This window comes from Sphingomonas vulcanisoli (genome assembly GCF_011761305.1).
In the GTDB taxonomy this organism is placed as follows: domain Bacteria; phylum Pseudomonadota; class Alphaproteobacteria; order Sphingomonadales; family Sphingomonadaceae; genus Sphingomonas_I; species Sphingomonas_I vulcanisoli.
Genome location: NZ_JAAOZC010000002.1, coordinates 1 through 105053, shown reverse-complemented (window position 1 = coordinate 105053; position 105053 = coordinate 1). Strand labels below are relative to the sequence as shown.

Here is a 105053-nt window from a genome sequence, read left to right as displayed (position 1 = left end):
TCGCTCAGGTTGAGATATCCAGCGGCGGTTCGATTGTGGACAGCACGCGGACATGCTCGACCATCATCGGAAAGCTGAAGCCGCCCGAAATCTTGATCCGGAACGTGAACAGCAGAAACGGGTGCGCGCCGGCTGCGAACATGCTGGCAAAGTCCCGCTCCAGCAGCTGGCGATGCTCCTCTTCGCTCAAGGAATAATCGGCAAGGAAGGCTTCGGGCGTTGCCATATAGACCGCCGCCTTGTCGTCATTGCGCGCGATCTCCCAGAGGACCTTGTTGACAGCGTAGCGGCTCATGCCCGGCCTCCATTCAGCTGATCTTCCGTCCACTCCAGAACGATCATCAGCGGCTGTTTGTCTGAGGGGATATAGTCTTGCCACGAGAAAGGCGCGCCGGCGGCGACGCCATAGGCGAAGATGAAGCCCAGAAATCCGGGCGTGTTGTTGCCTTGCGCGTACATCTCGTCCCACGAGGAATGCGCGACGAGATCGGCGACATCGTTGCGCAGCATCGCAGCATTGATGGTGCGATCCCAATCGCTCTCCGGCCGTTCGGTATGCCGCAGCATGTAAGGACCGCCGACGCCGTTCGTCATATGGCCGGTACAGATCACCGCCACGCGCAAATCTTCGGGCCATTCTTCGATGATGCGGCGGACGATGCCGCCCAATTTGAGGTAGCGCCTGGCCGGCGGCACCGGCGGAGCGAGGAAATTGAGGAAGATCGGCACGATCGGCAGGTCCGCCTGTGGGCGCATGAAATTGAGCGGCACCGAAAAGGCGTGATCGACGATGAATTCGTCCGAGTAGGCGAAATCCACCTCATATTCGAAGCCCTGCGTCAGCATGTAGCGCGCGAGCTTGCCTTCGATCGGCGCATCATAGGTATCTAGCCGCCAGTCGCGCTGCTCATAGCCGGGCGGACCCACGATCCGCTCAGCCTTGCCGATCAGGAACGGCGGCATATTGTTGAAGAAGAATTGGCAAAGGTGATCGCTGCCCGCCATCACGATGACGTCCGGCCGTGACGCCTCCAGCCCCGCGCGCATCCGGTCGATTCCGTCGAGCAGGCGGCGCGCCTCGGGCGATACCGGATTGGGGCCGCGCCCGACTCCGGGCAGAACCGGATCGTGCGGCACGACCGATAAGTGAACGAGCTTTGCCATCTTTGTCTTCCATGCCACCGGATCACGCGGCGTCGATCCGTTCGGTATAGCTATGGCGCGCACGCACGGCTGTCGAATTGATGGTCGCGATAGCTGCTATCGCGAATGCCGTCTTGTGGTGGTGCCCTGACGAACGCACACTCAGCGCCATGGGGCAGAATAGAACATTGGGGAGTATGGATATCATCGGCGCGCGCTATTCGCATGTTGCGATATTGCTGCATTGGGCAATCGCAGCATTGGTGCTGACCACGATACCGCTTGGCGTCTATGGTGCCAACTTCGGCGGCGATCTGGCGCGCACCGCCAAGGATATTCACAAGCCGATCGGCATCCTTATTCTCGCGCTCACACTGGTGCGCGTCGGTTGGCGGTTAAGCCACAAACCGCCGGCGCTCCCTGATGGCATGACGCCCGCGATGCGGCGCGTCGCGCGGGGCACGCACATCGCGTTTTACGTGCTGCTTCTCGTCCTGCCGCTCAGCGGATGGTGGATGAGCTCGGCGGTTCCAGTTCGTCACCCGATCAGCTTCGGTCTGTTCGATGTGCCTTTCCTGCCTGTGCCGCGCGGATTTGCTTCGGCCGGGCCGGCGCATCTCGTTCACGTCGCGCTGGGCTTCCTGATGATCGGGCTTGCCGCACTCCACATCGCCGCCGCGCTCAAGCATCAATTCGTCGATCGCGACCAAGTTCTGAACCGGATGCTGCCCCGCAGCGCCTGAACCTCCCATCGAAAGGTACCTTATGTCCGACACAGCCCCCAAAACCCAGGGCCGCGGGCCGCTCCCGCAGAAATTCCCGCACGAGCCCGAGCGTATCCGCAAAGGCGCCGAGCTGATCGCCGCGATGCGCCGCAAGGAGATCGAGATCCCCGGCGAGACCGGCCTTCCCGAAGATGCCTATCCGCGCAACATCGACGAAGCCCAGCTGATGGCTGACATGGTGCGCGAAATCCTCGGCTGGCCGGTGCTCGGCTACAAATATTATATCAACGCCCGCATCCAGCAGGCGCCGATGATGTCGCCGATCTACCATATTTGGGAAAGCCCGGCGGTGCTGTCGGAGGAAGTCTCGCAGCATCGCTGGATCGAACCGGAGCTGGCGTTCCGCGCAACGCGCGACTTCCCGATGCGGGAAAAGCCCTACAGCTATCAGGAAATCATCGAGGGCATGGAGGCGGTGCCGACCTTCGAGATCATCGGGCCGCGCTTCCGCTTCGATTCGCCGCAGCATATGCGCCAGCTGGTCAATGCGCGGCGGGATAATCCGAAATATGACGGCATGGCCGACAGCCACGCTTCGGGCGGCTATGTCGTCGGCGAGGCGGTGAAGAACTGGCAGGACATCGATTTCCTCAAGATGCGCGTGACGATGGATGCCGGGGACGAGCGGATGGTCGATACGATCGGCGGCCATCCGCTGGTCGATCCGTTCATTTCGATGTTCCCGCTGGTGAACGTGCTGCGCAGCAAATATGGCATCACCGCCGGGCAATTGCTGGCGACTCATTCCTATTCGGGCTTCCTGTCGGTGCCGCCGGACGTGCGGATCGTGGCGAACCTCGATGGGTTCAAGCCGATCGAGGCGGTGTTCAAGAGCAAGTAGCAGCGCGCGCCCGGCTTGCTGGCGGGGCGACCGCAATCTACACCGCAGGCGCCATGCGCCTCGACAAGCTTGACCTCAATCTCCTGATCGCACTCGATGCCTTGCTGCAGGAGCGGGGGGTCTCGCTGGCGGCCGACCGTCTCAATATGAGCCAGTCGGCGGCCAGCGGTGCGCTCGGGCGGCTGCGCGAATATTTCCGGGACGATCTGCTCGTGTTGCAGGGGCGGTCGATGGCGCTGACGCCGCGCGCGGAAAAGCTGATCGATCCCGTTCGCTCGATCATCGAGCAGATCCGCGCGACGATCCTTGTCGCCGAACCCTTCGATCCGGCGACCTCGGATCGAACGCTGTCGGTCATGGCGACCGACTATATCTTCGAGATATTGCTGCGGCCCGTGATCGTCGCCTGCGCGACCGAGGCGCCGGGAATTCGCTTCGAATTGGTGCCGATTGTCGAGCATCCGGTCGAGGCGCTCCAGCGCGGCCGCGCCGACATTTTGATCGGCATCGATAACGTCGTCTCGACCGAGCATCCCAGCGCTTTGCTCTACACCGAGGATTTCGTGATCGCGGGCTGGCGCGACAATCCGCTGCTCGCCGACCCGATGACGCGGGAGACCTACGAAGAGCTTGGCCATGTCGCCGTTCGTTTCGGCCAGCAGACCTCGAGTTATGAGGCGACGGCAACGCGGCTGCGCTCGGTGGCGCGGCGGGTTGAGGTGATCGCGCCCAATTTCCTGTCGGTCGGTGGCTTGCTGGTCGGCACCGAGCGAATCGCGACCATCCATCGCCTGCTCGCGGTGCGGATGGCCGAATATCTGCCGCTGACCCTGCGCGAGCTGCCGTTCGAGATGCCGCCGGTCCGGGAAAGCGCGCAATGGTCGTCACGCAACGCCAATGATCCGGCGATCGCCTGGCTGGTCGAGCGGCTCAAGCAGATCGCCGCGCAGCTGCGCTCGTCGTCGGGCGCGCCCGAGCCTAGCTTGCCCGGGTAAGGAACTCGGTGATCGCCGGCACCGCGGCCTTGTCCTCATTGAGGAAGCCGTGCGCGCCCTCGAACAGCCGCAATTCCGATCCCTTGATCCGCTCCGCCATGAACTCCTGCCCCTCGACGGTGCCGAGACCGTCATAGCGGCCGCCGAACAGACCGACCGGCAATCTGATCTGATCGATCCACTCGCGCGCGTCATGCTCCTCGCGCGCCTCGAGCTGGCGGCGGGCGCCCATCGCCGCATTCGGATCGGTGTTACCGCCGCCGCGCTTCATCCCCTGTTCGATCAGCTCGCGTGCCTTTTCCGGATTGGCGGCCTGCCATTCCGGCGTCTTGCGCAGGTCGAGTTCCATCATCGTGCGCGCGCGCGTCTCGGGATCCTTGTGATGAAGGTCTAGCAGTGGGTAGCCGTAGGGGCCGCCCGGATTGGCGCAGGCCAGCGCGAGGCGCGTGATCCGATCGGGATGGCGCCGCGCCAGCTCCTGCGCCACCGATCCGCCGAACGAGACGCCTAACACGGCAGCGCGATCCCACCCGACCAGGTCCATCAGCGCCGCGGCGTCATCGGCATAATCGGCCATGCTGTAATGCCGGTCGGGCTTCTCGGTCTGGCCAAGCCCGCGCTGGTCGTAGCGCAGCACGGTGAAATGATCGTTCAGCGTATCGACATAGGGCTGTTTGCGCCGCAGATCGGCGCCGGTGCCGTTGATGAACAGCAGCCGCGGCCCCGAACCGACGACCTCATAATAGAGATTGATATCGCGTACCTGGCCGAACGGCATAGTTCCTCCTTAGCCTGTCGTGATGCGGCGTCGCGCGACCCACAGCAGCAGCGACGCCATCAGCGGCGCGATCAGCATCGTCGCCAGCGCGTAACGCAGCGCCTCCTCGCCATAGGTCGGCACCAGCGCATCGCTGACCTGACCGATCAGCAACGGGCCGAGTGCGAACGCGAGTAAGGTCTGGGCGATCAGCATCACCGTCGAAGTGATCGCGCGGCGGCTGGGCTCCACCAGCGATACCGCCAGCGCGACACAGGGGCCGAGCGAACTCGCCAGCATGAAGTTCATCACCGCTACCCCCGCCAGCGCGACCGGCAAGGTCGGCGCGAACAGGAAGATGGCATAAGCGGGTGCCGCGATCGGCAGGGCGATGATCGGCACGATCAGCCCGGCGCGCCGGTTGCCGCCGCGCTGGATGACGCGGGCGGCGATGATGCCGGATACGACGTTGCCCAGCACCGCGCCGATCACCGCCGGCGGCCCGATCAAGGCACCGACATTTTCGAGCGCGACCTGATGCGACCGCTGCAGAAACGCTGGCCCCCACACTGGCAGGCAGGCGAGCACCATGTTCGACATGCCGAACCCCACCGCCAGCCACGCGAAGCCGGGCATCGCGATGATCGAGCGCATCGTCGCCAGCAGCGCCCCGGCGCCCGGTGCGGCATCGACATTCGGCCCCGTTGTAACGGTACGCGGCGTCGCCCGCATGGTGAGCGCGATCAGCAGCACGAGCGCCACGCCTGCCGCGCCGAACAGCTCGAACATCGCACGCCAGCCCAGCCACGCGCCCAAGACACCGGCCAGGATCGATCCGGTCATGATGCCGACACCTGAACTCGCCTGAAAGATCGATGCCGCGCGCGACAGCTTCGGGCCGGGATAGAGATCGGCAAGCAGCGACATCGCCGCCGGAAACACCGTTGCCTCACCAACGCCGATCAGCATGCGGGTGAGCGCGAGGGAATAGAAATCGTGCGTGAGGCCGGTCGCCGCGGTTGCGGCCGACCATAATCCCACGCCGAGCACGAGGATCAGCCGCCGGTTGCCGCGATCCACCCAGCGCGCGATGGCGATGCCCGCGACCAGGAAGAATAGCGAGAAAGCGAAGCCTTGCAGAACGCCGATCTGCGTATCGCTAAGGTGCAGCTCCTTGCGGATCGGCTCGACGACGATGCCGAGCAAGGCGCGATCGGCATAGTTGAACATGTTGGCGAGAAACAGCAGCGCCAGACTATAAGCCGCGACCACTGCACTGCGTGGCGGTGTCTCGCCGATCGCGTTCACGCCGCCACCGCCGGAACGATCGTACCGGTGCAAGGGCCAAAACCAATCGGCACGTGGCCATCGGCATGCGCCATCGCGGTGATCGTCACGGTATCACCATCCTCAAGCCAGTTGCGCTTACTTCCGTCGGCGAACACCACCGGATTTGTGCCGCGCTGATTATATTCGGCGAGGCACGCCTTGGCTTCCTCGGCCGGCCCTGAAACCGTGCCGCTGGCGAGCAGGTCTCCGGCCTCGATCGGTGCGCCGCTCGAAGCCTGGTGGGCGACCATCTGCGCCAGCGTCCAGAACATCGTCTCGAAGCCCGTGGTGCAGATCCGGACCGGGCCGCTGGCTGCGGTAGAAAGATCGGCCGTCATCGCGATCTGGATAGCGCCATGCGAACGATCGCCTTCGTCGAACAGATGATCCGCGACGGCCGGTTCGTCGCCGACGCGCGGCCGTGCCGGAACGCGGAACGGCGCGAGCGCTTCGATCGTTACGATCCACGGCGAAACCGTTGTCATGAAACTCTTGCCGAGATGCGGCCCGAGCATCGATTCGAAGAATTGAATGCCGCGTGCCGACCAATCATTGACCAGGCTGCAGCCGAACATCATTGCTTCGGCCGCGGCCATGCTGATCGGCGCGCCAAGCGCATTACCGCCGCTGAGCCACACGCCCAGCTCCAATTCATAGTCAAGCCGCCGTTCGGGCCCATAAACGATCGTGCCGCTGCCCGGCGGAAATTCCTGCTGTCCCTTGGGCCGGACCACCGGCGTGCCGCTGACCGCGACCGAGCTTGCGCGGCTGTTGTACCCGACCGGCAATCTGTCCGCGCACGGCGCGATCGGGCGACCACTGGCGCCCGCCATCCGCCGAATATGTTCGATCGAGCAGCAGAAATCGGCAAATGCCACCGGCTTGACCGGCAGCAGCAGTTCGGCGTGGTCGGCCGGCACCAGCGCCGCCTCCGCGATCGCGCGGTCGGGGCTGTCGCTGCGGTAGAGATCGCTGAGCGCGGCGCGCAACGCCGATAGCGCGGCAGGGGGCTGTGTCAGCAGCGGCGCCAGCGTCTCGCCACTCGCGGCGCGCGCGGTGTCGCCGAGCCGATCGGCGATCGCGGCCAGGTCGATGATCTTGTCGCCCAGAGCCACCCCGCCACGCGGGGCCGTGCCGTCGGTCTTGAACAGGCCGAACGGCAGGTTCTGGATCGGAAACGCGCCGCCTTCGACATTGGCACTGTCGAGCCAGCTGCGCCGTGCCGGATCGTGGGTCGCGTTGAGTTCCACTGGCATGACTGCCACTTCTCCCCTACCGTTTGTTTTACGTCGCGGGCTTATGCCCGATCGCGCTCATATTGTGCGAGCTTCTTGAGCAGCCAGGGCGCGATGACGTCGCGGATCGTGCGATCCGGGCCCCATCCGGCGCCGAAGCCCATGTGGACGCCGTTGGGATTGATCCAGCCTTCCTTGGCATCGCCGCGGGTGAGCAGCAGCAGCTGATCGGCGATCGGCACCTGGCTATCCTTGGCGCCGTTCATCACCAGCATCGGCGCGGTCGGCCGATCGATCTGGTCATCGATCAACAGCGACATGCGCGGGCCATATTCGAGAAACTCGTCAAGCGTCTTGACGCCGAACACGTTGGCGCGCGCGCCGAACAGATCGAGCAGATATTCGCGCGTCCCCAACGCCTTCAACTGCCACTCGGGCTGGAAGAAATGGTGGACCGCGCCACCATGGTTGATCGCGCCGAGCAGGCGGCCCTGTTCGGCGATCGCCACCCGGGTCGCCCAATGGCCGCCCCAGCTGACGCCGCGCATGAACATCCGCGTCGAATCGATATCGGGCCGCGTCTCTGCCCAATCGAACACCGTGGAAAACACCCGTTCCGAGCCGACATCCGCCTTGATCGGCGATTGGCCGGTGCCGGGCATGTCCATCCCGAACACCGCAATGCCGTGCGGCAAATAGGAAAGCGCCTCGTCGGCGACATTCTCTTTCCAGAAATCGAGCCCGCCGCACTGGACCATCAGCGGAAACGGTCCCGCCCCCTCAGGCTTGCGGAAATAGCCGATGATTTCCTTGCCCTCGAAAGGGATGCGCACGACTTCGAGCTTCTGCGGCAGCAGCTCGGCATAGCGCATATAGGCGCCGATGGCCTTTTCGTAGGACGCCTGCTTGCCCGGCGTCGAGATCGTCGGGAAGCGGCCCATCGTATAGGCCGCGAAGGCGCTCTGAAACAGCGTCCGCTGGGCATCGGGGGTCGCGGCCTGTTCGGCTTCGTCCATCACCCGGTCGCCGGTCGCCATCCACACGTTCGCCCAATCCTCGGGATCGAGCGAGGTCAGCGCCGCCATCGCAGTCTGTGCGTCCGCCGGGCGGACGCCGCGGCCGGGATAGCCGCCGGCGGTGATGCGCCTGACCGTATCCTCACGCAGTTCCTCGAGTGTGCGGGGAGCGGCGATACGCGGATCGGAAAGGCTCATCATATTGTCCTATGTGCGGCGCCGATGAGGGCGCATCGGCTGATCAGTAAGGTGCCGCGAGCGCCTTGGTTGCGGAGGCCAGCATCGAATTCTGCTGCTGGCCGGCGATCTCCAGCTCGCCCGACTTCACCGAGGTTTCGACCACGAGCTTCGCCCGCTCGAACCGCCGGTCCATGAAGCTGCGCAAGGCGGCGGGTACATCATCGGTCTTGGCCAGTTCCTCGGCAAGCGCGAGCCCGTCCTCGACCGCCAGCCCCGCGCCCGATGCCATGTGCGGCGTCGTCGCATGCGCGGCGTCGCCGATCAGCACGACACGGCCCTTGTACCAGGGATCGGGCAGCAGCAGCCATTCGAGGGGGCGGTAGACGATCTGCGAATCCTCGCCGAGCGACTCGCGCACCGCGGTCACGTTGCCGCCAAACGGCGCCATCATCTCCGTGAGATGCTCGACATAGGTCTCGGGCGCGAACCACGGATTGCCCGGTACATGTTCGAGCAGGAAAACATACATCTCGTCCTGCGAGATCGGCGACATGCCAATTTTCATCGGGCCGCCGAAATAGATTTCCGCCCGATCGACCTCCGGCGGCCGCTTGGCGACGATCCGCCAGCAGCCCTGATCGGTGAACTGCGGTTTGGGCGCGTCGGGGAAGATCATCTCGCGCGTCTTGGAAAAGATTCCGTCGGCGCCGACGACGAGATCGTAATGCGCCTGCGTGCCATCGCTGAACGTAACGTCGACGCCGCTCTCGTCCTGCTCCAGCGTCTCGGCGGTAATGCCTAGCCGCACGTCGATATCCGCCGCGCGCACCCGCTTGGACAGGATATCGTGCAGCACGGGGCGCATGATCCCGCCGCCGTGCATCACCGGCGGCGATCCCGGCGGTGCGCGCAGCGCCGGCCCCAAAGGCTCGCCGGTGAACTTCATCGGGCGCATACCGTCATGGACGAAACCGCGCTCGCGGATCTCATCGAGCACGCCCAGATCGTCGAACGCGCGCAGCGACATGCCGGTGATCGTGATCCCCGCGCCATAGACCCGCCAATTGGGATCGGCGTCGATCAGCGTCACGGTCACGCCGCGCTGGGTCAGTGCCAGCGCGGTAGACATGCCGCCGATCCCGCCGCCGATGACCAGGACTGTTTCTACCATGATACCGTTGCCCCTCGCGCCGCCAAGTTCATGCCGGGACGCACCACAGGCCCTTGTCGGCATCCGCCGTCACATGCGGCACGTTGCCCGGAATAATCCGGCCGGTGCCCCATTGATCGACGATTCCTGGCTTCATCTCATAGGTCTTGGCTTCCCAGGTCGCCTCGTCGACGTCCTCGAGATCCGAAGTGTATTCCACCGCGGTGCCGTTCGGCGTGATGTAATAGCTGAAGGTGTTGTTACCCGCGGTGTGCCGCCCCGGACCCCAGTTGAGCGTCACGCCCGCCTGGGTCAGCCGAGCGAGACCGCGCATCAGCTCGTCGACCCCGTTGACGTCGAACGCGACATGGTTGAGCGCCGGCGGTCCGGGCATGATTGCCAGGCGGTGATGCGCCGCGTTGCAACGCAGGAACACCATGAATTCGCCGATCCAGTCGGACACGCGAAAGCCCATCGCATCCTCATAGAATTTGAGCAGCGCCTTGTGGTTGGGCGAGTGCAGCACGATGTGGCTCAGTCCGATCGGGATCGCCTCGCCCCGCGCCAGGGTGCGGTGGACGCGCTGCTTGGTATCGCAGATCACCTCGATCGCGCGGCCCTCGGGATCGAAGAAGCGCGCCGCATAGCCGCCGGCCGGACCTTCCGCCGGCCCCGGCTCGCTGATCGGCTTGGCGCCGGCCGCCACCGCTTGTGCGAAGACCGCATCCACATCGGCCTTCGATGCCGCCGAGAAACCGATCAGGTCGGTCTTCTTCTCATCGTCCTGACGCAGCCGGATCACGAACGGATGCGGTGATCCTTCCGCCGCGAAATAGATTTTGCCGTCTTCTTCGCCGACCTCGGTCAATCCCCAGGTCTCCCCGTAGAATTTCCGTTCGGCGGCCAGGTCCGGAACCGCATGCGCGACATAATGTAAATCGGTCACTCGGACAGTCATGATGGCTTTCCCATGGATTGATCGTCTGAGCTTAATTCCTGAATACAGGAAATACAAGCCCGGACGATCCCTCCGCTATTTGAAGCGTGCGCCGAGGCGGACGCCGAAGGTGCGCGGCGCGGTGGCCAGGCCCGACTGCGTATTAAGCGTGCCGTTGGTGTTGGACTGGGTGAGCCGCCGCTTGTTTTCGATGTTGTTGACGAAGGCCGTTACCGACCACCACTCCGAATCGGGCGAGAGCGTCGCCGATGCATCGGACTGGAACGTAGCCTTAGAGATCACCCAGGGCTGATAGCTGGTCGCCGCATAGAAATCGCCGCGCCAGCGGGTGCCGCCTTCCAAAACCAGCTTGAAGCCATCCAGCTTGATGGTCTGCGAGGCATTCACGTTGAACGACCATTTCGGCGAGAACAGCGCCGGCTTCCCCGAGCAGTCGATATTGTACTGCGTCGTGACCGTATACGGGCAGGCGAAGTTCGGGGGCGTCGGGGACTGTAGCGACGACGTGAACGCATAGCTGTCGTAGCTGGTCTTGAGATACTGGACGCTGCCACCGATCCGTGTGGTCGGCGTCAGCAGGAATTCGCCATCGACATCGATGCCCTTGATCGTGCTGGAGCCGATGTTGGACGTGTAGAACACCGAGATCGGCGGTGAGCTGAAATCGGTGCCGAACTGGCTGATCTGCTGATCCTTATACTTCCAGTAGAAGCCTTCGATGTTCAGCTGCAGGCGATTGTTGAAGAAGCGGTTCTTCGATCCGACCGTGAGCGCCGAAATGGTTTCCGGCTTATAGGTTTCGAGGCCACGGCCGAAGTTGAAGCCACCGCCATGGAATCCGGTTTCGTACGAGACATAGACCAGGTTCCGTGGGGTGAACTGCCAGTCCAGTGCCCCGCGATAGGTGAACTTCTTGGTAATCAGCTTGGAATTGATCGCGATCTGCGTGTTGAAGATCGTCGGCGTATTGGGCCCGCGTGATCCCGGAGGCCCGAACGCCACGCCGCGCGACGTATAGAAGGAGATCAGATCGTTCGCGTTGAAGACGAGCGGCATGAGCGGCACGTTCGGACAGAAGTCCTGCGGCGGGGTCGGCGCCCCGCAGAACAATGTGAAGACGTTGCTGAGGCCATTCATGCGCTTGACGTCGTCGGTATAACGCCCCGCCCCGGTCAGGGTCAGCGTATCCGTGACGTGCAGCGCCAGCCGCCCGAACGCCGCCTTCGACGTTGTCCCGGTGATATAGTTCTGGAACGGCGTCAGCGTGATCTGGTTGATCGACGAGCGGTTGTTGATGTTTTCGTCGAAGAAGAAGCCGCCGATCAGATAGTCGGCAATCGTGCCGATCTTGCCCGCGAACCGTGTTTCCAGCGTAACCTGGTGCGCGTGCTCGTCCTGGCGGAAGGAGCGGAAATTGGAGGTCGTGGAAAGCGCGGCGATCTGCGACTCGCGATAGGCCGCCTGGACTGTCAGCGTTCCTGCGCTGGTCTTCCAGTTGGTCTCACTGGTCGCCCCCCAGACGCTGTCGTTCTGGCTCGGATAGCTGTTGATCGCTTCAGAGTTGCGACCGGCTTGGGCGATGAAACGGGTCTGGATAAAAGCTTCGGTACGGGGATCCGCCACGCCGACCTTCGGCCCCAATTGCGGAGTCGGCGTGAAGACGAAGCCAGTCGTCGGGCCGGTATAGGCGAATGTTCCGTAGATATAGGAGCCGCTGCCCACACCGCCCTGATGCTGATAATCGACGCCGACGCGCGTCGTCAGGTTGGGGGTAAGATTGGCGAGGACCTGCGCGCGGGCGCCATATTGCTTCTGGTCGCCGGTGCCGTCCGAATAATAGCCGTCATGCCGGTCATATGTGCCGGCCAACCGGAAGGCGCCGCTGTCGGCGATCGGCAGGTTGACCGCGCCCTGCGCATGCACGGCGTTGTAATTGCCGTAGCTCGCCTGGATCTCGCCGCTGGTGACGCCGATCTCGGGACGGCGGGGCAATACGTTGATCGCGCCGCCGGTGGCGTTGCGGCCATAGAGCGTGCCCTGCGGACCTTTTAGAACTTCGACGCGCTGCAGATCGTAGAAGAAGCCCTGCGTCGAGTTCGGGCGGCCAATATAGACGCCATCATAATTGAACGAGATCGCCGGATCGCTGTACGAATTGACTGTCGTGTTGCCGACGCCGCGCAGGAAGAACGAGGTGTTGGGGCCGCCCGATGCTGTCGCGACCAACGCCGGCACGACGCGCGACAGATCCTCCGCGCGCGTGACGTTCTGGCGGATCAGTTCCTGCGGTGCGACCACCGCGATCGCGACCGGCGCCTTTTGAGCCGATTGTTCGGTGCGCTGCGCGGTGACGATGATATCCTGTAGCCCCGCCTGCTCTTCTGAACTCGGCGCAGGCGTGGTCGTCTGCGATGCCGTACCGGCGGGAACGGTCTGCGCGTAGGCTGGCGATGCGACGATCGCCAGAACGGACGCGGATGCCAAGATGCGGTGCTTCATTTCATTCTCCCCTAACCTAGCTCTTTGGCTATTGAGGCTACGATGGCGAATTAATCAGCCATGCGCAATAATAATCGTCATACGTCTGTCAGTATCCGATAGCGACGGCGCGGGACGTTGGATAAGACGGGAGCGGAGGAGCGGACGATGGTGTTGCAAGCGGGGGATGGACAGGCGAGCGGTCTCCGTGTCGCGGTGACCGGCGCGAACGGCTTTATCGGCCGCGCGGTGGTCGAACGGATCGAACGCGGCGTTCTCGGGGCGATCGCCGAGCTACGGCTCAATGACGTGCGGGCGTTCGCGCATCCCGGCGCGGTGGTCGTCGAGGGCTCCTACGCCGATGCGGGCATCCGGGAGCGGCTTGTGGGGGACGGGGTCGATATCCTCTTCCATCTGGCGTCGCTGCCCGGGGGCGCCAGCGAGCGCGATCCTCCCTTGGGCAGGAGCGTCAATCTCGATGGATCGATCGCGTTGCTGGACGCCGTTGCCGGTACGCCACCGCCGGTCGTCGTCTACGCCAGCTCGATCGCGGCGCTGGGCCGGATCGATCAGCCGGTGACCGATGCCACCGCGCTGCGCCCCACCGGCAGTTACGGCACACACAAGGCGATGCTCGAAATCTATCTGGCGGACCTGACCCGGCGCGGTCTGATCGATGGCCGCGCCGTCCGGCCCGCCGGCATCGTCGCGCGGCCGACCGGAGCTTATGCCGGTTTCGTGACCGCTTGGATGAGCGATCTGTTCCATGCCGCGATCGAGCGGCGCGCCATCGCGATCCCGGCGCGCGCCGATACGCACATCTGGCTGCAGAGCGTGGATGCGGTGGCCGACAACATCCTTCACGCCGCGCGGATGCCGGCGGCGGGCCTGCCGCCGCACCGTGCCTGGACGCTGCCCGCCACGGTGGTGCGTCTCGATACGCTGGTCGAATCGCTGAGCCGTCGGACCGGTAACGCCTTGCAGGTCGATTACGGCGCGGGGCAGCATGATCAGCCGCCGCTGGATGCTAGCGCGGCGCTGGCGGTCGGCTTCGTCAGCGACGGTGATACCGATGCGTTGGTCGAGGCGGTCTTGTCGCGGATCGCGGGGCGTTGAAACCTACCGTCGCACCTACGGCACTACGGGATGATTGTCAGCGAGGTCGGCACCGTGAATATCGATGGAGAATGAGATGACGACTGTACCGGTGCGCCGGATCGTGACCGGGCATGACGAGGCGGGAAAGGCAGTCGTCCTTTCCGATACGCTGCTCGATCCCCGCCCTATTCCCAGCGGCGACGCCACCTTCACCCTGGTCTGGACCACCGCCACCACGCCTGTCGACAATGACGATGCGACCGATGGCAGCGACCGTGAGGTCGGGTTGACGCTGCCGGGCGGATCGGTGCTGCGCATGGTCGATATGCTGCCCGGGAAAAGTGCGCCGATGCACCGCACCAGCAGCCTCGATTACGGCATCGTCATCTCGGGCGCGATCGAACTGGTGCTGGACGACGGCGCGGCGACGCGGATCGAGGCGGGGGGTATCGTCATCCAGCGCGGCACGATCCACAGCTGGCGCAACCCGAGCGCCGACACCGTCGCGCGGGTCGCGTTCGTGCTGCTCGATGCCACCCCGGTCACCATCGGCGGCATGCCCCTTCCCGACATCCACCCGGGCGCCGCCGCCAAATCCTGAGAGGCATCAGCCGGTGGCGTGTCAGGCGCTCTCCTTCGCCCCGGACCGCGCATAGAGCCGCACGTCCTCCAGATGCGTGCGCATCAAGAGGGCGGCGGCGTCGGCATCGCCCGTGGCGATGGCATCGACCACAACCTGATATTTCGCCAGTACGCCGCGCGCCCGGGCCGGCGTTGTATCGGCGCCGTAGCTCGTCTCCAGCAGTTGTAGGATGCCGCGCAGCATGACCGCCAAAGCCATGTTGCCCGCGATGTGCGCCAGCGCGGTATGAAACTCGCCGAGCAGCCGCGCGAACGCGCCGCCATCTTCCACGGTATCGGTCGCGCGATGCAGAATGCCGCGCAGACTTTCGATGTCGGGCACAGTCGCGTGCTCCGCGGCGAGGCGGGTGATCATCGCTTCGGTCGCTATCTGCGCTTCGATCAGATCGCTGCGTGAGACATCCAGCAAGGTCAGCTGGATCGCCAGAGCGTCGGCGAACCGGCCGACTTCGGCGGCGGCGATGCGGATACCGCCGCCGGCGCCGCGGCGGATTTCGATGACTCCCGTTGCGGATAGCGCCCGCAAAGCATCGCGCATCGCCATGCGGCTGACGTCGAACGCCTGCGCCAGCGACGCCTCGCTGCCGAGATAGTCCCCTGGCCGCAACTGGCCGGCGAACAATTGCTCCCGAATCTGCGCGACGATATCCGCCGAGAGGGTTCCGCCGCCCTTGGCGGCACGCCACGTTCCATGCGGGATCAGATCGGCCACAGTCTTATTAGCCACCAAGGCACGGCGCGGTCGAGAGGCCTTCCAAATATGATATCTTTAATTGACGCCCCGCCCGATCAGATGGCATATCCACCACAATAGAACGGCTTGGGCGTGGGAGAGAGTGATGGATGCGGCGCAGAACGAACTGCTGACCCAGGTCGGTCCCGGAACGCCGATGGGCGAGGTGCTGCGGCGCTATTGGTTCCCCGTCGCCGGCGTTAGCGAGTTCGATGCGCAGCGCGTGAAGCCGATCCGCCTGCTGGGCGAGAATCTGGTGCTTTACCGCGATCTCAGCGGCAACTTCGGGCTGGTCGATCGGCAATGCGCGCACCGCCGTGCCGATCTGTCCTATGGTTTCGTCGAGAAATGCGGGCTGCGCTGCAACTATCACGGCTGGGCCTATGATGAGAGCGGCCAGTGCGTCGAAATGCCGTTCGAGGATACCGTCGTCCCGCAGGCCAAATATAAGGACAAGATCAAGATCAAGGCCTATCCGGTGCGCGCCCACGCCGGCTTGCTTTGGACCTATATGGGGCCGTCTCCCGCGCCGGAGCTGCCCGATTGGGAGCCGTTCAGCTGGGAGAATGGCTTCCGCCAGATCGTGATCTCCGAACTGCCGTGCAACTGGCTGCAGGCGCAGGAAAATTCGATCGATCCGGTGCATTTCGAATGGATGCATATGAACTGGGGCCGGCGGCAGGAAGACGAGCATGCCGAGCTCGGCCCCAAACATATGGAAATCGCGTTCGACGAATTCGAATATGGCCTGATCTATCGCCGTAAGCGCGAAGATCTGATGGAAAAGCATTCGATGTGGACCGTCGGGCGCGTCTGCCTGTGGCCCAACGCTTTCTACCTCGGCGATCATTTCGAATGGCGGATTCCGATCGACGATGAGAATATGCTGAGCATCGGCTGGATGTTCAACCGCGTGCCCAATGAGTCCGAGCCTTATGTCCAGGGCAGCATCCCGACCTGGCGCGGGCCGATCGTCGATCCCGAGACAGGGCGCTGGCACAGCCGCCATGTCATGAACCAGGATTTCATCGCCTGGGTCGGGCAGGGGACGATCGCGGACCGCACCAAGGAGAAACTGGGCCTTTCGGACCGCGGTATCCAGATGCTCCGGAAGCAATTGCTCAGCGATGTCGACGCGGTGGCGCGCGGCGAGGATCCCAAGGGCATCATCCGGGATCCGGCGAAAGCGGTGAAGGTCGAACTCCCCACGGCAGAGCGCGATCTGCTGGTGAAAGGTGCGAGCCGCGCGGACTTCATCACGCACCCCTTCTTCGGGCATCACATGCACGAATTCCTGTTCCAGGCCGGGCAGCCGCGCGCGGTCTGGGAGGACTTCTGCGCCGCGATGGGGATCGAGCCCGGCCATGGCATCGGCTCCGCGCCGGTGACGGCGCGCTTCGGCGTGGTGCTGGAGCCGGAGAAGGCCGAGACCGCGTCCTGAGGGACGCGCTCGGGCCGACCCGACAGGGTCAGTCCAGGATCACCAGCGCATCCAGCGCGATCGGCACACCGCCGGCCGTGGGCACGACCAGCGGGTTGACGTCGATCTCGACGATCTCGGGATGGGCGAGCAGCAGGCGGCCGATCGCGGTGACCACGCGCGCAACCGCTGCCTTGTCGATCACCGCCGCGCCGCGCGCCCCTTCGAGCAGCGCATGCGCCTTGAGCAGGCCGAGCTCCTCGATCACCACCGCTTCTGTCACAGCGGCCGGAACCAGCCGGACATCGTGCAGCGCCTCGATCCACACGCCGCCCAGGCCGAACAGCACGACCGGCCCCCACTGCGGATCGCGTCGACCGCCGACCACCATCTCCAGCCCGCGTTCGGCCATTGCTTCGACCAGATAGCCTTCGATCGCCGCCTCGGGCCGTTCCGCCGCAATGCGCTGCGCCATCGCCGCCCAGGCCGATCGCAGCGCCGCTTCATCGGCCAGATTGACCGCGACACCGCCGATCTCGGTCTTGTGCAGCACGTCCGGCGATTGGACCTTCAGGACCACCGGATAGCCGATCCGCGCCGCCGATTCGACCGCAGCATCGGGCGTCGTCACCAGCGTCCCTTCGGGCACCGCGAGCCCCGCCGCGCGCAACAGCGCCTTGCCCGCATATTCCAGCATCGCGCCATGCCCCGCCAGACGCGGTTCGGTCGTTTCCGAAAGGTTGGTCGACGCTTCGGCGCGCGCCTTTAGCCGGGCATAAAGCGCGGAATGCGCGAACATCCTGAGCGCGCGTTCGGGCGAGCGATAGAAGGGAATGCCGCTGGCCTGCAGCGTCGTCGCCAATGTCGGATCGATCGGTGCGTCGCCGAGCACGACATAGGCCTTGGGCTTGTCGCTGTCGGTCAGCGCCGGGAGAATCGCCTGCGCTTTGATCATGCCGACTTCGGGCGTGCCGGGCATCACCGCGACCAGCACACCGCTGCTGCCGGGGTCGGCAGCCATCGCTGCCGCGGCATCGGCATAAAGCGGCATGTCCTTCAGCCCCTGCGCGGTGATGTCGAGCGGGTTGCTTGCCTCGGCGAAGGTCGGCAGCCGCTCCTTCAGGCGCGCGATCGTGTCGCTGCCAAGCTCGGGCAGCACGAGGCCGAGGCTGTCGGCGAAATCGAGCGACAGCCCGCGCAAGGCGCCCGAATCGGTGATCACCGACGGCCCCGTCGCCTGTGCGATAGGGAAGCGCGTGAAGAACTCGGCCGCATCGAGCAGTTCCTCGAGCGTCTCAACCAGGATGACCGCCTCGCTCGCGACCAGCGCGCGCATCACTTCGTAATCGCCCGACAACGCGCCGGTATGTGACGCGGCGGAGGCGCGCGCGCGGTCGCTGCGGCCGGGGTGGAGCAGGATGACCGGTTTGCCGTTCAAACGCGCGCGCTTGGCGAGCGCGAGGAAATCAAGCGGGCGCCGGAGCTGTTCGGCGAAGACCGCGATGGCGTGAGTGTGCGTATCGTCGACGATATGCGCCATGTAATCCTCGACGCCGGTCACTGCTTCGTTGCCGGTGGCGATGGCGTAGGACACGGCATAGTGCCGTACCGTCGCGGACAGGCGCAGGCTGCCCATCATCGCGCCGCTCTGCGCCAGAACCGCCAGCGTCGGCCGATCTTGGGGTGGACTCGGCACATTGGGGCCGAACGCCAGGCAATTGCCATCAACGAAATTGGTCATGCCGAGCGTGTTGGGGCCAAGCACCGCGATATCGGCCTCGCGGCAGATCGCGGTCATCCGCTCTTGCGCGGCGATCCCCTCGGCGCCGGCTTCGGCGAACCCGGCGGCAAACACGACCGCGCCGCCGATATGCCGGCGCGCGCATGCCTCCAGCGAGGCGTTGATCGCCTGCGCAGGCAGCGCGATCACCGCTGCATCGATGCCGTCGGGCAGGTCGTCGATCGTCGCGACGCAGGCGCGCCCGCCGACCGATTTGTTGGTGCGGCTGACGAGGTGGACGTCTCCGGCAAACCCGAATGCGTCGAGATTGCGGTAGGATCGCCCGCCCATCGAGCCCGGATCGTCACTGACCCCGACGATCGCGATCGAACGCGGACGCAGCAGCCGGCCGACTGCCTCGAACGAGACTTTTGCGCGTGGATGCTCAGGCATCGCGACGATAAGCCTGCAAGCCCGGGCGGATCGACTTTTCGTCGAGAAACTGCGTCATGCCCTTGGTACGGCCCTTTTCGGGATCCTGCGCGGCGGTCTGCTCGGCCTTGGCGCCGAGATAATCCTCGGCCAGATCCCAATCCATCACGCCGATCCGTTTGAAGGCATTCTTTGCCTGGCGCAGCACGGTGGGGTTCTTGCCCAGCAAAACCTTGGCGAGTTCGCGGGTGCGCGCGCGCAGCTTTTCGCGCGGCACGGACTCGGTAACCAGCCCGGTCTGCACCGCGATCTGCCCGCCGAACGGCTCGCCGGTCATGATGTAATAGAGCGCGGCCTTATGGTGCATGACCTCGGCTACGGCGCGGGTGACGTTGCCGGCGGGAATGATGCCCCAGTTGATCTCGCTGAGCCCGAACGTCGCCTCGTCGGCAGCGACGGCCAGGTCGCAGGCGATCAGCGGGGTGAAGCCACCGCCGAAGCACCAGCCGTTGACCATGGCGATCGTCGGCTTGGGATAATGGCGCAGCTTGCGCCATTGCCACTCGCCCGCCGCGCGGCGGATGCGCATCTTTTCGGGCGCCGATGCCTGATCCGTCTCGCGGAAATATTCCTTGAGATCCATGCCCGCGGTGAAGGATTCGCCTGCTCCGGTCAGCACGACGACGCCGACACTGTCATCGACTTCGAGTTCCTCGAGCACGTCCAGCATCTCGCGATTCATCGTCGGGCTCATCGCGTTACGCTTTTCGGGACGGTTCAGCGTCACCCAGGCGATGCCCTCGTCGCGCTCGATCAGGACGGTGGTGTAGGGCGAGGCTGGCATCGTGGCCTCGACATTATTAGACCCGTTTCCCAAACTGTCTCTCCTCGTAGCTTTGCGCAGGCTAATATAAGCTATCCGAATATAAGGCTACCGAATATGCCAAGCCAAGCGGGATTGCCGCGAACCGTGTATCTCGTGAAGCGTGCGGAGACGGTGGTCCGCTCCGGTTTGGAGGCCTGTCTTCAGCCCCTTGGCCTGACGCCGCGGCAATATGTCACGCTATCACTGCTGCGCGATGAGCGCGATCAATCCTCGGCCGATCTGGCGCGCAAGGCCGGCATCACGCCGCAATCCGTATCGGAAACGATCGCCACGCTAGCCGCCAAGGGGCTGATCGAGCGGCTGGAGAACCCCGACCATCGCCGCATCCGGATGACGCGGTTGACCGCCGCCGGGGAAGACCTGCTGAAGGCGTGCGAAGCGGCGGTGGACGGGATGGAGACGGTGTTGCTCTCCGGCCTTTCGCGGGATGCGCTCGATGGGCTGCGCCAGGCGTTACGGGTCATCGTCAAGGCAGGGTGATTTTCGACGCTCCGCGCTTGCTGCCTTTCCTGCCGCTATGGGTGCGTATCGGCGCGCGGGTCTGCTCGTTGAACACCGCGACGAAGCGTTCGAGCAAGCCCAGAAACTTGGCGGCATCCTTGGGCGAAAAGGCACTCAAGGAGCGTTCGCGGGCGCGCTGGGCCGGCTCCGCCACCCGATCGAGCATGGCATGGCCGGCCTTGGTCAGCGTGATGACCTTGCGACGCTTATCGACGGCATCGTCGTGGCGCTCGATATAGCCCGCTTCCTCCAGCTTGCTGACGACGAGCGCGGTCGTCGAGCGATCGATTCCGACCAACGTCGCGATCCCGACCTGATCGAGTGCGCCGCGTGCGCGCAACACGACCATCGTACCATATTGGGTAGTGGTGATTCCGAGGCCCGCAGCCTCTTCCAGGAAGAGGGCTACGCTGATCTGATGGGCGCGGCGGAGAAGAAATCCCGGCCGTCGATATAGCGCGTCGAGCGATGGCTCGATCGTCTCCTGGTCTTCCGTCACGCCCACCCTCTGAATGCCTCGTTCGGCGCGAAGGTAGTCAATTTCGATGAAGGAGGAAGCCAAAACACCGCGTCAGCTCCGCGCCCTCTCCACGCTGAACCCGGCGACGCGCTTATAGCGGTCGGAGAGATCGCGCAGTTCCGCCTGTGAGATGTAGCGATCAAGATCATCAAAAGGTCGATCGCCCACCAGTTCCTCGACCTTGAGGTTGATGATGTCGGGCGGGCTTACGCGGTTGGTCCGGACGATCTCGGCGGTCGCCGGCCGCCGCTCCGATTCGTACGCCGCGAACGCCGCGCGCGCATCTCCGCCCGTCTCGATCTGCGCGGCAAGCAGATCGGCCAGCGTTCGCACGTCGATCAGCGCCTGCGCCGAACCGTTCGATCCGCGCGGATACATCGGATGCGCCGCGTCGCCGGCGAAGGTCACGCGCCCGAACGTCCATTGATCCACCGGATCCTTGTCGACCATCGGATATTCGAGAACGGTATCAGCGTCGCGGATCAACTGCCCGACATCGAGCCAATCGAACTTGAAGCTCTCATAGATCGGCAGGAAGTCGGCGCGGTCGCCCTTCTGGTTCCAGTCGTTGCGGTGATTGCGGTCGGTCTCGATCTCGGCGATCCAGTTGATCAACTGGTCGCCCGAGCCGTCGATATCGTCGACGATCGGGTAGACGACGATCTTGCCGGTCTTGATCGATCCGATCCGCATATAGGTGCGGCCATCGAAGATCGGCTTGCGGCGGGTGACGCCGCGCCAGGTGTTGATGCCGGTGAACGCCACCGATTCATCGGGATAGAAAATGCGGCGCACCGCGGAATTGACGCCGTCGCACGCAATGACCACGTCGGCGGTGACCGGCGCCCGCGCCGATGCATCCGAGACCGCCTTGAAGTGCAGAGTGACGTCGGTATCGGTCTGCTCGAGGCCGACGAAGTGATGATCGGTGGCGACCGCATCCGCGCCGAGACGATCGCGTACCGCCGCGAGCAGAATGCCGTGCAGGCGGCCGCGATGGATGCCGATCTCGGGCTGCGGATAGCCGGCCAATTTGCCGCGCGGCTCGGCGAACAGCTTCTGGCCGAAGCGATTGAAAAAGGCGCTCTCGCGATTCTCGATGCCGGCCGCCAGGATCTTTTCCTCGAGCCCGAGCGCCGCGATCTCACGCATGCCGTGCGGGAGCAATGTGATGCCGACACCGATCTCGTTGATCTCCGGCGCGGCCTCATACACCTGCGCCGCAATGCCGTGCCGATGGAGCCCCAGCGCCAGCGCCAGCCCCGCAATGCCGCCGCCCACAATCGCGATCCTCGGCGCGATTCGGAGGGATGTTTCCATGGGCCGTCTGTCCTAAACCGGTTGCGCGTCGAATGCGGCTATAATATCAGACGTCTGACAATGTCGAGCCGCTTCGATTGAGCGCGCACCACGGAGAGATACCGGATGATCATCGATTGCCACGGGCACGTCACCGCGCCCACCCAGCTTTGGTCATACAAGGCGCAGATCCTCTCGCACCGCGGTAGCCACGGGCGGGGCGGGGTGCGCGTCAGCGATGACGAAATCCGTGCCGCGGTGAACCGCAAGGAAATGGCGCCGTGCGGACATCTCGACATGCTGCACAAGCACAAGACCGATTATCAGCTGATTTCGCCGCGCCCGTTCCAGATGATGTCGAGCTTCGAGCCGGCGCGCGTGGTCCATTGGTTCGCCGAGGAGTGCAACAAGATCATCCATCGCCAGATGGAATTGTTCCCCGACACCTTCTTCGGCGTGTGCGGCCTGCCGCAGGTGGCCGGCGAGCCGATCGAGAATACGCTGCCGGAGCTCGAACAGTGCATCAAGGCGGGATTCAAGGGCTGCATGCTCAACCCCGATCCCTATGAGAATACCGGCACGCACCCGCCCGGTCTCGGCGAACGCTACTGGTATCCGCTTTACGAGAAGCTCTGCGAACTTGACGTGCCCGCGCACATCCATGCCACCGGATCGCGCCAGGATCGCGAGCCCTATTCGCTCCACTTCATCAACGAGGAGACCACCGCGGTCTACGGCCTCGCCACCTCGAATGTGTTCACCGATTTCCCGGATCTCAAGATCGTCGTCAGCCACGGCGGCGGGGCGGTTCCCTACCAGCTCGGCCGCTTCATCGCGGGCAATGTCTATTCGGGCGGCGATTTCCTGAAGGGCTTCTCGAAGCTCTATTTCGATACGGTGCTCTATACCGAAGGTGCGCTGCGCCTGCTGATCGAGACGGTCGGCGCCGAGCATTGCCTGTTCGGGTCGGAATGTCCGGGCGTCGGCTCGCAATATGATCCGCGCACGCCCGGCACCGAGCATACGATGGACGACATCGCGCCCGTGATCGCCGGGTTCGACTGGCTATCCGATGCCGAAAAGAAGATGATCTTTGAAGATAATGCGCGGCGTCTTTTCAAGCTCGATGTCTGAAGGAGCGTAAGCGATGGCCGAGATCGTTCTGGGCATGTGGACCACGCACGGTCCCACCCTTTCGACCACGCCCGAGGAATGGTTGCTCCGGCTGCCGTCCGATCATGCCAACAAGGCGCATTGGTACAAGACGGGCCGATATGATTTCGAGACGTTGGTCGAGATGCGCCGCGGCGAGGGGCTTGTCGAGAAGAGCGGCATCGCGGAGCGTACCCGCCGCCACGACGCCTGCCGCACCGCGATCGATCGGATGGCCGACGTGTTCGCCGAGGTCAAACCTGACGTTGCGGTGATCTTCGGCAACGATCAGCAGGAATTGTTCAACGATTCGCTGATGCCTGCCTTCACGGTCTTCAACGGCGAAACGGTGTGGAACGAGCCATCGTCCGAAGAGCAGGCCGCCAAACATCCGCCCGGCATCCACGCGGCGGAATGGGGGCACAAGCCAGCGACCTACACCGAATATCCGGCGCATCCCGAACTCGCCAATTACCTGATCGGCGATCTCGTCGCGAACCAGTTCGATATCACGCGCGCGAACAAGCTGCCGCGTCTCGAGAATCACTGGCATAGCGGGATCGGCCATGCCTTCGGTTTCGTCTACCGTCAGATCATGCGCGATCAGGTGGTGCCGCACGTACCGTTCATCACCAACACCTTCTTCCCACCCAACCAGCCGACCGCACGGCGCTGCTTTGAGATGGGGCGGACCGTGGGGCGGGCGATCAAGGCGTGGCAATCCGATGCGCGTGTCGCGGTGTTCGGTTCGGGCGGGATGTCGCATTTCGTGATCGACGAATCGTTCGATCAGAAGATCTTCGCGGCTCTCGCGGCCCGCGATGCCGAGACATTGTGTTCGATCGGCGAGGATTGGCTGCAATCCGGCACCAGCGAGCTCAAGAACTGGATCGCCGCCGCCGGAGCGTTGTTCGAGACCGATCTCACCGGCGATGTCGTAGAGTATCAGCCCTGCTACCGCTCCGAAGCGGGCACCGGCACCGCCAACGGCTTCGTTTACTGGAATTGAGATGACCGACGATATTGCCACCCGCCTTGCGCGGCTCGACGCCTGCGCGATCTCCGATGCGCTCGACCAACTTGGACTGCCGCCGTCCGTGACCGGGCTCGGCTCGCGGGCTGCCCGGCGGCGGATTTCCGGATCGATCATCACCGTCAAGCTCGCCGCGGGCAAGCCGCCGGAGGGCACCACGCCGCGCCACCTTTGCACCACCGCGATCGATAGGGCCGAGCCCGGCCAGGTGATCGTCGTCGAACAGCGGACCGGGGTCGAATGCGCGGGCTGGGGCGGCATTCTTTCCAACGCCGCGCGCGGGCGCGGGGTGAGCGGCGTGATCGTCGAGGGGCTGGCGCGCGACGTCGATGAGGCCGCTGATATCGGCTTTCCGGTCTATGCGCGTGGCGCGACCGCGCGGACCGCGCGGGGACGCATCTACGAGACCGCCACCGGCGAACCGATCAGTGTCGGCGATCTGACGGTTGCGACCGGCGATTGGGTGGTCGCCGACGGCAGCGGCGCGGCGTTCGTCCCCGCCGCCCGGATCGAGGAGGTGCTCGCCGCGGCCGAGCGTATCGCCTCGCGCGAGGCCGGAATGACCAAGGCGGTGCTCGCCGGCCACCCGGTCTCGACCGTGATGGGCGGAGATTATGAACACCTATTGGAGACGACCGAGTGACCGACACCAATGTGGAGCGGGCGAGTAAGCTGGAGACCGCGACCCTTAGCGATGCGCTCGACAAGCTCGGCATCGCCGGCCAGTGCCTCGGCATCAAGCCGCTCGATCATCGCTTCCGGCTGGCGGGCCGCGCCTTCACGCTGGCCTATGCGCCGGTCGGCCATCCGGTCGGCACGGTCGGCGATTTCATCGACGATGTGCCCGAGGGCCATGTCGTGGTGATCGACAATGGCGGGCGCCCCGATGCGACGGTGTGGGGCGATATCCTGACCTTCACCGCCAACAAGCGGGGCCTCGGCGGCACGGTGATCGATGGCGCCTGCCGCGACACGCATCTCGCGCTCGATCTCGGCTATCCGATGTACAGCCGCAGCTATTCGATGCGCACCGGCAAGGATCGCGTCCAGCTTGATGCGACCCAGGTGATCGTGACGATCGGCGACGTGCGCGTCGCGCCCGGAGACATCGTCCGCGGCGATTCGGACGGGGTGGTGGTCATTCCTGCGAACCGCGAGGACGAGGTGCTCGATGCCGCCGAGACGATCGACGCCGCCGAGATGCGTATCCGCGATGCCATCGCCGGCGGCCTTCGCCTCGATGAAGCGCGCAAGCAGCAGCAATATCACCTGCTCCAGCGCCGCGAGGGCCAATGAGCTACTCTGCGGAACAGCTCGCCGAGGCCACCCGCCTCGGCGCGGCGACGCTGCATGAGGCGGCGGGGCGGATCGGCGCGCTGCCGTCCGCGATCAAGCCGGTCGCGCCCGATATGCGCATCGCCGGGCCGGCTTTTACGGTCCACATTCCGGCGGGCGACAATCTCTGGATCCACCGCGCGCTCTATGCTGCGGCACCCGGTGATGTGCTGGTGGTCTCGACCAGCGGCGGCATCGAATGGGGCTATTGGGGCGACATCCTCAACACCGCGGCGATCGCGCAGCGGCTCGGCGGGTTGGTGATCGATGGCGGCGTGCGCGATTCGGCCGGGCTGGCGACGATGCCGTTTCCGGTCTTCTCCAATGGTCTGTGCATCAACGGCACGATCAAGGGGTTCGAGGCGACCGCCTGGGTCCGCCAGCCGATCCGCATCGGTGAGGTCGTCGTGCGGCAGGGCGATCTGATCGTCGGTGATCGCGACGGCGTGGTCGCGCTGCCCGAGGCCAAGGTCGCCGATGCGCTCGCCGGCGGTGCGCGGCGCGAGCAGGACGAAAGTGACAAGATCGCGCGGATCAAGGCCGGCGAGCGGACGATCGATATTTACGGCTTCGGCGCGGGCTAAGGGCGAAGAGGATGAACCAAAGCAATCCGCCTTCCGGCTGGCAGCGTTTCGTGCTGATCGCGCTGCGCGTGCTGTTCGGTCTGATCTTCCTCGCCGCTGGCACCAGCAAGTTGCTTGGCGCCGAGATGATGGTTCAGGAGTTCGGCTTGTTCGCGGCATACGGCATCGGCCAGTGGTTTCGCTATCTGACGGGCGCGCTCGAAATCATCGGTGCTGTGCTGCTGATCCGTCCACGTACGGTAACGCCCGGCGCAACACTGCTGGTCTGCATCAGCATTGGCGCGCTGGTCGCCCAACTTGTTGTTATCCACCAGGATCCGATCCACGCGATCCTCTTCGCCCTCCTGCTGGGCTGGATCGCTTATGCCTATCGCGGCGCGATGAGCGTTCGCTCGTGAGCGTCATCGCCTATCCCGCGCCGTCGCTGTTCATTGCCGGCATATGGCGTGCGGCGAGCGATGGCGGAATGATCCCCGTCGTTAATCCGGCAACCGGCGAGACGATCGCCGATCTGCCGGTCGCGACGCGCGCTGATCTCGACGAGGCGCTGGCGGCGGCGGATATCGGGTTCAAGATCTGGCGCGCGGTATCGGCCTATGACCGTGCCAAGATCCTGCGCGCCGCCGCACAGCTGGTGCGGGAGCGCGCGCCCCTGATTGGCGCGATCTCGACGACCGAACAGGGCAAGCCGATCGCCGAATCGACCGCTGAGGCCTTCGCCTGCGCCGATATCTTCGATTGGTATGCCGAAGAGGCGCGGCGCGCCTATGGCCGGATCGTGCCATCGAAGCATCCGGGTGTGCGCCACCTCGTCACCAAGGAGCCGATCGGCCCCGTCGCGGCTTTCTCGCCGTGGAATTTTCCAACGACGATTCCATCGCGCAAGCTCGCTGCGGCGCTGGCCGCGGGTTGCTCGGTGATCATCAAGCCCGCGGAGGAAACCCCCGGCAGCGCGCTGGCGCTGGCGCGCGCGCTCGACGATGCCGGCTTGCCCAAGGGCGTGCTCAACGTCGTGTTCGGCGTGCCCGCCGATATTTCCAGTTACCTCATCGCCTCACCGGTGATCCGCAAGATCACCTTCACGGGATCGACCGCGGTCGGCAAACAGCTCGGCGTGCTCGCCGCGCAGGGGATGAAGCCGACGACGATGGAGTTGGGCGGCCACGCGCCGGTGATCGTCTTTGCCGACGCCGACATCGATCGTGCGGCGGCGATGATGGCGGGAGGCAAATATCGCAACGCCGGGCAGATCTGCATCGCGCCGACGCGCTTCTACCTCCACGACAGCATCCACGACGCCTTCGTCGAGCAGTTCGTCAAGGCAGCGGGCAGGCTGAAGGTTGGGAACGGTCTCGATCGAGAGACGACGATGGGGCCGCTCGCCAACCCGCGCCGCGTCACCGCGATGGGCGAATTCATCGCTGATGCGCAAGCGCATGGCGCGCGGCTCGCAGCCGGCGGCGCTTCCAACGGCGGTCCCGGCAACTTCTGGCAACCGACCGTGCTGGCCGACGTGCCGAATGACGCGCGGATCATGAACGAAGAGCCGTTCGGCCCGGTTGCTGTCACCCAGCGCTTTGAGAGCTTCGATCAGGTCGTCGCGGAGGCCAATCGGCTACCCTACGGACTCGCCGCTTATGCCTGGACTCAGTCCGCGCGCACCGTTGCCGACATCGGCGATGCGATCGAGGCGGGGATGGTCGGCATCAATTTCCTGGGCCTGACAGGGCCGGAAACGCCGTTCGGCGGCGTCAAGGAAAGCGGCCACGGATCGGAAGGCGGCAGCGAGGGGCTCGAGGCTTACCTCCACCACAAATATATCGCGCAGGGTTAGCGTTCGACTTTCGACTGATCCTCCCCTGGAAGGGGAGCGCGCGGACTTTGGCTTGCCCCCAGCAAGCCAAGATCGTGTCCGGGAGACACGATCTCGTCCGCACGCATCGCGGTAGCGATGACGGAGGGGTATCGCCCTATCGAGAGCGAGACACCCCTCCACCAGCCTGCGGCTGGTCCCTCTCCCCTTGCAGTGGAGGATCGATGAGCAGGCAATCTGACTGCGGTTGGCCTAGGGTCCGCAGTGAGCCTGTGGCTGAGCGCGGTCAGTCGCGTTCCAAGCACATCGCGATGCCCATGCCGCCGCCGATGCACAGGGTCGCCAAACCCTTCTTCGCGTCCCGCCTCGCCATCTCGTAGAGCAAGGTGGTCAGCACGCGCGCGCCCGATGCGCCGATCGGATGACCGATCGCGATCGCGCCGCCGTTGACGTTGACCTTGTCGGACGGCAGCCCAAGCTCCTGACACACTGAGAGCGCCTGGCTGGCAAAGGCCTCGTTGGCCTCGATCAGATCGAGATTGTCCACTGTCCATCCGGCCTTTTCCAGCGCCTTCCTGACGGCGGGCACCGGCCCGATCCCCATGAAGGCAGGATCGACACCCACCGATGCCCAGCTCTTCACGCGAGCCAACACCGTAGATCCGCGCTTCGCCGCTTCCTCGGCCGACATCAGCACCAGCGCGGCGGCGCCATCGTTGATGCCGGAGGCGTTGGCGGCGGTGACGCTGCCGTCCTTCTTGAACGCAGGCTTGAGCTTTTCCATCGCGTCGATCGTCGCGCCAACGCGGATATATTCGTCGTCCGCGACGATCACATCGCCCTTGCGGCCCTTGACGGTCACCGGCGCGATTTCATCCTTGAATCGCCCCGCGGCCCGCGCAGCCTCGGCCTTGTTCTGCGATCCGACCGCGAAGGCGTCCTGCGCTGCGCGCGTGACCTGATATTTCTCCGCGAGATTCTCGGCGGTGATCCCCATATGATAGGCGTTGAAGGCGTCGGTCAGGCCATCTAGGATCATCGTATCGACCAGGCTGACGTTGCCCATCTTCTGCCCGCCGCGTAGCAGCTGCGCATGCGGCGCGACCGACATGCTCTCCTGCCCGCCCGCCACCACGATCGCGGCATCGCCATTGGCGATCGCCTGCACACCGAGCGCGACGGCGCGCAGCCCCGAACCGCAGAGCTGGTTGACGCCCCAGGCGGGCACTTCCTTGGGAATGCCGGCCGCCATCGCCGCCTGACGTGCGGGATTCTGGCCCTGCGCCGCGGTCAGCACCTGGCCGAGGATCACCTCGGAAACGTCCGCGCCGTCAACCCCAGCCTGCGCCAACGCCGCTTCGATCGCGACGCGGCCGAGCTCATGCGCGGGAACGGTGCCGAACGCGCCGAGAAAGCTGCCGACCGGCGTGCGCTTGGCGGCGGTAATGACGACGTCAGGCATGGGCGGTCTCGCCGATCTTGATGCGGTAGGCCGCCGTCGTCTTGGCCTTGATCTCCTCGACCGTCACACCCGGCGCCAGCTCGATGAGATCGAACGGGCTATGGTGATCCGGGCGGCGGAACACGCAGAGATCGGTGACGATCATATCGACGACATTCTTGCCGGTCAGCGGCAGCGTGCAGGCTGGGATGAACTTGGCGTCGCCGTTCTTGCTGGTGTGTTCCATCACGACGATGATCTTCTTGACGCCGGCGACGAGGTCCATCGCCCCGCCCATGCCCTTGATCATTTTGCCGGGGATCATCCAGTTGGCGATGTCGCCATTCTCGGCGACTTCCATTGCCCCGAGCACGGCGAGATCGATATGCCCACCGCGGATCATCGCGAAGCTGTCCGCGGATGAGAAGAAGGAGGTATTCGGCAGCTCCGAAACCGTCTGCTTGCCCGCATTGATCAGATCGGCATCCTCTTCGCCTTCATACGGGAAGGGGCCGATGCCGAGCATGCCGTTCTCGCTCTGCAGCGTCACCTCGACGCCCGCCGGAACATGGTTCGCAACCAGAGTCGGGATGCCGATGCCGAGGTTCACGTAGAAGCCGTCCTGCAGCTCGCGCGCGGCGCGCGCCGCCATTTCGTCTCGCGTCCAGGCCATTACGCTGTCTCCCGCTGGCGGACGGTCCGCTGTTCGATCTTCTTGTCATAAGGTGCGCCCACGATCAGGCGATTCACATAGATGCCGGGGAGATGGATGGCATCCGGATCGAGGCTGCCGACCGGTACGATCTCCTCCACCTCGGCGACGCAGATCTTGCCCGCGGTGGCGGCGGGATGGTTGAAATTGCGCGCGGTCTTGCGGAAGATCAGGTTGCCGCTCTCGTCCGCCTTCCAGCCCTTGATGATCGCCAGATCGGCGAAGATGCCATGCTCGAGGATATAATCCTCGCCGTTGAACCGCTTGACCTCTTTGCCCTCGGCCACCTGCGTGCCGACGCCGGTCTTGGTGTAGAAGCCGGGAATGCCCGCGCCGCCCGCGCGCAGCCGTTCGGCCAGCGTGCCCTGCGGGCAGAATTCGACCTCGAGCTCACCCGCGAGATATTGGCGTTCAAATTCCTTATTCTCGCCCACGTAGGAGGAAATCATCTTCTTCACCTGCCGCGTGCGCAGCAATTTGCCGATGCCTTCATTATCGATGCCGGCATTGTTCGATGCGAAGGTCAGGCCGGTCTTGCCCGAATCGTGGATCGCCTCCAGCAGCCGTTCGGGGACGCCGGACAGGCCGAAACCGCCCGCGGCGATCAGCATGCCATCGAAAAGCACGTCCGCGAGCGCGGCGGATGCATTGGGATAAATCTTCTTCATGGCGCGCCGACTAGCATCTCCAAAACGTCACATCCAGTCGGCTGTTCTTCGTCGCCGCTGCCGCATCCTGTCGGTCCCGATGGATTCCGTACGCCCGATCGGGCTGAACGCTCAGAGTTCGGCGGCGGGCAGGAAACTGCCGTATTTGCCCTGCAGGAACAGCAAGGGCGGGTGCGGCGCGCCGACATCGAGATCGATCACCTCGCCGATCGCGATATAATGATCCCCGGCTTCGTGGACGGCGTACAGCCGGCATTCGATCCAGGCGACCGCGCCTTCGAAGATCGGATGGCCGGCACTCGAGAGCCGGTACGGCAGCGCCGCGAACTTGTCCTCGGCCTTCGACGCCAGCGCCCCGCAGATATCCTGCTGCTGATCGGAGAGCACGTTGACGCAGAAATGGCCGGCCGCCTCGATCTCCGGCCAGCTCTTCGATCGGCGATCGGGCAGGAAGGCGACAAGCGGCGGATCGAGCGACACCGAGGTGAAGGAGCCGACGATCAGCCCCTTGGGCGCGCCGCCGTGCATGGCGGTGATCGCGCAGACGCCGGTTGGGTAGTGGCCGAGAATTCGGCGGAATTCGCGGCTGTCGAGGGGTTCCGTGGGCATTGCATCTCCGCCGTGATCGCGCGCGTCGCCCCCCCATCGATGCGCCTGCCCAGCCTGTCAACGCCTTGCGCGAGCCAGCGACGGCTTGCCAGCCGCGGCGCATGTCCCCATATGCGGCGCGGGAGTCGGGCGGACGGTGCCGTCGCCAACCCGGTCAGATCCGGAAGGAAGCAGCCGCAACGATTTCGTATCGGGTCGTTCCGGCTCCCACCCCAAACATCGTAAAATCCGTTTGCCCTGAGCTTGTCGAAGGGCTGTCCTTCTCATCGCGGACAGAAAGACGGTGCTTCGACAGGCTCAGCACGAGCGGCGATTTGAGTCGGCCATACTTCGCGGTTAGGTCGCGTCCATGCGCATCGCCTTCATGGGAACCCCCGATTTCGCCGTGCCCACGCTGGAGGCGCTTGTCGCCGCCGGCCACGATGTCGCGGCGGTCTATACCCAGCCGCCGCGGCCTGCCGGGCGCGGCAAGGCGCCGCAAAAATCACCTGTGCAGTTGCGGGCGGAGGCGCTGGGGATCGCGGTGCGGTCGCCCGGAACACTCCGCGATGCCGAGGCGCAGGCGGCGTTCGCGGCGCTCGATCTGGATGTGGCGGCGGTCGCCGCTTACGGGCTGATCCTGCCCCAGCCGGTGCTCGACGCGCCACGCCACGGCTGCCTCAACGTCCACGGCTCCTTGCTCCCGCGCTGGCGAGGCGCGGCCCCCGTGCAACGCGCGATCCTCGCCGGGGATGAAGAAACCGGCCTGACGATCATGCAGATGGAGAAAGGCCTTGATACCGGCCCGATGCTGCTCAAGCGCGCGACGCCGATCGGCGCCAAGACTGCGGGCGACCTGACCGCCGAGCTCGCCGCGATGGGCGCGGCGATGATGATCGAGGTCTTGGCCGATCTCCCCGCCTTCACCCCCGTCATCCAGCCCGAAGGCGCGACCCACGCCGCCAAGGTCGACAAGGCCGAAGCTCGCCTCGATTTCAGCCAGTCCGCCGAGCAGGTCGAACGCCAGATCCGCGCCTTCACCCCCGCGCCCGGCGCGTGGTTCGAGGTTGGGGGAGAGCGCATCCGCGTCCTAAGTGCCGACGTGCTCCGGCGCAGGCCGGAGCCCGGGCTATCCGAGGCCATGCGCGAACCTCCCGCACTCCGGCCTGCGCCGGAGTACGGCGTGGTGCTGGACGACCAGCTCGCCATATCCTGCGGCACCGGCGCGATCCGCCCGACGCGCGTTCAGCGTGCGGGCAAGAGCGCCATGGCGACCGGCGAGTTGCTGCGCGGCTTCACGATCCCCGCCGGCACCCGACTGGCATGACGCGCTTCCGCCTGACGGTGGAATATGATGGCCGCCCGTTCATGGGCTGGCAGCGGCAGGCGCATGGCCCTTCGGTGCAACAGGCGATCGAGGACGCGGCAAAGGCGATCACCGGGGAAGCCGCCGCCGTCCATGCCGCCGGGCGCACCGATGCCGGGGTCCACGCGCTCGCCATGACCGCGCACATCGATATCGAGAAACCGATCGCGCCCTTTCGTCTGATGGCGGCGCTCAACGCCCGCCTGCGTCCGCAGCCCGTGGCGATCCTCGCCTGTGAGGAGGTGGCCGGCGATTGGCACGCGCGCTTCTCCTGTCTCGGTCGCCGCTATCTCTACCGGATCGCCAACCGCCGCGCGCCGCTGGCGCTGGAGGCGGGCCGCGCCTGGCAGATCGCCCGCCCGATCGATGCCGATGCCATGCAGGCGGCCGCGCAGGCGCTGGTCGGCCTCCACGATTTCACCACCTTCCGCTCCGCGCATTGCCAATCCGCAAGCCCGATCAAGACGCTCGATCGCCTCGATGTCCGCCGCGAGGGTGATATGGTGCTGATCGAGGCGGCGGCGCGCAGCTTCCTCCACCATCAGGTGCGCTCCATGGTCGGCTGCCTCGCGCTGGTCGGCCAAGGACAATGGCGCGCCGCCGATCTCGCCGCCGCGCTTGAAGCCCGCAACCGCGCCGCGCTCGGCTTTAACGCGCCGCCCGATGGTCTCTTCTTCGTCGAGGCGCTGTACCCCGATATTTGAGATTGATTATCAATAGCGATATGGCATGATGATGTGGTTAAGAGGAGTCGTGCATGCTTATTCCGCCTTCTGCCCGTCTGGTCGCCGACGCGCCCGATTGTCCCTATCCGCGGCTGGCGCTGTTCGCGGTGCGGCGGATGGCGGCCGGCGGGATCGGCGATGCCTTCGCCGCGCAGGCTTTCATCAGCGCGTTCGGCGTCGATTTCCGCCGTCCGCTGCTGCTGATGCGCACCTTCATGACCGAAATGGCGCGCATCTCGGCAAGGACCATCGCGGTGGCGCCCTGCTGCTGCCCGCGCATCACCGCGGCGGAGAACGCCATCCTCACGGCGTTCGGCTTAGCCATAAACGATCCGAGCGAGGCCGACGTGCTTCTGGCGCACTTGCTGGGCACCGTCTCTTGCCCGTCGGTCACCGAAACTGCCCGGACAGTAGCGGCGAGCTTCGCCGATTGTGGCATGCCGTTGACCGAAGCGTGCTGAGCGCAACGCGAACGCGGCTGCCGCGTTGGAAAGGCCATGGAGATCGGGCAAATTGACGGCCACGCGCTGGTGGCGGAGGTCCGCAAGGCGGCGCGGGCGCATGGCGACACCTGGGAAGCTTTGGTGCCCCCGCACCTCGCAATCAATCTCGATGCCGAGGAAGCGGAAGAGGCCGCCTATGCCGAGATGGCGCAGGCCAAGCGCCGCCTGCGCGATCATATCTGCGAAATGTACGGTATTTCGATGCGCGAGCTATCAAGCCTCGCTCAGCCTTGATCCTCCCCCGGGAGGGTAGACGTTACTCGGCGTGCTCCACCATCGGATCGACGGGATGTCCGGCCTCGGCATCCTCGGGCACGGGGAAGTCTGCGGCCTGCAGGAAACGTTCGGCGTCGAGGGCGGCCATGCAGCCTGTGCCAGCGGCGGTGATCGCCTGGCGGTAGACCTTGTCCATCACGTCGCCGCAGGCGAACACGCCGGGGATGTTGGTCAGGCTGGTGCCGGGCCTGGCGTGAATATAGCCTTCGTGATCCAGCGTGATGCCGGTGCCCTTGAACACTTCGGTGGCCGGGCTGTGGCCGATCGCGACGAAGCCGCCCTGCACGTCCAGCCGGCTCATCTCGCCCGTCACCGTATCGCGAAGGGATAGCGCAACCAGCCCCTCATGCGCCTGTTCGCCCGCCACGAACTGCGCGACCTCCTTGTTCCATAGCACCTTGATATTGGGATGCTTGAACAGCCGCTCCTGCAAGATCTTTTCGGCGCGCAGCGAATCGCGACGGTGGACCAGGGTCACATCCTGACTATGATTGGTCAGATACAATGCCTCTTCGACCGCAGTGTTGCCGCCGCCGATCACCGCCACTTTCTTGCCGCGATAGAAGAAACCGTCGCAGGTCGCGCAGGCCGAAACGCCCTTGCCGCCAAGCTCGGATTCACCCGGCGCGCCCAGCCACTTCGCCTGCGCGCCGGTGGCGATCACCAACGTATCGCAGACGTAAAGCGCCCCGCTGTCGCCGGTCAGCCGGAAGGGTCGCTCCGAAAGATCGACCGCGGTGATCACGTCCCACACCATCTGCGCGCCGACATGCTCGGCCTGCGCCTGCATCTCCTCCATCAGCCACGGGCCCTGGATGACGCTGCGGAAGCCGGGATAATTCTCGACATCGGTGGTGATCGTCAGCTGGCCGCCCGGCTGCAGCCCCTGCACCACGATCGGCGCCAGCCCCGCGCGCGCGCCGTAGATGGCGGCGGACAGGCCTGCCGGCCCCGAGCCGAGGATGAGCATACGGGTGGAATGGACGGCGGACATGGGTGATTCCTTGGGCTGAGGTGGCCAACAGATAGTTAGCCGATCACCCTGTCTGCAAGCCGCGCTTATTTGACGCCGAGCTTGAGCAATTCGATCTCGCGCTTCAGCCGCGTGACTTCGAGCTGATAGACCTGATTGCAATCGATCCGCTCGGGCCGGTGACCGATCGGGATGGTGATGCGCGCATAAGCTGTCGCCTCGCGCGGGGCCTGCTCGGCGTAGAGCAGCGCGGACTGGCTGCTCCGATCGCGCGTCTGCGCGGCCGTGCCCGTCACGCCGACGTCCACATAGGCGCCGTTCGAGTTGATGCTCTGGCGGCAGCGTGTGCCGCTGGCGGTCTCGATCGAATCCTCGCCGCCCGGGCCCGAAGGCGCCTGCGGCAGATAAACGCCGCTGGTCCCGGCGAGCACGGGCGCGGCGAGCGCGCTAGCCGACGCGATGAGCGCTAATTTTCGAACAAACGCGCGCATTGAGCGTGATCCCTTCGGGCGGCGTCTTGCGCTGGGCGCAGACGCGGAAATGGTAAGTCTCGCCGACCGCGAGATTGTCGGCGATGACGAGGACGCGGCGGCTGCGGGCCGAGCCGAGCTCTACTTCGGCGGGCAGCACGGTGACGCGATCCTGCGCCACCTCGTCATCGAGCCCGACGGGATAGACCATGAACGTCTCGGCCTCCGGATAGGGATTGTAGAGATCCAGCGCGAACCCTTCGCGCGGTCCGTCGATCAATCCATCGAGTTTGAGTGGGCCGAGCCCGACCGCGACCGCCGGAACGGCGATCGCGATCGACAGCATTGCCATCAGCAGCGGCTTGCGGCTCACTGCTGGCAGGTCACGGTGGCGGCGATGCCATAAACGCCGGTTGCAAAGCCGCTGCTATTATCGGCCTCAGCCTTCACGGTCAGCGTATCGAGCAGTCGGGTCATCGCATAGATGCTGGTGCCGCTGGTAAGCGGCTGATTGGCACCGCCATTGGAGGTATAGCCGATCATCTTGGTGGCGCCCGCGATCGAGCCGGCGGGGCCGGTCAACTGCGGCGCGCCGAACTGCAGCGTCGGCGCGGTGCCCGTGGCGACGACAGTAACGCTGGCGGCGAGGCCACCCGTATTATCGGAAGACAGCTGTGTGCCGGTGGTGGCCATGCCGAGCGCGCCCGGCGTGGTGAGATTGATCACGCAGGTATTCACCACGGTGCCGGCAAAATTGACGGTGCCTGCATCGGCGGATGCCGGGCAGGAAAGTATCAGCGCGGGCAGCAGCAATCCCGCAAATTTATTTAAAGACTTCATCAGTCGCCCCTCGTTCAAGTTACGCAACCGATTACTGACTGCGCTATGACAACAAAGGGATTAGACTTGAATGATTGAGGGCCCGTCTAAGGCGATACTAGGGAATCTACAGCGCCGATCTGGCCGAAACGGAGCAATTATCCGATCCGATACTGTACGATCGGGAACATCAGCGCAATTAAGTCGCCAGGACGTCAAAGTGGAACACGCATCCGCCGCGCATCCCTGCACAGTGAGGAATCAGCGCCGCTGCATCAGGCGATCGAGATATTGATCACTGTGAGGCTTGCCGGCCTCGATCTCCTGCGCATCCTGGCATTCCTTCTCGAGATCGGCGCGGATCCGCTGGATCTCGTGATCGGTCTTGTGTTCGATGCCGATGAACTGGCCGCGGGCATCGTCCACCGCGCGGATCAATTCGTCCAGCTTGGCCTGCATTGCTGCGGCGTCACGATTTTGGCTGTTCTGGATCAGGAAGACCATCAGGAAGGTGATGATCGTCGTCGCGGTGTTCACGACGAGTTGCCACGTGTCCGAATAATGAAACACGGGGCCGGTAAGGCCCCAGATGATGATCGTCGCGGTGGCGATCACGAAGGCGGAAGGCTGCCCTACCCAGGCGGCTATCCCCGTGGAAATGGCGGTAAAAAAGCGATCCAGCATAAACAGCTCCCTTCCCCCAGGGGCTGCCATCTTTAGGCGAGAACGGGCGGCGCGCAACGAATCCCCGCGAAAGCCCACCTTTCTGCCGCGCGGCCTGCTTGACACCTTCCCCCGCCGTTCACATATGCACACTGGCACTCGACAAAAGGGAGTGCCAACAGGCTTTATCGTCGCGCTGTTGGCCGGTCCTCCCGGCCTTGGGCGCGATGCTGCTAGGAAAGGTTTACATATGGGTTTTCGACCGCTGCACGATCGCGTGCTGGTGAAGCGCATCGAGGCTGAAGAGAAGACAGCCGGGGGCATCATCATTCCCGATACCGCCAAGGAAAAGCCGCAGGAGGGTGAGATCGTCGCCGTCGGCGGCGGCGCCAAGAGCGAAGACGGCAAGATCACTCCGCTGGACGTCAAGGCCGGCGACCGCATCCTGTTCGGCAAGTGGTCCGGCACCGAGGTCAAGCTCGATGGCCAGGATCTGCTGATCATGAAGGAAAGCGATATCCTGGGGATCGTCGGCTAACCTACGCCTCCCTACACCCGTTCGCCCTGAGCTTGTCGAAGGGCCGTCTTTCTGGACGCGGGTGAAGAACAGGGCAGGGCTTCGACAAGCTCGGCCCGAACGGTTTAATAATTTGAAAGGCTAACGAAAATGGCAGCCAAGGACGTAAAATTCTCCCGTGACGCCCGTGAGCGCATTCTGCGCGGCGTCGATATCCTCGCCGATGCGGTGAAGGTCACGCTCGGTCCCAAGGGCCGCAATGTCGTCATCGACAAGAGCTTCGGCGCACCGCGCATCACCAAAGACGGCGTCACCGTCGCCAAGGAGATCGAGCTCAAGGACAAGTTCGAGAATATGGGCGCGCAGATGCTGCGCGAAGTCGCCTCGAAGACCAACGACAACGCCGGTGACGGCACCACCACCGCCACCGTTCTCGCCCAGGCGATCGTTCGCGAGGGCATGAAGTCGGTTGCGGCCGGCATGAACCCGATGGATCTGAAGCGCGGCATCGATCTTGCCGTCACCAAGGTCGTCGAGGACGTGAAGTCGCGCTCGAAGCCCGTCTCGGGTTCGGCCGAAGTCGCGCAGGTCGGCATCATTTCGGCCAATGGCGATACCGTCGTCGGCGAGAAGATCGCCGAGGCGATGGAGCGCGTCGGCAAGGAAGGCGTGATCACCGTCGAGGAAGCCAAGGGCCTCGATTTCGAACTCGATGTCGTCGAAGGCATGCAGTTCGATCGCGGCTATCTGTCGCCTTACTTCATCACCAACCCCGACAAGATGACCGTCGAGCTTCAGGATCCCTACATCCTGATCCACGAGAAGAAGCTGTCGAACCTGCAGGCGATCCTGCCGATCCTCGAAGCGGTCGTGCAGTCGGGCCGTCCGCTGCTGATCATCGCCGAGGATATCGAGGGTGAGGCGCTCGCAACGCTCGTCGTCAACAAGCTGCGCGGTGGCCTCAAGGTCGCCGCCGTCAAGGCGCCGGGCTTCGGCGATCGCCGCAAGGCGATGCTGGAAGACATCGCGATCCTGACCAAGGGCGAAGTCATCAGCGAGGATCTCGGCATCAAGCTCGAGAGCGTCACGCTCGGCATGCTCGGCACCGCCAAGCGCGTTTCGATCGACAAGGACAACACCACCATCGTCGATGGCGCCGGTGAAGCCGATTCGATCAAGAACCGCGTCGAGGCGATCCGCAAGCAGATCGAGAACACCACCAGCGACTATGACAAGGAGAAGCTCCAGGAGCGTCTTGCCAAGCTCGCCGGCGGCGTTGCCGTGATCAAGGTCGGCGGTTCGTCCGAGGTCGAGGTCAAGGAGCGCAAGGATCGCGTCGACGACGCTCTCCACGCGACCCGCGCGGCGGTCGAAGAGGGCATCGTCCCCGGCGGCGGTACGGCTTTGCTGTACGCCACCAAGTCGCTCGACGGCCTGACCGGCGCCAACGACGATCAGACCCGCGGTATCGACATCATCCGCAAGTCGCTGACCGCGCTGGTCCGTCAGATCGCGCAGAATGCCGGCCATGATGGCGCGGTGGTTTCGGGCAAGCTGCTCGAGAGCAACGATCCGACGCTGGGCTTCAACGCGCAGACCGACACCTATGAGAACCTGGTCCAGGCCGGTGTGATCGACCCCACCAAGGTCGTCCGCACCGCGCTGCAGAACGCAGCCTCGGTCGCCGGCCTGCTTATCACCACCGAAGCTGCGGTGTCCGATGCTCCGGCTGACGACAAGGCCGGCGCCGGTGGCATGCCCGGCGGCATGGGTGGAATGGGCGGCATGGGTGGGATGGATTTCTGATCCACGCCCAACACTACCAGTCAAAGAAGGGCCGGGGGAGAAATCCCCCGGCCTTTTTGTCTGTCTGGAAACGCCTCGGCAACCGCATAGGGCGGTTAGCTATTGTCGCTATATCAGGCCGAATCGGGCCGAAGCGCCGGTTCCCGCAAGTATAATTCGTCGAGAAGTGACGTGAAGAAGTTGGTGCCTCGCGCATCCAAGTCTTCGACATTCACGACACGATCTCCGGATTCCCGGCGACTGTCGATACGAATGAGCCAGATGCCCTCAATTAGGCCTTGATTCCAGAGTGGTGCCTTACGGATCGCAATTTTCCGAAGATTTGACTCGAAAACTTCGCTCCAAGTATACCCGTCTCGTCGGATCCTGTCTTCTGCCTGATCAACGATCACGACGTAGCCGATTACAACCTCCGGCTGAAGCTGCTGCACGTTCGCAGCCTCGCCCATCAGGTCGTCGAGCCGGTTTGGCACCGTCCCGGAAAGGTTTTTCAGGATCGACTTCAATGAAACAAGCAGCCGGGGCTTGTCTGCGAGAACGTAAGCCAAGTCCCAGTCTTTTTGGCGGCCGAAACCACGGATCCCTACCTCATCGGCCTGTCCGCCGCGAACACCTTGAAGCCCTCGTGCTGCAAACTCTTGGATGCAGTAACTCGCCAGCATATTCAAACGGCCGGAGTCCGTCTTTGGGCGCGCTAGAAGATCGTCCACTGCTTCGGAAAGCATAATCGGCATTACGAAAGGACGGCTAAGGTAGCGCCCGCCGCCCGAGGCTGGGCAGCTTCTTCGCAAACGCGCCGTTGCGCCAGTCGCATATAGGATGGCTCGATCTCATTGCCGATGGAGTTCCGACCTGCCCGAATCGCGGCAATGCTCGTACTTCCGGTTCCATTAAATGGGTCGAGAATAGTGTCGCCGGCGAAAGAGAACATGCGTATCAGACGTTCCGCCAGAACTGCGGGATACGGCGCAGGATGACCGCGTCGCGTGGATTCGCCGGGCACGTCAATCCAGATTGAACGCCACCACTGTTGCATCTCCTCTTTGGTGAGCATCGAAAGTGATTTCTGTTCTGGAGAAGGCTTGCGGTATTTACCGCCCTTTCGCATGAAAAGAATATACTCGATATCATTCTTGACTACGGCACCGGGCTGGTAAGGCTTGCCGTAAAAGCCCGTACCGTTACCTTTTGCTTCCGTCATACCGTTCGCGATCTTGTGCCATAAGATTGGCGTGAGGCAATCGAGCCCGATTTTCCGAGCACGAACCTGAATGTCCGCGTGGAGAGGCATGACATAGTGACGTCCAGCCTTTTTTCTGGGGATACAGACATCACCGACAATGCAGCAAATCCGACCGCCCGGGACCAGAACGCGCTCGCACTCCACCCACACTTTATCTAGCTCATTGAGGAAACTCTCATAGTTCTCGATAGCGCCCATCTGATAAACGTGGTTCTCGTACTCCTTTAAAGTCCAATATGGCGGGGAGGTGACGACCAGGTGCACCGATGCGTCAGGAATCCAATCAAGCTTCCTCGCATCTCCCTGATGAAGGCAGTGGGTCGTGGTATTGAACGGCTCAGGCCAAGGAAGCTTGCGGAGGAGCTCGTTTTGAGTTCGAAGCTCCGCCAAGCCTTCGGATGTAGCATCATCCAACCTAGCCATTGCTATCCCCTTTTGTCGCCAGAACGAGTTACGTAAAGGCTCCCAAATGCGCAACGCCCGTTGGCATAACGCGAGTGATTACTCCGCCGCCTCCGGCACATCCTCATTCGCCGTGCCCGCCAGCTTCGCCAGAGGCCGCACCGCGATATCCGCGATCGGCAGCGGCTCGATCGTCTTACCCCCCGTATCCACCTTGAGCGCCTCGAAGCGTTTGGCCGAAGTCAGCACCTGGCTTTCCAGCGAGCCGACGAAATCGTTGTACGCCCCCGTCGCCTGCGTGAGATTCCGTCCCAGCCGCTCGACATGCCGCCCCATCGTCTGCAGCCGCGCGTAAAGCTCCTTGCCGAGCTTGCCGATCTCCTCGGCGCGTTGCGCCAGCCCCTCCTGCCGCCACATGCCCGCCATCACCTTGGCGAGCGCGAGCATGTTGATCGTGGAGGCGATGATGACGCCCTGGCGGAAGGCCTGTTCGATCAGATCGGGGGCGCGTTCGGCGGCGGCGGAGAGGAAATGTTCGCCGGGGACGAACAGGATGACGAAATCGGGCGAGAGATCGAACTGGCGCCAATAGGCCTTGCGCCCGAGATCATTGGCATAAGCGCGCATCGCATTGGCGTGCTGGAGCAGAAAGCCCGCCCGCAGCGTCTCATCCTCCTCGTCATAGGCCTGCTCGAACGCCACCAGCGGGCACTTCACGTCGACGACGATGCAGCGATTGCCGGGCAGCTTGATCACGCAATCGGGACGCAACTGCCGTTCGACCCCGGCATCATTGGCGCTGACGCTCGCCTGCAGCTCGAAATCGACATTTTCGGCAAGGCCCGCGCTTTCCAGGATCGTGCGCAACTGCTCCTCGCCCCAGCGGCCGCGATGCTTGGGGCTGGAGCGCAGCACGTTGGTCAGCCGCGCGGTCTCCTTGCGCACCACCTCATTGCCCAGCGAGAGCTGGCCGACCGCTTCCTTGAGCTCGGCATAGCTGCCGATCCGCGCTTTCTCGATCTCGCCGAGCTTGGCGTCATATTGCTTGAGTGTCGCCTCGACCGGGGTCAGCAGCGCCTTGAGTTTGGCCTCGTTATTCTCGCCCGCCTGGGTGAAGCGCTGATCGGCGCGTTCGAGGAACTGGCGCTGGGCATCGGCGAGCAATTTCGCGCCGACCTCGCTGAACTGCGCCGAAAGCGCCTCCTTGGCCTCGCGGATATTGGCGAGCTGCCGCTCGAACGCCGCGATCTGAGCCGCGCCCGTCGCGCGCTCCGCCGCCAGCGCCGCAGTCGCGGCGTTGCGCTCGCGCGTCACCTCGTCGAGCTGCATCCGCACGAGGTCGCCCGCGCTCACCCGCTCGGCGAGTCGCGCCTGCTCCGCCGCGGCGCGCACGCCCGCCGCCAGCCAGCCGAGCGCGAGCCCGATCAGCAGCGCGAGTCCCGCGATCACCCAGAGCATCGAAGCCGCCATTCCCATCCTTCAACACCAGAACGAACGTGGAACATTCGCAAATACTTTCCCGCATTGCAAGCACGATTCGCAGGAACGCGAAGATTGTGGGATCGTCTGGTGTGAGAAGCCAAACAGGAGAGAGTATGTCCGTCCGCAAGATGATCGCGCTGCACCCCAACAGCGCCGGCCACGTCAACGAACCGCTCGCCACCGCCGCCAAGCATGCGATGTATTGCGCGCTCTTCTGCACGAGCTGCGCGGACGCCTGCTCGGCGGAGAGCATGGACATGCGCCAGTGCATCCGCACCTGCTTGGATTGCGCCGACGTGTGCACCGCGGCGGCCAAGCTGGCGATGCGGCTGACGGGCGACGATGATGCGATGGTCCGCGCGATGCTCACCGCCTGCATCGATGCCTGCGCGCTCTGCGCGGCGGAGTGCGACAAGCATGATCACGAACATTGCCGGCTGTGCGCGACGATGTGCCGGGAGTGCGCCGCCGACTGCCGCGAGGCGCTGGCGACGTTGCACTGAGGCAGCTCCCCTCCCTGGAAGGGAGGGGCTGGGGGTGGGTCGCTTACTCTTGAGGCATCGGCTTCTGATCCACCCACCCCTAACCCCTCCCTTCCAGGGAGGGGGATTCATGCCGCCCTGCGCAGCCGCTTCGCTTTCTCGAGCTTCTTCAGCACCATGTTGCGCTTCAACTTGGAGAGGTGATCGATGAAGAGAATGCCCTCAAGGTGGTCCATCTCGTGCTGCAGGCAGGTGGCGAGCATGCCTTCGATGCGCTCGTCATGCTGCACGCCATTTTCGTCGAGCCACCGCGCCTGGATCGCCTTGGGGCGTTCGACATCGGCATATTGCTCGGGCACCGATAGGCAGCCCTCATTGTAGACGTTCAGCTCTTCGTGCGGATCGGAAAGCTCGGGATTGATGAACACGCGCGGCTCGCTGATCCGCTCCCCGTCCGGGCCATCCTCCATCAGATCGATCACCAGGATGCGCTTGGGCACCCCGACCTGCACTGCGGCGAGGCCGATGCCGGGCGCATCGTACATCGTCTCGAACATATCGGCGATCAGCGCGCGCACCGAGTCATCCACCGTTTCGACCGGCGTGGAAATGACGCGCAGCCGCGGATCGGGCGCTTCGAGGATCGGGCGGATGGCCATAACGCTGAATTATGACGCGAAGGCCGTAACTTCAAGCGGAGCGCGTTTGTTGATCCGCTCACGCGGATGGCGGCGCCGGGCCCCGCCCCCCCCCCCCCACCCCAAAAACAATATATGTGGGTGGTGGGGGGGGGGGGGGGGGGGCGGGCGCGCCGCGCTCCAGCGGAGGCTGGATCGCTACCCAGAAAACGCCAGATGCGCGCTGAAACCGATCAATATTGCGCCCAGCACGCCGTCCACCGGCCGCTGGATGCGGAAATAGCGGCGCTGCACGCGCTCGGTCGAAAGCAGGCAGGCGACGCCGACGTACCAGCCGCCGCAGATTGTGAAGACGATGCCCACCACCGCCGGATACATCCACAGCGGCGCATGCACCGGGAACATCGCGCCGAAGATGCTCGTCCAAAACGCCGCCGCCTTGGGGTTGGTCAGGCAGGTGGTGATGCCCGCGATATAGGCGTCCTTGCCGCTGGTCGGCAGCCGATCGACAGGGCTGGAGCCGGTCGTGCCGATCAGCGCGCTGCGGATCAGCTTGAACCCGAACCACAGCAGATAGGCGGCGGCGAAGATGCGGATGCCGAGCTGCAGCCAGGTGGCGTTGCCGAGGATCGTCGCCACGCCGACCATGCTCAGCGTCGCCCAGATCGCCGACCCGCTGGCAATCCCGAGCGCCACGCGCAGCCCCAGCCGCCGCTGCCCGGCGAGGGCCAGCCGCGTCGCCAGGAAGAAATTGGGCCCGGGGCTCGCCACCGCCATCAGATAGACGAGCGCGATCGTCGCCAGGACGAAGAGCTGATGGCCGATCGTGGTCATTCGCCCGCGTCGGGCTCCCACAGCTCGATCGGGTTACCCTCGGGATCGTGGATCCGCGCGAACTTGCCGACGCCGGGCTGATCCCATTCGGGATCGGTTTTGACCTCGATTCCCGCCGCCTCCAGGCACGCCTTGATCGCATCGCGATCGTCGACGCGCAGGTTGAGCATCCACTGGCGATCGGCCGGAAAATAGTCGGTATCGGCCTTGAATGGCTGGAAGACCGTGGTCCCCGCCTGCGTCTCCCACATACCACAAGGGCCGCCGACGCCGAGATGCTCGAGATACCAGGCGCCCAGGGCCTTGGGATCTTTCGCGCGAAAGAAGAGCCCGCCGATTCCCGTCACGCCCATATCGATCCCCTCATGCCACCGGTCGCCGCGCCCGTAGCGCCTGCGCGAGCGTGCCCTCGTCGAGATAGTCCAATTCGCCGCCGACGGGGAGCCCATGCGCAAGCTGGGTGACACGCACCGGGAAATGCTCGATCCGCTCGGCGAGATAATGGGCGGTGGTCTGCCCTTCGAGGGTGGCGTTCATCGCCAGCACCACCTCGTCGATCCCGCCGTGCGCAATCCGCGCCACCAAGCTGTCGATCGCCAGATCCTCGGGCCGCACCCCCTCCAGCGCCGACAGCCGTCCGCCGAGGACATGGAAGCGCCCCGGAAACAGCCGCGTGCGATCGAGCGCCCACAGGTCCGCCACCTCCTCCACCACGCACAGCATCCGCCCATCGCGCCGCGTGTCCGCGCAGATCGCGCAGGGGTCGCTGGTATCGACATTGCCGCAGGTCGAGCAGGTCGCCAGCCTGTCGTTCACCGCTTCCAGCGCGCGCAGCAGCGGTGCCATCGCGCCCTCACGCTTCTTGAGAAGGTGCAGCACCGCGCGCCGCGCCGATCGCGGCCCGAGCCCGGGCAGGCGGGCAAGTGCCTGCGTCAGCGCGTCGATCTCGGGAGAAGCCATGCGGAACAGATAGGGAGGATCGCCGGACCCGTCATCCTGAACTTGTTTCAGGATCAACCGACCCGTCCGCACCGCCCTTGCGGGTGGCACGGTGGATGCCGAACAGGTTCAGCATGACATCGCTGTTGGTAGCGGAGGACAGCTACCATCAATCACCCTCGACGGCGGTGAACTCCTTTAACGTCTGACCTCCCGCCGGCACTTTAGCCGAGCGGGGATGCGCGCGCGTGCGCCGCCCTGAGGCGCGTCTAACCCCCTGACAATTTCATCAGCACTGTCGGCGGCTGAACATGGCGTTTCAGCCGGCGATTTCGTGCGTCCATCGACCCTGACACGGCCGCAAGGCCGCGGAGGCCGTAATGCCCTTCTCAACGCTCGTTTCCGGGCGCGCTTTCCTGCGTCCAGCGCACAGCGCCCTTTTCCCAGCCGCACCCGCCGGAGGTGCGCGATGACGACGATCGCCATTCCGATGACCGGCCGTAGCTTCGGCGCGATCATATCTAAGGGCGATCGCCCACCCACGCAGATCCCGGTGTGGGCCAACAGCTACGACGTCGACGACGAGCGGTGCGCATCCTTCCAGCACGACGTCGACAAGGACGAGCTGGGGCCGATGCTGATTGAGGTCGAGCGCTATGCGCGCGACACGAAGATGAAGGGGAAAAGGTGCGGGGCGATCCGCACGAACGGCGTGGCCGTGCTACGCTACCTCTACAGCGAGGCGCGGAGGAATGGGGGCATGTGCTGCCCCTCGCGCGAGCAGATCGCCGAAGCGGTCCGGATATCGCGCAGTTGCGTCGAGGATACCCTGAGGGCCCTGCGCGATTGCGGTTTTATAGAATGGCTGCGCCGCACGGTCGCTGGTGATGGGGCCGGCCCCGATCGCGTGCAGACCAGCAACCTCTATCGGTTCACCATGCCCAAGGCGCTGGCGTGGCGCGTCAGCAAATATCTGACGAGGCGCTTCGGTCGCCGGCCGGGGATTCCTCGCAGCATCGCCGCCGCCCTTTTGCCGGAGCACATCGCCGCCAAGGCCGAGCGCCACGCTGCCGAGCGGCTGATGCGCCGCCTTCGACGCGCGACACGGACCTCGCCCTTGAGAGCCACGCCCGAACCCGTTGAACGGCAGGTCTGATGACCGCGAGAAGTAAAAATAAAAGGAGCCGCACTAGGTAGCTCTGCCAAACCCATGCTGCGCGCAGCGGCGCGCCGGTTTGTGGTCCATCCCACGGTTGTTGCGCGCCTTGCGCAGGGCGATCTGCGAGCGCTGCTGTTCAGCGGGGCGTCGGCTACGCCGACGAATGCTCTCCGATGAGAGCAAGCGGAGGTCGGCGCGCGCCGACCGACTGTCGCGCCTGTTTCGGCCAAGGAAGGGCGATTGTAGTGCCGTCAGGCCTCGATAGCGGTGGCGGCGAGGATGTGGGCCCACTCGTCGTAGATCTCGCGCCTCAGCGCGATATGCGTCGCGCGGTTGTAGGCCGCTTCCACCTTGTCCTTGGGAGCATGGGCAAGGGCGAGATCGATCGCCGCGCGCCATTCCGGCCGCGCTTCGTTCAGAATGGTGGCAAACGCCGCGCGCCAGCCGTGAGGGGAATGGCGGCCGGCCAGGCCGGCTGCGTGATGGACCGCGAGGATCGCGTTCTCGCCGATCGGCGCGCCGGCACCGGCGGCGCGCGGGAAAACATAGACGCTGCGGCCAGCGATCGACCGGGCCCGGCGCAGCAGCTGCACCGCCGCGGCCGAAAGCGGCACGATATGGTCGTTGGCTGTATCTGCTTTGCGGGATCGCTTCAGCTTCATGCGCGCTGCGGGGATGCGCCAGCCGGCAGCTGGGCACATCACGAGCGGATCCTCCCAATCGACGCCCGTGATCTCATCCCAGCGCGCGCCGCGCGCGGATCCGCAGCGCACGGCGGTCATGGCCACGAACTGCGCGGCTAGGACCGAGATCTCGGCCGCCGGCGCCGCGGCGATCGCGCGCCAAGCCCCGCGCACATCGTCCAGCTCCGTCAGTGCTGCCTGGCGTCGGACGTCCGGCCGATCCGCGAGCGCCTTATGGACGAGGGCGGCTGGATCTGCCGCGGCGATGCCTTCGGCGATCGCGCGCTGAAAGACGGCCGAGATCCTCTGGCGTACACGGCGAGCCGTCTCGATCGCGCCGCCCGCTTCGACGCGCTGGAGCAGCTCGAGCACTGCCGGTGCGGTGATGGCGGCGAGCTCGGCCGCGCCGATCGCAGGGAAGACGTGCGCTTCGAGGCTGGCGATGACGTCGCCGGCGTGCGCTGGCGACCAGCTCGCCTGTTTCGCCTGGTGCCAGCGCCGCGCGATCGCCTCGAAAGTGTTGGACGGCAGATCCTCGTGCTTTCGGGCAATGCGAGGATCCTCGCCGCCGCGGAGCTGGCGCCGTGCCTCGTCGCGGCGATCGCGCGCGTCGGCTAGGCTGAGCTCGGGGAATGTTCCGAGCGTGAGCAGCTGCTCCCTGCCACCAAAGGTGAAGGCCAAGCGCCAGGTACGACGGCCGGACGGCGCAACATGAAGATGCAATCGTCCAGTGTCATAGACCTTATAGGCACACGCCTTCGGCGCGGCCGCGCGAATGCGAGCTGCTGTCAGCATTTCTGGCTTTCTGGCTTTCTGGCTTTCTGGCGATGCAAATTTGCATCGTGGGGATGCAGGTTCGACCTAAGCCCGATGCATATTCAGGCGCGCTGGCGCATAATCAGCGAGGTGGCGGAGGATATCCGCCACGAAGTACTCGCGCTCCTCAGGGGATCGGATATTATGCCCGAACCCTTGAGCGCGGAGGTTCATGGACAATCAGCACAAGAAGATCAGCGGCTACCGCGATCTATCCCAAGACGAGATCAACCTCATGAATGAGGTCAAAGCGCTCGAGGCGAAATGGAACGGCCTCATTGACCGGCTGCGCGCCGCCTCGCTCGATCAGCGCCAGGTGGCGATCGCCGCGACCGATGGCGAAAGCGCCTTCATGCGCGCGGTCCGCGCGATCGCGCAGCCCGAGCGCCTGGTCGCATGAGCGAGCGGGACCAGGCGCTGACCGTCGCCGTCGAGGATGGCCGCCTCGTGATCAGCATCGGTATCGATACGCTCATGATAGCGGCCCAGGGCGGCAACGATTGGGTCGAAGGAACCGAGATCCTCGATGCGGATGCGTTCGCGGCCGAGATCGCGGATCGGCTGGAAAACGAGGAACAGGAGGACGGCACAACCGACATCCACCTCGCGATCGATCGCGCTGTGTTATTGGCCATCGAGAACGGAAGCGAAGCCATCCGGCTGCCCGGGGACGACGAATACGATTGAACGTGGCGGAGAGCGCCTCCGCCACGCTATACTGCCATGATGACTGAGCCGACCAATGAGCCGCCGATCGATTCCTCAGCCTATTGGCAGCAACGCGCGGATTATCTCCGAGCGAACGGCATCGCCGTGGCGGACCAGACGTCTCACGATGGAAAAGAGCTGGTCCAAGCTCAACAAGCTGCTGATCGCTGGCGAGCCCTCGGGAAATAACGCCGTGGCGGAGGCGACCTCCGCCACCATCACGTTCTAAGCTTGGCTTCCTCGCGGGCCAAAGCGGCCATTCTGCCGTTCAGGCGCTTTTCCTTCGCCCGCAGCATCGCCAGCGTGGTGCGCGGTCGCCGCGCCAGGCGCTTCCGCTTCGCCGGATTGAAGGAAGTGAGATCGTACTTCATCGGCCGCCACCACATTAAACGATGTGCTCGAGCACATTAAATCATGTGTTCGTGGCGGAGGCCACCTCCGCCACGCTAGGATGAGGCAATGAACAGACACGAGCGTATCCAACTCGCTTCTGCGTACCAGCCAGAACGACGAAGAATCTTCGCGCCGACGCGCGAATAGGTGAATTCGTGCACGGCACACTCCGGTATGTGAATTAAGGATCGGCTGTCAGGGCGCGGCGTGGCGGAGGAGTTGTCCGCCACCGCATGGCGAGAAATACCCGCAATCCAGCGCTTTTCGGGCGCAAGATTGGGCATCATACCCTAACTTTTACCCCAACCCTGCAGGCCGGTTGCTGATGATCAGCTCGCGGGCCTTCTTTCCGGCGCCGATCGTCGCGGTTCCGACCGTATAGGTGACGTCCACCTCCTCGATCTGGAAGCGTCCGAACGCCTTGCGGGCAAGCGGCGCATCGTTGATCGAGACCATGAAGGCTCCGCTGATCGCGGCGAGCTGGTCGGCCATGCGGAAAAAGTCTTCCGGAGCAAAGCCGTCTCCATAATCCTGCTCGCAGTTCACGTAGGGCGGATCGATGTAGAACAGCGTTTCGGCGGAATCGTATTTCCGGATGACCCGGTCGTAGGATAGCTGCTCGATCGTCACCGGCGCCAGGCGCTCGTGGATCTCGGCGAGCATCGGCGCCAGCTTGGTCACATCGAAGCGCGCCGGCGTGCGCCGATCGACGCCGAAGTTTCGGCCACGGACCTTCCCGCCGAACGACAGCCGCTGGAGATAGAGGAAGCGCACCGCGCGCTCGATGTCCGTCAGGTTGCGCGGATCCTCGTCGCGCAGCCGATCGAAGTCGGCACGGCTGGTGAGCTTCCATTTAAGCTCGCCCATGATCGCCTCGTAGTGGCGCTGGAGAATTCGAAAGAGATTGGCCACGTCGCCGGAGAGGTCGTTGATCACCTCGGAGCGCGACCGCCAGTCCCGCTTGAAGAAGATGCCGCCCATGCCGACGCACGGCTCGACATAGGTGTGGTGCGGGATCTCGCGCAGGCGCGCGCAGATCCGCTTCTGCAGATTGCGCTTGCCGCCCAGATAGGGCGCCGGCGTCCGGCAGGGCGCGACAGGCGTGAAGGTTTCCGAAACTACGTTTGTGAGGGTCGCCATAATAGCTCGAGGTCCAGGGAAGCCCCACCCGCTCGACGGGCGTGGGGCGATGCGGGGGAGGCCCACCGCTAGTGACGAGGTCGCACTCGTCGGTTTCCGGGTTACCGCCCGGAACCCCCGCCAGCCCCGGTGAAAAACTAGGGCCCGACGGACGTGTTCAATAAATCTGTGGATTGAGAACGGCGCGCCTTGCGCGACTCATGTTCTCAATGCGTTCTCGCGCGCATGTCGGGAATGCGCGTGCGCCGAACCTTGGGGCAGATGGTCGACAACGGCTTCACTGCGTTCGCGCGCTGCCGCGGCTGTGGGAAGGTGAAGCAGATCGACCTGGACGCACTGATCGCCAAGGTCGGCCGCGATTATTCGCTCTGGAATCGGCGGTGCCGATGTCGCCTGACCGAAGGGTGCAGCGGCTGGAACATCTTTGAGGTCGGGCCGGGCTGGCATGTCGCTGCTTATGACCCATCGCAGGATCAGCGCTGGCTCAACGAGGATTATCAGGAGCGCATGGCCGCCGATGCAGCCGCCGGCGTAAAGAGGGGCGACCCGTGGGCCGCCCCTCCGATCGGAGATCCTACCGCTGCTGGTAGATCTCGATCGCCGAAATCGCGGCCGTGAGAGCCTGTTGCGCTTGGTCGAGCTCGCTCTGCGGCTTTGCACCTGCCTCGACCGCGGAGGCGGCGCTCTTGACATCATCCCGCGCTGTGGCGGCGATAGTGCTCAGTTCGTCCCATTCGGCCTGGTCGAGCACGCCGGTGATGACGAGACCCTCACCGATGATGTTGGCGGCATCATAGGCCAGATCGGCATCCCTCGAGATCTTCGCCGCCTTATCGGCGATCGACGCCGGCGACGTGCTCGCGCTCGAGACGGCGCCGGGGTTGCTGCAGCCGGCGAGGGCGGCGCTGAGCGCGAGAAGGAAAGCGATCTTCTTCACAGGCCGTTCTCCAAGGCGGGAAAGGGGGAGCTGCTGATAGTAGTCTGGATGATCGGGGCGGCGGGGGCGGCTGGTGCTGCAGCGGTCAGTTCGCCGGACAGTGCGGACGCGGCGGCTTCCACCGCCGGCGCGGCGCTGGGCACCTCGGCGGCGATCACCGAAGCAACATCGGCAACCGGAGCATTCGTTTCCACGGCCTCCACAACCGGCGCGGCAACCGCCATCGTTGTCACCAGCCTCTCGACCGATTCGATGAGCGAATGGACATGCTCAGGAACGGGCGCGCCGGCATCGCTCGCAACGGCGATCGCAGCGCTGTCCAAGGTCGGGATGCTGGCGATAACAGCCGTGGGGTTGCGGGTCGTGGCAGCGGCCAGCACGACACCGAGCGCACCGAGCAACAGCGGCCCGGAATTGCCGAGCGCCATCATGTGCTGCGCGATCTCGCCATGGTCGAGCGCCGTCGCCACACCGGCGAGGCCGATATAGGTCGACTTTTCCGCGAGCCGGGCGAGGGTCCATTTGCCGACGCGCGCGACTGCGGCGCCGGCCGAGGCCAGCATGATATTGGTCATTGGAAACTCCAGGGTTGGGGGTCGGGAAAATTAGGCCGCGGCCGCGGAGAAGTGCTGCCACCAGGGAGTGCCCGGGAGGAAGCTTTCGCTGCGCCGATTCCAGCCGGGCAGAAAGATCAGGTCCGGATCGTGCGGACCTTCGTTGGTCGCGATGTCATGATCCCAGGCTTCGCGGAGCGCGCACCACCGGCGCGCAGCGCCTTCTTCGCCGAGCTTTGCAAGCCAGGCAGCGAACTTCCGGACGGTCTCGCCGCCGGAGCTGATCACGCCGTCTACGCCGGCACCGAGCTCGGCCTGCAGGCGGCGGATCGTCGAGCCGGTGCCTGAGCCCCAGCATTTGTCGAGGATGGACGGGGTGACCCGATTCCACGCGAGATAGCGGAGGCCTGGACCGTTGAAGAAGAGCGTCATGCCAATGTCGATGGCGATCGGCAGCGTGATCGCCATCATATCGGTGCGCGTCACCTTGATCGCCGCGGCCAAAGGCGCGCCCTTGGCGATGCGGTACTGGACCAGCGCATAGGCGGTGACGCCGCGCATGCTCCCGACCAGCACGCCCATCCCGCGACGCTGCGGCAAGCGTGCCGTGAAGCGCGCCGGATCATAATAATTGCCGTTGTCGGCGGGCTGCAACGAAAGCAGACCTTCGAAGCCGCCAACATAGCCCGCGATCACCTGTGGAGGCGTCAGCATGGATCATTCCCTCGATTTTGATTTTTCGAAAGCGGCGCGGCCCGGAGGCCTGCGGGGTCGTGTGCTCAGACTTGGTCGATCACCGGGTGCCGCGGTGCAGGCTCGTCGTCGCGGAGTGGCTTCAGCGGGTGCGACGCGGCGATGTCATTCAGGAGCGCGGCATATGCGGCGATCGCGCGCGTGCCGGCGGCGAAGTCGTCCATCCCGGCGATCACCGCCCGCACCTCGGCCTCATCGCCTTGGCGCGACACTTCGCACCTCGCGGATGCTCTGGACGACCTCGTCGAAACGGTCGTTGATATTGCGATCGATCCGATCGAGCGTCTCCCTCAAGGCGACGTCGTTCGCCTCGAGGCGCACCATCCGGACGCCGGCATCCTCGCGGAACCGCTCGAGCGCATCGATGCGGCCGCGCTCGGTGCCGAGCTTCTGCGCGACGTCGGCGGTATCGCGCCTCACGTCGGCGATGTCCCGCTTGACGTCCCGGTTCATCAAACGGTGGATCAGGGCCGCGAGCGCGGCGATCGCGAGAATGGCGGCAGCTATGCCGCCGATCGCGAGGATCGCTTCCGTCGCCCCGATAGAGGATTGCGGCTGGACCAGTGTCATTGCCTGGGTCGCAGGGGGCACGGATTCGGGCGCCAGCCCGGTTGATCGGCCAGGCGGAATGGTCTTGTTCATGGTGGCGATCCCCCCGGATCAGTTGGTGGTCAGCGTGGATCGTCGATCGCGTCGCGCGCTCGGCTCATCGCCTCGGCCGCAACGATCGCGCGGCGGCAGTGCCCCGGCGCCGCAGGGCTGGCGCCCCACAGCTCCATGAAGCGGTTGACGATCGGCTCGGCGATCAGCGCCCAGCAATGCCCCTTGATTGCCATGCGGCCGATCTTGCTGCTGATCGTCTCCTGCGCGCTCGGCTCCTCGCCGCCCCGGCAAACGTACTTCGGGATTGCAAGGGAGACGTATGCGAGCTGGTCGAGCGCAACTAGCCAAGCGTGGATGCCGCGCTGGACGCGGACGAGAGCCGCGATCACGCGGGCCAGCCCGTCGTGATGTCGATATCGTCCAGCGCGATATGATCTTCGGCGCCGTTGATCCGCGTATCGAGGGTCTCTTCGTTGGCGAAGCAGAGTTGCCAGTGCGCCGCGATCGTGCCGCCGTAACCGACAAGATCGGTGAGGGTCATTGTCTGGAAGTCGCCGACGCCGAACTTCCACTGGATCGTCGCGCTTCCCTGACCGGTCGCTTGCAACAGCACCACGGTCTCGGCGATGCGGCTGGCGGTGGTGTCGCTGGCATCGATCGAGGAGCGCGATCCGAATGCGCAGGTCTGCATCTTCGTCCAGCGGAGCGCTGCGAGATCGGCCAGCATCCGCTCCTTGCGGTTCGCCAGCGACTGGCTGGGGAAGTTCGCGCGAATGGCCGCTGTCAGGTCGGCCTGCGTTGCATCGGCGGCAACGGTGGCGACGACGCTGCCATCGACGATCAGGGACCGCGAGCCATCTTCTTCGGTTCGGATATTCTCACTGTGAGCGACGTCATCCATGTTCGAACTCCTTTACTGGACGGTGAACACGACGAGGGCAGAGTGATTGAAGCGGCGCGATATCGAGCTTGCCGTTGCAGGGAGGCCGCTCGCATAGGTCTGCGGCTGTGTCCAACCCGTGGCTTGCGCCGAGCCAGCGAAGAGCGTGGACACGCTGTTGGTTCCAATGAAAGATTGGACGAGCTGCTCGGCATCCGACGCTGCCAAGGAGGTCATCGTCGGCGTCGCGTTGAAAAGAACTGCCGTCCAGTACAGGCCGGGCGCCAGTGTGATGGCTGGCATCGTTCCAGTCAGGGTTGCTGCGTTGGTCGTATCGACCGGGGTTGTCACCTCGCCTAGCTTGGTGAGCGGCCCGTTCTGCGTGGGGTCATTCGAGTAAAGACCGATCCGCGCGTTCCCAGCAGCACCCGTGGCGACGCTGACAGTCAGGGCGTTGATCGTGACCGTGCTGTAAATGACCAGCGGCGTATAATAAACTACGTTCGTGGTGCCAGTGAAGGTCGTGATCGCGCCCGGCTGGCGGTACGACAACCCCGAGAGGTAGGTTGGGTTGCTGGGTGAGACGTACACCAGCGTGCCGTTGACGTAGGTCTCCGCTGCAACCGGTTGCCCGATCAAGCCGAGGAGCGCGAACAGCGCAAGGATGTGCTTACGCATGTGGTTCACTCCGCAAAGGCTGAGTTGGCGATCATGGCGGTCTGCGCGGTGCCCCCGTTCACCACGCGGCAGCGGTTGTACGCCGTGGTGATGAGGTCGCTGACCATGCCCGAGGTCTGACCCGTCGTGCCGGGGATGGCCACGCTGGACAGGAAGCCCCAGTTGGTGCCGTCGATGCTGATGTCATGGTACAGCGTCACCGGGCCGACGAGGTTGGCTACCGAGCAGACGAAGCGGTTCCAAACCTGTGCTACACCGGATGCTGCGCCCGTGCTCTTCGTGCCACCCGTGCCCGTCGTGTTCGCCGCGAGCGTCGGCGAGATGTTCCCCGCCTCGCCGTTGTAGAGGTTGCGCAGCACGTTGCCGATGGTGCTGGTGCCAGTCCCGACCGTCGTGGAAATCGACGACGCCGAGAGGGGGACGACAGACCGCAGGAAGCCGGTCGCGCTGACCGTTCCCGCCGAATAGACAGAGACATTGATGCGAAGGAACTTCGCATAGCTGGGGCAGTAGTACGTGATGGGCGCAGCGGTGATGCTGGCGGTGACGCCACCACCCAGCGACTGGAAGCAGACGTTATTCGTCCAGTTGCCGTCGAGCCCGGTCGTGCTGTCGTTCGACGCGCCAACAGTAATGGTGTTGCCGGTGCCGACGCTGGTCATCTGCACCGTCATGCCAGCGTAGCCAGTCATGTTCTGGAAGAGCAGGTTGCCCGTCGACGTGAGCGACGTCGTGGTGACGGGCGCCATGTCCTGCGCGACAACCTGGTCGCTCTTCGTGGCGCCGGTGCCGGGCGTGCCGTTGGGGGCCGCCTGGGTCGCGCCGACCGCAGCAGTGGTGGCATCCTGCTTCGTTCCCGTGCTCGGGTCGGTCGCGGTGCTGGCGATGTAGAGCGGCCGACTGGAAGCACCGCCGAGACCGGTGCCGTCGAGGTAGACCGAGCCTATGAGGTTGGTGCCGGCCGGGGTCGGCGCGGCAAGGTCAGAATGAAGCGTATTCAGCTTGGCCGCAATGCTGGCGAGCGTCGCTTCGGTCGCCGGCTGCGCGGCCAAGTTTGCCGACGAGGGCGCAGACGAGAGGATCATGCCCGACGTCAAATCCAGCCAATAGGCCGCCGTTACCGCACTTGTAGCGGGATTGGTGGCAACAACGTGCTCGATCTGGTCGCCGGATCCGTACCCCGTGCCGCTCGCCGTGGCGACAAATTGGGTTCGGCTTATGGCCGTCGAAGATCCGCCACTGCTGGAACAGCCGCTGTCGCACTGCACGTGCGTTGGATTGCCGGCAACGCCCTTTTCGGAGCCCGAACTGTCAACCGACACCGCACCCGATGACGGCACGTTGGCGCCGGCGGCGTTCTTCACCTGGGGAAGTACCACAATGTCAGCAAGCGCGGGCGCGCAGGCAAAGATAACGGACAGCGCAAGCGCTGTCCGGGCGAGCATCTTCATGTTGAAAGCTCCTAAGGTAGGGATGTTATTACGCGGCGGCCACGTCGACGAGAAAGCCGCGGCGGCGCGCTTCATCGCGCACGATCAGGAACTGCTCGTAGCGGACGTTCATCAGGAACATCGGCTGGCCGGCACCGTCCGTTTTCTGCTGGCTAACCGTGATCGTCTTAGAAACGGTCTGGCGGCGTTTGATCGGGATGAGGTGGGGTTGGGCAGGAACGGCTGGCACCGCCTCGCGAACGAGCACGGCCTCGCCTTCATCGTCCTGAAGGTAATAGGCGGGAAGGGCTGGCTTTCCCGGTAGCATCAGCGGGTTGCCGTCCGAGTCGTGAGCCTGCACCCAGTCGGTTACCGGGCGAGGCTCGGTCGTGGTGGCTTTGACCTGCGTCAGCTTGCCGTCGATCATCTCCCAGGATTCATGCTCGACCTCGACGATCTCGATAACATCCTCCTCAACCTCGACGATCTCGGTGACATCCTCCTTCCACGGATCCCAGCCGATGAGGCTGTATTTTGTCGGGTCCAGGCCTTGGGCTGTCAGGGCTGCCTCAAGTTCCTGGGCAATGACGCCCGTGCTCCAGCGCGCTCCGTCCTCGCCCTTTTCCTCAATAGCAGCCTTGTACTTGAAGACGTGCAGCGGGGTTGCGGCGACGGCCCGGCACAGCGCGTCCGGAATGTCGCCGACGTCGGTCTTGATCCTCTCGTCCGAGGTGACGATCGGGTTGTTCGCCAAATAGATATTGTTGGCGCGGTTCGACGGGCTGCCGATGTTGATGACTGCGTCGACATCGAAGCCGAGGGTGTTGTTCTCCATGTTGAGTCCAGCGCGGTGCACCGTTCCCGCATCGTTGGCGGTCTCGAAATAGCCCGACCCGCGCGTGCTGCCTTCCTTGCGCATCACCACAGCGGCGATTGCGTAGGGCGTCGAGCCTGCGATCTGGAAACCGTTCAGCCGACCGAGCTCGTCGCCGGTCGACGTATCGACCCCCGCGCCATGGTAGCGCTGGAAGTTTATCGGATAGGCGCTGCTGGTCGAGCGCGAGATGAAATTCGCCTGAAGCCCCGAGATGCCGGCGATGGGTCCGTTGGGATCGCGCCAGTTGATCGCATATTGCCCTGCCAACGAGAGCGCTTCGTTATAGGAAGGATCTAGTGACCCGTCGGCAATGACCCAGCCGGTGCGCGCCGTCATGCCAACAGTCGTGGGCACGCTGGTGATGAGCGTGCTGACGAAAGACGAGCCCGCGACATCGCTGCGGCCGGTCGACGTCCACGTGCATGAACTAACGCCTGCCGGGATCGCATTGTACGGAGTCGTCTTAGGGCCCGCAAACGTGCTGACGGCTGCGAACTCGGCGCCCGGCGCATAGCTGCTGGAATCAGTGATCGTCACTTCGCCGTAGATCGAGTGGACGTTTCGAGTGACTGGACCATCCGCGATTCCGAAGAAAAAGCCGCCTGCGGTGCTGTCCGAGCCTGGATTGCCGGTGCCGCCATAGCTCGAGAAGGAAAAGCCAGTGACGCCTACGCCCGCCGTAGGGTGCCCAAACACCGCCTGCCCGACGCTTTCGGAGGCCGATCGGATCGCCTCCAGCCCACCAAGCTTGCCCGCCTGGATGCGCCGCGATGGGCCGCCGAGCGCCCACGACATGGTGATGCTGTTGACGTTCAGGTCGGTGTAAATGGAGCTGTTGCTCGACCCGATGGAGAACTTGACGGCGCTGCCCAGCGTGAAATTCCATGCGACGGCCGCGGGATCATACGCGAGTACTGTACCGGCCGCGGCGGTCCACGTGGGGCTCGTCCCGCCTACCAGGCCCATGTAGTTGGTGGAGGCGCCAAAGAACGTCCGGCCAGCGAACGTCCAATCCGTGTACGTCTCGCCTCCGCTTGCGCCGATCGAGACCTTGATGGTTCCACCGATCGTGAAGTTCCATGCGTGCGCCGTTGGATCGTATGCCAGTACAGACCCCGATGCCACCGTCCAGGTCGGGCTGGTCCCTCCGACAAGCGACATATAATTGGCAGACGAGCCGAAGTACGCGCGCCCACCAAAAGTCCAGTCGGTGTAGGTTTCTCCCGAGACCGCACCGATCGAGACCAGCAAAGTGCTGCCGACTGCGAAATTCCACGCTCCTGCGGTGTCGTCATACGTGACGAAAGCCCCGGGCGATGCCGTCCACGTCGCATGACCCGCTACGAGTGACATGTAGTTGCTCGACGCGCCGAACATGGTCTTGCCGCCGACCATCCAGTCGCCCGAAACAGTGTCGCCCGCCTTATTTGCCGGGGTGAAGCCGATCGTCGACTGCTTGCCCGCCAACGCCATGGCGACGGCGGTCGAAATCGGCTTGCTGACGTCGGAGGTATTGTCGACATTGTTGAGTCCGACGTCGGACTTCTCGAGCGTGATGGCGCCTGATCGACCGGCAACGGATTGAACCGGAGCTGCGGCGGAAGCCCCCGCCGCGTTCACAAAGGCAGCGGGGTTCGCTGCGTCATAGGGTTCGAAGCCAAGTACGTCCGAAACCGCGACCGGGCCGGGCGCACCCCCTGACCCAGCGGGCCTGCCGAGGATCGTCCCCGCCGCGAGCGTCGCCAGCGTGATCTTGCCGGTCGTCGAATTGTACGCAACCCCCGTGTCGGCTGAGAGCGCCGCGCGCGCGCCAGCCTGCGAGACGAACCCGGACGGGTTTGCCGCATTATACGGCGTGAAGGTTAGCGCGCCTTCGACGATCGCCGCGTCGATCTGATCGAGGATGAACTGTCCCAGATCGTCAGCGGAGATCGAGACCGTCTCACCACTGGCAAAGCCCAGCAACAGATCAGCACTTATCAGCGCCCTTCCCGGACGCGGATAGGATGGGATTATCGACACCGCTCAGAGACCGATCGCGATGTAGTTGAACGTCGTTCCAGACCCTGCCGCAGCACCGGTCGAGAGCACCGCCGAATGGATCGTCATACCCGTCGTCGAGTAATTTCCTGTGGCATGGGAGACCGTCGGCACGCCGTTTGAGCGGTTGGTCGCCAACGAGCACAGATGCGCGCTTGTGAACGCCTGGTCGAACGTAACTGCCTGATTGCCCGAGCTATCGGCGTGTGTGCCGTTGCCCCAGTTGATGGTCAGCGATTGCGTGCCGATGGGAATCTTGATGTGTCCATTGGCGGCCAGATTGCCGGTGACGGATTCCAGGATCAGGTTGAGGATGGCATCCCGGACCTGCGTTCGAATCGTCTTCGACGGCGTCCCGCCCCCTGCGATGACGACCGCGATCAGCTCCATCATGACCGAATTCAGGAAATCTGCTGGAACGATCGTTCCCTGCTGACCGCCGACGGGATCGCCGTCGGTGAAATAGCCGGAAGTTCCAGCTGCAGCGGGCGCGGGTAGAGAGCCGGCCGCAGATGGCACGTCGATCTGATACATTGTGGGGCTCCGTCAGGCGGCGAAAAGGATGTTCGTATGTCCAGGCGCGATGCGCCGAAGTTCGCATTCCAAAGCGGCGCGGCCGGAAGCGGCCGAGCTTAGCGGATTGCCCGCGCGGCTGATCCCGGCTCTGAAGGCGGCGGCGGCGGCACTGCTGTCGCCGGACACCACCGTTACCAGCCATGTGAAGATCCATGGCTCGCCGGCGAGTGGCGTTCCGCAGCGTCCGGCGCCGACGCGAAAGGGACCGTATTCTGTGATTTCGATCACGAAACCGAGCAGCGCGGCGAAGGCGATATACCATGCGGCCGATTGGCCGCCGTTGCCGACAAACCTGGCCGTCACCTGCTGCTGACGCTGCTGGATGGTAGGATTTGGGCCAAGGCAGGGGTCCGGCAGTCCCAGCGTGTCTTCCCATTCGGGGAGCAAATCGACGCTGCTCGGCGGAAAGATGTCCGCGAGAAGCGCAATCGCGTCACCGTCGAGACGCTCCATGCTGCGCGCCAGCGCATGCCGGACATAGGCTTGCGTCGATCCGGGGTCGGTGGGCCAGACCCGGCCCCTCGGCATCAGCGCACCGAGGGCTGCCGCATAGTCGTCGACTGAATAGAGCGCCGTCATGGGAAGGTAACGGTACCCAGGATGGGGAGGTGTCCCGGGTCCGACGTGATGTTGCCCGCCGCGCCTGGCGAGACGGCGCCGTGACTAGCGGTGATGCTCGTGATGACAAATCCGGCGGCGGCCGGGATGGCCGCGATCGCGAGTTCGATCACCGAGATGTTCGTCTCGCCACCAGGCACGGCATTGAACCGAAGCGACGCGATGATGGCTGCTTGGACTGCCCCCTTCGTCGCGGTGGACGCGCCGGATAAGCCGGAGACCGCTATGTCGATAATGTTGGGCTCTGGTGCAACCGCGTAAACGAGGGCGGTCACCGGACGGAGCGGGTATAGCGCGTTCGCAACGGTCAATTGGTCGCCAGTCGCAGGCGTGTCCCGAACCTCATCGACGGCCACGCCGTTACTACCCTGCGGAAAGCCCGTGTGCGTAGCTTCGGTCACGTCCATCATGAAATAGACGGTGACCGTGCCGGCACCCATAAGGTTGCCGCGCGCCCAGGCTCGTGTCACGCCTGGAACGTCGAGCGCCCAGCCCTCATAGTCGGATAGGGCGCCGCCTTGAGGGGGTGATGCATAGCGGCGCAGCATCCGGCTCCGCAAAGAATCATCTGCTTCGACGTCCGCGCCGCCGGTGAACGCTGTTCCCGTCTGGCCGGTGGAGCTGATGCTGGCGATACCGATGCCGAGCGTGACCGCCGCGCCGACGGACCCGTTTCCATTTGCACCAGCGTCGACTGCCGTGAGCATGGCGGTTGCGATGCCTAACGAGACCGTCGCGTCTGCAAGAGTCGTGAAGGCGACGCCATCGGCGCGCGTCACGAGCGTTCCAGCTGGTATGGTCGCCCCGTTGGTGCCGCTGAACGTAGCGCTACCCTTGGATGGCGAAGCCGGCTTGCGGGTGATACCTTTGAGCGCCGCCCAGGCTTCCAGATACTCGTCGGTCGCGGTGAATGGCGTGCTCTGGAGCGCAATCCAATCGAGATAGCCGTAGAGGCCGTTCAGCCCGGCTGCCTGGACATTCCCCATGATGCCAAGGTTGGAATAGCGCAGCAGGCCGCCCGATGATGGGAGATCAGCCTCGATATCGGACGCGACCTGCTTGCGAAGGTCTGAGAGCGTCTGGCGCTGAAATGGCATCAGACGATCTCCTTCCATGCCCAGGAAAAGTTAAGACTGGCCGTAGTGCCGTTGGCGCGGGTCACGACGACTCGGGCGCCGAGTGTCTGGGCCTTCATCCACTGGGTCATAACATCGACCGCCGCTGCGATTCCGTCGTCGAGCAGCCATTGTAGGGCCGTCTCGATGTCATTCTTGACCTGGGCGAGCACCAGGTCGGTTTGCTTCGATCGCATCCGCAGCCATATTTTGGAGCCGATCGGTCGATCTTCGCTCAAGTCGCCCCACCAGCCACGAGGGTCGCCGGATGTGTCCGGGATTGCATCATCTGCGGAGGCGGCCGCGTCCGTGAAAAGGCTGATTAGAATTGCGGTCCCGAGGTCGTTGCCGACCACCAGATCACCGCCGCCGGCAAGCAGCCCGTCGTTGATTGCGTTACCTAGCTCGTCGAGGACCGATGAGCCGGTCTCATCAATGATGATGTCGGCCACGACGTTCGTTAGATACCAGTCGCCGATGCCCTGCGAAGGGCTCCAGATGGTCGAAATGTCGGCCATGGCAGCCCCTAGACAGAGTGGTCGGTGGTGCCCGTCGAACTGCCGCCGCCGGCGACGCCCGGATGCTTGTGCACGTCATAGGCGTCCCTCAGCCCGTTCAGGCTCACGCGCACGCCATCGGCCCGACTGACCAGATCACCCGTAATCTCAAGTAAATCGCATTCGATCCTGACTTTCGAGGCGTTGCGGATCGTTACCTGCAATCCGGCCGCGTCGATCGTGGTGCCGTCCTCGGCCAGCGTGAGCAGCTGGCGACGCACATCGTAGAGGCCGCTGTCGCCGGGCTTGTTTCCGGTTGGCCGCGAGGGTTGGTGATTGGAGCCGATCGCGATAGTCTGCGTCCTGTCGCCGGCGGGTGCCGCGAGCAGCAATTCCGCTTCCAGGGGAGGGACGCTGAGCAGGCCGAACTGACCGATGTAAGGAACCTTGTCGATGATGCGCTGACCGCCAAAAGCCCCGAGGTCACCTTCGAAAGCCTGCATGCGCTGGATCACGCCATCATCATCGACCAGCTTCAGCCGGCCGACCCGCAGCAGCGTAAGAAGTCGGTCGATCATGGAGAGGGCGCAATATCGGATAGGTTTACTGGCTGGAGAACGAGCGGCTCAGGCGTGAACGCCGTAGGCGGCAGCAACAGCAGGTCTGCGTGTGTGCCATCTTCGCCGCGCCTAAAGGAAACCTCTGAAATACAAAGCGGCGAGCTTCCATCTGGAAGGCCGGGCAATGCGACAGGTGCCAAAGTGTTCGGCATCCACAATGCTCCGGCTTTATCACGCCACGAATCGACTGTCGCGCTGACCGTCGTTCCCCGTCCTTGGCGGCGCGATCGCTCCCACCGTGCCTTGCTGATGGTGAAGGCCTGCGGGTCGGTAGCGACCTGCTCCATCACGAGGTACATCCGGCGGTGGCGCGGCACCCCGGAGTCGGTCTCCGTATCGAAGAAAAACCCCGCGCCGCCGATGTCGAGTAGAAGATCCTGCGAAAGCAGGGCGCAGACGTATTCGGAATATCGCTGGTCCATCGATAGCTGAACAGTCGCCGCCTCGGCATTCCCGCCGTAGACGATCCCGCTCGCCGCCGTCGACGCTCCGACCCGACCGAGCACAAGCCGGCCTTTGCCGTCCTCATAGGCGAGAAGACCTGCGGCGCGGCAAACCCGCTGAATGATGTCGGCGCCGGTTTCTCCATAGGTCAGGAGAAATTGTGGCACCTGTGGGCCCGGGTCCGCGCCCGCCGCCATTACGACATTGACGCCATAAGCGCTGGCGAGCTTTGTCGCGATTTCCAGTGCGTTGGCGCCCGAAATCTGGCCACCGGGCCATTCTGCCGCGCAATCGACCAGATCCTGTGTCTTGCCGCGCCCTTGGACCCGGATGACATGCGCTTCTGGCCCGACGCTGACCGCAACGCGATCGATATAGCCTGTGATGACCGTGTCCCCGCCGAGCGCGACCTGGCACGCATCGCCCGGTCTTACGATTTCCGAGGCGCCCGTCGCCGGGTCTCGTGACGAAAGGTTGATGTCAAAACTCGGCGGAAAGCCTTCAGCCAGAAGGCGAACGGAAATGTCCTCCCAACCGGAGAGCGTCCGACCGTTAGCGGTCAGAGTGAGATCGTCGGTCATGCCGCGAGAGCGGTCATGGTGGTCGGCAAGAAAAGCGGGTGCTGCGCCTTGGTCTCGGCGATCAGCTGATCAGCGCGCGCCGCGTCCCCATAAAAGCGCTGTGCCAGATGGAGGGCAGGCGAGGGCATCGCTACGGCGAAGATCCGCACCCGAGCGAGTTGAGCGCCGCGCGCGCGAAGATCCTGAACAGACTGTACGCGGAGTGCCCGGAGCGCATTGAAGCTGGCATCGTCACCATTATCCGCTGCGGCGGTTGCGAGGTCATCGAGTGTCGCGCTGATTGTTGTGAGAATATTGAATGCGTCCTCGTAGCTGCTTGGCTGGTAAAGGCCGCCCGCTTTGGCGAGCGCCGTGCCTACCGCTCGCCGGAATGCCGTCACAATCGCCCCACCGGTCGCGCTTTGCGCCTCGCTGATCGTGGGATCGAAGGCCAGCAACCCGGTCAGCAGCCGAATAGCGTCCGCAGGGTCGGCGCAAGCAGCCAAGAGAGCGTCGACCAGCGCCGAAATGGCCCCCGCGATGTCGCTATATGTCGTCGTCTCGCCCACCGTCTCGATGGCCGACTGCACCGCCGCGGCTGCGGCGCCAACGGCCACGCGCCTAGCAGAGGCATCGGCAATCAGCGATGCGATGTCCGTGCTGCCGGCGTAGCTGTTGCTGGCAAGATAGCCGCTGTTCGCGCCCGCCGCGTAGCGCCCATTGTCGCCGGGCAGGAAGGCGGTGAGCTTGATCAGCGATGTGGCATCGGTCGCCGCCGCAGAAATCTGATCCGCCAACACCGCGCTGGTCGCCGCAGAATCGGAATTCTGTCCAAGTGCGCCCGACGCCAGAACAGCGGCACGGACGAGGTCGACCGCCAGGGCGACTTTGCTGAGAGTCGCCGCACTGAGCAGACCCGATCCGGAGCTCAGTAGCGACGGAAACGACTTCTTGCCGCTCTCGACGAATTCCACGTCAACGCGCGACATGCGCCCGGCGCCGAGGTCCTGCCCCATGCTGAAGTTGCGTACGGAGACGTTCAAAACGCCGAGCGATGGGTGCGTTAAAGTCCCCGGACCCGCCTTTTCCAACGCCGCGAGCAAGAGCAGGCGTTGCAGCTGGATCGGGCCACCGAGAAAGACCACATCGCCATCGACGATGAAGCCGCGAAACCTAAAGACACGAGGTGCCCGACCCATGTCCTCGGCCCAGGGTACGTCTCGGCCGGGATAGGTATGCAACGCGATGCGCCGGCCGCCGCCTGTCTCGTCTTGCTCGACAGCGAAGGGAGCGCCACGGAATGATGCCGGGAGCAGGCCGTTGGCGAGGAGGCTCATGCTTAATTCACCATCGCATGGCTGACCGCCGGAGCTGACCCGTGCCCGGCAGTCGTCTTAATCTTCGTGCCTGGGGGGAGGCCGCGTGCATCGATCTCAACCTTGACCGGAATATGGTCGTATTGCCCTAGGTTCTTGGAATGGATCTGGCGCTTCAGGGCAGTGCCATAATGCGGGTCGGTAGCGTACACGCCGGTTAGGGCGTCAGCGAAGCCGTCGTCGCTGCCGGCGGCACGTGCTCGAGCGTAGCGCCGCCCCTGAAGAAGCCTTGCATGCTCGTCGAAAGCCTCATCGAGCGAGGCAAACTTTCGAAATTTCGCGTTGATGTAGTAAGATCGGCCAGCCCGATCGACCTCGCGGGTGCGGGCCATCACGAAGGGCTGGCCGGGAAGTGCCTTGATTCCGAACGGGTTGTTCGAGCCCGCGGGCATGTGGCGGCCCCAACCGCTTTCAACACCGTACTGGCTCAGCGAGATAGCGGCCGGGATACCGCGCCTCAGCTCGGCCGCCTGCGCCGCGCCGATGGCCATCTGGCTGATGCCGGTCGCGAACTTGGTCGCAGCGCGCTCGATAGCAGCACCACCCTGCTTGATTTCGGCTGCAGCCGGCGCAAATGCGTGCTTCACTACGCCGCTGAAGTTCTCGGTCCCTGAAATGATACTGCGTCCACCACTTATAGTCGCATCGAGCGCACCTTCACCGGCCGAGGCCGTCGCCGCTCCGGCGCGTGCAATGCCTCGCTCGGCCATTTGAGAAACGGTCGCTTCTTTGCCCTGAATGCGCTTCGCCGTCTCGATCTCGCCGGGTGTAAGTATATTGGCAGTGCTTTCAGCATCCTTCATGCTGGCGGTGAGCGCGGGGCCGCCCTGCGTGAACGCAGGCAAGGCCGTCTCCGGGATACCGAGGATGCGGGCCGCCGTGCGCCGACCCGAACTGTTCTGCCGCGCGATCGCATCGGAGATCGTCGGGAGCATTGCGCCCGTATTGACCGTTCCGTCCGAGTTGAGCTGCATCTTGATGCCGAGACGGCTCAGCAACGCGACCGCATCGTTATTTCGACCATAGCGGGCATCGTTAAGGGTCTGCGATAGCCCGCCCACCGCGCTGGTGGCCGTCCCCTTATCGACGCCCTGGCGTTCCGCGGCAGCGTTGAATTCCTGCAAAGCCTTGGAGGCCACGCCGATGATATCGGCCGTACGCCCGATCGACGCCGCGCCCTTGGCCCACCCGTCCGCCAACTTGAACGCCGCATACCCCGCCGCCGCCAGCACGCCGACAGTCGCCGCACCCGCGACACCTACCGCGCCGAGCGCGCCCTCGAGCACTCCGCCCGCCGCCGCGGCCTCGCCCATGCCGCCGCCGGCAGCCGAGGCCGCCTCGCGGACAGCGCCCAGGCGGTTGCTCAGCCCGGATGTGACCGAGCGCCCGCCGAATATGCGCGCGCTGGCCTGCTCGACCTGTCCGAAAGTGCGCAGGACTCCGCGCGAGCTGCGCGAGGCGGTGTCCTGTAGTTCCTTGGCGGACCGCTTGTTGACCGAGGATAGGTGTTTCGGAATGGTGCCAAGGCGCTTCTCGGCCGACTTAACACCCTTTGCGGTTTGATCGTCCGCGGTGATCGCGATGCCGAATTTCGCGTTGGAAGCGCTCATATCGATCGCCTCCCAGCTAGAATTCGGACCAGTCGATCCATGCGTTCAAGAGCGACCAGGGACGCATTGCCACTTCATCGGGCAGCTTTCCGAATATGCGGCCAAGATGGATCAGGCGCTGCCGCCAGTCAGGCGGCCTCAGGCCAAAAAAGCGCCGAGATACCTTCCTGCCTTGAGCAGATCGCGGCCGCCCATCTGCTTAACGGCGGGCTCGGGCATACCGGATACGATCGCGACGGCGCGAATATCGGCCTCGGTGCCGCCTAGCTTATCCCATTGCAGCATCTCCGCTGCCGTCGGCTCGCGCAGGTCGATGCCGGTATAGCTGCTGCCGGCGAACTCGATCGGCTTGCGGAACTCGATCCGGAGCGCCTCCGGCGGCTCAACACCACCGAGGAGCTCGCGGAGGGTCTGCCCCATCTCAGGTGTAATCGCCTCGCCGGCGTCGACAGCGGTAGCGAGGGCGTGGATGGCGGCATCGAGACCGAGCTTTGCCATATCAGTTCTCCGTCACATCCGGGCTGATGAATTCCACCTCGAAGGTGGCATCCTCCGAATTGACCGCAAGCGGCTCGCCCATGCGGGTCGCGTTGCGGGCGATGATCGTCTTGCCATTGGCGAGGGCCAGCGTGACTGTCGCGTTCGAAGTATCGTTTAGAGCGGCGATCTTGGTGGCGCTGCCGTCGCGCCCCTGCCAGCTGATCTTGCCCGGACGCTGCGTTTCAGAATAGCCGTGAAAGCCGTCCTGGCCGTTTAAGGGTTCGCGGCTGGAGCCACTGACCTGATAAGTGCCCTGGCCTACGATCGAATAAGATTGGCCGTTCACCGCGACATAAGCGGTGCCGGCGAGGCGCTGTGAATCGGCCATAATGGCGGCTCCTTACGATAGGCGGAACTGGGCGAGCAGCGCGAAAACACGCAGCTGATCGACCAGAATGGCGGGCCAGAGCACGTCGACCCGGTTCGGGTTCTGCACGTTCTGCTGAACGACGAGATTGGCGGAGAAGACATCGCTCTGCTGGGTGATCCCAGCCGCTTCGAGTTCGCGGTAGGCTGCGATGATGTCGGCGCGGATCGTGGACGGGGTTACGACATTGGTGCCGGGGATAAGTCGGGTGCCGTCGGCCGCCAGCTTCTTGCGTGAATAGTTCGCCTGGACGCGCGCACGCATGAAACGCAGCGCATAAGCCAGCGTGTAGAGCGTTTCGACCTCCAGATAGCTATTGTCGGCCTGTCCCTGCCCGTTCGTTACATAGGTGGTGACGATGTTCTCGATCGTGACCGAGCCGTTCGCATCCACGGTATAGGTCGAGCAGCCCGAATAGAGCATCTGATTGCGCAGGACGAGAGGCCAGCGGGAGGCTATCGGTGGCGACAGCACGGTCGAGAGCGTCAGATACTGCAGCGGCAGGGCAGGGTCGGCGCGGAGACTCATCGCCGCGGTGCCGGCCAGGTCTGCCGCCCAAACCCAGCTGGGGCTCGGGCTATCGTAGGCGGGAAGCACAACGGCATGCTGGTCGTTCAGCGCTGCGCCCCATGCGGCTGCGGTCCCCGACGTGCCGCGCAGGCCATAGAACGTGCCGCCATACAGCTGCTGCAGCGGCGACCAGCGCCCCGAAACCTCTCCAAGGAAAGCCTTCATCGCAGCCGTCGAGGTCGTGTCGTTCAGCGACATGACGATGAAGTCGAACGACATGTCCTGCAGGTTGACGAGCGGTTGCGTCAGCGAAGGATTGACCGATCCTCCGCTCATCGCCGTAACGGTTGCCGAGAGGCCCGCGGGGAGGAATTCGCCGGCGGCGCTGCCCTGATAATTAAGGCGAATATCGATATCGTTACCAACGAAACCCTTGTTCTTCGCGGTCAGCGTTATCGTGCCCGATGATACCGAGGCGGTGACGGGCATGTCGGCAGCAGCGGTGATCGCGGCGCCGATCGTCGTGGCCGCCTGCGCCGCAGTCTGGCCAGAAGCAATCGCAACGGAAAGCGGCTGACCCGCAATGTAGAGCGATACCGTGCCCGTGACGGCCGTGGTGCCGGTCAGGGCTACGCTGCCGGTAGCTGCCGCCGCCGATCCGTCATCGAGGAGCGGGAGCAGCCACACCTCGCCGGTCGGATCGCTCGCCCGATAGGCGGCTGCCATCCCGGCGATGATCGAGCCCACGCCGCCGAGCGCCTTGGCCGCCGCGACGCTCATGGCCTGAACCGGAACGCCGGGCGAGGCCGATCCGGCGGTCAGCATCTGCCCGACGATCAGCGTCCGCTGGGTCTGCGCCGAGGTATTGGCCTGGCTGTTATCCAGCTCGGCATAGAATAGCGGCGCCCGGATGTTGCTTGGGAGATGCTGGAAGGGAATCGCGCTCGTCATGCTTTAGGTTCCTTGGCGGGGGCGGACTTGGCCGAGACGACAGGGGCTTCCTCGGCATCGCTTTCAGCGCCGATGTCAGAAGCCTCCGCGACGTCACCGTCCGCAAGCAAGCGCGCCCAATAAAGATTGGTGGGATCGACGGTGAGGGCTTCTTCGCCGACGATGCGACGCGTCTCGGGATCCCGGATCAGACAGCCGGGTACAGCAACGATGCGCATGCGCGCTCCTACGGGTTGAGGTTAACGATGAAGCCGGTCGGCGGCGCGGCGGTGCTTGCGAAGTCCAGCTCATTGAGATCGGAGCTGGCGATCGGCGCAAAGTCTTCCTCACTCTGGAAATGCTCCATATCGATGTCGATATGGATACCGGCGAGGTGGGTTGCGCCATCTGCATTGAACGCGAGCTGAGATCGGATCGACGGAAACTGCTGCAGTTGGCCAGTTAGGGGATAGCTGTTGATCACCGCGCACTCGATCTGCGCGTTTAGAGCGCCCAGCGCCGCCATGGCCGCGCCGGCGCCCCCGTCGTTGATCTGGACGGGTTTGGATACCTCGCCGATGACCCTGATCGTGGTGACGACCGTGAAATTGATGCCGCCGCGCCCGCCGGATGTCTTGGTCTCGCCGAAAACGAAGACCTTTATCCGGGGATATTGATCCTGTTGCGTCGGCCAGTCACCAGGCGAGGCGACGCCGGCTCCAGCATCCGTCGCGTAGAAAGGTGGATCTGCTGTCGCCTGCGGGCCAAGCAGCGCTGCGACGGTCAGGCCCAGCAGATCCAGCGAGCTGCTCATAGCGGCCCCATAAGGATCAGCAGGATGTGGCCGTGACCGTCAGGCTGGACGTCCTTAACGATATAGCGGCCCGCATCGGGCCCCGAGCGGATTGCGACCATATCGCTTTGTGCTGGTAGGCGATCGCCGAACAGCGTCTGGCGGACGCCCAGGACGGGGCGTCGTGTGGTAGCTGGCTCGCCATCCCCGTCGATCGTCGTGTGGAGATAGGCGGGATCGAACACGGCGTCCGCCAGTGCGAACGCCGCGCCCTGCTGAGGGGTATAGAGCGGTAGGCTTGATTCGACCGTAGTATCGCCCTCGCCGAAGATTGCCATGGCTGGCGCTAGAACGAGGGCGTCCCAATCGATCGACATTGAGAAGGCTTACGCGCCGATGCGGCCGGTGCGCAGCGTCTCGGGGCGCTTGCAAATGAATAGCGGATATTCGTAGGCTTCCATCCGCCACCAGCTATTACGATCGCGGTCGAAGATCGGCACCACGTAACGCTCCTTGCCGGGCGTGTTAATCCACTCGAAGCTCTCACCCGGCGCCATCGCTTTCTCGAAAACGCCGGGGGCGTTTTTCGGGAAGAACTTCACCTTGTCGTTCGGGATCTTGATCGTCGTGTTGTCGTCCGAGCCGCGATAGTTGAGCCATTCGACGCCGCCGAACTTGAAGGTCTGGAAGGCGCCATTTTCGCGCAGCTGTGCGGCGTCCGACCAGTTCTTGAAGGTCTTCTGCACGTCGATATGATTGGTGAACTTGTCGTAAAAATCGTCACCGCACAGCGCCACGACCGAGGTCATGGTGGTGAAGGCGCCCTGCGCCGAGCGCGCCATCGAGCGCGTCAGGTTGTTGATGATCGGCAGCAGCGTATATTCGGTGTTCGCGGTCAGATTGAACGCGATCTCGTCGGCCGCGACGAATTCGAACTCGTCGAACCAATTGAACCAGACGCTGCCGTCGGCATCGAGCAGCATGCCCTGAACGGCCGCGAGCATCTGATATTCCTCGGTGTAATCGAGGTGGCTGAGGATGCCGGTCGGGCCAGCGAGGCGGCGTGCGACTTCCGCCTGAATCTGCATGAAGACGGTCTCCTGGCCGAATTCACGCACGTTTTGCAGCTCGTGACTATAGATCGTGTCGCCCTTGAAGATGCGCGGCACGTCGAAATAGTGCATCTTGCGGCGCTCGGTGGTGCGCTCGGCATTGGTCGGCTGACCGCGCTGGCTCATCGGCACGATCGCGAGAACGCCGTTGCGCTCCTCGACCGCCAGTGCGGTGGTGCGGATCGGGTTGGGCGTGAACAGACCCATATCGCTCAGGGTCTGGGGCAGATGCGGGATGCGCTCGACCTGGCTGGTGAGCTCCACCTCGGAGAAAGCGTCGTTTCGGAAGATATTGATGATCGACATGGGATTGTGCTCCATCGAGGGGCTGCGCCATGGATGGAGCGCAACCGGAGACGCCGGCACGGCTAGGCGCCGCCCGGTTCGTCAGTTCGGGTGAGGGGGTTGGCGCGACCGTGGCCGCGCCGGATCAGATGCTGAGGATGCCGAGCTTGGCGAGCTGGGCGAGTGCGGCCGTCTGCTGCGGTGTCGTGGTGACGTTCGCGCCCCAGATCAGCTCAGCCGCCTGCACCTTCATTGGGCCGCGAACATTGGCGACCGCGCGCCGATCGGCCGAGGTTGCATCCCGGTAGCTGCTCCAGAGGATCGCCGCGGGGTTCTGAGCGCCGTTGGTCGCCGTGGGATCGAACGGGACATATTTCATCGCGGTGGCCGTGACCGTCAGCTTGAAGCTATCGGCTGCGACGAAGGCGGTGCCGCCGGCCGTGATCGTGAAGCCAAGCCCGCCGGCGCTGAAGGCTACGCCGGTCGTGCCGTGGCCGATTTCCTGGCCGCCGGGCGCTGAGACAAGGAAGTGCGTCGCATCGTCGAATTCGACGATGTAATCGCCCGGGACAGCGGCGCCGCCGACGGTGATGGCCCCGAAAGTGCCGTTGCCGGTATTGGTGCCCAGCGCCGCAGCGGCGGCGGTGCCGGTCAGGATCGCGGCAAGGACGAGGCCCGCGGTGCAAAGGCCGCTGCCCGAGAGCAGGATGACTGCCTCACGCGTGAGCATGCCATCGCTGGGATCCCAGACGACATAGCCACCTTCGCGGCGCAGTTCGGTAAGAACGGGGTTGGTGGGAGTGCCCATGCGCGGGCTCCTTTCTCAAGCTGGCTGCGGGCATGTCCGCGCAGCAATGTGGTGGGTGGAGAGGGTGCTCAGCGAGCCTTGACGCCGACCTTGGCAAAGGCGGACGCCCAGCTGGTCGACACCGCCTGCTTGCCGTTGGGGCTGTCAGCGTCGCTTCCCAGCGCGACATTGCGCTGCTGGCGATCGCCACGGGCGTGGCGGTTCTGACGACGATCGTCACGATTATCATCGCTGCGATCGGCGCCCTGGCTTCGCAGGACCGCGACGGCTTCGCGGCGCGGCAGGCGCGTTTCGCAGGCGAGCGAAACGGCGAGCGGCAGGTTGTTCGCGGCGGACTTGTGCCCGAGAATATGCGCGATGCGGGCCTGCTCGCGACGACGGGCCGAAGCGGCGGCGCCGCGGCCGTTCATCTCCTTGTCGTCATCATCATCCTCCGAATCGTCCTCGCCGTCGTCCTCCGAGGCGTCCTTGTCGTCATCGTCATCCTCGGCGCGACTGCGGCGGCCGCCCTTGGCGCCCTTGCCACGCTTGCCGCGCGCCTGGTCGTCCGAGCGATCCTCATCGTCGCCGTCGTCCTCCGAGGCGTCCTTGTCGTCATCGTCATCCTCGGCGCGACTGCCGCGGCCGCCCTTGGCGCCCTTGCCACGCTTGCCGCGCGCCTGGTCGTCCGAGCGATCCTCATCGTCGCTGTCGTCCTCCGAGGCGTCCTTGTCGTCGCGATCGTTCTCGTCGCGACTGTCGTCTTCCGCTGCGCGGCGCGACGAACGGGATAGGCCGGCGAAATGCGCGAAGTTGCTCGCGCCCGCCAAGAACCGGCTGGTCTTCATATTCACTCCATCATGATAGGCGCGAAGCCTGCCGGGCCGGGCCCCGGCGGATCAGAGCTGCTTGAGCAGCGCCCGGAAGGCTTGGTCGGGGGAGGCGACGGCGTTGGCGAACCCCGCGTCGACGCCGCGGGAACCGAGGAACGTGCCAGCCTCGGTTGCAGCCACGTCCCGTTTGGACATGCCGCGATTACGAGCGACGGTTGTGAAGAAGATCTCTGCGCAGTCGTCGACATCGGCCTGGATGCGCTCGATCGCACCCTTGGAGAGCTCGATGACGTCGCTCGTCTCACCCTTGAAGGCGCCACGCGTGATGAGACTCGGCTGAATTCCGTTATTCTTCATCCAGCCGGCGATGCTGAGGTGCTGGTAGATCACGCCGACGGAGCCGGTGCCGCCAGTGCGCGGCACCCAGAAACGGTCTGGGTCGGCTGCGGAGGCGAGGGCGTAGGCCGCGGAAAACGCATTCTCGCCCAGGATGGCTGCGATCGGCTTTATGCCGCGCGCCCGATAAATCGTGTCGGTGAGGTCGAAGCAGCCGGCGACCTCCCCGCCCGGGCTGTCGATATCGAGAGCGATCGCATCGACCTCATCGTCGGCCAGGGCCTGCATGAACTGCAGGCGGATGCGATCGTATCCGGAGACCCCGAAGAGGTCGCTGTAGTACCAGAATGATCCGACGCGCTGGATGAGGACGCCCTTGATCGGGATGATGGCGACGCCGGCGACGACGTCATAGGGGCGATCGCGATCGGCGCGGTCCTTGCGCCCGCCGCCCCATTCCTCGCTGGCGACAAGGCCGCCAGGCGCGGCGTTGCCCAACGTGCGTTCGAGCAGCTGCAGCGTTAGCGGCGCGGCCGCCGGCAGAAGCGCCAGGGTCGAGTTGAAGAGGCGCGCCGCGAGGTGGCGGGGGAAGGCGCTCATTTGCGGCGTGTCCGCGGCTTGGCGAGTTCGACACGCTGGTCGACCGCTTCGGCTGCCGAAAGGACGCCGGCATCCTCGATCATGTCAATCGCGGCATGCTCGCGCTCCGGATCGATCAGGTCCGCGACCACCGGCGAGGCCGCAGGCACGAGCAGCATCATCTCGATAATCTCTTCAGGCGTTTCCTGCACATGCAGGCTTTCACCGCCGATGAGTCGCAGCGCGCAGCCGCCAGGGGCCTTGTCGAGATAGGCGATCGCGCCGATCGCGAGGCTCAACGAACGCGTCGCATCGACGCGAGTCACATGAATGAACATCAGGGCTGGGCCTTTTGCGGAGGCTGTGACGCCTCGGTCGCGGTATATTCGTTGCCGAACCATTCGGGGCGGGGCAGGCCGAGCATCTGCATGCGATTGAATTCGATCGCGCGCTGCTCAAGGTTTTCTTCCCAATCCATGCCCTGCTTGGCGCATTCCTCTTCCATGGTGGAGAGGCCTGCATCGAGGCCGAGCACCACACCCTGGCGTTCAGAAACGGGATCGACCCATCCCCGCGCGGCGCCGAGCCAGCGGCCGCGCGCATAGGCGGTGCGCATCTCGAGATAGGAGGGGGCGTTGCGGGGAAGAGGGAGCTCGTTGCGCTCGAAAGGCTCTTCGAGCCAGGTGGCGAGCACCGGCGTCGCGGTATTCAGATCGAACTCATCCGTCCGGCGGTGATAGGTCTTTTCCGATTGCGTGATGCCGGCACGGGCCGATGACCAGGATGCATCGGAATAATCGTTGGTGATTTCTTCGGCGGAGGTGCCGAGGCACATCGAGAAAGCGCGGAGCATTTCGTGTGCGAAGGGGCGGATATCGGCTTGGCCGCCGCCTGGTGCGACCGACTTGATCTCCTCGCCGGGGGCGAGGGACGCCATGTGCGCGCCCTTGATTCCGACCTGGCGCTCCTTGTGGAATTCCGAGCGGAGATCCTGGTACCAGCCAAATGCCTGCTCGTCGTCGTCCTCATTCTCGAGCGCGTTGCGCACCATCTCGAAATCGTACGGCGACTGGACGTAGAGGCCGAAGGCGGCAGCCACGTTCTCCGCCTGTAGTTTCACTCCATAGAGCCGCGAGAGCATCTTGAGGCTGCGGATCGCCGGGGCGAAAACCGAGATACCGCGGCTCTGGCCGAAGCGATCGGGATCGTAATCATGGTACACGCGGCGCCAGCCGTCGGGATCCTCACGCTCAACGCGGTCCCACTCCATACTCTGGATGGAATTGTACCAGTCGAACTGGTGGGCGCGGCGGATGTGATAGGCGACGTGCACCATGTCGCCATCGAGTTCGACGCCGTTGCGCATGGTGGCCGTGTCCGGGCCCATGTTCGGGTTCGAAAGGCGATCCGGGTCGATGCCTTCGAAGCATGTCGCATAGGTTGCGCCACCGGGGCGGATGCGGTCCGGGCGCCACTGCGCGACCAGCACGCTCTCGCCATCGACCAGCTTATGGCCGAGCGCCAGGCGGAATTGCTGCGAAATCGTCAGCTGGCGGTGGACGTCGTTGTAGTGGCCGAGATCCTCGGAATAGGTCCGCCACTTCGCCTCGAGCGCCTGGCGGTACTCATTGGCCCAGACCGCATCGAAACCTCGCGCGTACAGGGCGAGGGCGCGGTAGTCAGGCTTCGATACGAAGCGATAGGACGCGCCGATCGTCGAATCGAGAATCCGGCTGATTGCGCCGTTCGCCCAGGCATCGTTACGCCGCAGATCCCGCGCGCGTGCCGCGATGCGATCGCGGTGGAGGTTGATCTCCGTGTCCGGCGATCGAACCTGCGGAATCCAGTCGCCAAGCTCCGAAGAAAGGATATCGGCGGCGTCATAAGGAAATGCGTTCCCCGCGCCGCCGCCGCCCTGCAGCGATCGCATGCGGCCTGGTCGGCCTGCGCTTTCGCGGATGCGCTGGATTTGCGCCGGTGCAATCGGACGCCCCGCGCTATCCAGCACTGCCGGTGGCTGCGGCATCAGAAGCGGAACCCGATGCCGCGCCGCGGCGTGCAGATTATCCCGAGTTGAGCCTGCAGCTGGCGGATCGCCATGGCGAGCTCGCCGGAGTTGGCGCGCGTGTAGCTGACATTCTTCCCACCGTCGCCCTGCGTGTAGCTGGCGCTCTCGACCTTTCGGCCGGACATCAGGTCCAAATAGTCCTGCTGCATTTGCGTCAGGCGCGTCTGCAAGCTGGACGTATCCATGCCGGCCAGGAGGCTGTTGCTGCGGTTGTAGCGCATTGAAGCTCCTGGTCAGGCGAGGCGTCTGCCGATCCGCTGGCGGTCGGTGCGGGCGCGGTGGCGCGGGGTTGTGCTTTGTTCGCTGGCGGGCTCGGTGTCGCCGTCGGACGGCCCTGAGGCTTCCGCGGCAGCCGTCACATCAGCAGTATCGGGCTCCCCGCGCGGCGAGCCATTCACGCGCTCCGCTTCCCGGTTGAGTTTGAAGCCGCGGTGCATCAGCCCATGGAGGGCTGCATAAGCATAGACGCGGAGATCGAGCGCTTCGTTGGCGCGCCCGGTCGGAAGCGTCCAAACGCGGTATCTGTGCCCGCCGCGTTCCTTGATCTCGATCCGCTCGGCAGTGAGCTGGGCGAAATAGCCCGCGTCACGATCGACGTTGAAGTGCATGTAGCCTGGGCCCGACTTCTCCCGGGGAAGGTAGCTGAGCAGGATCGTGTCCTTGGCCGCGTTCACGCCGATTACCGTCGGACGATAGGTCTTCTTCGATCGCGTGCTCGGTCGCTTCGTCGGCCAGACGGGGTTGCGCTGACCGGTCTGGGCGCTCTCGCCCTTGATGGCCCAGATCTGGCGGCCGAGGTTGGCTTTGGAGAAATCATATACGGCAGTGGTGTGATGGCCGCCGGAATCGATGCAGGCCGCGCCGATCGCGAAGATGCGTCCGTCCGCGCGCTGCCATTTGCGTTGCAGATAGGCGTCGAGCGCCGCCCGGGTTTCCGGCGAAGAGAATTCGCCATCGATGACCTCATGGTCGATCGACCAGCTTTCCTCGTCGCGGCCCCAGCCGACGATCTCAATCTCGACGCGATAGTCCTGGACGTCGACGCCGGCAGTGATCTTCGCGACACCATCGGGAACGACGGCATCCCAGATCTCGCGACGGGCGAGCAATGTGTCGCCGTCGATCTGTTTACCGGTGTTCTTGCGATAGGTCAGCGCGAGCTGGGTATTGTAGAAAGTTAGCTTACCGTCCTCGTCAACCGCCGCCAGCCACTTCGCGGCCATCTTGGGCGGCGCGTCATTCGCCCAGGGGCTGTAGAGCTTCGAGGCCTGGAAGCCCGCATGCTCGTTAGGCACCGCCCAGGCCGAGCAGTGCCGGCATTTTGCGCGATACACCGCGTGCCGGTTCGATGCCCACCAGTCCCACACGCGATCGACGGCGCTGACACCGTTGGCAGCATCGATATCGTAGCTGGCGGAATAAGCCTCCAGCGGGTTCTGCAGATCCCCACAGCATTCGAAATTACGGGTCTGGTGCCAGCGGATCGTGCCCAGCGCGCGGAGCCGTTGGCCTTCCGACCAGCCGACGCCGCAGGCCTCACAATAGATACGCGCCGTCTCCGGCTTGTGCGTTTTCCCGTCGGCGCCACGATCCCAGTGGATATGCTTGAAGAAGTCGAGAAACTGGCGGTGCCCACAGTCCGGGCAGGAGACAGAGGCCCGGCGCTGGTCGGACTGGCTGTATCGCGCCTCGATCTTGCTCTCGCCGGTGATGGTCGGCGAACAGACCGCGACGTCGAGCGAGTTGGATTCGAACGTGGCGAGACGTTCGGCCCCGATCAGGAGCGGATCGCCCTCCTTCAGCGGCAGATATTTGTCGACCTCGTCGAAGAGGATGATCCGGATCGGCCGCCTGGCGAGGTTGTCCGGGCTGCCGGCGCCAACGATGCCAAGGAAGCCCCCGGGAAAGGCTTTGTAGTCGACCGTGTCGCCAGCGGCGCGCGTCTTGGAGGAGCCGATCAGGCCACGGAGCGCCGGCGTCGCCTTGATGAAGGGTGCGACGCGCTCCTTCGAGAATTGGAGAGCGGCTGTGTCCTTCGGCTGCACGATGAGCATCGGGCACGGATCGAGATGGGCGTGATAGCCCATGATGTTCTCAATCAGCGTCGACTTGAGCAGCTGCGTCGCCACCATCGCCGAGATCTTGCGAACCCCAGGCTCGGTGAAAGCGAGCATGGGGCCGCGCGCAATCTCTACACGACCGGTGCGGTATTTGCCGGAAGTACTGCCGGCCTCCTTTGCCAGCACGCGGAATCGATCTGCCCACTCAGGCAGGGAGATACGGGGAGGTGGTGTCCAGCCTCGGCGCCCGGCGCGCCGGAGACGGTCAGTCTTCGTCGGTGCTGCTAAAGTCGAGATCGGGCTCGCCGAGCTCATCAAGCTGCTGGTGGACATACGACTTCAGCGCCTCCGCCAGCTTCGCGCCATCGATATCGAGATCGGCGGCGAGCAACGGCGCGAACCGGCCTGGCCAGGCTTGCCAGGCATCCCGGGCAGAGCGGCGATCGTCGAAGATCACCTGTTCGGCGATCTCAATCTCGACGAGCTTGCCGGCCTCTTTTTGCGCGACAAGCAGGTGCTTCAGCGCGAGGGCATTCTCCTTGATCGCGGCCGCTTCGACCTTCGAACGGAATTGACCCGCAAGCAGCTGCTCGATGAAGCCGCCGGCGATCTCTTCGTCGATCTCGCCTTCATCGGCGGCGCCCTTCAGATCTGCAACCGCCTCGTCAACCGCGGCCGCCAGTTCCGGCGCAACCCGCTTTCGGTTTCGGGGGCCGGTTGCGGGGGCCGGTTGCGCGTCCGCGGCAGCCTGCTTGAAGCGGCCGAGGCCGGTATCCCGCATGCGCTGGTCAGATGCGTCCACGTCGACGAGATCGCCGGAAAAAACGAGGGCTCCCCGTGCTTTCCACTTTCCCGCCGCCTGTCGCGAAGCGTTATGCGACGCGGCGTACGCGGTGAGCGACACTAGCGGCATTGTTACCCCTACCCCGCAACCGGTTGCGCCCCCGCAACCACCTTTTCAGACCCGTAGCTGACCAGACGTCGGGGTCGCGCAATACCCACGGCTCGGAAGGGGGCTGGAAGGACCCATAAAGAAGGGGGGGTGGGGTCAGCTGATGGCGGGCCGCCGCTGCGCGCGGGCCCAGCCGCTCGGCTGGCCGTCGCCAGCGGAATGGCGTTGGCTGATGGCCAGATCGGCGATCATCGCCTCCATTTCCGGATCGGCAGGACGCTCTCGGTGGAAGCGGAGCGAGGCTGCACCCCAGCCACCGATCACGCTAACGGCGTAAACGCGCGCGCCGAAGAAGCTGCAGACGAAACGGACGAACGACACGAGAAACCAGGGGATCATGGGATGCCTCAGCGGAAGAAATTGCGGATGGTGGCGATGTCGTCGGCAACATCGACGGAGAACATGACGATCAGGCAGCAGCCGACCAGGTCGAAGAACAGTTCGAATGGGCTGTCCGTCAGGAAGGCGCTGTATGTCGGCATGTCATCTCCGCGCGGTGGAGAGCGCCTTGCGCCAAGCGATTGAGAATTCGCGTTCGGCGTTGCGCCGGAGATAAGCTTCGGCCAGGCCGAGCGCATCAAAATGCTTCGGCGCCGGCGTCGTGGCCTTAAACTCGACGAGAAGCTTCAAATGACCGGTCGGTTGAACGATGCCGCGGCGGCGCTTGCCAAGCGGTGCTGACATTGGCCGCTGCCACACCCCCGCGATCCGTTTGCCCGCCTTGGTCGTAATCGTGCCGACGAAGACGTTTGGCTTGCCCTTCAGCCGCGCAATAGTGTTGCGCGGCAGGTTGCCGTACCCGTTCACGCCAGCACCTATCGGCACGAGCATAGCCTTCTTCGACCCGAGCGATCGATCGCCGCCGAATATATACGGAGCGAGATACTGCTCCTGGACGTCCTTAACGAAGACGATCGCTACCTGCTTCGACTTGGTCGCCGGCAGCGTGGCGAACGCCTTTTGCGTGAAGGGCGTCGGATGATCGAATGTGGCGATGGTCGCCTGGTCTTCGGCGAGCTCAAGACCTTTGGCGAGGCTGGTCAACGCCAAAGCGTTGGCGAACGGTGCCTGTTTGGCGTGGAAGGCGGTGAGGCTGCGATGCAGCCCCTTCATATCTGCCTTGAGGTTGATCGCGGTTACCAAGGCCGCCTCAGTCGATCGTGACGCGCGCGTCCTCGCTCGGGCCACCCTTCAACGGGTCGACAAAGAAGGTTTCGGTCTGCTTGATCGAGAAGCCTAGGGAAATCAGCTGATCCGCGAGCGGCGATGGCGCGGGCGCTTCGCCTTCGGTCGCCGGGAGCTTCTCCGCCAGCGCGGTCAGGATGGCCGGCTTGTCGAGCGAGGGCTTCGTGCGCACCAGACGATCGGCGAGCTCGGCAACCTGCAGGGCAGCAACAGCGTCGTCATCGTCACCGTTGGCGAATTTCACTGTGGGATTGCCGATGCGGTAGCCGACTTGGCATCCGCCCAGCGCGATCGACTTGCGCTTGCCTTCGGTCAGCTCATCGAAATTGGCGGCCCACCAAGGCTTCAGCTGTTTCACCGCATCTTTGATCTGCGCCGCGATCGGCACGAGCATCGCGTCGGCCGCACCATTTACACGGGCCAGCAAGTTCGCGCGGCGCGCTTCGATCGCGGCGACCTCGGCCGAGTAGACGGCGACGCGCTCGAGGAGGGCGACCGCCTGATCCTTGGTCTGCGGCGCGCGCTCAGCGGCGGATCGGAGACGGGCCATCAGGTCCTCCAATAGGCGGCGCACGATATGCGCTGCGGAGCTGTTGCTGCTTCGCGCGCTCCTGAAAGCGGGCGAAGCCGATGATCTTGGGGGAGGCGGCGATCGCGGCCGCGCGGTCCGTATCGGACATCGCGCGCATTTGGTCGGTGCGAGCTATGACTTGCTCGCGACTGACCATGCCCGATCCTTATCGCTGCGCCGACCGGGTGAGCTTGTCCAAGCGATCCACAAGATCATCACGGCGCTGATAATATCGATCGGGGCGCTGATAATCGGGGAGAAGGCTCGCCAACTTGCTCTTGATGTCCTGGAGTTCCTCCAGGGCTCGGACGGCGGCGGGAGAGCTTGTCGCCATCATCCGCCTCCAGGGTCAGCGCGCGCCGGCAAAGAAAAAGCCCGCCGGGTTAGGGCGGGCTTCTGCGGCAGTCGTAACTTTGACCACTGATTCGGTCGATAGACTTACGTGCGCACCAATGCAACCCCGCGCTCTTCTAGCGCTTCGAGCAGGTCCGCCACGCGGATCAGGTGATGAGAGAAGCTGTCGTCACTGTAGCTCCAATGGCCCTCGCCCCACGGCACGCCGAGGTTGTCCGGCTCCGGGCCGTAAAAGCGGCCCGCGTAAAAGCGCGACCAGCCGATCAAGTCGCCTTCCGATGGGCGCGAAGCGGGATCTCGGTTGAGCTCTTCCTCAGGTAGCCACCGGGTCACAGGTTGACCCATGTCCCAATGAGGTCAGCGACGAAACGCACGCAGAGTTGCGCCGCATCAACCGAGGAGCGCTTATTCGTGGCGAGCTTGGATCCGGCGCGGCCGGCGGGCTCATCCCACCGGCAGACGTTCTCGAACACGTCCCACCACGGGCTTCCAATCTTGCCCTTCAGCCAGGATAGCTCGTCGAGCGCCTCCTGCTGCGACCAGCCCGACGACGGCGGCTGTCCGACGATCTTGAGCAGATCCATGACCAGGCCTGTGTGGCGCCCCGCGCGCTCCCAAAGCCGGATGCAATAATCGATCGCGGCGCATTGCCGTTCATCGAGCACGCCGGCCTGGCGCCATCGCGCGATCGGCGTGCCGCCGCGGTTGATCGTTCCGCGATGGCCATCGCGCTCATAGAGACCGTGCTGCTTGGTGTGATCGTTCACCGCTTCGGGAGGCGGCGGGGCTGGCGAGCGGACGACTCGTTCGACCTTGGACTTGGGCTTCGCTACCTTGGCCAGATTGGCCATCGTCTTTGCGGACAGTGCCATCGTCGATTTCCCCCGCTGCTTCCCCAGCATCAATCTGCGCGAGAAGTTGGCCGACGGGCAGACTGCAATTTGCCCCTGCCGTAAGCATATGGGCGTAAGCGGTCGTCAGGGGCATGACTGCCGGTTTCGGCCAGGTGATGCAGCCGCCCCGCGCCGCGACGGCGAGCTCGAGCTCGGTATCCGACAGCATCTCGCACCGATCGGGCAGCACGATGCCGCGTGGACCGTGGCGCACGGTGATGAGCCGCGCATTGGCGAGATCGCGAAGGCCACGCCAGACCGCATTCCGCGGGACGCCGACTTCGAGCGCCAGTTCGTTGTAGCTAGGTGATCCACCATAAGTCCGGAAGTGGCGACGGATCGCCTCAAGCATTCGTTGCTGCATCGAAGAGCCACGCGCCAAGGACATGCAAGGAACATACGATGCACGGCCAACCGTGTCACGGGCGCGCTAAATTGTTTTCCGGGCCCCGTTTAATGACGGCCGTGGCGGAGAAGCCCTCCGCCACGGCCCTTAGGCGATAAGACCGATTTACCCCAGGATATCGGCCGCGTACCCCAATTCGTCAGAGCACGCCCGCGCTGGGGAGTGGCGTTAGTTAAAGCACCGAGCGATCCGGGCGGTGGCGCTGTTCCAAACGCTGGCGCCCGCCGCGGGGTACGAGATCTCCAAGTCTCGAAACGCGCCATCGCGAAACACGATCTTGTGGTAATAAATGCTCCTGCCTTGAGTCCCTGAGAGCACGATCCAGCTGACTCCCTTTGCGCGGTATGTCACCGTCGCTCCTTGCGCTCGCAAATCCTTCTCTGCCTCGCCCGCGCGCGTTGTCAGAGAGGCGCCCTCAATATCGCCGAGCTCGCCGAAGACCGTCAGCTTCGCTCCGTCCCGCGCCTCGAAGGCGCGGCCGTCGCCGCTTCCCGATTCTGGCCCTGGGCGTAGCGATGCCGGGTAGCAAAGCTCGAAGCCGAACCGCTCATTGCGGTAGACTTTCCAATCTTGGATCGGCGCGGCCGCCTGAAGGCGCGCGCTCACCAATGTGCAACACACCAGCGCGATCGTGCGGATCACTCGACCTCGCTCCAGCCTTGGCGCAGGAAGTGTCGGCGCACGATGCCGGAGGCGATAAAGGGGTAGATCAGGAACGGCAGCACAAGCGCCGCGACCAGCGCGAAGCCGGTGATCGCGGTGAACATGGCGATCTTGTCCGGGTCTTGGATTTTCATGGCTGAAAGCAGAGCAACGCTGGCGAAGCTGGCCGTGAAAGCGAGGACGCCCCACGCGCTCAGCAGCGTCGATACTACGACGAAATAGAGTACGGCGTGCCGCCAAATTCCCTTCAGTACGAAGTAAAGCGGACCGAAGCACAGCGCCCATAAGAAGGGCGCTGAACAATTCTCAACATAGCCGTTCACAGGATGTTGGAAGCGCATTTAAATCCCCCAAATTTTCGTTGAAACTAAGCCGATCTACGCTGACACCTGCTTTTCATGCTTCGCCTGGAAGTCGGGCCGGCCATCATGAACCGTTGCCGAGGCCGAACCGACAACATCCGCAGGGATGATGGGTTGGGCGAACTGATCGCCTAACTGGAGGTAGAGACGACGTTGATCGGGCGACATGCTCCGAAAGTAGCTCAGCAATTGTTCTTCACCCGCCGAAAGCGAGGCGCCAGCCGACTCGTCCAGGCCGATTCCCGCCAGAGCTAGGACATCGTCGGGGTTGATTCCGTGATCAGCAAGCACTGCCGCGACCCGTCGAGCGAAGTCCATCGGCAGAAACCGCTGCTTAAATCCGGTCTCGTTCTCGCTCTCGTAAAAGTGGTAGGCCGACCGAGACATTCCAAGCTTTTCAGCTATTTGACGCACGGTGATTGACGGCGAAGCGCTATTCCGCAGCGTCTTTAATCGTCGAGCGACCGGTTCCACCCAAAGGTCGTACGAGAAACTCGGACAAATATTGTCCCAACCCCTTGACACCTTGTCCGAGTTTATCGGACAAGGTGTGCCATGGATACGGTGTCCGACATTTTCACACGCTTTGGCGGCACGCGCGAAATGGCGCGCCAGCTCGACCTGAGTAAATCGACGGTCGATAGTTGGAAGCGCGCGCGGCAGATTCCAGCGCAACATCAACCGCTCCTCCTGAAGCGGGCCGCTGACCTCGGGGTCGACATCACGGCCGAGGACGTCATCTTCCCCTTTCCGCAAGACCGGGAGCGGGCGTCGTGATGGTAGCGCAGCGTTCCACCGCCCAGCTTCTACGGTCGTCGGCAAAGCCCGTCGTTCGGAATAGCGGCCGCATTTCCCAACGCGCCCATGACGCGCTGATCGCCGAATCGATCGGCCTGCTTTGCGAGATCGAGGGGCTGCACCCCGTCGATCAGCTGGGCGACGTCATCCGCAAGTCGCTGCCCGGCGCGCTGCGCCTTCGCCGCGCGCTGATCCGCGCCGGCATCGCGCTGCCGCCGGCGCTGGGAGGCGAGGTATGAACGACGAAGTAGCTCTGCCCCGCGCCAGCATGGGCATGCTGTTTGCCTTTGGCCGCGGCAGCATCACCGCGCGTCGCTTCCCGCCCTCCGGTCCACAGAAGCGCGCGTATCACGCAGCGAAGCTTCGGCGGGAGCGGCAGGAGCGGCGTTTGGAATATCAGTTCGCGGAACACGGTAGCGCCGCGGTGGAGTCGCATGAGGTTGTCTTCCACTCAGGCTTCAACCTCTTCGATCAGCCACACCGTACCAATTGGCACGGCACCGGTCGTCCTGACCTCATTTCTTTCGGGGACCACTCGGATGAGGCTTAGTCATCAACTCGACGCCCCAGTCGATGGCACCCGAGAATTCGGTAGCCGCTTGCCGCAGTTGGCTGGCCCTGCCCGGATCTTGTTGGATCGCGGTCTCAAGAGCATCCTCGAGCGTGTTCCGCGCCCGGTCTTCCGCAAATCCGTATTGCGAAATCGACTTCACGAAGTGCGCTGCGATCAGGTTGTACGCCAGCAAGCCCTTGGCGATTGCATGTTCCGTGGCAGCCATTCTTCTTTCCTCTGTGCTGGTCTCGACAACCGCACGGTAGCCGGAAGGGGTCGGGCTTCAAGCCCGGCCCCGGAAGGGCGGGCATGACGAAGCTTCGGCCGCCACTTTCCCCCGCTGGCGCGCTGGCGACGATCGCCGGGATCGTTGGCTGGCCGGCGATCGTCGCTAAGGTCCATCGTGCGGAAAGTACGGTACGCGGCTGGAGCGACCCAGACACCACGCAGTCCGTCACCTTCGACCACATGCTGCAGCTGGATACCGAATTCGTCGAGGCCGGCGGCACCTATCGGCCATTCCTGTCCGCCTTTTCCGGCGCCAGCGACGTGGCCGATGCGCGGCGCAGCGCCGACGCTGCCGAGATCGCCGATGCTGCTGCGCAAGCCGCGCGCGAGAGCGGCCAGGCGATGGCGGCAGGTTTCAACCTGTTGCGCTCCGATGCGACCGACGACGATTTCGCGCTCGCCGAACGCGAGGAAGCCGAAGCCTGCGAGGCGCATAGCCGCTTCCTGCAGGTGATCCGATCGATTCGTGGGCGGAGGCGGCGGAAATGAACGACATGCGCGGCATCGATTGCCCCTGCGGCGAGGACCCGTGCGCGCGCGATGCCTGCGAGCAGCTGGAGCGCGCCGACCGTGCGGTCGTCATGGTCGTCGGGGCGGGGGCGATTTTCCTGCTCGCCTTCTCGGCCTTCGTCGCGGTGCGGGTTTTCCGGGCGCTCGCGGGATGATCGATATCGCCACCTTCCCGGTCGAGAAGCCCGACGGCTTTGTCGACGGCGTCGAGGCCGTGATCAACGCGATCAGCCTCGCGTCCGATCGCCCGCATGAAATCCTCACCGACGAAGAGGCTGATGACGTCACCCTCCCGATCGAGCGCCAGCCCGAGCTGACGATCGTCGACGACGCCGGCCGCACCTTCACCGCCGCTCGCCTGCAGCGCGAGCCCGGCACCACCCGCTTCACCATCGTGCTCACCACCACGGAGGACATTCAATGAGACTGTATCGCTACCGAGGGGGCTGGTGCGGCACGCAAGCCGACGCCCGTGACCAGGCCGGAAAGCAATTTGAACAGATTGAGGTCCCAACCGACAAAGATGGCCTGATCCATTTCCTCAATATTGAGCACGACAAGGTGCGCACGCTTGAAGACCGCATAGCGGACCTGAAGCAGCCAGCACCCCTCGTCTCGATAGAAGAGGCGGAAGCGGGAGCGCTTGGCGTCGAGGGCTTCGTTCCGGCCGACTTGATGAGGCTGACCGACATCGAAGAGTTCATCCAACTCGCCGATCATCGCCAACTTGCGACCGTGATCGAAAACGCCGTCTTGCGGCTGCGCGAGCTTCAGAAGGAATGCGACCGCGCCCGCTGTGAAGCCGACCGGGTGCTGGCATGACCGCGCTCGCCACCGCGACCCGCCTTCAGGCTGTGCCCTTCCACGATCGTGAGATCCTCGCCGCCCGGGTCGGCGATCAGGTTCGCGTGCCAATGAAGCGCTTCTGCGGGTCGATCGGTCTGCCCTGGGACGGGCAGCGCCAGCGCATCGAGCGCAACCCGATCCTAAAGGAAGGTGCGAGCGTAATGCTCGTCCCTTCCGAAGGGGGCGAGCAGTCGCAGATTTTCCTACCCCTGGGACTGCTCGCCGGTTTCCTTGTCGGCGTATCGACCGCGCGGCTCAAGCCCGATGTAGCGGCGCGCCTGACGCTGTTTCAGCGCGAGGCTTATGACGTGCTGTTCCAGCATTTCTTCGGCCGCGCGCAGCAGCTGCAGCCTGTGGTCGCCCGCCCGCCCGTCATGCCCGGCTGGCAGGAGCTCGAAGCCGCCCGCCACCACGCCCCGGCGCTGATCAACGTCATCACCGCCGAGACGCGGCCGACCGTGCGGCGCTACCTTCATCAGCTGCTCGTCGCCGACGCCGATCGGCTCGGCCTCGCTGCGCCGCGTCTGAACGATCTTGGCGCCGACGCGCCGAGCGCCGACGGCGCGATCGCGCGCCTAGTCCGCGGCCTCGAGCTGCTGACCTCGCGCAAGGCCAAGTGGAATCACCTCGGCCGCGCCCGCGCCAACGGCCGCATGGCGCTGGTGCTGCCCGAGCTCGGCCGGATGTTCGCCCGCCACGATATCGACGTCCAGGTCGACGACGCGCTGCGCGGCGCGCTCGCCGCCGGCAACCGCACCTATCAGGTCACCGAGGATGTGATCTGGAGCGCGATCGCGCGGAAGCGCGTGCTGGCGACGATGCTCAGCCCTTGGCCCGTTGAGGGAGGGTTGGGCTGATGCTCGTGGCTGTCATGCTCTCCGCCACGGCGCCTGCGGCCTGGCTGGCATGGAAGCTGCTCGAGCTGCTCGTGATCGGCGAGGCTCTGTGATGGCAATCTCGTCGATCCTTCTGGCGCTCCGCGATGGACCGCGGACCAACGCGCAGTTGCAACAGGCCGTTAATGACCACGGCGGGGCAGTCGCGCGAGACTGTGCGAAGCTGATTGCTTCCGGGCGTGTCGTGCGAGTGGGCTGCGGTGGCCGCGGCAAGCGGGCCACGTACGCGCTGGCAGTCCGGCCATGACCAGCGTCGGCGCCGAACTCCCGCGGCAGATGGCGCGCGCGGCACGCAAAGTTTCCGGCCTGGCGGCCGCCGGCGCTGACCATCGAATCGTCGAGGCGCTCCTCGTGACGATCGAATGCGCCGCCGAAGCGATCGCGGAGCAGGATGTCGTCGCCCACTTGCGGTGCTTCGAAGATTTCAAGGCGCTCAGCATATGATCGGCCGTCCTCTCTCCCGCGTGGAGCGCTTGAAGAAGATCCATGCGGCGCGGCCGCCAGTCGAGCCGGTGCCGCATGTTTCGTTTGCCGATGCGGAGGCGCGCCGCGAGCGCGCTCGCGAAAAAGCGGCCACCAAGTCGGCGGAGCGGCGGAAGGCCGCCCCGCCAACCACATCCCGCAGCGCCTCCGCCACTACACGGAAGCGTCAGCAACCTGCGTCGCCCACGGGACATGCGCTCGCGACGCCTCACCAAAGCGCCGGAGCTGCCATCATGGATAGCGTCACCACCGTACCGCTCAAGAAACTGACCCTGTCGGACCGAAACGTCCGCGAGACCGTCGTCAATCGTGACGTGGCGGATATCGCCTCCGCCATTGAGGCCCGCGGCCTCGATCAGAATCTGATCGTCATCCCGTCCGGCCGCGCGGGCAATTTCGAGGTGATCGCCGGCGGCCTGCGCTACCGTGCGCTTCTGAAGCTGCTCGCCGAGAAGAAGGTCCGCAGCGATTTGCCCGTCGCCGTGAAGGTCGTCGCGGCCGAGGACGCGCGCGTCATCAGCCTGTCGGAAAATATCGATCGCGTCGCCATGAACCCGGCCGACGAGATACGCGCATTCGCGGCGATCCACGCCGAACATGCGAACGAGGTTGATCCGGTTGCGTTCGTCGCGCGCCGCACCGGCCGAAGCCGCGACATCGTCGAGCAGCGCCTGCGCCTCTATAAGCTGCCCGCTGAGATCCTCGACGCACTTCGTGAGGCGAAGATCACGGTCGCGGCCGCGAACTCCTATGGCGCGGTACCCGACCCGGACCTGCAGCTGCAGGTCTTCAAGGCCGAAGAGGCGCGCACCTTCGGCGACAAGCACCGTCCGAGCTCGGTTCGCGACGCGCTGACCATGCGCACGCTCCCGGTCGACTGCCCGCGCGCGCGATATGTTGGCCTAGACGCTTACCTTGCTGCCGGCGGCCGCACTGCCACCGATCTCTTCATGGGCGCCGATGCCCGAGAGGCGCTGCTCGACCCGAGCTTGCTCGAGCGTCTCGCCAAGGAAAAGGCGGAAGACGAGCTCGGCCGCCGCGTCCAGCGCGACGGCTTCGCGTCCGGCCTGCTCGTCAAGGGCCTCTTCCAGCTCAGCGAATGGCCGCAGCTCCCGAAGGGGTATCGTATCGGCGGCCGCGCCCGTGATCCCGAGACGCAATCAGTTCTGCCCGCTTTTGAGGTGCGGCCGACGGCGATTGGCATCTACGGCGTCGCCCTCGGCTGTCTCTCGCCGATTGGCTGGCTCGAGCCCGAAGCGGCGGTGGTGGTGGCGGATGAGCCGTCCGGCACGCCACGCCTAGCTGAGCGACACGAGGCCTATTTTCCTGCAGGTGGCGCCGGTGGCGATCGCGCGCCCCGCCCAGGGCAGGAGCTGCACGATCGAGCTCTTGAATTGGTGGCCGCGCGGATCGCTGCGGAGCATATTGTCGGGGAAACCTTCGCCGACAATGCGCAGTGGCCTAACGAGAAGCACGGCTTCGTCCCGCCGATCGACACCGCGATCGGCGATGACGACACGATCCTGGTCACCGTCCAGATTCGCGTCTCGCGGGCCGAGCTCGAGGCTCACATCCACGAAGCCGAAGAGCAGATGGAGGCCAACGCCCAAGCGAACGACCGCGTGGCCGAGGCTGGATCCGAACCTCCGGATAGCGGGGGGGGGGGCAAACGACGAGCCTTCGCGCACGCCGATGATGGAGGCCGCTGATGCGTGACGCTCAGCAGCTGCAGCAGCAGTGCGACGACTTCAATGCCCGTTACCCGGTCGGGCAAGCTGTCTCCATGCGCCATGATGCCGGCGACGAGCGCGTCACCAAGACGCGATCGAAAGCGGAAGTTTTGTCCGGCCACGCGGCGGTCATCTGGCTTGAAGGTGTGAGCGGATGCTACCTGCTCGACCGCATCACTCCCCTCGTCGGGCAGGAGGCGGCGTGATGGGCGCCACCACTGTCGCGGGACCGGGCGCGGCCAAATATCAGCACGGCCGCGTGCTGTCCGATACGCAGATCGACGAAGCAGCCGCGCTGCGCGAGAAGGGATGGAGTCTCGCTCGCATTGCCCAACGGTTCGAGGCGAGGGGACTGAAGGTCAGCCAGTCCGCCATCGCTTGGCAGCTGCTGCGCGTCGGTGCGGATCTTCCAGCCCATCGTCGTGGTCCGATACCGGCGCCTCGGCACTGCATGCGCAGCGGATACCCTGTCCGCCACTTCACGCCTGAGGAAGATGCGCAGCTGCTCGCGCTCGAGGCTGAAGGTCGGCGCAACGGTGAGATCGCGAAGGCGCTCGGCCGCCGCGAGAACAGCATCCGCGGACGACTTATGACGCTCGCTCGTCGACAAGCACGTGCGGAGGACGTAGCATGAAGCGCCGCTACACCACTGTTGAAGTCGAGATATCCGACGTCATTGACGATCTCACAAACGATGACGTGCGCGAGATGGCGGCCGCGCGCGGCATATCAGTCGGCATCCCTTCGTTCGATTTGATCGAGGAAATCAGGCTCGAACTGCTGCGGGGAAAGGCCCAGGCGGCACTCGCGCTGATCGACAGCCATCAAAACGCGCAGCGAATTCCTGAAGCTCATCGGCAGCATCAATTTCAATTGACGAGGTTGAACTCATGAGGGCGGCCGCCAAGCGCCGGCGCCCGATTCCCGTCGCGCCGCCCGACTTGGGCGCCAGCGTCACCGTCATCACCCGCAAGTGCGGGATGCTGAAGGTCGGCGACGGCTTCGGCATCCACCTCAACGCCAAGCCGAGCCGCTTTCACCTCGCGATGATGGAGCGGTTCTTCGGCTGGACTTGGGTCGACGACTCCGCGCAGCTGACGGGGGAAGCTAATGGCTGACCTCATAGCTGCCGACCAGCTCCGCCTTTTCATCGAGCGCATCGAGCGCCTCGAGGAAGAGAAGAAGGGCATGGCCGACGATATCCGCGACGTTTACAACGAGGCGAAGTCCCAGGGCTATGACGTCAAGACCATGCGCGCGGTCGTGCGGCTCCGCAAAATGGAGAAGCACGCGCGCGACGAGGCGGACGCGCTGCTCGACACCTACAAAGCCGCGCTGGGGCTGTCATGAGCAGGGCGATCGATCCCGACTGGGCCGGGCGGCGCGTGCGCTTTACGCTGCGCAGCCGTCTCGGCGGTGCCCGCGAAATCGAAGCGAAGGTGCTCCGCCACCGCACCAACTGCTACGCCGGCGGGGGCCAGAGCGATCGCGGTTGGCTCGACACGATCGACGATACCGGCATCGAGCGCAGCGCCCGTGTCACCCAAGTGACGGTGATCGCATGACTTGGGCCCAGCGTGCCGACGAGCTGATCGCGCAGATCCACGACGATCTGCCAGCCGACGCCTCCTTAGACGCTCGTCGCCGCGCGCTGCGATCGAAGGCCTGGGTATTCCACGGCGGCACGTCATGGGGGCGCCGCGTCTGGTCCGCGCGATCGCAGAACTATTTGGTCCGACATGGCGCCAAACCGCGCAAGCCGCACCCCGAAGGAAAGCTGTTCGCGCCCGACATCGTGTTCCCGTGGCGGAAGGGTGAACAGCCATGATCATGAACGGCAAGAGCCGGGCGACCTTTGCCCATCTTTTGAAGCCGTTCCTCGAAGGCAAGGGAACGGTCACGCTGTCCGCGGCGCGTCATCAGCTCCACTGCCTGATGCCCGACGCCGCGCATCAGATCGATGGCAAAGAGACGAGCCACATTCTGCGGCGCGCTGGGTTCGCCCGCGCCTATGGGCCCGCCGCGGAGCGCGTTGCCCTGTACAAGCGGGTGAGCGCATGAAGGCGCTAACGCTCTGGCAGCCCTGGGCGTCGCTTGTCGTCGCGGGCGCAAAGCCATTCGAGTTCCGCAGCTGGCGACCACCCGCCGCGCTGATCGGCCAACGCATCGTCATCCACGCCGGCGCGCGCAAGCCGAGCAAGGTCGAAGTCGAGCAGCTGCTCAAGCTCCTGCGCGCCGGCGGCCGCTATGCGGCCGCGACCGCGCTGCTGCCGATCGAACACGCGATCGCCGTCCTGCAGCTGGGCGAATGGCCGCTTGCATGCGGGTTAGGCACGGCGATCGTAGGTGAGCCGCGCAGCGGCGCCGAGATCGGCGCCGACTTGGGCGCGCTGAAAGTCAACGACAGCGACCGCGACTATCACTGCAATTGGGGTTGGCCAATGCTTGAGATCGAGCGCTGGGCGGAGCCGGTGCCGATGCGCGGCGCAATGGGCCTGTGGGCATGGCCTGAGCCGGAAGCGATGTTCGCATGAGCCGGCCGATCAACATCGACGTCTCGAATTGGGCGCCTTTCAACCCAAGCGATCCACACGACGCAATGTGCGAGCGGGAGCGTCAGGCCTTCACCGCCTATACGCTCAAGCGGCTGCAGAAATGCCCGAAGACGGGCAGCGACGAGACGGCCATTTGGACCGGCGGCTTGATGTCGATCGTCCAGATTATCTTCGCGCAGCACGAAAATCTTCCGCCGGAGGCAGCGCGAGATGCCCTGCACCAGGCGCTCGATTTTGCATGGCTGCAATGCTCGACGATCTTTCCGCCCGCCGAGGGGATGAACTGATGCGGCACGCTACATCGACCAACCGCGACGCGCGTGGCGGTTGCTTCGTCCGCCACCCCGATGAGATGAGCCGCCGTGATCGCGCCTGGGCGAGAATCCGCCGCGCGCTGGTGCGCCTGATCATCGCTCGCATGCGGAGCACCTCAGAATGACGCAGGAGACGATCGAAATCGCCGGTGTGGAGGTCGCCGTCGTTTCGCAGGAGGAGTGCGAGGCGGCGGAGATGGTCGTTTGCGTGCGCAAGGGAGCTTTCTCGCCGTTCGCGGACAATGTCGAAGCACCGTGCGCTTGGTGCGGTGAAACGGTGATCTTTCGTCCCTACGCGCCGATCAAGCCGCCGAAGGTCTGTATGCAATGCGTTGCCGATCGCTTCCTCGGCGAGACCCAATGATGCTGAGGCTTGGGGGAAGCATCGATGACGTGCCGATCGGCGTCGACCTAGATCGGCTGATCGGCGGTCACGCGGCGATCGTGGCGAACAGCGGCGGGGGCAAGAGCGGGCTTCTACGCCGTCTTCTCGAGGCCACGCACGGCCAGGTGCAGCATATCGTCCTCGACATCGAGGATGAGTTCTACACGCTCCGGGAGCACTTCGATTATGTGATCGTGGGGGGTGAGGGGGCGGACGCGCCCGCGACGATCGCCGGCGCCGCGCAGCTCGCGCGCAGCGCGCTCGAGCATGGCTTCTCGCTGATCGTCCAGCTCAACGACTTTGGCGCCCAGGCGCCGGAATATGTCGCACGCTTTCTGGAAGGACTGATGTCGGCCCCGCGCGAGCATTGGCATCCACTGCTGGTGGCGATCGATGAGGCGCAGCGGTTTGCGTCGGCCAAATATCCGACCGAGGCGCTGCCTGCCGTCACCGACCTGGTGAGCCGCGGCCGAAAGCGCGGCTTCACCGCAGTGCTCGCAAGCCTTCGTCTCGCGGACAGTATCGCGCCGGCGATACGGGGCATGTGCAACAATTGGCTGCTCGGCCGCGTGGGTCAATCGGTCGATCGCAACACCATGGCCGACCAGCTCGGCTTCACGCCCGCCGAGGGGCGCGAAAAGCTCCGCGGGATGGAGGTGCGGTTCTTCTGGGGGCTGGGCCCGGCGATCTCGGCCGAGCCCGTGTTGTTCCGTGTCGACGACGTCGAGACCACCCCGATCAAGTCGGGCCAGGCGCGCGTGCCGACGCCGCCGGCGGCCGAGGCGCTCCGCGATATCCTTGCCGCGCTGGCCCCGCCACCAGCGCCGATAAGCGATCCCTCGATCCCCGCCGATCCGACCGAGGCCTACCAGGTCGGCACAGCTGCAGGCGCACTGCTCGTCGAACGCGATCGGCGTATCGCCGAGCTCGAAGGCGAGCTTGCGCACGAGACACAACGCTGCGGCGAGCTTGAGCAGCTGCTCCGCCGGCATCGCCGCATCGTAGCCGAGGCGCATGGCGCTCTCGGCAAGCTATTCGTCGAGGAGGGCGAGCAGATCCGCCATCTTCGGCCGGACGAGGCACCGGCGGTGGTCGCCGAGGCCGCGGGGGGCGAATCCAGCTCAAGGGTGCCCCCCGCGCATGCCCACAAACAAGGATCCTCCGCCGGCGCCGCCCCCCAAACTGGCGCCGGTAGAGGCGCGGCGGGCGCAGCGAGTGCCCCTCCCGAGCCCGCCGCGGATAAAGCAGCGCGCCGATCGGCGCCACGACCCCCAGGCGAGGTCGAACCGCTTAACTCTGCGGCAATCGATATGGCCGCCGTGCTCAAAGGTAACTCGCCAGGCGATTGGAGCTGGGATGAGCTCGCTCTGGTAACGGTGCGACGCCCGGGGAGCGGCTACCTCGGCAAAGCACGCAAGGCGATCGTCGATCGCGGTTGGATCGAAAAAGCAGCCGAAGGTCGGTTCTATGCCAGCGCCGCGCTTATAGCCGATGCCCAGATCCCGAGCAGGGAAATAACGCCGATCGATGAATTGGTGGCGCTGTGGGCGGAAATGGTGCGCGGACCAGGCGGCGAGATCCTGAACGACATCGTGTGCAACGGTCCGGCGACCAAGGAGGTGGTCGGCCGCCGTATAGGTAGAGCGCACACGTCCGGCTGGTTCGGCAAGGGTATGAAAGACCTTACCCGATCGAACCTGGTGACGGTTGTGAATGGAGAGCTCACGCTCAATCCTCTGCTCATCGAGGAGGACGCCTGATGCATCCCCTCCTCGCCGATCTGGCCGACACCATTGCCCGCGAGATGGCGCGCGCGGATGCTGCGGCCCTCACCACCACCGATTCCCGGGAAATGCCATGCTCCGCTGCGCCATCTACGCTCGCTTCTCGTCCGACCGCCAATCGGAAACCTCGGCCGAGGACCAGATCAGCGTCTGTCGTGAGCGCGCCGAGCGCGAAGGATGGCGCGTCGTCGAGGTCTACAGGGATCTCGCCATCTCGGGCGCCAACATCCGCAGGCCCGACATGACGCGGATGATGAAAGACATCGTCGCCGGCCGCTTCGACATCGTCCTGGCGGAGGCGCTCGATCGACTTGCGCGCGACCAGGAGGATATCGCCGGGATCTACAAGCGCGCGCATTTCGCTGGCGCGCGGATCTTCACGCTGGCTCAGGGGGAGGTCAGCGAGCTGCACATCGGCCTCGCTGGCACGATGGATGCGCTAGAGCTGAAGAAGCACGCCGAGAAGGTGCGCCGGGGCGCGCGCGGCGCGTTGAGCCGCGGCCTTATCCCCGGCGGCATCGCCTATGGGTATGCGCCGGATCGCAAGCTGCGCGACGACGGCACCGTCGATCGCGGCCGCCGGCGCATTGTCGAGGAGGAGGCGATCGTTATTCGGCGCATCTTTCAAGAATATGCCGACGGCATAGGCCCACGCGAGATCGCCAAACGCCTGAACGCTGACGGGATCGTGGCGCCTCGCAGCGCCGAATGGCGCGGCAACACCATCGTCGGCGGCGCCGGCCGACGCACGGGAATCCTGCGAAATCCCGTCTATGTCGGCCGCTATGTCTGGAATCGCGTTCACATGGTCCGCGATCCGGAGAGTCGGAAGCGCCTGTCGCGGGTGAATGACGCGGCCGAGCTTCATTCGGTCGAGGTGCCGCAATTGCGCATCGTCGACGACGTGCTCTGGGAGCGCGTCCAGGAGCTGCTCGGCGCGCTGGGTCGCACGAACCTCCCGCATCGCCAGCGGCCGCGCCATTTCCTTTCTCGCCTCGTCCTTTGCGGTCAGTGCGGCGCAACCTACCAGGTCATCGATCGCGACCGATGGGGATGCTCACGACACCGTGAGAAAGGCACCTGCGCGAACGGCCAGCGGATCGCCGGCGCCGAGCTCGAGGCGCGCGTGCTGCACGGCCTGCAGGAGAAGCTGCTCGCGCCCGACGTGCTGCAGCTCGTCGTGAAGCGCTACCATGACGAACAAACGCGGATCCGCCGCTCGGATGGCGCCGTGCGGGCGCATCTTGAGCGCAAGCTCCGCGCGATCGACGAGGCTATCGATCGCCTGGTCGCGGCGATCGCCGACGGCGCGAGCGGCTTTGCCCAGGTCAAGGAAGCGCTGACGGCCAAGCAGCAGGAGCGGGAGCGCCTCGAGGCTGCGTTAAGCGAGCTGCAGGCGCCGTCTGTGATCGCGCTCCACCCGCAGATCGTCGACGCGTACCGGAAGCAGATCGCCAGCCTGGCGCAGACGCTGCGCAGCCGGGAAGTCAACGACGCCACAAGCGCGGGCAAAGTGCGCGGGCTCATCGATCGGATCGTCGTCACGCCGGCCGAGGACCACAATGCGATCGAGGTCACCGGCTCGCTGCACGCCGTCATCGGCATGGCAGAAGCCCAACAATCCCCAAGGAGGGGAGTTTCCCATCGTCGGGGGTCATTGATGGTAGCGGAGGAGGGACTTGAACCCCCGACCCCAGGATTATGATTCCCGTGCTCTAACCAGCTGAGCTACTCCGCCCCTAAGAGGGACGGGCGCCTATAGGAATGCTCACAGATGCGGTCAAGGAACTCCCACGCGATCGCGTCGTTCGCCGCCCGATGCTTTGGTGAAATTTGCGAGAGGGCGACCCATGGAACTGGATACACCGCTAGAAACAATCTGCCGCCTCATCATCCGCGCGCGCGAGATGGAGGCGCAGGTTCCAGACAACGACAGCGACGACGAAGCGGATCCTACCGATTCGGACGATGAATTCGCGGTGATGGACGATGATGCCAACGAAGCGGTGGAGGAGGAGATTTTCGCGCTGCTCGATGATCTCGGCGATGATCAGGTGCAGGAGATCCTCGCGCTCGCCTGGGTCGGCCGCGGCACCTACGATGCCTCCGAATGGGCGGAAGCGCTGGAAGCGGCGCGCGATCCCGATGCCGAGGAGCCGATCGATCAGCTGATGGAGATCCCCAATCTCGCGGCGCTGCTGGATCTGGGGCTCGCCGCTTTCGATCTTAGCTGCGATGGCATCGGCCAGATCGATTGAGGAGATATATCCTCCCCCGCCAGGGGGAGGTGGCGCGCAAAGCGCGTCGGAGGGGGCGGACGCGAAGGATCAACGATCCGCAGGCCTCCTCCTTCGTCAGCTACGCTGACACCTCCCCCTGGCGGGGGAGGATTGATCTCGGGAATGGCGGTCCAACCCGCCCTTTCAAAATGGTCCTCGAAAGCCTATATTGCACGCTTGTTCGCGGCATGGTGCCGCCACATATGGAGATAGCGCTATACCACCCCCGATGATGCGCCGCCCGCTGGGCGCGCCGCCGCTGCCGCTGAACGGCCCCCGCTTCAACGAGTTCATCCAGAGCCAGAAGGTGCGGGTGATCGACGAGAACGGCGAGAATCTGGGCGTGATGTACACGCGCGAAGCGATGGAGCAGGCCAAGGAGATCGGCCTCGATCTGGTGGAGGTTTCGCCCAACGCCGATCCGCCCGTCGCCAAGTTCCTCGATGTCGGCAAATATAAGTATGAGACGCAGAAGAAGGCGAACATCGCCCGCAAGTCTCAGAAAACGCAGGAGATCAAAGAGATCAAGATGCGTCCGAACATCGACGATCACGATTACAACACCAAGATGAAGAAGGTGTTCGAATTCCTCGAAGAGGGCGACAAGGTGAAATGCACCCTGCGCTTCCGCGGCCGTGAAATGGCGCATGGCCAGCTCGGGATGCTCGTCCTCCAGCGTGTCCAGGCGGACACCGCCGAAGTCGCCAAGGTCGAGCAGTTCCCGCGCATGGAAGGCCGTCAGATGCTGATGGTGATCGCGCCCAAGAACTGAGGCGCTGCCGCGCCGAACAAAGAAGGCCGTCCGGGTTCCGGGCGGCCTTTTCTATTCGGGGAAGACTACCGTCGTCGCGCCATTCAGCAACACCCGATCGTCGAGGTGGTAGCGCACCGCGCGCGCCAGCACGCGCCGCTCGATATCGCGGCCCTTGCGGATCAGATCCTCGGGCGTGTCGCGGTGGCTGACGCGCTCGATATCCTGCTCGATGATCGGCCCTTCGTCGAGATCGGCGGTGACGTAATGCGCGGTCGCGCCGATGATCTTCACGCCGCGGCCATGCGCCTGATGATACGGCTTGGCGCCCTTGAAGCCGGGCAGGAAGCTGTGGTGGATGTTGATGCAGCGGCCCGAGAGGAAGCCCGCGAGATCGTCCGACAGGATCTGCATATAGCGGGCGAGCACGACAAGATCGGCGCCGCTCTCGCTGACCAGGGCCTTGATCCGCGCTTCCTGCGCGGGCTTGTCCTGCTTGGAAACGGGCAGATAATGGAACGGGATACCGCTGAAATCGAGATGATCGAAGGTCTCGAGAGGGTGGTTCGAGAGGATACCGACCGGGGTCATCGCCAGCTCGCCGGTCCGCCAGCGGTACAACAGATCGGCCAGGCAATGATCGAAGCGCGAGACGAGCAGCATCACCTTCTGCGGCGCGGCGGCATCGCGCAGCCGCCACTCCATCGCGAACTGTTCAGCCACAGGCGCGATCTCCGCCCGGAGTGCCGCCAGATCGTCCCCGCCCGTAACGGGACGGAATCGGATGCGCGCGAAGAAGCGACCGGTCAGCAGATCGTCGAACTGCTGGGCGTCGAGGATCGTATGGCCGGCGGCGAACAGCGCGCCGGATATCGCAGCGACGATCCCCGGCTGATCGGCGCAGGTGAGGCGGAGGACAAAATCGGGCATAAGCCCCTTTAGGATCGCCGCGCCGGCATCGTCATGCAAAATCCTACCCTGGAAGGGGAGGTGGCGAGCGAAGCGCGTCGGAGGGGTATCCCGGTATCGTGAGGGTGACACCCCTCCGTCAGCCCTGCGGGCTGCCACCTCCCCTTGCAGGGGAGGATTTAGGCATCCAAACCCTAGAATGTCGCGCGCGTCTCGAACCCGCTCAGCACCTCTGCGGGCGCATCGTCACTCACCACAACATCGCTCACCCGCGACGCCGGCGATCCCTCCCACGCCAGCCGCACCATCGCATCGATCGTCTCGCTCGGCCCCTGCACCACCGCCTCAACGCTGCCATCCGCTCGATTGCGCACCCAGCCATCCAGCCCCAGCCCCGCCGCCCGCTCGGCGAACCAGGCGCGATACCAGACATTCTGCACCTTGCCGGTGATCGTGAGGCGGCGGCGGATCATGAGGGTCTAACGAGGAAGGCGCGGGCCGTATCCCAAATCCACCGTCATCCCCGCCTGCGCGGGAATGACGATGAGAGCTCCCGAGCCAGCCTTACAGCTTCCCGGTCAGCTCCGGCACGATCTTGAACAGGTCGCCTACCAGGCCGATGTCCGCCACCTGGAAGATCGGGGCGTCCTCATCCTTGTTGATGGCGATGATCGTCTTTGAATCCTTCATGCCGGCGAGGTGCTGGATCGCGCCGGAGATGCCGACCGCGACATAGACTTCGGGGGCGACGATCTTGCCGGTTTGGCCGACCTGATAATCGTTGGGCGCATAGCCGGCATCCACCGCCGCGCGGCTGGCGCCGACGCCCGCGCCGAGCTTGTCGGCGAGCGGATCGATCAGCTCGTGGAAGGTTTCGCTGGAGCCCAGCGCACGGCCGCCCGAGACGATGATCTTCGCACTGGTCAGCTCGGGCCGTTCCGATTTGCTGATCTCCGCGCCGACGAAGCTCGCCAGACCTGAATCGCTGCCCGCCGAGACCGGCTCGATCGTGGCCGAGCCGCCTTCGCGTTCCGCCTTGGCGAAGGCGGTGCCGCGCACGGTGATCACCTTCTTGGCGTCGCTCGACTGGACGGTGGCGATGGCGTTGCCCGCATAGATCGGGCGGGTGAACGTGTCGGCGCTCTCCACCGAGAGGATGTCGGACAGCTGCATCACGTCGAGCAGCGCGGCGACGCGCGGCGCGACATTCTTGCCGATCGAGGTGGCAGGCGCGACGAACGCATCATAGCCGGCCATCAGTTCGACGATCATCGGCGCGACATTCTCGGGCAGCGCGTGATCGAACGCGGCATTATCGGCGACCAGCACCTTGGCGACGCCCGCGATCTTCGCGGCCGCCTCGGTGACCCCGCCGACACCCGCGCCCGCGACCAGCGCATGGACCTCGCCGAGCTGGCCTGCGGCGGTGACGGCGGACAGCGTCGCGTCCTTGACCGCGCCGCCCTCATGCTCGACCCAGACCAGCACGCTCATGCCACGACTCCCAACGCCTTGAGTTTGCCGACCAGCTCATCGACGTCGGCGACCTTGACGCCCGCCACCCGCTTGGGCGGCTCGGCGACCTTGAGCGTCTTGAGCCGGGGCGTGATGTCGACGCCGTAATCGGCGGGCATCTTGGCGACGAGCGGCTTGCTCTTGGCCTTCATGATGTTGGGCAGCGAGGCGTAGCGCGGCTCGTTGAGGCGCAGATCGGTGGTGACGATCGCGGGCAACTTGAGGCTGACCGTCTCCAGCCCGCCATCGACTTCGCGCGTCACCGCCACCGTATCGCCCGATACCTCGACCTTGGAGGCAAACGTGCCCTGCGGGCGCCCGGTCAGCGCCGCCAGCATCTGGCCGGTCTGGTTGCTGTCGTCGTCGATTGCTTGCTTACCGAGCAGCACCAGGCCGGGCTGCTCCTCATCGAACACCGCCTTCAAAATCTTGGCGACACCCAGCGGCTCGACCTCGTCATCGGTCTGCACCAGGATCGCGCGATCGGCGCCCATCGCCAGCGCGGTGCGCAACGTATCCTGCGCCTTCTGCACGCCGATCGATACCGCGACGATCTCGGTCGCGACGCCCTTTTCCTTGAGCCGGATCGCTTCCTCGACCGCGATCTCGTCGAACGGGTTCATGCTCATTTTGACGTTGGCGAGATCGACGCCGCTGCCGTCCATCTTCACCCGCGGCTTCACATTATAATCGATCACCCGCTTTACGGGCACCAGGATCTTCATCGACGCATCCTCTTAAACGGCTGCACTCGCCGCCTCACGTCTCCGCTTCCAAGCTTCGACAGCGAATGCAAATGTGAAGTTGCAAAGTTGCGAAACCGCACTTTGCAAACTCACCGATTGATCAAGCGTTACGCCGCCTTCTTCACCTCGGCGACGATCTTCTTGGCGGCGTCGCCCAGATCATCGGCGGGGACGATCGGCAGGCCCGAATTCGCCATGATCTCCTTGCCAAGCTGGACGTTGGTGCCTTCGAGGCGGACGACCAGCGGCACCGAAAGGTTCACTTCCTTGGCGGCGGCGACAATGCCTTCGGCGATGACGTCGCACTTCATGATGCCGCCGAAAATGTTGACCAATATGCCCTTCACGTTCGGATCCTGGAGGATGATCTTGAACGCCGCGGTCACCTTCTCCTTGTTGGCGCCGCCGCCGACATCGAGGAAGTTGGCCGGGAACATGCCGTTCAACTTGATGATGTCCATCGTCGCCATCGCCAGCCCGGCGCCGTTGACCATGCAGCCGATGTCGCCATCCAGCTTGATGTAGGCGAGGTCGTACTTGCTTGCCTCGACCTCGGCCGGATCCTCCTCGGTCTCGTCGCGCAGCGCGAGAATATCGGGGTGGCGGTAGAGGCTGTTCGAATCGAAGCTCACCTTGGCATCGAGCACCAGCAGCTGACCGTCGGTAGTTTCGACCAACGGATTGACCTCCAGCATCGCCATGTCGGTGGCGAGGAAGGCGTTGTAGAGCTGCTCGGCGACTTTGGCCGCCTGCTTGTTGAGATCGCCCTTGAGTTTGAGCGCGAAGGCGACGGCGCGGCCATGGTGCGGCTGGAAGCCCTCGGCGGGATCGATCGTGATCGTCTGGATCTTCTCGGGCGTATCATGCGCCACCGCTTCGATATCCATGCCGCCCTCGGTGGAGACGACCATCGCGATGCGGCCCGACGCGCGATCGACGAGCATCGAGAGATAATATTCCTTGGCGATATCGGCGCCATCGGTGACGTAGAGACGGTTGACCTGCTTGCCCGCTTCGCCGGTCTGGATCGTCACCAGCGTGTTGCCGAGCATCTCACCGGCATTGGTGCGGACGTCGTCCAGCGTCTTGGAGAGGCGGACGCCGCCCTTGGCGTCAGGGCCCAGCTCCTTGAACTTGCCCTTGCCGCGCCCACCCGCATGGATCTGCGCCTTCACCACATAGAGCGGCCCGGGAAGCTGCTCGGCGGCCTTCACCGCATCCTCGACGCTCAGCGCCGCGAAGCCCTTGGGAATGGCGACGCCGAACTTGGCCAGAACTTCCTTGGCCTGATATTCATGGATGTTCATGCGGGGGGTATCTCCCTTGAGGCGCGCGGGACTCTGGCCCGGAATTGCCGCGCCTAAAGCATATACCGGCGAGTAAAGGCAAGCGCGGCCCTCGCACTTGCACAATCACCGGGGTAAGGGGGCAGCATGTCTATCGCTGCCGGCCTCGCGCTCTTTTTCGGCACCATCGCCCTGATGGAGGGCGTGGCCTATGCCGCGCACCGCTGGGTGATGCATGGTCCCGGCTGGTTTCTGCACGAAAGCCATCACCGCCACCGCGCGGGCGCGTTCGAGCTCAACGATCTCTATGCGGTGATCTTCGCGCTGCCGTCGATCGTGCTGCTGGCGGGCGGGGTGCGCTGGCACTGGTGGCCGGGGTTCATCTGGATCGGGGCTGGCATCGCTGGTTATGGCGCGATCTACTTCGGCTTCCACGATTGGATCGTCCACCAGCGCCTGCCCGGCCGTTATGTCGCGCGATCGCCCTATATGAAGCGCATCGTCCAGGCGCACCGGCTGCACCATGCGGTGGAGACCAAGGCGGGCACGGTGAGCTTCGGCTTCCTAGTCGCGCCCAAACCCGAGGCGCTCAAGGCGGAGTTGAAGCGGCGCGAGCGGGCAGGGGTGCGGGCGCCGCGCTAGGGACGGATGAAGAGGGTGAACGACGCGATGTGGTTCATCCGGTTGTTGGGTCCGCGATCGTTGAGCGCCTGGTTCATATAGCCTGCTTCCAATGTGGATTTGCCCGCCAGCGGCAGCTCCAGCCCAACGAAGCTGCGGAGCTGATCGAGGCCCGCAGGCGCGCTCCAGAATTGCGAATTGAGCGCCACGAACGGCTCGGCCCACAGCAGCGCGCGGGGAGTCTTGCCCTCCGTCAATGCGTGGCTCCATCGAATCATCGATCGCACCCGCACCACGTCGCCCGGCCGGCGGGAGAAGCTACGATGCTCGATCCGGGTGCGCGTGGAAAGCTTGCCCCCGGCGACCTCACCCATCTGCCACATCAGCTGGATGAACGGCCGCTCCTCATTATTGTCCCGCCCCCCCGCGACCGGTACGAGCATATGGAGATAGCCCGCATAGACGCCGAGGTTATCGGTCACCTGCAGCCCGATCCCGCCGCGAAGCAGCAACTGGCTGAGCCGTGTCGCGCCGTCGGCGAAGCGCGGTTGTGCCTCCAGGAAGTAAAGCCCGCGCTTGCCGAAGCTGCTCATCAGCGTGACGTTGCCCCATAGCTGCCCATCCTGGGTGGTTTCGGCGGAGGCGGCGGTGGCGGAGCAGAGGGCGGCGGCGGCGAACAGGATCTTACGCATGACCGCACCCTATTGAGGGGGATCTCCGGCAATTCCAGTTACGAAATGTTGCTCGTTCGTGGGCGGGTCCAGAGCGCGGTTCGATCGAACGCCGGCTCGGCTCGCCACGCATCCACCGCCGCTATGGCCGCCCAGCGCAGCTTTTGTGCCCGGGATGTGCTGACCCGCGCATCCCATGCCCGCGCCCCACGCCGCGCCACTTCGCGCGCGATGCCGCCGTAGATGCCCGCCGCCGCGAGTACCGCCCAAGCCGATCGATAGGACAAGCGCGCCGCACCCGCCCGTGCGCTCGCTTCATAGAGCGCCGCGCGATCGGCGAGGCGCTCGCCGAGCACCGCCAGCTTCGCGCGATCGGCCATCACCGCATCCGGCGCGATCCCGATCTCGGCCAGCCAGTCGCGCGGCAGATAGCAGCGGCCGACGCTTGCATCCTCACCGATATCGCGCGCGATATTGCCGAGCTGGAAGGCGATGCCGAGATCGCACGCGCGGTCCAGCGTGTCGGTCTCGTCCGGCCGCACGCCCATCACCAGCGCCATCATCACCCCCACCGCGCCCGCGACATGGTAGCAATACCGATAGAGATCGCTCTCGGTCTGCGGCTGCCACCCGACCGAATCGAGCGCGAACCCCTCGATCACATCGAACGGCAGCGAGGCCGGGATCACGCATTCGGCGGCGACGATGCCCAGCGCATCGAACGCCTGCTCCCCCGTCCGCTCGCCCGCCAGCGCGCGCGCGGTCAGCGCCCGCATCGCCTCGATCCGGGCGGGCGCGTCGGATACGGCGGTCATGCCGTGGCCCATCTCCTGGCCATCGGCGATATCGTCGCAGGCGCGGCACCAGGCATAGAGCAGCCACGCGCGCTCGCGCAGATCGGGCGCGAACAGTTTGGAGGCCAGCGCGAAGCTCTTGGAGCCTTTGTCGATCGAGACTTTAGCCGCCGCGACGAGCTCTTTTCTAAGCCCCTCCCCTTCAGGGGAGGGGTTGGGGTGGGGGAGTCGGGCAAGAAGCTCGCTTCGCTCGCCCCCACCCCCAACCCCTCCCCTGAAGGGGAGGGGCTTTTCGCCGCTCAAAGCTGGCTCGCCTTCATCTGGGTGATCGTGGTCAGCGGCTGCTGCGCGGCCATCTTGGCCAGAAGATCGTCGAGATCGTCGCTCGCGATCAGGATGTCGCGGTGCTGGGGCCGGAGGAAGCCGACCTCGGACATCTTTTCCGCGAAGGTCAGCAGCCCGTCATAATAGCCTGCGACGTTGAGCAGCCCGACCGGCTTGGTATGATAGCCGAGCTGCGCCCAGCTCAGCGCCTCCCACAATTCGTCCATCGTGCCGGTGCCGCCGGGCAAGGTGATGAAGCCGTCCGAAAGATCGGTGAAGGCCTGCTTGCGCTGGTGCATGGTCTCGACCACCTGCAGCTCGGTCAGCCCGCGATGCGCGACCTCCAAATTGACCAGCGCGGTCGGGATGATCCCGATCACCTCGCCGCCTGCCTCTAATGCGCTATCCGCGATGGCGCCCATCAGCCCGAGCCGCCCGCCGCCATAGACCACGCCGATGCCGCGCTCGGCGAGCGAGCGGCCGACGTGGCGGGCGGAGTCGATGAAGCAAGGGTCTGCGGGCGAGGCTGAGCCGCAATAGATGGCAAGGCGCTTCATATCTCCCACTCCCCTTCAGGGGAGGGGGTCGGGGGGTGGGGGAGTCGGGAACGGGATGCGCAACAGTCTCGGGCGTGGGGGGGGGCCCCCCCCCCCCCCCCCCCCCCCCCCGGGGGGGGGGGGGGAATAAAAAAAAAAAAAAAAAAAAAAAAAAAAAACAAAGCCACAACAACCCACCAACACGACAACGACGACACCAACATACCCAGCCACCACCCCCCCC

Annotated in this window: 139 protein-coding genes, 1 tRNA gene, 1 other RNA gene and 1 pseudogene; 55 read left to right on the top strand and 87 right to left on the bottom strand. The window is 64.6% G+C overall.

The features are described 5' to 3' along the window. Window positions 1–4: 4 nt before the first annotated feature. Together FHS31_RS04555 and FHS31_RS04550 are read right to left on the bottom strand one after the other, a co-directional pair. A complete protein-coding gene (locus tag FHS31_RS04555) occupies window positions 5–295 on the bottom strand; it encodes a hypothetical protein (protein WP_167072194.1) in 291 nt (96 codons plus the stop codon). Next, window positions 292–1164, bottom strand: a complete 873-nt coding sequence (locus FHS31_RS04550) for a DODA-type extradiol aromatic ring-opening family dioxygenase (RefSeq protein WP_167072193.1) — start codon at window positions 1162–1164, stop codon at window positions 292–294. Before FHS31_RS04550 ends, FHS31_RS04555 begins: the two co-directional genes overlap by 4 nt. A 176-nt stretch (window positions 1165–1340) precedes the next feature. On the opposite strand from FHS31_RS04550, the gene FHS31_RS04545 reads away from it, so the two are divergent. From FHS31_RS04545 to FHS31_RS04535, 3 genes are read left to right on the top strand one after another with little or no spacing between them, the layout of a single operon-like run. Continuing rightward, window positions 1341–1886, top strand: a complete 546-nt coding sequence (locus tag FHS31_RS04545; RefSeq protein WP_167072192.1) for a cytochrome b — start codon at window positions 1341–1343, stop codon at window positions 1884–1886. A gap of 22 nt (window positions 1887–1908) precedes the next feature. Then, a complete protein-coding gene (locus FHS31_RS04540) occupies window positions 1909–2769 on the top strand; it encodes a hypothetical protein (RefSeq protein WP_167072191.1) in 861 nt (286 codons plus the stop codon). 53 nt (window positions 2770–2822) lie between these two features. After that, window positions 2823–3764: a LysR family transcriptional regulator gene (locus tag FHS31_RS04535; protein ID WP_167072190.1), complete on the top strand. Its 942-nt coding sequence runs from the start codon at window positions 2823–2825 to the stop codon at window positions 3762–3764. Here the strand turns inward: FHS31_RS04535 and FHS31_RS04530 are convergent. The 7 genes from FHS31_RS04530 to FHS31_RS04500 all read right to left on the bottom strand — a co-directional run bounded on the left by FHS31_RS04530 (window position 3748) and on the right by FHS31_RS04500 (window position 12888). After that, window positions 3748–4542 carry an alpha/beta fold hydrolase gene (locus FHS31_RS04530; RefSeq protein ID WP_167072189.1) on the bottom strand — a complete coding sequence of 265 codons (795 nt, stop codon included), beginning with the start codon at window positions 4540–4542 and terminating at the stop codon, window positions 3748–3750. The genes FHS31_RS04535 and FHS31_RS04530 overlap by 17 nt on opposite strands. A gap of 9 nt (window positions 4543–4551) precedes the next feature. Continuing rightward, window positions 4552–5829, bottom strand: a complete 1278-nt coding sequence (locus FHS31_RS04525) for a spinster family MFS transporter (protein WP_341786284.1) — start codon at window positions 5827–5829, stop codon at window positions 4552–4554. Continuing rightward, on the bottom strand, window positions 5826–7106 hold the full coding sequence (locus FHS31_RS04520; RefSeq protein WP_167072563.1) for a fumarylacetoacetate hydrolase family protein: 1281 nt from the start codon (window positions 7104–7106) through the stop codon (window positions 5826–5828). Before FHS31_RS04520 ends, FHS31_RS04525 begins: the two co-directional genes overlap by 4 nt. A 41-nt stretch (window positions 7107–7147) precedes the next feature. Next, the gene (locus FHS31_RS04515) at window positions 7148–8299 is read right to left on the bottom strand and encodes an alpha/beta hydrolase family protein (RefSeq protein ID WP_167072188.1); all 1152 of its coding nucleotides are present in this window, start codon (window positions 8297–8299) and stop codon (window positions 7148–7150) included. A gap of 43 nt (window positions 8300–8342) precedes the next feature. Next, entirely contained in the window at window positions 8343–9452 is a 1110-nt protein-coding gene (locus tag FHS31_RS04510) for an FAD-dependent oxidoreductase (protein WP_167072187.1), read from the bottom strand. A 28-nt stretch (window positions 9453–9480) separates the two neighbouring features. Further along, a complete protein-coding gene (locus FHS31_RS04505) occupies window positions 9481–10389 on the bottom strand; it encodes a VOC family protein (RefSeq protein WP_167072186.1) in 909 nt (302 codons plus the stop codon). 75 nt (window positions 10390–10464) lie between these two features. Beyond that, window positions 10465–12888 carry a TonB-dependent receptor gene (locus FHS31_RS04500; RefSeq protein WP_167072185.1) on the bottom strand — a complete coding sequence of 808 codons (2424 nt, stop codon included), beginning with the start codon at window positions 12886–12888 and terminating at the stop codon, window positions 10465–10467. Between the two features lie 117 nt (window positions 12889–13005). On the opposite strand from FHS31_RS04500, the gene FHS31_RS04495 reads away from it, so the two are divergent. After that, window positions 13006–13983 (top strand): NAD-dependent epimerase/dehydratase family protein, encoded by a 978-nt coding sequence (locus tag FHS31_RS04495; RefSeq protein WP_167072184.1) that lies wholly within the window; start codon window positions 13006–13008, stop codon window positions 13981–13983. Between the two features lie 76 nt (window positions 13984–14059). Then, a complete protein-coding gene (locus tag FHS31_RS04490) occupies window positions 14060–14566 on the top strand; it encodes a cupin domain-containing protein (RefSeq protein WP_167072183.1) in 507 nt (168 codons plus the stop codon). A 21-nt stretch (window positions 14567–14587) separates the two neighbouring features. Here the strand turns inward: FHS31_RS04490 and FHS31_RS04485 are convergent, their stop codons facing one another. Continuing rightward, window positions 14588–15319: an FCD domain-containing protein gene (locus tag FHS31_RS04485; protein WP_167072182.1), complete on the bottom strand. Its 732-nt coding sequence runs from the start codon at window positions 15317–15319 to the stop codon at window positions 14588–14590. Between the two features lie 127 nt (window positions 15320–15446). Here FHS31_RS04485 and FHS31_RS04480 point away from each other — a divergent pair, with 127 nt between their 5' ends. Continuing rightward, entirely contained in the window at window positions 15447–16781 is a 1335-nt protein-coding gene (locus FHS31_RS04480; protein WP_208408563.1) for an aromatic ring-hydroxylating oxygenase subunit alpha, read from the top strand. 28 nt (window positions 16782–16809) lie between these two features. Here the strand turns inward: FHS31_RS04480 and FHS31_RS04475 are convergent, their stop codons facing one another. Beyond that, window positions 16810–18933 (bottom strand): acetate--CoA ligase family protein, encoded by a 2124-nt coding sequence (locus FHS31_RS04475; RefSeq protein WP_167072180.1) that lies wholly within the window; start codon window positions 18931–18933, stop codon window positions 16810–16812. Further along, complete coding sequence (locus tag FHS31_RS04470) at window positions 18926–19756, bottom strand: p-hydroxycinnamoyl CoA hydratase/lyase (protein ID WP_167072562.1); 831 nt, start codon at window positions 19754–19756, stop codon at window positions 18926–18928. Before FHS31_RS04470 ends, FHS31_RS04475 begins: the two co-directional genes overlap by 8 nt. Before the next feature lie 126 nt (window positions 19757–19882). On the opposite strand from FHS31_RS04470, the gene FHS31_RS04465 reads away from it, so the two are divergent. Further along, window positions 19883–20278, top strand: a complete 396-nt coding sequence (locus tag FHS31_RS04465) for a MarR family transcriptional regulator (protein WP_167072179.1) — start codon at window positions 19883–19885, stop codon at window positions 20276–20278. On the opposite strand, the gene FHS31_RS16565 is transcribed toward FHS31_RS04465, so the two are convergent. After that, complete coding sequence (locus tag FHS31_RS16565) at window positions 20265–20798, bottom strand: MarR family winged helix-turn-helix transcriptional regulator (protein ID WP_341786283.1); 534 nt, start codon at window positions 20796–20798, stop codon at window positions 20265–20267. The genes FHS31_RS04465 and FHS31_RS16565 overlap by 14 nt on opposite strands. A gap of 72 nt (window positions 20799–20870) precedes the next feature. Next, complete coding sequence (locus FHS31_RS04455; RefSeq protein ID WP_167072177.1) at window positions 20871–22139, bottom strand: flavin-dependent oxidoreductase; 1269 nt, start codon at window positions 22137–22139, stop codon at window positions 20871–20873. Window positions 22140–22244: 105 nt separating this feature from the next. Between FHS31_RS04455 and FHS31_RS04450 the strand changes: the two genes are divergently transcribed. From FHS31_RS04450 to FHS31_RS04420, 7 genes are read left to right on the top strand one after another with little or no spacing between them, the layout of a single operon-like run. Further along, on the top strand, window positions 22245–23252 hold the full coding sequence (locus tag FHS31_RS04450) for an amidohydrolase family protein (protein ID WP_167072176.1): 1008 nt from the start codon (window positions 22245–22247) through the stop codon (window positions 23250–23252). 13 nt (window positions 23253–23265) lie between these two features. After that, window positions 23266–24279, top strand: coding sequence for a DODA-type extradiol aromatic ring-opening family dioxygenase (locus tag FHS31_RS04445; RefSeq protein ID WP_167072175.1), 1014 nt, complete (start codon window positions 23266–23268; stop codon window positions 24277–24279). Window position 24280: 1 nt separating this feature from the next. Further along, window positions 24281–24946: an RraA family protein gene (locus FHS31_RS04440; RefSeq protein ID WP_167072174.1), complete on the top strand. Its 666-nt coding sequence runs from the start codon at window positions 24281–24283 to the stop codon at window positions 24944–24946. Next, on the top strand, window positions 24943–25599 hold the full coding sequence (locus FHS31_RS04435; RefSeq protein WP_167072173.1) for an RraA family protein: 657 nt from the start codon (window positions 24943–24945) through the stop codon (window positions 25597–25599). The genes FHS31_RS04440 and FHS31_RS04435 overlap by 4 nt, the downstream gene beginning before the upstream one ends. Then, the gene (locus FHS31_RS04430) at window positions 25596–26222 is read left to right on the top strand and encodes an RraA family protein (RefSeq protein WP_167072172.1); all 627 of its coding nucleotides are present in this window, start codon (window positions 25596–25598) and stop codon (window positions 26220–26222) included. Before FHS31_RS04435 ends, FHS31_RS04430 begins: the two co-directional genes overlap by 4 nt. A gap of 11 nt (window positions 26223–26233) precedes the next feature. Continuing rightward, window positions 26234–26620, top strand: a complete 387-nt coding sequence (locus tag FHS31_RS04425; RefSeq protein ID WP_167072171.1) for a DoxX family protein — start codon at window positions 26234–26236, stop codon at window positions 26618–26620. Next, the gene (locus FHS31_RS04420) at window positions 26617–28056 is read left to right on the top strand and encodes an NAD-dependent succinate-semialdehyde dehydrogenase (RefSeq protein WP_341786282.1); all 1440 of its coding nucleotides are present in this window, start codon (window positions 26617–26619) and stop codon (window positions 28054–28056) included. The genes FHS31_RS04425 and FHS31_RS04420 overlap by 4 nt, the downstream gene beginning before the upstream one ends. Window positions 28057–28321: 265 nt before the next feature. Here FHS31_RS04420 and FHS31_RS04415 read toward each other — a convergent pair whose 3' ends face one another. From FHS31_RS04415 to FHS31_RS04400, 4 genes are all read right to left on the bottom strand, one after another. Next, a complete protein-coding gene (locus FHS31_RS04415) occupies window positions 28322–29497 on the bottom strand; it encodes an acetyl-CoA C-acetyltransferase (protein WP_167072169.1) in 1176 nt (391 codons plus the stop codon). Then, window positions 29490–30149, bottom strand: a complete 660-nt coding sequence (locus FHS31_RS04410) for a CoA transferase subunit B (RefSeq protein ID WP_167072168.1) — start codon at window positions 30147–30149, stop codon at window positions 29490–29492. The genes FHS31_RS04415 and FHS31_RS04410 overlap by 8 nt, the downstream gene beginning before the upstream one ends. Continuing rightward, window positions 30149–30856: a CoA transferase subunit A gene (locus tag FHS31_RS04405; protein WP_167072167.1), complete on the bottom strand. Its 708-nt coding sequence runs from the start codon at window positions 30854–30856 to the stop codon at window positions 30149–30151. The genes FHS31_RS04410 and FHS31_RS04405 overlap by 1 nt, the downstream gene beginning before the upstream one ends. Window positions 30857–30967: 111 nt before the next feature. Continuing rightward, on the bottom strand, window positions 30968–31465 hold the full coding sequence (locus tag FHS31_RS04400) for a flavin reductase family protein (RefSeq protein ID WP_167072166.1): 498 nt from the start codon (window positions 31463–31465) through the stop codon (window positions 30968–30970). A gap of 117 nt (window positions 31466–31582) precedes the next feature. Here FHS31_RS04400 and ffs point away from each other — a divergent pair. From ffs to FHS31_RS04375, 5 genes are all read left to right on the top strand, one after another. Further along, an RNA gene (gene ffs, locus FHS31_RS04395) (signal recognition particle sRNA small type) lies at window positions 31583–31680 on the top strand. Between the two features lie 134 nt (window positions 31681–31814). Next, entirely contained in the window at window positions 31815–32771 is a 957-nt protein-coding gene (gene fmt / locus FHS31_RS04390) for a methionyl-tRNA formyltransferase (RefSeq protein WP_167072165.1), read from the top strand. Continuing rightward, on the top strand, window positions 32768–33514 hold the full coding sequence (gene truA, locus FHS31_RS04385) for a tRNA pseudouridine(38-40) synthase TruA (protein ID WP_167072164.1): 747 nt from the start codon (window positions 32768–32770) through the stop codon (window positions 33512–33514). The genes fmt and truA overlap by 4 nt, the downstream gene beginning before the upstream one ends. Window positions 33515–33567: 53 nt before the next feature. After that, the gene (locus tag FHS31_RS04380; protein WP_167072163.1) at window positions 33568–33996 is read left to right on the top strand and encodes a DUF6628 family protein; all 429 of its coding nucleotides are present in this window, start codon (window positions 33568–33570) and stop codon (window positions 33994–33996) included. Between the two features lie 36 nt (window positions 33997–34032). Then, window positions 34033–34272: a hypothetical protein gene (locus tag FHS31_RS04375; RefSeq protein ID WP_167072162.1), complete on the top strand. Its 240-nt coding sequence runs from the start codon at window positions 34033–34035 to the stop codon at window positions 34270–34272. A 22-nt stretch (window positions 34273–34294) separates the two neighbouring features. Here FHS31_RS04375 and trxB read toward each other — a convergent pair whose 3' ends face one another. The 5 genes from trxB to FHS31_RS04350 form a co-directional block, all read right to left on the bottom strand. Then, window positions 34295–35308 (bottom strand): thioredoxin-disulfide reductase, encoded by a 1014-nt coding sequence (gene trxB / locus FHS31_RS04370; RefSeq protein WP_167072161.1) that lies wholly within the window; start codon window positions 35306–35308, stop codon window positions 34295–34297. A 65-nt stretch (window positions 35309–35373) separates the two neighbouring features. Continuing rightward, window positions 35374–35778, bottom strand: a complete 405-nt coding sequence (locus FHS31_RS04365; protein WP_167072160.1) for a hypothetical protein — start codon at window positions 35776–35778, stop codon at window positions 35374–35376. Further along, window positions 35735–36130, bottom strand: a complete 396-nt coding sequence (locus tag FHS31_RS04360; protein ID WP_167072159.1) for a hypothetical protein — start codon at window positions 36128–36130, stop codon at window positions 35735–35737. The genes FHS31_RS04365 and FHS31_RS04360 overlap by 44 nt, the downstream gene beginning before the upstream one ends. Then, window positions 36127–36597, bottom strand: a complete 471-nt coding sequence (locus FHS31_RS04355) for a hypothetical protein (RefSeq protein WP_167072158.1) — start codon at window positions 36595–36597, stop codon at window positions 36127–36129. The genes FHS31_RS04360 and FHS31_RS04355 overlap by 4 nt, the downstream gene beginning before the upstream one ends. A 240-nt stretch (window positions 36598–36837) precedes the next feature. Then, window positions 36838–37257, bottom strand: coding sequence for a low affinity iron permease family protein (locus FHS31_RS04350; RefSeq protein WP_167072561.1), 420 nt, complete (start codon window positions 37255–37257; stop codon window positions 36838–36840). Between the two features lie 232 nt (window positions 37258–37489). On the opposite strand from FHS31_RS04350, the gene groES reads away from it, so the two are divergent. Further along, window positions 37490–37777 carry a co-chaperone GroES gene (gene groES, locus FHS31_RS04345; RefSeq protein ID WP_167072157.1) on the top strand — a complete coding sequence of 96 codons (288 nt, stop codon included), beginning with the start codon at window positions 37490–37492 and terminating at the stop codon, window positions 37775–37777. Between the two features lie 129 nt (window positions 37778–37906). Beyond that, the gene (groL, locus tag FHS31_RS04340; protein ID WP_167072156.1) at window positions 37907–39562 is read left to right on the top strand and encodes a chaperonin GroEL; all 1656 of its coding nucleotides are present in this window, start codon (window positions 37907–37909) and stop codon (window positions 39560–39562) included. Window positions 39563–39675: 113 nt separating this feature from the next. Here groL and FHS31_RS04335 read toward each other — a convergent pair whose 3' ends face one another. The 3 genes from FHS31_RS04335 to FHS31_RS04325 form a co-directional block, all read right to left on the bottom strand. After that, a complete protein-coding gene (locus FHS31_RS04335) occupies window positions 39676–40224 on the bottom strand; it encodes a hypothetical protein (RefSeq protein ID WP_167072155.1) in 549 nt (182 codons plus the stop codon). 71 nt (window positions 40225–40295) lie between these two features. After that, entirely contained in the window at window positions 40296–41228 is a 933-nt protein-coding gene (locus FHS31_RS04330; protein WP_167072154.1) for a DNA-methyltransferase, read from the bottom strand. 78 nt (window positions 41229–41306) lie between these two features. Continuing rightward, a complete protein-coding gene (locus FHS31_RS04325; protein WP_167072153.1) occupies window positions 41307–42677 on the bottom strand; it encodes a DNA recombination protein RmuC in 1371 nt (456 codons plus the stop codon). A gap of 125 nt (window positions 42678–42802) precedes the next feature. Between FHS31_RS04325 and FHS31_RS04320 the strand changes: the two genes are divergently transcribed. Continuing rightward, a complete protein-coding gene (locus tag FHS31_RS04320; RefSeq protein WP_167072152.1) occupies window positions 42803–43192 on the top strand; it encodes a four-helix bundle copper-binding protein in 390 nt (129 codons plus the stop codon). Window positions 43193–43299: 107 nt separating this feature from the next. On the opposite strand, the gene def is transcribed toward FHS31_RS04320, so the two are convergent. The 4 genes from def to recR all read right to left on the bottom strand — a co-directional run bounded on the left by def (window position 43300) and on the right by recR (window position 45603). Further along, window positions 43300–43830 (bottom strand): peptide deformylase, encoded by a 531-nt coding sequence (def, locus tag FHS31_RS04315; protein WP_167072151.1) that lies wholly within the window; start codon window positions 43828–43830, stop codon window positions 43300–43302. Between the two features lie 177 nt (window positions 43831–44007). Then, window positions 44008–44643 carry a LysE family translocator gene (locus tag FHS31_RS04310; protein WP_208408561.1) on the bottom strand — a complete coding sequence of 212 codons (636 nt, stop codon included), beginning with the start codon at window positions 44641–44643 and terminating at the stop codon, window positions 44008–44010. Next, window positions 44640–44996, bottom strand: a complete 357-nt coding sequence (locus FHS31_RS04305; RefSeq protein WP_167072150.1) for a VOC family protein — start codon at window positions 44994–44996, stop codon at window positions 44640–44642. The genes FHS31_RS04310 and FHS31_RS04305 overlap by 4 nt, the downstream gene beginning before the upstream one ends. A gap of 10 nt (window positions 44997–45006) precedes the next feature. Next, on the bottom strand, window positions 45007–45603 hold the full coding sequence (gene recR / locus FHS31_RS04300; RefSeq protein WP_167072149.1) for a recombination mediator RecR: 597 nt from the start codon (window positions 45601–45603) through the stop codon (window positions 45007–45009). 448 nt (window positions 45604–46051) lie between these two features. Here recR and FHS31_RS04295 point away from each other — a divergent pair, with 448 nt between their 5' ends. Continuing rightward, window positions 46052–46738: a LexA family transcriptional regulator gene (locus tag FHS31_RS04295; RefSeq protein WP_167072148.1), complete on the top strand. Its 687-nt coding sequence runs from the start codon at window positions 46052–46054 to the stop codon at window positions 46736–46738. A gap of 254 nt (window positions 46739–46992) precedes the next feature. On the opposite strand, the gene FHS31_RS04290 is transcribed toward FHS31_RS04295, so the two are convergent. Continuing rightward, complete coding sequence (locus tag FHS31_RS04290; RefSeq protein WP_167072147.1) at window positions 46993–48219, bottom strand: tyrosine-type recombinase/integrase; 1227 nt, start codon at window positions 48217–48219, stop codon at window positions 46993–46995. A 193-nt stretch (window positions 48220–48412) separates the two neighbouring features. Here FHS31_RS04290 and FHS31_RS04285 point away from each other — a divergent pair, with 193 nt between their 5' ends. The 3 genes from FHS31_RS04285 to FHS31_RS04275 are packed head-to-tail and all read left to right on the top strand — an operon-like array spanning window position 48413 to window position 49177. After that, a complete protein-coding gene (locus FHS31_RS04285) occupies window positions 48413–48640 on the top strand; it encodes an Acb2/Tad1 domain-containing protein (protein ID WP_167072146.1) in 228 nt (75 codons plus the stop codon). Further along, window positions 48637–48927: a hypothetical protein gene (locus FHS31_RS04280; RefSeq protein ID WP_167072145.1), complete on the top strand. Its 291-nt coding sequence runs from the start codon at window positions 48637–48639 to the stop codon at window positions 48925–48927. Before FHS31_RS04285 ends, FHS31_RS04280 begins: the two co-directional genes overlap by 4 nt. Before the next feature lie 55 nt (window positions 48928–48982). Further along, window positions 48983–49177, top strand: a complete 195-nt coding sequence (locus FHS31_RS04275) for a hypothetical protein (RefSeq protein ID WP_167072144.1) — start codon at window positions 48983–48985, stop codon at window positions 49175–49177. On the opposite strand, the gene FHS31_RS04270 is transcribed toward FHS31_RS04275, so the two are convergent. Continuing rightward, window positions 49167–49319, bottom strand: a complete 153-nt coding sequence (locus FHS31_RS04270) for a hypothetical protein (protein ID WP_167072143.1) — start codon at window positions 49317–49319, stop codon at window positions 49167–49169. The genes FHS31_RS04275 and FHS31_RS04270 overlap by 11 nt on opposite strands. A gap of 319 nt (window positions 49320–49638) precedes the next feature. Beyond that, window positions 49639–50481 (bottom strand): DNA adenine methylase, encoded by an 843-nt coding sequence (locus tag FHS31_RS04265; RefSeq protein ID WP_167072142.1) that lies wholly within the window; start codon window positions 50479–50481, stop codon window positions 49639–49641. A gap of 240 nt (window positions 50482–50721) precedes the next feature. On the opposite strand from FHS31_RS04265, the gene FHS31_RS04260 reads away from it, so the two are divergent. Further along, window positions 50722–51099, top strand: a complete 378-nt coding sequence (locus tag FHS31_RS04260; RefSeq protein WP_167072141.1) for a hypothetical protein — start codon at window positions 50722–50724, stop codon at window positions 51097–51099. Here the strand turns inward: FHS31_RS04260 and FHS31_RS04255 are convergent. The 39 genes from FHS31_RS04255 to FHS31_RS04070 all read right to left on the bottom strand — a co-directional run bounded on the left by FHS31_RS04255 (window position 51056) and on the right by FHS31_RS04070 (window position 81783). Continuing rightward, window positions 51056–51418: a hypothetical protein gene (locus FHS31_RS04255; protein WP_167072140.1), complete on the bottom strand. Its 363-nt coding sequence runs from the start codon at window positions 51416–51418 to the stop codon at window positions 51056–51058. The two genes, FHS31_RS04260 and FHS31_RS04255, sit on opposite strands and share 44 nt — an antisense overlap. Continuing rightward, entirely contained in the window at window positions 51415–51993 is a 579-nt protein-coding gene (locus FHS31_RS04250; protein WP_167072139.1) for a hypothetical protein, read from the bottom strand. The genes FHS31_RS04255 and FHS31_RS04250 overlap by 4 nt, the downstream gene beginning before the upstream one ends. Before the next feature lie 30 nt (window positions 51994–52023). Continuing rightward, window positions 52024–52686: a hypothetical protein gene (locus FHS31_RS04245; protein ID WP_167072138.1), complete on the bottom strand. Its 663-nt coding sequence runs from the start codon at window positions 52684–52686 to the stop codon at window positions 52024–52026. A 65-nt stretch (window positions 52687–52751) separates the two neighbouring features. Further along, window positions 52752–52937 (bottom strand): hypothetical protein, encoded by a 186-nt coding sequence (locus FHS31_RS04240; RefSeq protein ID WP_167072137.1) that lies wholly within the window; start codon window positions 52935–52937, stop codon window positions 52752–52754. Next, window positions 52918–53367 (bottom strand): hypothetical protein, encoded by a 450-nt coding sequence (locus FHS31_RS04235; protein WP_167072136.1) that lies wholly within the window; start codon window positions 53365–53367, stop codon window positions 52918–52920. Before FHS31_RS04235 ends, FHS31_RS04240 begins: the two co-directional genes overlap by 20 nt. 29 nt (window positions 53368–53396) lie before the next feature. Then, window positions 53397–53717: a hypothetical protein gene (locus FHS31_RS04230; protein ID WP_167072135.1), complete on the bottom strand. Its 321-nt coding sequence runs from the start codon at window positions 53715–53717 to the stop codon at window positions 53397–53399. Continuing rightward, window positions 53714–54229, bottom strand: a complete 516-nt coding sequence (locus FHS31_RS04225) for a DUF4376 domain-containing protein (RefSeq protein WP_167072134.1) — start codon at window positions 54227–54229, stop codon at window positions 53714–53716. Before FHS31_RS04225 ends, FHS31_RS04230 begins: the two co-directional genes overlap by 4 nt. A gap of 12 nt (window positions 54230–54241) precedes the next feature. Next, on the bottom strand, window positions 54242–54886 hold the full coding sequence (locus FHS31_RS04220) for a hypothetical protein (protein WP_167072133.1): 645 nt from the start codon (window positions 54884–54886) through the stop codon (window positions 54242–54244). A gap of 5 nt (window positions 54887–54891) precedes the next feature. Further along, window positions 54892–56337: a hypothetical protein gene (locus FHS31_RS04215; RefSeq protein WP_167072132.1), complete on the bottom strand. Its 1446-nt coding sequence runs from the start codon at window positions 56335–56337 to the stop codon at window positions 54892–54894. Between the two features lie 28 nt (window positions 56338–56365). Then, entirely contained in the window at window positions 56366–59158 is a 2793-nt protein-coding gene (locus FHS31_RS04210; RefSeq protein WP_167072131.1) for a tail fiber domain-containing protein, read from the bottom strand. A gap of 60 nt (window positions 59159–59218) precedes the next feature. Beyond that, window positions 59219–59767 carry a gp53-like domain-containing protein gene (locus FHS31_RS04205; protein WP_167072130.1) on the bottom strand — a complete coding sequence of 183 codons (549 nt, stop codon included), beginning with the start codon at window positions 59765–59767 and terminating at the stop codon, window positions 59219–59221. A 12-nt stretch (window positions 59768–59779) separates the two neighbouring features. Then, window positions 59780–60388, bottom strand: coding sequence for a YmfQ family protein (locus tag FHS31_RS04200; protein WP_167072129.1), 609 nt, complete (start codon window positions 60386–60388; stop codon window positions 59780–59782). Continuing rightward, complete coding sequence (locus FHS31_RS04195) at window positions 60385–61524, bottom strand: baseplate J/gp47 family protein (protein WP_167072128.1); 1140 nt, start codon at window positions 61522–61524, stop codon at window positions 60385–60387. Before FHS31_RS04195 ends, FHS31_RS04200 begins: the two co-directional genes overlap by 4 nt. Beyond that, complete coding sequence (locus tag FHS31_RS04190; protein ID WP_167072127.1) at window positions 61524–62060, bottom strand: phage GP46 family protein; 537 nt, start codon at window positions 62058–62060, stop codon at window positions 61524–61526. Before FHS31_RS04190 ends, FHS31_RS04195 begins: the two co-directional genes overlap by 1 nt. A gap of 8 nt (window positions 62061–62068) precedes the next feature. Next, on the bottom strand, window positions 62069–62617 hold the full coding sequence (locus FHS31_RS04185; RefSeq protein ID WP_167072126.1) for a phage baseplate assembly protein domain-containing protein: 549 nt from the start codon (window positions 62615–62617) through the stop codon (window positions 62069–62071). After that, window positions 62614–63684, bottom strand: coding sequence for a phage baseplate assembly protein (locus FHS31_RS04180; protein ID WP_167072125.1), 1071 nt, complete (start codon window positions 63682–63684; stop codon window positions 62614–62616). Before FHS31_RS04180 ends, FHS31_RS04185 begins: the two co-directional genes overlap by 4 nt. Next, window positions 63681–65000: a DNA circularization protein gene (locus tag FHS31_RS04175; protein ID WP_167072124.1), complete on the bottom strand. Its 1320-nt coding sequence runs from the start codon at window positions 64998–65000 to the stop codon at window positions 63681–63683. The genes FHS31_RS04180 and FHS31_RS04175 overlap by 4 nt, the downstream gene beginning before the upstream one ends. Window positions 65001–65002: 2 nt before the next feature. Then, complete coding sequence (locus tag FHS31_RS04170; protein ID WP_167072123.1) at window positions 65003–66649, bottom strand: glycoside hydrolase family 73 protein; 1647 nt, start codon at window positions 66647–66649, stop codon at window positions 65003–65005. A 138-nt stretch (window positions 66650–66787) separates the two neighbouring features. Next, window positions 66788–67147: a phage tail assembly protein gene (locus tag FHS31_RS04165; RefSeq protein WP_167072122.1), complete on the bottom strand. Its 360-nt coding sequence runs from the start codon at window positions 67145–67147 to the stop codon at window positions 66788–66790. Window position 67148: 1 nt separating this feature from the next. Further along, a complete protein-coding gene (locus tag FHS31_RS04160; RefSeq protein ID WP_167072121.1) occupies window positions 67149–67517 on the bottom strand; it encodes a phage tail tube protein in 369 nt (122 codons plus the stop codon). 12 nt (window positions 67518–67529) lie between these two features. After that, on the bottom strand, window positions 67530–69017 hold the full coding sequence (locus FHS31_RS04155) for a phage tail sheath C-terminal domain-containing protein (RefSeq protein ID WP_167072120.1): 1488 nt from the start codon (window positions 69015–69017) through the stop codon (window positions 67530–67532). After that, window positions 69014–69235, bottom strand: coding sequence for a DUF2635 domain-containing protein (locus FHS31_RS04150; RefSeq protein WP_167072119.1), 222 nt, complete (start codon window positions 69233–69235; stop codon window positions 69014–69016). Before FHS31_RS04150 ends, FHS31_RS04155 begins: the two co-directional genes overlap by 4 nt. An 8-nt stretch (window positions 69236–69243) precedes the next feature. Next, entirely contained in the window at window positions 69244–69810 is a 567-nt protein-coding gene (locus FHS31_RS04145; RefSeq protein WP_167072118.1) for an ATP-binding protein, read from the bottom strand. Further along, window positions 69807–70127: a head-tail joining protein gene (locus FHS31_RS04140; protein ID WP_167072117.1), complete on the bottom strand. Its 321-nt coding sequence runs from the start codon at window positions 70125–70127 to the stop codon at window positions 69807–69809. The genes FHS31_RS04145 and FHS31_RS04140 overlap by 4 nt, the downstream gene beginning before the upstream one ends. A gap of 48 nt (window positions 70128–70175) precedes the next feature. Beyond that, complete coding sequence (locus tag FHS31_RS04135) at window positions 70176–71207, bottom strand: major capsid protein (protein ID WP_167072116.1); 1032 nt, start codon at window positions 71205–71207, stop codon at window positions 70176–70178. 124 nt (window positions 71208–71331) lie between these two features. Then, window positions 71332–71994, bottom strand: a complete 663-nt coding sequence (locus FHS31_RS04130) for a head decoration protein (RefSeq protein WP_167072115.1) — start codon at window positions 71992–71994, stop codon at window positions 71332–71334. A 68-nt stretch (window positions 71995–72062) separates the two neighbouring features. Then, a complete protein-coding gene (locus tag FHS31_RS04125; RefSeq protein ID WP_167072114.1) occupies window positions 72063–72803 on the bottom strand; it encodes a hypothetical protein in 741 nt (246 codons plus the stop codon). A 69-nt stretch (window positions 72804–72872) separates the two neighbouring features. Then, window positions 72873–73742 carry a S49 family peptidase gene (locus FHS31_RS04120; protein WP_167072113.1) on the bottom strand — a complete coding sequence of 290 codons (870 nt, stop codon included), beginning with the start codon at window positions 73740–73742 and terminating at the stop codon, window positions 72873–72875. After that, complete coding sequence (locus FHS31_RS04115; RefSeq protein WP_167072112.1) at window positions 73739–74059, bottom strand: hypothetical protein; 321 nt, start codon at window positions 74057–74059, stop codon at window positions 73739–73741. Before FHS31_RS04115 ends, FHS31_RS04120 begins: the two co-directional genes overlap by 4 nt. Beyond that, window positions 74059–75747, bottom strand: a complete 1689-nt coding sequence (locus tag FHS31_RS04110) for a phage portal protein (protein WP_167072111.1) — start codon at window positions 75745–75747, stop codon at window positions 74059–74061. Before FHS31_RS04110 ends, FHS31_RS04115 begins: the two co-directional genes overlap by 1 nt. Then, window positions 75747–76010, bottom strand: coding sequence for a gpW family head-tail joining protein (gpW, locus tag FHS31_RS04105; RefSeq protein ID WP_167072110.1), 264 nt, complete (start codon window positions 76008–76010; stop codon window positions 75747–75749). The genes FHS31_RS04110 and gpW overlap by 1 nt, the downstream gene beginning before the upstream one ends. 12 nt (window positions 76011–76022) lie before the next feature. Continuing rightward, window positions 76023–78182, bottom strand: a complete 2160-nt coding sequence (locus tag FHS31_RS04100; protein WP_208408560.1) for a phage terminase large subunit family protein — start codon at window positions 78180–78182, stop codon at window positions 76023–76025. Further along, entirely contained in the window at window positions 78115–78753 is a 639-nt protein-coding gene (locus FHS31_RS04095) for a hypothetical protein (protein WP_167072109.1), read from the bottom strand. The genes FHS31_RS04100 and FHS31_RS04095 overlap by 68 nt, the downstream gene beginning before the upstream one ends. A 144-nt stretch (window positions 78754–78897) precedes the next feature. After that, window positions 78898–79140, bottom strand: coding sequence for a hypothetical protein (locus FHS31_RS04090; protein WP_167072108.1), 243 nt, complete (start codon window positions 79138–79140; stop codon window positions 78898–78900). Window positions 79141–79148: 8 nt separating this feature from the next. Further along, a complete protein-coding gene (locus tag FHS31_RS16560; protein ID WP_279587875.1) occupies window positions 79149–79283 on the bottom strand; it encodes a hypothetical protein in 135 nt (44 codons plus the stop codon). 1 nt (window position 79284) lies between these two features. Beyond that, window positions 79285–79845: a hypothetical protein gene (locus FHS31_RS04085; protein ID WP_167072107.1), complete on the bottom strand. Its 561-nt coding sequence runs from the start codon at window positions 79843–79845 to the stop codon at window positions 79285–79287. 106 nt (window positions 79846–79951) lie between these two features. Continuing rightward, entirely contained in the window at window positions 79952–80548 is a 597-nt protein-coding gene (locus tag FHS31_RS04080; protein WP_167072106.1) for a host-nuclease inhibitor Gam family protein, read from the bottom strand. A 447-nt stretch (window positions 80549–80995) separates the two neighbouring features. Next, complete coding sequence (locus FHS31_RS04075) at window positions 80996–81178, bottom strand: hypothetical protein (RefSeq protein ID WP_167072105.1); 183 nt, start codon at window positions 81176–81178, stop codon at window positions 80996–80998. A gap of 62 nt (window positions 81179–81240) precedes the next feature. Then, window positions 81241–81783 (bottom strand): hypothetical protein, encoded by a 543-nt coding sequence (locus FHS31_RS04070; RefSeq protein WP_167072104.1) that lies wholly within the window; start codon window positions 81781–81783, stop codon window positions 81241–81243. Here FHS31_RS04070 and FHS31_RS04065 point away from each other — a divergent pair. After that, window positions 81755–82114 carry a hypothetical protein gene (locus FHS31_RS04065; protein WP_167072103.1) on the top strand — a complete coding sequence of 120 codons (360 nt, stop codon included), beginning with the start codon at window positions 81755–81757 and terminating at the stop codon, window positions 82112–82114. The two genes, FHS31_RS04070 and FHS31_RS04065, sit on opposite strands and share 29 nt — an antisense overlap. A 264-nt stretch (window positions 82115–82378) precedes the next feature. Here FHS31_RS04065 and FHS31_RS04060 read toward each other — a convergent pair whose 3' ends face one another. The 3 genes from FHS31_RS04060 to FHS31_RS04050 are packed head-to-tail and all read right to left on the bottom strand — an operon-like array spanning window position 82379 to window position 83709. Then, the gene (locus tag FHS31_RS04060; RefSeq protein WP_167072102.1) at window positions 82379–82852 is read right to left on the bottom strand and encodes a hypothetical protein; all 474 of its coding nucleotides are present in this window, start codon (window positions 82850–82852) and stop codon (window positions 82379–82381) included. Then, window positions 82849–83214, bottom strand: coding sequence for a hypothetical protein (locus tag FHS31_RS04055; RefSeq protein ID WP_167072101.1), 366 nt, complete (start codon window positions 83212–83214; stop codon window positions 82849–82851). The genes FHS31_RS04060 and FHS31_RS04055 overlap by 4 nt, the downstream gene beginning before the upstream one ends. Before the next feature lie 36 nt (window positions 83215–83250). Then, window positions 83251–83709, bottom strand: coding sequence for a helix-turn-helix domain-containing protein (locus tag FHS31_RS04050; RefSeq protein ID WP_167072100.1), 459 nt, complete (start codon window positions 83707–83709; stop codon window positions 83251–83253). Window positions 83710–83790: 81 nt separating this feature from the next. On the opposite strand from FHS31_RS04050, the gene FHS31_RS04045 reads away from it, so the two are divergent. The 3 genes from FHS31_RS04045 to FHS31_RS04035 are packed head-to-tail and all read left to right on the top strand — an operon-like array spanning window position 83791 to window position 84583. Further along, on the top strand, window positions 83791–84012 hold the full coding sequence (locus FHS31_RS04045) for a helix-turn-helix domain-containing protein (RefSeq protein ID WP_167072099.1): 222 nt from the start codon (window positions 83791–83793) through the stop codon (window positions 84010–84012). Beyond that, a complete protein-coding gene (locus FHS31_RS04040) occupies window positions 84012–84272 on the top strand; it encodes a hypothetical protein (RefSeq protein ID WP_167072098.1) in 261 nt (86 codons plus the stop codon). The genes FHS31_RS04045 and FHS31_RS04040 overlap by 1 nt, the downstream gene beginning before the upstream one ends. Beyond that, the gene (locus FHS31_RS04035) at window positions 84269–84583 is read left to right on the top strand and encodes a hypothetical protein (protein ID WP_167072097.1); all 315 of its coding nucleotides are present in this window, start codon (window positions 84269–84271) and stop codon (window positions 84581–84583) included. The genes FHS31_RS04040 and FHS31_RS04035 overlap by 4 nt, the downstream gene beginning before the upstream one ends. Here FHS31_RS04035 and FHS31_RS04030 read toward each other — a convergent pair. Next, on the bottom strand, window positions 84549–84812 hold the full coding sequence (locus tag FHS31_RS04030) for a hypothetical protein (protein ID WP_167072096.1): 264 nt from the start codon (window positions 84810–84812) through the stop codon (window positions 84549–84551). The two genes, FHS31_RS04035 and FHS31_RS04030, sit on opposite strands and share 35 nt — an antisense overlap. Before the next feature lie 83 nt (window positions 84813–84895). Here FHS31_RS04030 and FHS31_RS04025 point away from each other — a divergent pair, with 83 nt between their 5' ends. From FHS31_RS04025 to FHS31_RS16360, 21 genes and pseudogenes are all read left to right on the top strand, one after another. Then, window positions 84896–85363, top strand: a complete 468-nt coding sequence (locus tag FHS31_RS04025) for a hypothetical protein (RefSeq protein WP_167072095.1) — start codon at window positions 84896–84898, stop codon at window positions 85361–85363. Then, window positions 85360–85539 carry a hypothetical protein gene (locus tag FHS31_RS04020; protein ID WP_167072094.1) on the top strand — a complete coding sequence of 60 codons (180 nt, stop codon included), beginning with the start codon at window positions 85360–85362 and terminating at the stop codon, window positions 85537–85539. The genes FHS31_RS04025 and FHS31_RS04020 overlap by 4 nt, the downstream gene beginning before the upstream one ends. Continuing rightward, on the top strand, window positions 85536–85808 hold the full coding sequence (locus tag FHS31_RS04015; RefSeq protein ID WP_167072093.1) for a hypothetical protein: 273 nt from the start codon (window positions 85536–85538) through the stop codon (window positions 85806–85808). Before FHS31_RS04020 ends, FHS31_RS04015 begins: the two co-directional genes overlap by 4 nt. Beyond that, complete coding sequence (locus tag FHS31_RS04010) at window positions 85805–86206, top strand: hypothetical protein (protein WP_167072092.1); 402 nt, start codon at window positions 85805–85807, stop codon at window positions 86204–86206. Before FHS31_RS04015 ends, FHS31_RS04010 begins: the two co-directional genes overlap by 4 nt. Then, on the top strand, window positions 86203–87087 hold the full coding sequence (locus FHS31_RS04005) for a phage antirepressor N-terminal domain-containing protein (RefSeq protein ID WP_167072091.1): 885 nt from the start codon (window positions 86203–86205) through the stop codon (window positions 87085–87087). Before FHS31_RS04010 ends, FHS31_RS04005 begins: the two co-directional genes overlap by 4 nt. Before the next feature lie 282 nt (window positions 87088–87369). Continuing rightward, complete coding sequence (locus FHS31_RS04000) at window positions 87370–87570, top strand: hypothetical protein (protein WP_167072090.1); 201 nt, start codon at window positions 87370–87372, stop codon at window positions 87568–87570. Further along, a complete protein-coding gene (locus FHS31_RS03995) occupies window positions 87567–89318 on the top strand; it encodes a ParB/RepB/Spo0J family partition protein (RefSeq protein ID WP_167072089.1) in 1752 nt (583 codons plus the stop codon). The genes FHS31_RS04000 and FHS31_RS03995 overlap by 4 nt, the downstream gene beginning before the upstream one ends. Beyond that, a complete protein-coding gene (locus tag FHS31_RS03990) occupies window positions 89318–89545 on the top strand; it encodes a hypothetical protein (RefSeq protein WP_167072088.1) in 228 nt (75 codons plus the stop codon). Before FHS31_RS03995 ends, FHS31_RS03990 begins: the two co-directional genes overlap by 1 nt. After that, window positions 89542–89973, top strand: a complete 432-nt coding sequence (locus FHS31_RS03985) for a hypothetical protein (RefSeq protein ID WP_167072087.1) — start codon at window positions 89542–89544, stop codon at window positions 89971–89973. The genes FHS31_RS03990 and FHS31_RS03985 overlap by 4 nt, the downstream gene beginning before the upstream one ends. Next, window positions 89970–90233 (top strand): hypothetical protein, encoded by a 264-nt coding sequence (locus FHS31_RS03980; protein WP_167072086.1) that lies wholly within the window; start codon window positions 89970–89972, stop codon window positions 90231–90233. The genes FHS31_RS03985 and FHS31_RS03980 overlap by 4 nt, the downstream gene beginning before the upstream one ends. Further along, window positions 90230–90457: a hypothetical protein gene (locus FHS31_RS03975; protein ID WP_167072085.1), complete on the top strand. Its 228-nt coding sequence runs from the start codon at window positions 90230–90232 to the stop codon at window positions 90455–90457. The genes FHS31_RS03980 and FHS31_RS03975 overlap by 4 nt, the downstream gene beginning before the upstream one ends. Further along, on the top strand, window positions 90450–90689 hold the full coding sequence (locus FHS31_RS03970; RefSeq protein ID WP_167072084.1) for a DUF2312 domain-containing protein: 240 nt from the start codon (window positions 90450–90452) through the stop codon (window positions 90687–90689). The genes FHS31_RS03975 and FHS31_RS03970 overlap by 8 nt, the downstream gene beginning before the upstream one ends. Beyond that, on the top strand, window positions 90686–90904 hold the full coding sequence (locus FHS31_RS03965; RefSeq protein ID WP_167072083.1) for a hypothetical protein: 219 nt from the start codon (window positions 90686–90688) through the stop codon (window positions 90902–90904). The genes FHS31_RS03970 and FHS31_RS03965 overlap by 4 nt, the downstream gene beginning before the upstream one ends. Beyond that, window positions 90901–91167, top strand: a complete 267-nt coding sequence (locus FHS31_RS03960) for a hypothetical protein (protein WP_167072082.1) — start codon at window positions 90901–90903, stop codon at window positions 91165–91167. The genes FHS31_RS03965 and FHS31_RS03960 overlap by 4 nt, the downstream gene beginning before the upstream one ends. Next, window positions 91164–91400 carry a hypothetical protein gene (locus FHS31_RS03955; RefSeq protein WP_167072081.1) on the top strand — a complete coding sequence of 79 codons (237 nt, stop codon included), beginning with the start codon at window positions 91164–91166 and terminating at the stop codon, window positions 91398–91400. The genes FHS31_RS03960 and FHS31_RS03955 overlap by 4 nt, the downstream gene beginning before the upstream one ends. Then, complete coding sequence (locus FHS31_RS03950; RefSeq protein ID WP_167072080.1) at window positions 91397–91873, top strand: ASCH domain-containing protein; 477 nt, start codon at window positions 91397–91399, stop codon at window positions 91871–91873. The genes FHS31_RS03955 and FHS31_RS03950 overlap by 4 nt, the downstream gene beginning before the upstream one ends. Next, window positions 91870–92181, top strand: a complete 312-nt coding sequence (locus tag FHS31_RS03945; protein WP_167072079.1) for a hypothetical protein — start codon at window positions 91870–91872, stop codon at window positions 92179–92181. The genes FHS31_RS03950 and FHS31_RS03945 overlap by 4 nt, the downstream gene beginning before the upstream one ends. Next, window positions 92181–92333 (top strand): hypothetical protein, encoded by a 153-nt coding sequence (locus tag FHS31_RS03940; RefSeq protein ID WP_167072078.1) that lies wholly within the window; start codon window positions 92181–92183, stop codon window positions 92331–92333. Before FHS31_RS03945 ends, FHS31_RS03940 begins: the two co-directional genes overlap by 1 nt. Then, the gene (locus FHS31_RS03935; protein WP_167072077.1) at window positions 92330–92572 is read left to right on the top strand and encodes a hypothetical protein; all 243 of its coding nucleotides are present in this window, start codon (window positions 92330–92332) and stop codon (window positions 92570–92572) included. Before FHS31_RS03940 ends, FHS31_RS03935 begins: the two co-directional genes overlap by 4 nt. Beyond that, window positions 92569–94353, top strand: coding sequence for a helicase HerA domain-containing protein (locus FHS31_RS03930; protein WP_167072076.1), 1785 nt, complete (start codon window positions 92569–92571; stop codon window positions 94351–94353). Before FHS31_RS03935 ends, FHS31_RS03930 begins: the two co-directional genes overlap by 4 nt. Then, window positions 94307–95458: pseudogene (locus FHS31_RS16360) on the top strand (recombinase family protein); the annotation flags it as partial. The gene FHS31_RS03930 and the pseudogene FHS31_RS16360, both read left to right, overlap by 47 nt. On the opposite strand, the gene FHS31_RS16355 reads toward FHS31_RS16360, so the two are convergent. From FHS31_RS16355 to FHS31_RS03920, 3 genes are all read right to left on the bottom strand, one after another. Next, window positions 95435–95620 (bottom strand): hypothetical protein, encoded by a 186-nt coding sequence (locus tag FHS31_RS16355; RefSeq protein ID WP_243843274.1) that lies wholly within the window; start codon window positions 95618–95620, stop codon window positions 95435–95437. The pseudogene FHS31_RS16360 and the gene FHS31_RS16355 overlap by 24 nt on opposite strands. Window positions 95621–95758: 138 nt before the next feature. Continuing rightward, on the bottom strand, window positions 95759–95998 hold the full coding sequence (locus tag FHS31_RS16350) for a hypothetical protein (protein WP_243843273.1): 240 nt from the start codon (window positions 95996–95998) through the stop codon (window positions 95759–95761). A 40-nt stretch (window positions 95999–96038) separates the two neighbouring features. Next, window positions 96039–96115: transfer RNA gene (locus FHS31_RS03920), tRNA-Met, on the bottom strand. 112 nt (window positions 96116–96227) lie between these two features. Here FHS31_RS03920 and FHS31_RS03915 point away from each other — a divergent pair. After that, on the top strand, window positions 96228–96635 hold the full coding sequence (locus FHS31_RS03915; protein ID WP_167072075.1) for a DUF3775 domain-containing protein: 408 nt from the start codon (window positions 96228–96230) through the stop codon (window positions 96633–96635). Window positions 96636–96885: 250 nt separating this feature from the next. Next, window positions 96886–97428, top strand: coding sequence for a translation initiation factor IF-3 (gene infC / locus FHS31_RS03910; protein ID WP_167072074.1), 543 nt, complete (start codon window positions 96886–96888; stop codon window positions 97426–97428). A gap of 51 nt (window positions 97429–97479) precedes the next feature. On the opposite strand, the gene purU is transcribed toward infC, so the two are convergent. The 5 genes from purU to sucC all read right to left on the bottom strand — a co-directional run bounded on the left by purU (window position 97480) and on the right by sucC (window position 101884). Continuing rightward, the gene (gene purU, locus FHS31_RS03905) at window positions 97480–98337 is read right to left on the bottom strand and encodes a formyltetrahydrofolate deformylase (RefSeq protein WP_167072073.1); all 858 of its coding nucleotides are present in this window, start codon (window positions 98335–98337) and stop codon (window positions 97480–97482) included. Window positions 98338–98510: 173 nt separating this feature from the next. Continuing rightward, window positions 98511–98789, bottom strand: a complete 279-nt coding sequence (locus FHS31_RS03900) for an acylphosphatase (protein WP_167072072.1) — start codon at window positions 98787–98789, stop codon at window positions 98511–98513. Between the two features lie 91 nt (window positions 98790–98880). Further along, window positions 98881–99810 carry an electron transfer flavoprotein subunit alpha/FixB family protein gene (locus FHS31_RS03895; RefSeq protein WP_167072071.1) on the bottom strand — a complete coding sequence of 310 codons (930 nt, stop codon included), beginning with the start codon at window positions 99808–99810 and terminating at the stop codon, window positions 98881–98883. Continuing rightward, complete coding sequence (locus FHS31_RS03890) at window positions 99807–100556, bottom strand: electron transfer flavoprotein subunit beta/FixA family protein (protein WP_167072070.1); 750 nt, start codon at window positions 100554–100556, stop codon at window positions 99807–99809. Before FHS31_RS03890 ends, FHS31_RS03895 begins: the two co-directional genes overlap by 4 nt. Before the next feature lie 128 nt (window positions 100557–100684). Further along, window positions 100685–101884, bottom strand: a complete 1200-nt coding sequence (sucC, locus tag FHS31_RS03885) for an ADP-forming succinate--CoA ligase subunit beta (protein ID WP_167072069.1) — start codon at window positions 101882–101884, stop codon at window positions 100685–100687. 126 nt (window positions 101885–102010) lie between these two features. On the opposite strand from sucC, the gene FHS31_RS03880 reads away from it, so the two are divergent. Beyond that, window positions 102011–102505 carry a sterol desaturase family protein gene (locus tag FHS31_RS03880; RefSeq protein ID WP_167072068.1) on the top strand — a complete coding sequence of 165 codons (495 nt, stop codon included), beginning with the start codon at window positions 102011–102013 and terminating at the stop codon, window positions 102503–102505. On the opposite strand, the gene FHS31_RS03875 is transcribed toward FHS31_RS03880, so the two are convergent. The 3 genes from FHS31_RS03875 to FHS31_RS03865 form a co-directional block, all read right to left on the bottom strand. After that, on the bottom strand, window positions 102502–103176 hold the full coding sequence (locus tag FHS31_RS03875; protein WP_167072067.1) for a DUF2490 domain-containing protein: 675 nt from the start codon (window positions 103174–103176) through the stop codon (window positions 102502–102504). The genes FHS31_RS03880 and FHS31_RS03875 overlap by 4 nt on opposite strands. A gap of 38 nt (window positions 103177–103214) precedes the next feature. Next, a complete protein-coding gene (locus FHS31_RS03870; protein WP_341786297.1) occupies window positions 103215–104105 on the bottom strand; it encodes a phytoene/squalene synthase family protein in 891 nt (296 codons plus the stop codon). A gap of 143 nt (window positions 104106–104248) precedes the next feature. Further along, window positions 104249–104830 (bottom strand): LOG family protein, encoded by a 582-nt coding sequence (locus tag FHS31_RS03865; RefSeq protein ID WP_167072065.1) that lies wholly within the window; start codon window positions 104828–104830, stop codon window positions 104249–104251. Window positions 104831–105053 lie beyond the last annotated feature (223 nt).

Excerpts from the sequence above, each read along its gene's own strand:
- FHS31_RS04555 (WP_167072194.1), bottom strand. The coding sequence starts at position 295 with ATGAGCCGCTACGCTGTCAACAAGGTCCTCTGGGAGATCGCGCGCAAT.
- FHS31_RS04550 (WP_167072193.1), bottom strand. The coding sequence starts at position 1,164 with ATGGCAAAGCTCGTTCACTTATCGGTCGTGCCGCACGATCCGGTTCTG.
- FHS31_RS04545 (WP_167072192.1), top strand. The coding sequence starts at position 1,341 with ATGGATATCATCGGCGCGCGCTATTCGCATGTTGCGATATTGCTGCAT.
- FHS31_RS04540 (WP_167072191.1), top strand. The coding sequence starts at position 1,909 with ATGTCCGACACAGCCCCCAAAACCCAGGGCCGCGGGCCGCTCCCGCAG.
- FHS31_RS04535 (WP_167072190.1), top strand. The coding sequence starts at position 2,823 with ATGCGCCTCGACAAGCTTGACCTCAATCTCCTGATCGCACTCGATGCC.
- FHS31_RS04530 (WP_167072189.1), bottom strand. The coding sequence starts at position 4,542 with ATGCCGTTCGGCCAGGTACGCGATATCAATCTCTATTATGAGGTCGTC.
- FHS31_RS04520 (WP_167072563.1), bottom strand. The coding sequence starts at position 7,106 with ATGCCAGTGGAACTCAACGCGACCCACGATCCGGCACGGCGCAGCTGG.
- FHS31_RS04515 (WP_167072188.1), bottom strand. The coding sequence starts at position 8,299 with ATGAGCCTTTCCGATCCGCGTATCGCCGCTCCCCGCACACTCGAGGAA.
- FHS31_RS04510 (WP_167072187.1), bottom strand. The coding sequence starts at position 9,452 with ATGGTAGAAACAGTCCTGGTCATCGGCGGCGGGATCGGCGGCATGTCT.
- FHS31_RS04505 (WP_167072186.1), bottom strand. The coding sequence starts at position 10,389 with ATGACTGTCCGAGTGACCGATTTACATTATGTCGCGCATGCGGTTCCG.
- FHS31_RS04500 (WP_167072185.1), bottom strand. The coding sequence starts at position 12,888 with ATGAAGCACCGCATCTTGGCATCCGCGTCCGTTCTGGCGATCGTCGCA.
- FHS31_RS04490 (WP_167072183.1), top strand. The coding sequence starts at position 14,060 with ATGACGACTGTACCGGTGCGCCGGATCGTGACCGGGCATGACGAGGCG.
- FHS31_RS04480 (WP_208408563.1), top strand. The coding sequence starts at position 15,447 with ATGGATGCGGCGCAGAACGAACTGCTGACCCAGGTCGGTCCCGGAACG.
- FHS31_RS04475 (WP_167072180.1), bottom strand. The coding sequence starts at position 18,933 with ATGCCTGAGCATCCACGCGCAAAAGTCTCGTTCGAGGCAGTCGGCCGG.
- FHS31_RS04470 (WP_167072562.1), bottom strand. The coding sequence starts at position 19,756 with ATGCCAGCCTCGCCCTACACCACCGTCCTGATCGAGCGCGACGAGGGC.
- FHS31_RS04455 (WP_167072177.1), bottom strand. The coding sequence starts at position 22,139 with ATGGAAACATCCCTCCGAATCGCGCCGAGGATCGCGATTGTGGGCGGC.
- FHS31_RS04450 (WP_167072176.1), top strand. The coding sequence starts at position 22,245 with ATGATCATCGATTGCCACGGGCACGTCACCGCGCCCACCCAGCTTTGG.
- FHS31_RS04445 (WP_167072175.1), top strand. The coding sequence starts at position 23,266 with ATGGCCGAGATCGTTCTGGGCATGTGGACCACGCACGGTCCCACCCTT.
- FHS31_RS04440 (WP_167072174.1), top strand. The coding sequence starts at position 24,281 with ATGACCGACGATATTGCCACCCGCCTTGCGCGGCTCGACGCCTGCGCG.
- FHS31_RS04430 (WP_167072172.1), top strand. The coding sequence starts at position 25,596 with ATGAGCTACTCTGCGGAACAGCTCGCCGAGGCCACCCGCCTCGGCGCG.
- FHS31_RS04425 (WP_167072171.1), top strand. The coding sequence starts at position 26,234 with ATGAACCAAAGCAATCCGCCTTCCGGCTGGCAGCGTTTCGTGCTGATC.
- FHS31_RS04415 (WP_167072169.1), bottom strand. The coding sequence starts at position 29,497 with ATGCCTGACGTCGTCATTACCGCCGCCAAGCGCACGCCGGTCGGCAGC.
- FHS31_RS04410 (WP_167072168.1), bottom strand. The coding sequence starts at position 30,149 with ATGGCCTGGACGCGAGACGAAATGGCGGCGCGCGCCGCGCGCGAGCTG.
- FHS31_RS04405 (WP_167072167.1), bottom strand. The coding sequence starts at position 30,856 with ATGAAGAAGATTTATCCCAATGCATCCGCCGCGCTCGCGGACGTGCTT.
- FHS31_RS04400 (WP_167072166.1), bottom strand. The coding sequence starts at position 31,465 with ATGCCCACGGAACCCCTCGACAGCCGCGAATTCCGCCGAATTCTCGGC.
- fmt (WP_167072165.1), top strand. The coding sequence starts at position 31,815 with ATGCGCATCGCCTTCATGGGAACCCCCGATTTCGCCGTGCCCACGCTG.
- truA (WP_167072164.1), top strand. The coding sequence starts at position 32,768 with ATGACGCGCTTCCGCCTGACGGTGGAATATGATGGCCGCCCGTTCATG.
- FHS31_RS04380 (WP_167072163.1), top strand. The coding sequence starts at position 33,568 with ATGCTTATTCCGCCTTCTGCCCGTCTGGTCGCCGACGCGCCCGATTGT.
- FHS31_RS04375 (WP_167072162.1), top strand. The coding sequence starts at position 34,033 with ATGGAGATCGGGCAAATTGACGGCCACGCGCTGGTGGCGGAGGTCCGC.
- trxB (WP_167072161.1), bottom strand. The coding sequence starts at position 35,308 with ATGTCCGCCGTCCATTCCACCCGTATGCTCATCCTCGGCTCGGGGCCG.
- FHS31_RS04365 (WP_167072160.1), bottom strand. The coding sequence starts at position 35,778 with ATGCGCGCGTTTGTTCGAAAATTAGCGCTCATCGCGTCGGCTAGCGCG.
- FHS31_RS04355 (WP_167072158.1), bottom strand. The coding sequence starts at position 36,597 with ATGAAGTCTTTAAATAAATTTGCGGGATTGCTGCTGCCCGCGCTGATA.
- groES (WP_167072157.1), top strand. The coding sequence starts at position 37,490 with ATGGGTTTTCGACCGCTGCACGATCGCGTGCTGGTGAAGCGCATCGAG.
- groL (WP_167072156.1), top strand. The coding sequence starts at position 37,907 with ATGGCAGCCAAGGACGTAAAATTCTCCCGTGACGCCCGTGAGCGCATT.
- FHS31_RS04335 (WP_167072155.1), bottom strand. The coding sequence starts at position 40,224 with ATGCTGGCGAGTTACTGCATCCAAGAGTTTGCAGCACGAGGGCTTCAA.
- FHS31_RS04330 (WP_167072154.1), bottom strand. The coding sequence starts at position 41,228 with ATGGCTAGGTTGGATGATGCTACATCCGAAGGCTTGGCGGAGCTTCGA.
- FHS31_RS04325 (WP_167072153.1), bottom strand. The coding sequence starts at position 42,677 with ATGGCGGCTTCGATGCTCTGGGTGATCGCGGGACTCGCGCTGCTGATC.
- FHS31_RS04320 (WP_167072152.1), top strand. The coding sequence starts at position 42,803 with ATGTCCGTCCGCAAGATGATCGCGCTGCACCCCAACAGCGCCGGCCAC.
- def (WP_167072151.1), bottom strand. The coding sequence starts at position 43,830 with ATGGCCATCCGCCCGATCCTCGAAGCGCCCGATCCGCGGCTGCGCGTC.
- FHS31_RS04310 (WP_208408561.1), bottom strand. The coding sequence starts at position 44,643 with ATGACCACGATCGGCCATCAGCTCTTCGTCCTGGCGACGATCGCGCTC.
- FHS31_RS04305 (WP_167072150.1), bottom strand. The coding sequence starts at position 44,996 with ATGGGCGTGACGGGAATCGGCGGGCTCTTCTTTCGCGCGAAAGATCCC.
- recR (WP_167072149.1), bottom strand. The coding sequence starts at position 45,603 with ATGGCTTCTCCCGAGATCGACGCGCTGACGCAGGCACTTGCCCGCCTG.
- FHS31_RS04295 (WP_167072148.1), top strand. The coding sequence starts at position 46,052 with ATGACGACGATCGCCATTCCGATGACCGGCCGTAGCTTCGGCGCGATC.
- FHS31_RS04290 (WP_167072147.1), bottom strand. The coding sequence starts at position 48,219 with ATGCTGACAGCAGCTCGCATTCGCGCGGCCGCGCCGAAGGCGTGTGCC.
- FHS31_RS04285 (WP_167072146.1), top strand. The coding sequence starts at position 48,413 with ATGGACAATCAGCACAAGAAGATCAGCGGCTACCGCGATCTATCCCAA.
- FHS31_RS04280 (WP_167072145.1), top strand. The coding sequence starts at position 48,637 with ATGAGCGAGCGGGACCAGGCGCTGACCGTCGCCGTCGAGGATGGCCGC.
- FHS31_RS04275 (WP_167072144.1), top strand. The coding sequence starts at position 48,983 with ATGAGCCGCCGATCGATTCCTCAGCCTATTGGCAGCAACGCGCGGATT.
- FHS31_RS04270 (WP_167072143.1), bottom strand. The coding sequence starts at position 49,319 with ATGAAGTACGATCTCACTTCCTTCAATCCGGCGAAGCGGAAGCGCCTG.
- FHS31_RS04265 (WP_167072142.1), bottom strand. The coding sequence starts at position 50,481 with ATGGCGACCCTCACAAACGTAGTTTCGGAAACCTTCACGCCTGTCGCG.
- FHS31_RS04250 (WP_167072139.1), bottom strand. The coding sequence starts at position 51,993 with ATGACCAATATCATGCTGGCCTCGGCCGGCGCCGCAGTCGCGCGCGTC.
- FHS31_RS04245 (WP_167072138.1), bottom strand. The coding sequence starts at position 52,686 with ATGCTGACGCCTCCACAGGTGATCGCGGGCTATGTTGGCGGCTTCGAA.
- FHS31_RS04235 (WP_167072136.1), bottom strand. The coding sequence starts at position 53,367 with ATGAACAAGACCATTCCGCCTGGCCGATCAACCGGGCTGGCGCCCGAA.
- FHS31_RS04225 (WP_167072134.1), bottom strand. The coding sequence starts at position 54,229 with ATGGATGACGTCGCTCACAGTGAGAATATCCGAACCGAAGAAGATGGC.
- FHS31_RS04220 (WP_167072133.1), bottom strand. The coding sequence starts at position 54,886 with ATGCGTAAGCACATCCTTGCGCTGTTCGCGCTCCTCGGCTTGATCGGG.
- FHS31_RS04215 (WP_167072132.1), bottom strand. The coding sequence starts at position 56,337 with ATGAAGATGCTCGCCCGGACAGCGCTTGCGCTGTCCGTTATCTTTGCC.
- FHS31_RS04205 (WP_167072130.1), bottom strand. The coding sequence starts at position 59,767 with ATGTATCAGATCGACGTGCCATCTGCGGCCGGCTCTCTACCCGCGCCC.
- FHS31_RS04200 (WP_167072129.1), bottom strand. The coding sequence starts at position 60,388 with ATGACGGCGCTCTATTCAGTCGACGACTATGCGGCAGCCCTCGGTGCG.
- FHS31_RS04195 (WP_167072128.1), bottom strand. The coding sequence starts at position 61,524 with ATGCCATTTCAGCGCCAGACGCTCTCAGACCTTCGCAAGCAGGTCGCG.
- FHS31_RS04190 (WP_167072127.1), bottom strand. The coding sequence starts at position 62,060 with ATGGCCGACATTTCGACCATCTGGAGCCCTTCGCAGGGCATCGGCGAC.
- FHS31_RS04185 (WP_167072126.1), bottom strand. The coding sequence starts at position 62,617 with ATGATCGACCGACTTCTTACGCTGCTGCGGGTCGGCCGGCTGAAGCTG.
- FHS31_RS04180 (WP_167072125.1), bottom strand. The coding sequence starts at position 63,684 with ATGACCGACGATCTCACTCTGACCGCTAACGGTCGGACGCTCTCCGGT.
- FHS31_RS04175 (WP_167072124.1), bottom strand. The coding sequence starts at position 65,000 with ATGAGCCTCCTCGCCAACGGCCTGCTCCCGGCATCATTCCGTGGCGCT.
- FHS31_RS04170 (WP_167072123.1), bottom strand. The coding sequence starts at position 66,649 with ATGAGCGCTTCCAACGCGAAATTCGGCATCGCGATCACCGCGGACGAT.
- FHS31_RS04165 (WP_167072122.1), bottom strand. The coding sequence starts at position 67,147 with ATGGCAAAGCTCGGTCTCGATGCCGCCATCCACGCCCTCGCTACCGCT.
- FHS31_RS04160 (WP_167072121.1), bottom strand. The coding sequence starts at position 67,517 with ATGGCCGATTCACAGCGCCTCGCCGGCACCGCTTATGTCGCGGTGAAC.
- FHS31_RS04155 (WP_167072120.1), bottom strand. The coding sequence starts at position 69,017 with ATGACGAGCGCGATTCCCTTCCAGCATCTCCCAAGCAACATCCGGGCG.
- FHS31_RS04150 (WP_167072119.1), bottom strand. The coding sequence starts at position 69,235 with ATGCGCATCGTTGCTGTACCCGGCTGTCTGATCCGGGATCCCGAGACG.
- FHS31_RS04145 (WP_167072118.1), bottom strand. The coding sequence starts at position 69,810 with ATGAGCAGCTCGCTGGATCTGCTGGGCCTGACCGTCGCAGCGCTGCTT.
- FHS31_RS04140 (WP_167072117.1), bottom strand. The coding sequence starts at position 70,127 with ATGGCAATCTTCGGCGAGGGCGATACTACGGTCGAATCAAGCCTACCG.
- FHS31_RS04135 (WP_167072116.1), bottom strand. The coding sequence starts at position 71,207 with ATGTCGATCATCAATATCTTCCGAAACGACGCTTTCTCCGAGGTGGAG.
- FHS31_RS04130 (WP_167072115.1), bottom strand. The coding sequence starts at position 71,994 with ATGGGCACTCCCACCAACCCCGTTCTTACCGAACTGCGCCGCGAAGGT.
- FHS31_RS04120 (WP_167072113.1), bottom strand. The coding sequence starts at position 73,742 with ATGAGCGCCTTCCCCCGCCACCTCGCGGCGCGCCTCTTCAACTCGACC.
- FHS31_RS04115 (WP_167072112.1), bottom strand. The coding sequence starts at position 74,059 with ATGTTCATTCATGTGACTCGCGTCGATGCGACGCGTTCGTTGAGCCTC.
- FHS31_RS04110 (WP_167072111.1), bottom strand. The coding sequence starts at position 75,747 with ATGCCGCAGCCACCGGCAGTGCTGGATAGCGCGGGGCGTCCGATTGCA.
- gpW (WP_167072110.1), bottom strand. The coding sequence starts at position 76,010 with ATGCGCTACAACCGCAGCAACAGCCTCCTGGCCGGCATGGATACGTCC.
- FHS31_RS04100 (WP_208408560.1), bottom strand. The coding sequence starts at position 78,182 with ATGTCCACCAGCAGCTTGATGAGCTCGGCGAGCCCGATCTCGACTTTA.
- FHS31_RS04090 (WP_167072108.1), bottom strand. The coding sequence starts at position 79,140 with ATGATCCCCTGGTTTCTCGTGTCGTTCGTCCGTTTCGTCTGCAGCTTC.
- FHS31_RS16560 (WP_279587875.1), bottom strand. The coding sequence starts at position 79,283 with ATGCCGACATACAGCGCCTTCCTGACGGACAGCCCATTCGAACTGTTC.
- FHS31_RS04070 (WP_167072104.1), bottom strand. The coding sequence starts at position 81,783 with ATGGCACTGTCCGCAAAGACGATGGCCAATCTGGCCAAGGTAGCGAAG.
- FHS31_RS04055 (WP_167072101.1), bottom strand. The coding sequence starts at position 83,214 with ATGCGCTTCCAACATCCTGTGAACGGCTATGTTGAGAATTGTTCAGCG.
- FHS31_RS04045 (WP_167072099.1), top strand. The coding sequence starts at position 83,791 with ATGGATACGGTGTCCGACATTTTCACACGCTTTGGCGGCACGCGCGAA.
- FHS31_RS04040 (WP_167072098.1), top strand. The coding sequence starts at position 84,012 with ATGGTAGCGCAGCGTTCCACCGCCCAGCTTCTACGGTCGTCGGCAAAG.
- FHS31_RS04035 (WP_167072097.1), top strand. The coding sequence starts at position 84,269 with ATGAACGACGAAGTAGCTCTGCCCCGCGCCAGCATGGGCATGCTGTTT.
- FHS31_RS04030 (WP_167072096.1), bottom strand. The coding sequence starts at position 84,812 with ATGGCTGCCACGGAACATGCAATCGCCAAGGGCTTGCTGGCGTACAAC.
- FHS31_RS04025 (WP_167072095.1), top strand. The coding sequence starts at position 84,896 with ATGACGAAGCTTCGGCCGCCACTTTCCCCCGCTGGCGCGCTGGCGACG.
- FHS31_RS04020 (WP_167072094.1), top strand. The coding sequence starts at position 85,360 with ATGAACGACATGCGCGGCATCGATTGCCCCTGCGGCGAGGACCCGTGC.
- FHS31_RS04015 (WP_167072093.1), top strand. The coding sequence starts at position 85,536 with ATGATCGATATCGCCACCTTCCCGGTCGAGAAGCCCGACGGCTTTGTC.
- FHS31_RS04010 (WP_167072092.1), top strand. The coding sequence starts at position 85,805 with ATGAGACTGTATCGCTACCGAGGGGGCTGGTGCGGCACGCAAGCCGAC.
- FHS31_RS04005 (WP_167072091.1), top strand. The coding sequence starts at position 86,203 with ATGACCGCGCTCGCCACCGCGACCCGCCTTCAGGCTGTGCCCTTCCAC.
- FHS31_RS04000 (WP_167072090.1), top strand. The coding sequence starts at position 87,370 with ATGACCAGCGTCGGCGCCGAACTCCCGCGGCAGATGGCGCGCGCGGCA.
- FHS31_RS03995 (WP_167072089.1), top strand. The coding sequence starts at position 87,567 with ATGATCGGCCGTCCTCTCTCCCGCGTGGAGCGCTTGAAGAAGATCCAT.
- FHS31_RS03990 (WP_167072088.1), top strand. The coding sequence starts at position 89,318 with ATGCGTGACGCTCAGCAGCTGCAGCAGCAGTGCGACGACTTCAATGCC.
- FHS31_RS03980 (WP_167072086.1), top strand. The coding sequence starts at position 89,970 with ATGAAGCGCCGCTACACCACTGTTGAAGTCGAGATATCCGACGTCATT.
- FHS31_RS03975 (WP_167072085.1), top strand. The coding sequence starts at position 90,230 with ATGAGGGCGGCCGCCAAGCGCCGGCGCCCGATTCCCGTCGCGCCGCCC.
- FHS31_RS03970 (WP_167072084.1), top strand. The coding sequence starts at position 90,450 with ATGGCTGACCTCATAGCTGCCGACCAGCTCCGCCTTTTCATCGAGCGC.
- FHS31_RS03965 (WP_167072083.1), top strand. The coding sequence starts at position 90,686 with ATGAGCAGGGCGATCGATCCCGACTGGGCCGGGCGGCGCGTGCGCTTT.
- FHS31_RS03960 (WP_167072082.1), top strand. The coding sequence starts at position 90,901 with ATGACTTGGGCCCAGCGTGCCGACGAGCTGATCGCGCAGATCCACGAC.
- FHS31_RS03955 (WP_167072081.1), top strand. The coding sequence starts at position 91,164 with ATGATCATGAACGGCAAGAGCCGGGCGACCTTTGCCCATCTTTTGAAG.
- FHS31_RS03950 (WP_167072080.1), top strand. The coding sequence starts at position 91,397 with ATGAAGGCGCTAACGCTCTGGCAGCCCTGGGCGTCGCTTGTCGTCGCG.
- FHS31_RS03945 (WP_167072079.1), top strand. The coding sequence starts at position 91,870 with ATGAGCCGGCCGATCAACATCGACGTCTCGAATTGGGCGCCTTTCAAC.
- FHS31_RS03940 (WP_167072078.1), top strand. The coding sequence starts at position 92,181 with ATGCGGCACGCTACATCGACCAACCGCGACGCGCGTGGCGGTTGCTTC.
- FHS31_RS03935 (WP_167072077.1), top strand. The coding sequence starts at position 92,330 with ATGACGCAGGAGACGATCGAAATCGCCGGTGTGGAGGTCGCCGTCGTT.
- FHS31_RS03930 (WP_167072076.1), top strand. The coding sequence starts at position 92,569 with ATGATGCTGAGGCTTGGGGGAAGCATCGATGACGTGCCGATCGGCGTC.
- FHS31_RS16355 (WP_243843274.1), bottom strand. The coding sequence starts at position 95,620 with ATGCGCCCGCACGGCGCCATCCGAGCGGCGGATCCGCGTTTGTTCGTC.
- FHS31_RS03915 (WP_167072075.1), top strand. The coding sequence starts at position 96,228 with ATGGAACTGGATACACCGCTAGAAACAATCTGCCGCCTCATCATCCGC.
- infC (WP_167072074.1), top strand. The coding sequence starts at position 96,886 with ATGATGCGCCGCCCGCTGGGCGCGCCGCCGCTGCCGCTGAACGGCCCC.
- purU (WP_167072073.1), bottom strand. The coding sequence starts at position 98,337 with ATGCCCGATTTTGTCCTCCGCCTCACCTGCGCCGATCAGCCGGGGATC.
- FHS31_RS03900 (WP_167072072.1), bottom strand. The coding sequence starts at position 98,789 with ATGATCCGCCGCCGCCTCACGATCACCGGCAAGGTGCAGAATGTCTGG.
- FHS31_RS03895 (WP_167072071.1), bottom strand. The coding sequence starts at position 99,810 with ATGAGCGTGCTGGTCTGGGTCGAGCATGAGGGCGGCGCGGTCAAGGAC.
- FHS31_RS03890 (WP_167072070.1), bottom strand. The coding sequence starts at position 100,556 with ATGAAGATCCTGGTGCCCGTAAAGCGGGTGATCGATTATAATGTGAAG.
- sucC (WP_167072069.1), bottom strand. The coding sequence starts at position 101,884 with ATGAACATCCATGAATATCAGGCCAAGGAAGTTCTGGCCAAGTTCGGC.
- FHS31_RS03880 (WP_167072068.1), top strand. The coding sequence starts at position 102,011 with ATGTCTATCGCTGCCGGCCTCGCGCTCTTTTTCGGCACCATCGCCCTG.
- FHS31_RS03875 (WP_167072067.1), bottom strand. The coding sequence starts at position 103,176 with ATGCGTAAGATCCTGTTCGCCGCCGCCGCCCTCTGCTCCGCCACCGCC.
- FHS31_RS03865 (WP_167072065.1), bottom strand. The coding sequence starts at position 104,830 with ATGAAGCGCCTTGCCATCTATTGCGGCTCAGCCTCGCCCGCAGACCCT.